Source organism: Streptococcus sp. 27098_8_82, from assembly GCF_041431615.1.
Classification (GTDB): Bacteria; Bacillota; Bacilli; order Lactobacillales; family Streptococcaceae; genus Streptococcus; species Streptococcus sanguinis_K.
In genome coordinates, this window is sequence record NZ_JAPVYB010000002.1 from 402,027 (window position 1) to 517,369 (window position 115,343).

Annotated in this window: 108 protein-coding genes, 1 pseudogene and 1 riboswitch (2 of these 110 cut by a window edge); of the genes and pseudogenes, 35 read left to right on the forward strand and 74 right to left on the reverse strand. The window is 44.5% G+C overall.

Annotated features, from left to right (window positions below; all coding sequences use genetic code 11):
• From pabB to O3627_RS05315, 9 genes are all read left to right on the forward strand, one after another.
• A protein-coding gene (pabB, locus tag O3627_RS05275; RefSeq protein WP_161543509.1) for an aminodeoxychorismate synthase component I crosses the window boundary here: on the forward strand, window positions 1-897 show its 3' portion. 834 nt of this gene lie to the left of the window's left edge; the window shows 897 of its 1,731 coding nt (coding positions 835-1,731); its start codon lies beyond the left edge, outside the window; the stop codon is at window positions 895-897.
• A 1-nt stretch (window position 898) separates the two neighbouring features.
• Window positions 899-1,513: an alpha/beta fold hydrolase gene (locus O3627_RS05280; RefSeq protein ID WP_161543510.1), complete on the forward strand. Its 615-nt coding sequence runs from the start codon at window positions 899-901 to the stop codon at window positions 1,511-1,513.
• 133 nt (window positions 1,514-1,646) lie between these two features.
• Entirely contained in the window at window positions 1,647-2,555 is a 909-nt protein-coding gene (locus O3627_RS05285) for an ATP-binding cassette domain-containing protein (protein WP_125382044.1), read from the forward strand.
• Between the two features lie 16 nt (window positions 2,556-2,571).
• The gene (locus O3627_RS05290) at window positions 2,572-3,330 is read left to right on the forward strand and encodes an ABC transporter permease (RefSeq protein ID WP_125382046.1); all 759 of its coding nucleotides are present in this window, start codon (window positions 2,572-2,574) and stop codon (window positions 3,328-3,330) included.
• Between the two features lie 37 nt (window positions 3,331-3,367).
• Window positions 3,368-4,060 (forward strand): ABC transporter permease, encoded by a 693-nt coding sequence (locus tag O3627_RS05295; protein ID WP_002911213.1) that lies wholly within the window; start codon window positions 3,368-3,370, stop codon window positions 4,058-4,060.
• 144 nt (window positions 4,061-4,204) lie between these two features.
• Window positions 4,205-5,113 (forward strand): ABC transporter ATP-binding protein, encoded by a 909-nt coding sequence (locus O3627_RS05300; RefSeq protein ID WP_048772341.1) that lies wholly within the window; start codon window positions 4,205-4,207, stop codon window positions 5,111-5,113.
• Window positions 5,114-5,125: 12 nt separating this feature from the next.
• Window positions 5,126-5,821: a lantibiotic ABC transporter permease gene (locus O3627_RS05305; RefSeq protein WP_048772339.1), complete on the forward strand. Its 696-nt coding sequence runs from the start codon at window positions 5,126-5,128 to the stop codon at window positions 5,819-5,821.
• Window positions 5,822-5,966: 145 nt separating this feature from the next.
• Window positions 5,967-6,899 carry an ABC transporter ATP-binding protein gene (locus O3627_RS05310; protein WP_048772336.1) on the forward strand — a complete coding sequence of 311 codons (933 nt, stop codon included), beginning with the start codon at window positions 5,967-5,969 and terminating at the stop codon, window positions 6,897-6,899.
• Complete coding sequence (locus tag O3627_RS05315) at window positions 6,892-7,614, forward strand: lantibiotic ABC transporter permease (protein WP_004189941.1); 723 nt, start codon at window positions 6,892-6,894, stop codon at window positions 7,612-7,614. Before O3627_RS05310 ends, O3627_RS05315 begins: the two co-directional genes overlap by 8 nt.
• 114 nt (window positions 7,615-7,728) lie before the next feature.
• On the opposite strand, the gene O3627_RS05320 is transcribed toward O3627_RS05315, so the two are convergent.
• From O3627_RS05320 to O3627_RS05345, 6 genes are all read right to left on the reverse strand, one after another.
• A complete protein-coding gene (locus O3627_RS05320) occupies window positions 7,729-8,346 on the reverse strand; it encodes a helix-turn-helix domain-containing protein (protein ID WP_048772331.1) in 618 nt (205 codons plus the stop codon).
• Window positions 8,347-8,455: 109 nt separating this feature from the next.
• The gene (locus tag O3627_RS05325; RefSeq protein WP_061594983.1) at window positions 8,456-9,289 is read right to left on the reverse strand and encodes a CPBP family intramembrane glutamic endopeptidase; all 834 of its coding nucleotides are present in this window, start codon (window positions 9,287-9,289) and stop codon (window positions 8,456-8,458) included.
• Window positions 9,290-9,743: 454 nt separating this feature from the next.
• Complete coding sequence (locus tag O3627_RS05330) at window positions 9,744-10,619, reverse strand: sensor histidine kinase KdpD (RefSeq protein WP_048772326.1); 876 nt, start codon at window positions 10,617-10,619, stop codon at window positions 9,744-9,746.
• Window position 10,620: 1 nt separating this feature from the next.
• On the reverse strand, window positions 10,621-11,301 hold the full coding sequence (locus O3627_RS05335; RefSeq protein ID WP_048772323.1) for a response regulator transcription factor: 681 nt from the start codon (window positions 11,299-11,301) through the stop codon (window positions 10,621-10,623).
• Window positions 11,302-11,581: 280 nt separating this feature from the next.
• A complete protein-coding gene (locus O3627_RS05340) occupies window positions 11,582-13,021 on the reverse strand; it encodes a 6-phospho-beta-glucosidase (protein ID WP_002910631.1) in 1,440 nt (479 codons plus the stop codon).
• A 229-nt stretch (window positions 13,022-13,250) separates the two neighbouring features.
• On the reverse strand, window positions 13,251-14,486 hold the full coding sequence (locus O3627_RS05345; protein ID WP_002910632.1) for a DUF3592 domain-containing protein: 1,236 nt from the start codon (window positions 14,484-14,486) through the stop codon (window positions 13,251-13,253).
• Window positions 14,487-14,731: 245 nt separating this feature from the next.
• Here O3627_RS05345 and O3627_RS05350 point away from each other — a divergent pair, with 245 nt between their 5' ends.
• The 4 genes from O3627_RS05350 to O3627_RS05365 all read left to right on the forward strand — a co-directional run bounded on the left by O3627_RS05350 (window position 14,732) and on the right by O3627_RS05365 (window position 17,771).
• Window positions 14,732-15,412: an amino acid ABC transporter permease gene (locus O3627_RS05350; RefSeq protein WP_002910633.1), complete on the forward strand. Its 681-nt coding sequence runs from the start codon at window positions 14,732-14,734 to the stop codon at window positions 15,410-15,412.
• Window positions 15,372-16,049, forward strand: a complete 678-nt coding sequence (locus O3627_RS05355; RefSeq protein WP_048772315.1) for an amino acid ABC transporter permease — start codon at window positions 15,372-15,374, stop codon at window positions 16,047-16,049. The genes O3627_RS05350 and O3627_RS05355 overlap by 41 nt, the downstream gene beginning before the upstream one ends.
• 8 nt (window positions 16,050-16,057) lie before the next feature.
• Complete coding sequence (locus tag O3627_RS05360) at window positions 16,058-16,807, forward strand: amino acid ABC transporter ATP-binding protein (protein ID WP_048772312.1); 750 nt, start codon at window positions 16,058-16,060, stop codon at window positions 16,805-16,807.
• A gap of 88 nt (window positions 16,808-16,895) precedes the next feature.
• Window positions 16,896-17,771, forward strand: coding sequence for a cysteine ABC transporter substrate-binding protein (locus tag O3627_RS05365; RefSeq protein ID WP_002901451.1), 876 nt, complete (start codon window positions 16,896-16,898; stop codon window positions 17,769-17,771).
• A 136-nt stretch (window positions 17,772-17,907) separates the two neighbouring features.
• Here O3627_RS05365 and O3627_RS05370 read toward each other — a convergent pair whose 3' ends face one another.
• The 7 genes from O3627_RS05370 to O3627_RS05400 all read right to left on the reverse strand — a co-directional run bounded on the left by O3627_RS05370 (window position 17,908) and on the right by O3627_RS05400 (window position 25,288).
• On the reverse strand, window positions 17,908-18,255 hold the full coding sequence (locus O3627_RS05370) for a VOC family protein (protein ID WP_048772307.1): 348 nt from the start codon (window positions 18,253-18,255) through the stop codon (window positions 17,908-17,910).
• A gap of 153 nt (window positions 18,256-18,408) precedes the next feature.
• Window positions 18,409-20,184, reverse strand: coding sequence for a pyruvate oxidase (gene spxB / locus O3627_RS05375; RefSeq protein WP_048772305.1), 1,776 nt, complete (start codon window positions 20,182-20,184; stop codon window positions 18,409-18,411).
• Between the two features lie 450 nt (window positions 20,185-20,634).
• Window positions 20,635-22,857, reverse strand: a complete 2,223-nt coding sequence (locus O3627_RS05380) for a heavy metal translocating P-type ATPase (protein ID WP_032907162.1) — start codon at window positions 22,855-22,857, stop codon at window positions 20,635-20,637.
• A 10-nt stretch (window positions 22,858-22,867) separates the two neighbouring features.
• Complete coding sequence (locus O3627_RS05385) at window positions 22,868-23,239, reverse strand: cupredoxin domain-containing protein (RefSeq protein WP_002901455.1); 372 nt, start codon at window positions 23,237-23,239, stop codon at window positions 22,868-22,870.
• Between the two features lie 18 nt (window positions 23,240-23,257).
• Window positions 23,258-23,653: a CopY/TcrY family copper transport repressor gene (locus O3627_RS05390; protein WP_002903337.1), complete on the reverse strand. Its 396-nt coding sequence runs from the start codon at window positions 23,651-23,653 to the stop codon at window positions 23,258-23,260.
• Between the two features lie 145 nt (window positions 23,654-23,798).
• Window positions 23,799-24,431: an SGNH/GDSL hydrolase family protein gene (locus O3627_RS05395; protein WP_048772294.1), complete on the reverse strand. Its 633-nt coding sequence runs from the start codon at window positions 24,429-24,431 to the stop codon at window positions 23,799-23,801.
• The gene (locus O3627_RS05400) at window positions 24,431-25,288 is read right to left on the reverse strand and encodes a Cof-type HAD-IIB family hydrolase (protein WP_048772291.1); all 858 of its coding nucleotides are present in this window, start codon (window positions 25,286-25,288) and stop codon (window positions 24,431-24,433) included. Before O3627_RS05400 ends, O3627_RS05395 begins: the two co-directional genes overlap by 1 nt.
• A gap of 184 nt (window positions 25,289-25,472) precedes the next feature.
• Here O3627_RS05400 and O3627_RS05405 point away from each other — a divergent pair, with 184 nt between their 5' ends.
• From O3627_RS05405 to O3627_RS05415, 3 genes are all read left to right on the forward strand, one after another.
• Window positions 25,473-26,114, forward strand: a complete 642-nt coding sequence (locus O3627_RS05405) for a GntR family transcriptional regulator (protein WP_002896558.1) — start codon at window positions 25,473-25,475, stop codon at window positions 26,112-26,114.
• A 246-nt stretch (window positions 26,115-26,360) separates the two neighbouring features.
• Window positions 26,361-27,551 carry a glycine betaine/L-proline ABC transporter ATP-binding protein gene (locus tag O3627_RS05410; RefSeq protein ID WP_002898349.1) on the forward strand — a complete coding sequence of 397 codons (1,191 nt, stop codon included), beginning with the start codon at window positions 26,361-26,363 and terminating at the stop codon, window positions 27,549-27,551.
• 14 nt (window positions 27,552-27,565) lie between these two features.
• Window positions 27,566-29,290, forward strand: a complete 1,725-nt coding sequence (locus O3627_RS05415; protein WP_002903342.1) for an ABC transporter permease/substrate binding protein — start codon at window positions 27,566-27,568, stop codon at window positions 29,288-29,290.
• 106 nt (window positions 29,291-29,396) lie between these two features.
• On the opposite strand, the gene O3627_RS05420 is transcribed toward O3627_RS05415, so the two are convergent.
• Window positions 29,397-31,526, reverse strand: a complete 2,130-nt coding sequence (locus O3627_RS05420; RefSeq protein WP_343091978.1) for a transglutaminase domain-containing protein — start codon at window positions 31,524-31,526, stop codon at window positions 29,397-29,399.
• Between the two features lie 268 nt (window positions 31,527-31,794).
• On the reverse strand, window positions 31,795-33,240 hold the full coding sequence (locus tag O3627_RS05425) for a glycoside hydrolase family 1 protein (protein ID WP_312022693.1): 1,446 nt from the start codon (window positions 33,238-33,240) through the stop codon (window positions 31,795-31,797).
• Between the two features lie 105 nt (window positions 33,241-33,345).
• Here O3627_RS05425 and O3627_RS05430 point away from each other — a divergent pair, with 105 nt between their 5' ends.
• Window positions 33,346-34,218, forward strand: coding sequence for an AraC family transcriptional regulator (locus O3627_RS05430; RefSeq protein WP_125382054.1), 873 nt, complete (start codon window positions 33,346-33,348; stop codon window positions 34,216-34,218).
• A gap of 120 nt (window positions 34,219-34,338) precedes the next feature.
• On the opposite strand, the gene O3627_RS05435 is transcribed toward O3627_RS05430, so the two are convergent.
• From O3627_RS05435 to O3627_RS05480, 10 genes are all read right to left on the reverse strand, one after another.
• On the reverse strand, window positions 34,339-35,010 hold the full coding sequence (locus O3627_RS05435) for a hypothetical protein (RefSeq protein WP_125382055.1): 672 nt from the start codon (window positions 35,008-35,010) through the stop codon (window positions 34,339-34,341).
• 89 nt (window positions 35,011-35,099) lie between these two features.
• Window positions 35,100-35,300 (reverse strand): RhtB family transporter, encoded by a 201-nt coding sequence (locus O3627_RS05440; protein ID WP_125382056.1) that lies wholly within the window; start codon window positions 35,298-35,300, stop codon window positions 35,100-35,102.
• 174 nt (window positions 35,301-35,474) lie between these two features.
• On the reverse strand, window positions 35,475-36,857 hold the full coding sequence (locus tag O3627_RS05445; protein ID WP_061602600.1) for a CapA family protein: 1,383 nt from the start codon (window positions 36,855-36,857) through the stop codon (window positions 35,475-35,477).
• A gap of 162 nt (window positions 36,858-37,019) precedes the next feature.
• Window positions 37,020-38,951: a beta-glucoside-specific PTS transporter subunit IIABC gene (locus O3627_RS05450; RefSeq protein WP_343092044.1), complete on the reverse strand. Its 1,932-nt coding sequence runs from the start codon at window positions 38,949-38,951 to the stop codon at window positions 37,020-37,022.
• 274 nt (window positions 38,952-39,225) lie between these two features.
• Window positions 39,226-40,497 carry a TRZ/ATZ family protein gene (locus O3627_RS05455; RefSeq protein WP_125382058.1) on the reverse strand — a complete coding sequence of 424 codons (1,272 nt, stop codon included), beginning with the start codon at window positions 40,495-40,497 and terminating at the stop codon, window positions 39,226-39,228.
• A gap of 137 nt (window positions 40,498-40,634) precedes the next feature.
• Window positions 40,635-41,327, reverse strand: a complete 693-nt coding sequence (locus O3627_RS05460) for a methionine ABC transporter permease (protein ID WP_002898357.1) — start codon at window positions 41,325-41,327, stop codon at window positions 40,635-40,637.
• A complete protein-coding gene (locus tag O3627_RS05465) occupies window positions 41,327-42,394 on the reverse strand; it encodes a methionine ABC transporter ATP-binding protein (protein WP_343092045.1) in 1,068 nt (355 codons plus the stop codon). Before O3627_RS05465 ends, O3627_RS05460 begins: the two co-directional genes overlap by 1 nt.
• Before the next feature lie 249 nt (window positions 42,395-42,643).
• Window positions 42,644-43,516, reverse strand: coding sequence for a MetQ/NlpA family ABC transporter substrate-binding protein (locus O3627_RS05470; protein ID WP_002896572.1), 873 nt, complete (start codon window positions 43,514-43,516; stop codon window positions 42,644-42,646).
• A gap of 158 nt (window positions 43,517-43,674) precedes the next feature.
• On the reverse strand, window positions 43,675-44,610 hold the full coding sequence (msrB, locus tag O3627_RS05475) for a peptide-methionine (R)-S-oxide reductase MsrB (RefSeq protein WP_002901472.1): 936 nt from the start codon (window positions 44,608-44,610) through the stop codon (window positions 43,675-43,677).
• A 162-nt stretch (window positions 44,611-44,772) separates the two neighbouring features.
• The gene (locus O3627_RS05480; protein ID WP_011836470.1) at window positions 44,773-45,711 is read right to left on the reverse strand and encodes a dihydroorotate oxidase; all 939 of its coding nucleotides are present in this window, start codon (window positions 45,709-45,711) and stop codon (window positions 44,773-44,775) included.
• Between the two features lie 351 nt (window positions 45,712-46,062).
• Here O3627_RS05480 and gdhA point away from each other — a divergent pair, with 351 nt between their 5' ends.
• From gdhA to O3627_RS05495, 3 genes and pseudogenes are all read left to right on the forward strand, one after another.
• Window positions 46,063-47,409, forward strand: a complete 1,347-nt coding sequence (gene gdhA / locus O3627_RS05485) for an NADP-specific glutamate dehydrogenase (protein ID WP_002901476.1) — start codon at window positions 46,063-46,065, stop codon at window positions 47,407-47,409.
• A gap of 30 nt (window positions 47,410-47,439) precedes the next feature.
• Window positions 47,440-47,925: a GNAT family N-acetyltransferase gene (locus tag O3627_RS05490; protein ID WP_002901477.1), complete on the forward strand. Its 486-nt coding sequence runs from the start codon at window positions 47,440-47,442 to the stop codon at window positions 47,923-47,925.
• A gap of 15 nt (window positions 47,926-47,940) precedes the next feature.
• Window positions 47,941-48,087, forward strand: a pseudogene (locus O3627_RS05495) (NADP oxidoreductase); the annotation flags it as partial.
• Between the two features lie 89 nt (window positions 48,088-48,176).
• Here O3627_RS05495 and O3627_RS05500 read toward each other — a convergent pair.
• From O3627_RS05500 to O3627_RS05525, 6 genes are all read right to left on the reverse strand, one after another.
• Complete coding sequence (locus tag O3627_RS05500; protein WP_002901479.1) at window positions 48,177-48,821, reverse strand: TetR/AcrR family transcriptional regulator; 645 nt, start codon at window positions 48,819-48,821, stop codon at window positions 48,177-48,179.
• A gap of 16 nt (window positions 48,822-48,837) precedes the next feature.
• Window positions 48,838-49,842: an NADP-dependent oxidoreductase gene (locus O3627_RS05505; RefSeq protein ID WP_002901481.1), complete on the reverse strand. Its 1,005-nt coding sequence runs from the start codon at window positions 49,840-49,842 to the stop codon at window positions 48,838-48,840.
• A gap of 260 nt (window positions 49,843-50,102) precedes the next feature.
• Window positions 50,103-50,471 carry an EXLDI protein gene (locus O3627_RS05510; RefSeq protein ID WP_002901482.1) on the reverse strand — a complete coding sequence of 123 codons (369 nt, stop codon included), beginning with the start codon at window positions 50,469-50,471 and terminating at the stop codon, window positions 50,103-50,105.
• Between the two features lie 62 nt (window positions 50,472-50,533).
• Window positions 50,534-51,436, reverse strand: coding sequence for a DUF2268 domain-containing protein (locus O3627_RS05515; protein ID WP_002901483.1), 903 nt, complete (start codon window positions 51,434-51,436; stop codon window positions 50,534-50,536).
• Window positions 51,437-51,609: 173 nt separating this feature from the next.
• Complete coding sequence (locus O3627_RS05520) at window positions 51,610-52,239, reverse strand: DUF4352 domain-containing protein (RefSeq protein WP_343092046.1); 630 nt, start codon at window positions 52,237-52,239, stop codon at window positions 51,610-51,612.
• 21 nt (window positions 52,240-52,260) lie between these two features.
• Complete coding sequence (locus tag O3627_RS05525) at window positions 52,261-53,124, reverse strand: mechanosensitive ion channel family protein (protein ID WP_002901485.1); 864 nt, start codon at window positions 53,122-53,124, stop codon at window positions 52,261-52,263.
• A 143-nt stretch (window positions 53,125-53,267) separates the two neighbouring features.
• Here O3627_RS05525 and sstT point away from each other — a divergent pair, with 143 nt between their 5' ends.
• On the forward strand, window positions 53,268-54,485 hold the full coding sequence (gene sstT / locus O3627_RS05530; RefSeq protein ID WP_125382067.1) for a serine/threonine transporter SstT: 1,218 nt from the start codon (window positions 53,268-53,270) through the stop codon (window positions 54,483-54,485).
• 64 nt (window positions 54,486-54,549) lie between these two features.
• Here the strand turns inward: sstT and O3627_RS05535 are convergent, their stop codons facing one another.
• From O3627_RS05535 to O3627_RS05565, 7 genes are all read right to left on the reverse strand, one after another.
• On the reverse strand, window positions 54,550-55,887 hold the full coding sequence (locus tag O3627_RS05535) for a sodium:alanine symporter family protein (RefSeq protein ID WP_125382068.1): 1,338 nt from the start codon (window positions 55,885-55,887) through the stop codon (window positions 54,550-54,552).
• Window positions 55,888-55,972: 85 nt separating this feature from the next.
• A riboswitch (glycine riboswitch) is annotated at window positions 55,973-56,065 on the reverse strand.
• Between the two features lie 166 nt (window positions 56,066-56,231).
• Entirely contained in the window at window positions 56,232-56,546 is a 315-nt protein-coding gene (gene trxA, locus O3627_RS05540; RefSeq protein WP_125382070.1) for a thioredoxin, read from the reverse strand.
• Between the two features lie 84 nt (window positions 56,547-56,630).
• Entirely contained in the window at window positions 56,631-58,049 is a 1,419-nt protein-coding gene (locus O3627_RS05545; protein ID WP_125402246.1) for a C69 family dipeptidase, read from the reverse strand.
• Window positions 58,050-58,149: 100 nt separating this feature from the next.
• A complete protein-coding gene (locus tag O3627_RS05550; RefSeq protein WP_002910682.1) occupies window positions 58,150-58,794 on the reverse strand; it encodes a GNAT family N-acetyltransferase in 645 nt (214 codons plus the stop codon).
• Window positions 58,795-58,804: 10 nt separating this feature from the next.
• Complete coding sequence (locus O3627_RS05555; protein ID WP_371621308.1) at window positions 58,805-61,138, reverse strand: endonuclease MutS2; 2,334 nt, start codon at window positions 61,136-61,138, stop codon at window positions 58,805-58,807.
• Window positions 61,139-61,192: 54 nt separating this feature from the next.
• A complete protein-coding gene (locus O3627_RS05560) occupies window positions 61,193-61,744 on the reverse strand; it encodes a CvpA family protein (protein WP_009659682.1) in 552 nt (183 codons plus the stop codon).
• Between the two features lie 10 nt (window positions 61,745-61,754).
• Window positions 61,755-62,045 (reverse strand): hypothetical protein, encoded by a 291-nt coding sequence (locus O3627_RS05565; protein WP_002919703.1) that lies wholly within the window; start codon window positions 62,043-62,045, stop codon window positions 61,755-61,757.
• 188 nt (window positions 62,046-62,233) lie between these two features.
• Between O3627_RS05565 and rnhC the strand changes: the two genes are divergently transcribed.
• From rnhC to O3627_RS05580, 3 genes are read left to right on the forward strand one after another with little or no spacing between them, the layout of a single operon-like run.
• Complete coding sequence (gene rnhC / locus O3627_RS05570) at window positions 62,234-63,124, forward strand: ribonuclease HIII (protein WP_125382072.1); 891 nt, start codon at window positions 62,234-62,236, stop codon at window positions 63,122-63,124.
• A gap of 3 nt (window positions 63,125-63,127) precedes the next feature.
• Window positions 63,128-63,757, forward strand: a complete 630-nt coding sequence (gene lepB / locus O3627_RS05575; RefSeq protein ID WP_125382074.1) for a signal peptidase I — start codon at window positions 63,128-63,130, stop codon at window positions 63,755-63,757.
• Between the two features lie 59 nt (window positions 63,758-63,816).
• Window positions 63,817-66,183 (forward strand): ATP-dependent RecD-like DNA helicase, encoded by a 2,367-nt coding sequence (locus tag O3627_RS05580; RefSeq protein WP_371621309.1) that lies wholly within the window; start codon window positions 63,817-63,819, stop codon window positions 66,181-66,183.
• A gap of 51 nt (window positions 66,184-66,234) precedes the next feature.
• Here O3627_RS05580 and O3627_RS05585 read toward each other — a convergent pair whose 3' ends face one another.
• The 5 genes from O3627_RS05585 to dinB all read right to left on the reverse strand — a co-directional run bounded on the left by O3627_RS05585 (window position 66,235) and on the right by dinB (window position 70,457).
• The gene (locus O3627_RS05585) at window positions 66,235-66,873 is read right to left on the reverse strand and encodes a TetR/AcrR family transcriptional regulator (RefSeq protein ID WP_002910688.1); all 639 of its coding nucleotides are present in this window, start codon (window positions 66,871-66,873) and stop codon (window positions 66,235-66,237) included.
• Between the two features lie 75 nt (window positions 66,874-66,948).
• Window positions 66,949-67,695, reverse strand: a complete 747-nt coding sequence (locus tag O3627_RS05590; protein WP_002910689.1) for a CPBP family intramembrane glutamic endopeptidase — start codon at window positions 67,693-67,695, stop codon at window positions 66,949-66,951.
• A gap of 45 nt (window positions 67,696-67,740) precedes the next feature.
• A complete protein-coding gene (locus tag O3627_RS05595) occupies window positions 67,741-68,535 on the reverse strand; it encodes a CPBP family intramembrane glutamic endopeptidase (RefSeq protein WP_125382077.1) in 795 nt (264 codons plus the stop codon).
• Window positions 68,536-68,853: 318 nt separating this feature from the next.
• On the reverse strand, window positions 68,854-69,180 hold the full coding sequence (locus O3627_RS05600) for a hypothetical protein (protein ID WP_002896600.1): 327 nt from the start codon (window positions 69,178-69,180) through the stop codon (window positions 68,854-68,856).
• Window positions 69,181-69,392: 212 nt separating this feature from the next.
• Complete coding sequence (gene dinB, locus O3627_RS05605; RefSeq protein WP_125382078.1) at window positions 69,393-70,457, reverse strand: DNA polymerase IV; 1,065 nt, start codon at window positions 70,455-70,457, stop codon at window positions 69,393-69,395.
• A gap of 369 nt (window positions 70,458-70,826) precedes the next feature.
• Between dinB and pflB the strand changes: the two genes are divergently transcribed.
• The 5 genes from pflB to O3627_RS05630 all read left to right on the forward strand — a co-directional run bounded on the left by pflB (window position 70,827) and on the right by O3627_RS05630 (window position 77,144).
• Window positions 70,827-73,142 carry a formate C-acetyltransferase gene (pflB, locus tag O3627_RS05610; RefSeq protein ID WP_002896602.1) on the forward strand — a complete coding sequence of 772 codons (2,316 nt, stop codon included), beginning with the start codon at window positions 70,827-70,829 and terminating at the stop codon, window positions 73,140-73,142.
• A 159-nt stretch (window positions 73,143-73,301) separates the two neighbouring features.
• Window positions 73,302-74,078 (forward strand): threonine/serine exporter family protein, encoded by a 777-nt coding sequence (locus tag O3627_RS05615; RefSeq protein ID WP_002903742.1) that lies wholly within the window; start codon window positions 73,302-73,304, stop codon window positions 74,076-74,078.
• A 4-nt stretch (window positions 74,079-74,082) separates the two neighbouring features.
• Complete coding sequence (locus tag O3627_RS05620; protein WP_002903393.1) at window positions 74,083-74,550, forward strand: threonine/serine exporter family protein; 468 nt, start codon at window positions 74,083-74,085, stop codon at window positions 74,548-74,550.
• 144 nt (window positions 74,551-74,694) lie between these two features.
• A complete protein-coding gene (locus O3627_RS05625) occupies window positions 74,695-75,873 on the forward strand; it encodes a hydroxymethylglutaryl-CoA synthase (RefSeq protein WP_125382079.1) in 1,179 nt (392 codons plus the stop codon).
• On the forward strand, window positions 75,870-77,144 hold the full coding sequence (locus tag O3627_RS05630; RefSeq protein WP_125382081.1) for a hydroxymethylglutaryl-CoA reductase, degradative: 1,275 nt from the start codon (window positions 75,870-75,872) through the stop codon (window positions 77,142-77,144). Before O3627_RS05625 ends, O3627_RS05630 begins: the two co-directional genes overlap by 4 nt.
• Window positions 77,145-77,184: 40 nt before the next feature.
• Here the strand turns inward: O3627_RS05630 and fni are convergent, their stop codons facing one another.
• The 8 genes from fni to gla all read right to left on the reverse strand — a co-directional run bounded on the left by fni (window position 77,185) and on the right by gla (window position 85,155).
• Window positions 77,185-78,192 carry a type 2 isopentenyl-diphosphate Delta-isomerase gene (fni, locus tag O3627_RS05635; protein ID WP_125382082.1) on the reverse strand — a complete coding sequence of 336 codons (1,008 nt, stop codon included), beginning with the start codon at window positions 78,190-78,192 and terminating at the stop codon, window positions 77,185-77,187.
• A complete protein-coding gene (locus O3627_RS05640; RefSeq protein ID WP_125382084.1) occupies window positions 78,173-79,192 on the reverse strand; it encodes a phosphomevalonate kinase in 1,020 nt (339 codons plus the stop codon). Before O3627_RS05640 ends, fni begins: the two co-directional genes overlap by 20 nt.
• The gene (mvaD, locus tag O3627_RS05645; RefSeq protein WP_125382086.1) at window positions 79,182-80,129 is read right to left on the reverse strand and encodes a diphosphomevalonate decarboxylase; all 948 of its coding nucleotides are present in this window, start codon (window positions 80,127-80,129) and stop codon (window positions 79,182-79,184) included. Before mvaD ends, O3627_RS05640 begins: the two co-directional genes overlap by 11 nt.
• Window positions 80,111-80,989 carry a mevalonate kinase gene (mvk, locus tag O3627_RS05650; protein WP_125382087.1) on the reverse strand — a complete coding sequence of 293 codons (879 nt, stop codon included), beginning with the start codon at window positions 80,987-80,989 and terminating at the stop codon, window positions 80,111-80,113. The genes mvaD and mvk overlap by 19 nt, the downstream gene beginning before the upstream one ends.
• A gap of 150 nt (window positions 80,990-81,139) precedes the next feature.
• Complete coding sequence (locus tag O3627_RS05655) at window positions 81,140-82,075, reverse strand: serine hydrolase domain-containing protein (protein ID WP_125382089.1); 936 nt, start codon at window positions 82,073-82,075, stop codon at window positions 81,140-81,142.
• Window positions 82,072-82,806: a CppA N-terminal domain-containing protein gene (locus O3627_RS05660; protein ID WP_125382090.1), complete on the reverse strand. Its 735-nt coding sequence runs from the start codon at window positions 82,804-82,806 to the stop codon at window positions 82,072-82,074. Before O3627_RS05660 ends, O3627_RS05655 begins: the two co-directional genes overlap by 4 nt.
• A gap of 95 nt (window positions 82,807-82,901) precedes the next feature.
• A complete protein-coding gene (locus tag O3627_RS05665) occupies window positions 82,902-84,185 on the reverse strand; it encodes a DUF308 domain-containing protein (protein WP_371621310.1) in 1,284 nt (427 codons plus the stop codon).
• A 64-nt stretch (window positions 84,186-84,249) separates the two neighbouring features.
• Entirely contained in the window at window positions 84,250-85,155 is a 906-nt protein-coding gene (gene gla, locus O3627_RS05670) for an aquaglyceroporin Gla (RefSeq protein WP_371621311.1), read from the reverse strand.
• A 104-nt stretch (window positions 85,156-85,259) separates the two neighbouring features.
• Between gla and O3627_RS05675 the strand changes: the two genes are divergently transcribed.
• Both O3627_RS05675 and O3627_RS05680 read left to right on the forward strand, forming a co-directional pair.
• Window positions 85,260-87,578, forward strand: coding sequence for a Xaa-Pro dipeptidyl-peptidase (locus O3627_RS05675; protein WP_268701056.1), 2,319 nt, complete (start codon window positions 85,260-85,262; stop codon window positions 87,576-87,578).
• A gap of 198 nt (window positions 87,579-87,776) precedes the next feature.
• The gene (locus O3627_RS05680; protein WP_061592271.1) at window positions 87,777-88,076 is read left to right on the forward strand and encodes a YbaB/EbfC family nucleoid-associated protein; all 300 of its coding nucleotides are present in this window, start codon (window positions 87,777-87,779) and stop codon (window positions 88,074-88,076) included.
• A gap of 115 nt (window positions 88,077-88,191) precedes the next feature.
• Here O3627_RS05680 and O3627_RS05685 read toward each other — a convergent pair whose 3' ends face one another.
• Both O3627_RS05685 and O3627_RS05690 read right to left on the reverse strand, forming a co-directional pair.
• Window positions 88,192-89,946 (reverse strand): glycerophosphodiester phosphodiesterase, encoded by a 1,755-nt coding sequence (locus O3627_RS05685; protein ID WP_343092051.1) that lies wholly within the window; start codon window positions 89,944-89,946, stop codon window positions 88,192-88,194.
• A 90-nt stretch (window positions 89,947-90,036) separates the two neighbouring features.
• Window positions 90,037-90,531 carry a DUF536 domain-containing protein gene (locus tag O3627_RS05690; protein WP_002896624.1) on the reverse strand — a complete coding sequence of 165 codons (495 nt, stop codon included), beginning with the start codon at window positions 90,529-90,531 and terminating at the stop codon, window positions 90,037-90,039.
• Between the two features lie 300 nt (window positions 90,532-90,831).
• On the opposite strand from O3627_RS05690, the gene O3627_RS05695 reads away from it, so the two are divergent.
• Window positions 90,832-92,007 (forward strand): NAD(P)/FAD-dependent oxidoreductase, encoded by a 1,176-nt coding sequence (locus O3627_RS05695; protein WP_343092052.1) that lies wholly within the window; start codon window positions 90,832-90,834, stop codon window positions 92,005-92,007.
• 117 nt (window positions 92,008-92,124) lie between these two features.
• On the opposite strand, the gene O3627_RS05700 is transcribed toward O3627_RS05695, so the two are convergent.
• From O3627_RS05700 to O3627_RS05735, 8 genes are all read right to left on the reverse strand, one after another.
• Window positions 92,125-92,865, reverse strand: coding sequence for a MerR family transcriptional regulator (locus O3627_RS05700; RefSeq protein WP_268701053.1), 741 nt, complete (start codon window positions 92,863-92,865; stop codon window positions 92,125-92,127).
• 105 nt (window positions 92,866-92,970) lie between these two features.
• Window positions 92,971-93,717, reverse strand: coding sequence for a class I SAM-dependent methyltransferase (locus tag O3627_RS05705; protein ID WP_343092053.1), 747 nt, complete (start codon window positions 93,715-93,717; stop codon window positions 92,971-92,973).
• Window positions 93,718-93,839: 122 nt separating this feature from the next.
• Complete coding sequence (locus tag O3627_RS05710) at window positions 93,840-94,178, reverse strand: AzlD domain-containing protein (protein ID WP_125382096.1); 339 nt, start codon at window positions 94,176-94,178, stop codon at window positions 93,840-93,842.
• Window positions 94,168-94,863, reverse strand: a complete 696-nt coding sequence (locus O3627_RS05715; protein ID WP_002910718.1) for an AzlC family ABC transporter permease — start codon at window positions 94,861-94,863, stop codon at window positions 94,168-94,170. Before O3627_RS05715 ends, O3627_RS05710 begins: the two co-directional genes overlap by 11 nt.
• Before the next feature lie 9 nt (window positions 94,864-94,872).
• Window positions 94,873-95,883: a tRNA (adenosine(37)-N6)-threonylcarbamoyltransferase complex transferase subunit TsaD gene (gene tsaD, locus O3627_RS05720; RefSeq protein ID WP_101771810.1), complete on the reverse strand. Its 1,011-nt coding sequence runs from the start codon at window positions 95,881-95,883 to the stop codon at window positions 94,873-94,875.
• Window positions 95,873-96,325: a ribosomal protein S18-alanine N-acetyltransferase gene (gene rimI, locus O3627_RS05725; protein ID WP_343092054.1), complete on the reverse strand. Its 453-nt coding sequence runs from the start codon at window positions 96,323-96,325 to the stop codon at window positions 95,873-95,875. Before rimI ends, tsaD begins: the two co-directional genes overlap by 11 nt.
• Window positions 96,322-97,008, reverse strand: coding sequence for a tRNA (adenosine(37)-N6)-threonylcarbamoyltransferase complex dimerization subunit type 1 TsaB (gene tsaB, locus O3627_RS05730; protein WP_343092055.1), 687 nt, complete (start codon window positions 97,006-97,008; stop codon window positions 96,322-96,324). Before tsaB ends, rimI begins: the two co-directional genes overlap by 4 nt.
• Window positions 97,009-97,017: 9 nt before the next feature.
• A complete protein-coding gene (locus O3627_RS05735) occupies window positions 97,018-97,482 on the reverse strand; it encodes a winged helix DNA-binding protein (protein WP_209551048.1) in 465 nt (154 codons plus the stop codon).
• A gap of 132 nt (window positions 97,483-97,614) precedes the next feature.
• Between O3627_RS05735 and O3627_RS05740 the strand changes: the two genes are divergently transcribed.
• From O3627_RS05740 to rnjA, 3 genes are all read left to right on the forward strand, one after another.
• Window positions 97,615-98,667, forward strand: a complete 1,053-nt coding sequence (locus O3627_RS05740) for an SDR family oxidoreductase (RefSeq protein WP_002903702.1) — start codon at window positions 97,615-97,617, stop codon at window positions 98,665-98,667.
• Between the two features lie 347 nt (window positions 98,668-99,014).
• On the forward strand, window positions 99,015-99,245 hold the full coding sequence (locus O3627_RS05745) for a DNA-dependent RNA polymerase subunit epsilon (protein WP_227969987.1): 231 nt from the start codon (window positions 99,015-99,017) through the stop codon (window positions 99,243-99,245).
• Window positions 99,246-99,248: 3 nt separating this feature from the next.
• Window positions 99,249-100,931 (forward strand): ribonuclease J1, encoded by a 1,683-nt coding sequence (gene rnjA, locus O3627_RS05750; protein ID WP_002898451.1) that lies wholly within the window; start codon window positions 99,249-99,251, stop codon window positions 100,929-100,931.
• Window positions 100,932-100,950: 19 nt separating this feature from the next.
• Here the strand turns inward: rnjA and O3627_RS05755 are convergent, their stop codons facing one another.
• From O3627_RS05755 to O3627_RS05815, 13 genes are all read right to left on the reverse strand, one after another.
• Window positions 100,951-101,706 carry a DNA alkylation repair protein gene (locus O3627_RS05755; RefSeq protein ID WP_343092056.1) on the reverse strand — a complete coding sequence of 252 codons (756 nt, stop codon included), beginning with the start codon at window positions 101,704-101,706 and terminating at the stop codon, window positions 100,951-100,953.
• A complete protein-coding gene (locus O3627_RS05760; protein ID WP_343092057.1) occupies window positions 101,690-102,277 on the reverse strand; it encodes a TetR/AcrR family transcriptional regulator in 588 nt (195 codons plus the stop codon). The genes O3627_RS05755 and O3627_RS05760 overlap by 17 nt, the downstream gene beginning before the upstream one ends.
• Window positions 102,270-102,689, reverse strand: coding sequence for a VOC family protein (locus tag O3627_RS05765; RefSeq protein ID WP_314580823.1), 420 nt, complete (start codon window positions 102,687-102,689; stop codon window positions 102,270-102,272). The genes O3627_RS05760 and O3627_RS05765 overlap by 8 nt, the downstream gene beginning before the upstream one ends.
• A gap of 104 nt (window positions 102,690-102,793) precedes the next feature.
• Window positions 102,794-103,198, reverse strand: coding sequence for a GNAT family N-acetyltransferase (locus O3627_RS05770; protein ID WP_002918186.1), 405 nt, complete (start codon window positions 103,196-103,198; stop codon window positions 102,794-102,796).
• Between the two features lie 54 nt (window positions 103,199-103,252).
• Window positions 103,253-104,599, reverse strand: coding sequence for a type I glutamate--ammonia ligase (glnA, locus tag O3627_RS05775; protein ID WP_002896640.1), 1,347 nt, complete (start codon window positions 104,597-104,599; stop codon window positions 103,253-103,255).
• 31 nt (window positions 104,600-104,630) lie between these two features.
• Complete coding sequence (locus O3627_RS05780) at window positions 104,631-104,996, reverse strand: MerR family transcriptional regulator (RefSeq protein ID WP_002898467.1); 366 nt, start codon at window positions 104,994-104,996, stop codon at window positions 104,631-104,633.
• A gap of 80 nt (window positions 104,997-105,076) precedes the next feature.
• Window positions 105,077-105,601, reverse strand: a complete 525-nt coding sequence (locus O3627_RS05785; protein ID WP_002896642.1) for an aromatic acid exporter family protein — start codon at window positions 105,599-105,601, stop codon at window positions 105,077-105,079.
• Between the two features lie 176 nt (window positions 105,602-105,777).
• Window positions 105,778-106,443, reverse strand: a complete 666-nt coding sequence (locus tag O3627_RS05790; RefSeq protein ID WP_002918187.1) for a CHAP domain-containing protein — start codon at window positions 106,441-106,443, stop codon at window positions 105,778-105,780.
• 176 nt (window positions 106,444-106,619) lie between these two features.
• Window positions 106,620-111,179 carry an antigen I/II family LPXTG-anchored adhesin gene (locus tag O3627_RS05795; protein ID WP_371621312.1) on the reverse strand — a complete coding sequence of 1,520 codons (4,560 nt, stop codon included), beginning with the start codon at window positions 111,177-111,179 and terminating at the stop codon, window positions 106,620-106,622.
• A 319-nt stretch (window positions 111,180-111,498) separates the two neighbouring features.
• Complete coding sequence (gene pgk / locus O3627_RS05800; RefSeq protein ID WP_002926909.1) at window positions 111,499-112,695, reverse strand: phosphoglycerate kinase; 1,197 nt, start codon at window positions 112,693-112,695, stop codon at window positions 111,499-111,501.
• 243 nt (window positions 112,696-112,938) lie between these two features.
• Window positions 112,939-113,628: a VIT family protein gene (locus O3627_RS05805; RefSeq protein WP_125382101.1), complete on the reverse strand. Its 690-nt coding sequence runs from the start codon at window positions 113,626-113,628 to the stop codon at window positions 112,939-112,941.
• Between the two features lie 169 nt (window positions 113,629-113,797).
• Window positions 113,798-114,421, reverse strand: coding sequence for a TetR/AcrR family transcriptional regulator (locus O3627_RS05810; RefSeq protein WP_125382102.1), 624 nt, complete (start codon window positions 114,419-114,421; stop codon window positions 113,798-113,800).
• A gap of 39 nt (window positions 114,422-114,460) precedes the next feature.
• Window positions 114,461-115,343, reverse strand: the 3' portion of a protein-coding gene (locus O3627_RS05815) for an ABC transporter permease (protein ID WP_125382104.1). It continues 200 nt past the right edge of the window; the window shows 883 of its 1,083 coding nt (coding positions 201-1,083); the start codon falls outside the window, past its right edge; it ends in the stop codon at window positions 114,461-114,463.

A 115,343-nucleotide genomic window follows, 5' to 3' on the forward strand; every position in this document is an offset into this window, starting at 1 on the left:
CTTTTCAGAGCGCTCTTTCCTTGCGGATCCATCACAGGCGCACCTAAGATTTCGACCATGGCAATCATCAAGGCGACAGAAAAAGCTGCCCGCGGAGTCTACTGCGGCACAGTCGGCATCTGCCTACCAGACCAGAGACGGATTTTTAACGTCGCCATCCGCACCATTCAACTGGAGGGAAAAAAAGCCATCTACGGCGTTGGCGGCGGCATAACTTGGGACAGCACCTGGAAATCCGAATACATCGAAACCCAGCAAAAATCTGCTGTCCTCTATCGGAAAAATCCGCGATTCAACCTAATTTCGACTGGAAAAGTAACGGATGGAAAGCTGACCTTGCAAGACCAACACCTGCAAAGACTGACGGAAGCAGCTAGCTACTTCGCCTATCCTTTTGACCAAGACAAACTAGAGCAAGAGTTAGAAGAAACCTGCGCTCAGCTGAATAAAGAACAGGATTACAGGCTGCGTATAGCTCTAAAAAAAGACGGCAGTATTGAACTAGAAACGACTCCTCTACTTCCACTAACGGATACTTTCAGAAAGGCAAAACTGGTCGAGCAGACAGCCAATCTAGCCCAGCCCTTTACCTTTTTCAAAACCAGCCATCGGCCACATCTGACCTTGGAGCAGCAAGAACAGATTTATTACAATGCCCAAGGCAAGCTGCTGGAAACCTCTATCGGCAATCTGCTTCTGGAGCTAGACGGCAAGCTCTACACGCCTCCAGCTGAACTGGGCCTGCTCAAGGGCATCTACCGTCAGCAGTTATTAGATAAGGGCCAAGCTACTGAGAAAGTTTTAACGCTGGCTGACCTGGCTCAAGCAGAGAAAATCTACGCCTGCAACGCAGTCAGAGGACTGTACGAGCTGGAGATTGATAAAGGAGAGCTCTGACATGAAAGTTATCTTTCTGCACGGACTAGGGCAAGATGAACATTCTTGGAAGAAAGTTCAAGAAGCTCTAGCTGATGTCCCAACGGAGTCGCTGGCTCTTTTTCCAAGGGGCAATGAGAGCTACCAAGACATTCGACAAGCAACCCTCCAGCACCTTCAGGCCGAGAAACAGCCATTTATCTTAGTCGGTTTGTCACTCGGTGGCCTGCTGGCACTGGACCTGGCCGACCAAGCTCTTCCTCATCTAAAGGGGTTGATTTTATCTGGGACTCAATACAATTTAGCAGATAATTTTCTCTACAGACTGCAGATTTTCGTCTTTAAACTGATCCCCAAAAGCATCTTCACCAAGCAAGGAGCAGATAAAAGCCAAATGATACGGATTTTGACCGAGCTACGTAAGGTAAATCTCACTGATAAAATTAAGAAAATCAAGCTACCAATCCTGCTGGTTTGCGGCAGCAAAGACAAGCCCAATCTAAAAGCTGCCTATAAACTTAACAAGCTGCTGAAAGGTTCTCGGCTTCGCATTATAGAAAAGGGCGGCCATACTCTGAATAGCCAAGCGCCAGAAACATTTGCTCAAATAATAGAGAAATTCCTACATAAGTTCTGACCCTTTTACAAGACAAACCAAAAACTTTAGAAATATTTGAGAAATTCTTTATAAATATTTGAAGGTTTGGCGCTATACTAATTAATAAGAAGAGGAGTTTTCTCTCCTAACATCATGAAAAGGAGACTCAATCATGGAAAATGTTTTGGTTTTACAGCAAGTCAGCAAAAAATTCGGCCGGCAGTACGCTCTGACCGATGTGAGTCTGACGATAAAAAAAGGAGATATTTACGGTTTAATTGGCAAGAACGGGGCCGGAAAGACCACTCTGATCAAGGTCATCACCCAGCTCTTGGAAGCAAGCAATGGCAATGTCTCCCTCTTTGGCTCTCAGAACTATCAAGAATGGACGCAAAGTCTCAAGCGGGTCGGTTCTGTCATCGAAACTCCAGTCGCTCACAACCACCTGACAGCCTATGAAAATCTCAGCTACTACTGCAAGCTCCGCCATATTCCCCATGCAGATAAGGTCATCCGTGAAACCTTGGAATACGTGGACTTGACGGATACCGGCAAAAAGAAATTCCGCGATTTCTCACTCGGGATGAAACAGCGGCTGGGTCTGGCTATTGCGCTTCTTACTAGACCTGACCTGATGATACTGGACGAGCCTATCAATGGCCTGGATCCAGTCGGCATCAAGGAATTCCGCCAGCTGGTACAGCGGCTAAACGAAGAGTTGGGCATGACCTTTATCATCTCCAGCCATATCCTGTCTGAACTCTACTTAGTGGGGACCCGGTTCGGCATTATCGAGGAAGGACGGCTGATTCGCGAGATTTCCAAGGCGGAGTTTGAAGAACAGAGCGAAGACTATATCGTGCTTAAAACGTCGCAGTTGGAAGAAGCCAGCCGGCTGATTCACGACCAGCTCATGCATCGTATCAAGGTGGTCAATGCTTCTGACGAGATTCATATCTTCACCCATTCGCATGAGATTAGCAAGATAGTCAAGGAACTTGCGGTTGCAGATATACCAGTGCAGGAGATTTACTATGCACGACAAAACCTAGAAAACTTCTTTACAGACTTGGTCGAATGAAAAAGGGAGGCTTATCATGATGGATTTCATTAGAGCCGATTTTTACCGGCTCATGCGTTCAAAAGGCTTTTGGATTACTGAGTTTTTACTATTCTGTGTGATTTTCTCAGCAACCTTCTTCCAAGCAAATATTCATTTAGGAGTAAATATCTCCAGAAATGAGGCTGCTACTCAAGCTCTAGGAAAACTAACCGGAATTCAAGCTCTGGACTATTTTGCAGGCAATACAGACGGTCTGCTCTTTTTCACCATCATTGGTATCGGTATGGTCCTTGGAGTGGACCTGTCTCGGAAACTTTATAAAAACTGTCTGAGCTATGGCATCTCTAAGCTCAGCTATTATTGTTCTAAATTCTTTGTCTGCGTTAGCATCGCAGCCTTTCACTTCCTGATGATTTTATCTATCTCCTTTGTGACCGCTAGTCTGTCCAACGGAATTGGAAGTGCCCCCAGCTCTTTTTTGCCTCAGCTGGGAACTGCTCTCTTCATTCAATTTCTCAGCACGGTTGCATGGATTGCCATCATTTCTTTTGTACTCTATGCCAGCCACTCCATCGTATCTATCTTTCTGACCTATTTCCTTGGTGGTACCTTACTGACTATTCCCCTCATCTTTTACCCGGACAATGAATGGCTGATCTATCTGACTCTGCGTTTTAACACAAATATGGCAGCAGATGGCGGGGCTGTTATCAAGGCTATCCTGACAGTGGTAACGGTCACCCTGCTCTTTCTAGGTGGCGGGCTGATGGTTTTCAAAAAGAAAGATTTATAAAAAGCAGGAACAATCTTAATCATTCAGAGGAGATTTCATGTTACATACTATTCAGGCGGAGCTCTACCAGCTTGTCCGCTCCAAGCTTTTTTGGCTAATAGAAGGGCTGCTATTTTTCCTCATTTTCATCAGCTCTCTTGGTGAAAGAAACTTTAATTTTTATATCTCTACATCTTCTGATCCAGAAGAAATAGTCATCCAAGGTTGGACAGGATTTGAAGCTCTCGGGCAGCTTGCTAAAGACTTCCTGCCCTTTGTCATGATTACTGTCCTTGTGCTCATCATCTTTCTGCTAGGTCGTGACCTGACTAGAAAACTATACAAGAATATATTGGCTAGCGGGGTTTCTCGGAAAGAATTTTACTTATCCAAAATAGCTGTTCTTGTCATAATTATCATCTTTCAACTAGTGGCAGCCTTTGCTATAGCCTTTATCTTTGGGAGCCTCTTCCACGGACTTGGGACTATGCCAAAGAACTTTTTCTGGAGCTTTTCCTTGTCTTTCTTTCGCTCCTTTCTCTTTATTATGACCTGCAGTTCCGTAGTTACCTGTCTTCTCTACCTGACCCGCTCCACCCTAGCCAGCTATCTCGTCTTTTTCGCCCTGATTATGCTTCAGTCTAGCCTCGTTATCGTTTTCCCCCAGATAAATTCTGAACTATTCTTATTCCTTATCCTAGCTGGTTCTCTCTTAGGTGGTTACCAAGCCTTTCAGCACAGAGACTTATAAATTTAAGCAGTCAGCCCTTTGGCTGCTTTTTTATTGCTTTTGGATTGGTTCTGCATTTCTTTAGAAATATTTTAGAATTTCTTGAGAAATATTTGAAGTCTAGCTTGTATACTAAAATCAAACCTAAGAAAGCGAGAATATACCATGCAAACTGTTTTAGAAGTAAAGCAAGTTACCAAACAATATGGCCAGCAATACGCCCTCGATCATGTGAGTCTTTCAATCCAGAAAGGCGATATTTATGGACTGATTGGCAAGAACGGGGCTGGCAAAACCACTCTTCTCAAGACCATTAGCCGGCTCATTCATGCCAACAGCGGAACCGTTTCTGTCTTTGGTTCGCAGAACTCTAAGGAATGGAATGAAGCCCTGCGCAAGATAGGTACTGTCATCGAAACACCAGTTGCTTACAATCAGATGACTGCTTATCAAAATCTCAACTACTACTGCAAGGTCCACCAGATTGCCCAGCCCGACCAGCTCATCAAGGAAACCCTGGCCTATGTCGGATTGAGCAATACTGGTAAAAAGAAATTCCGCAACTTTTCGCTAGGAATGAAGCAGCGTCTAGGAATCGCTATTGCACTTATCAGTAAGCCTGAACTCATGATTTTAGACGAGCCCATCAACGGCCTAGATCCTCTTGGCATCAAGGAATTTCGACTGATGATTCAGCGACTCAATCAAGAATTGGGAATCACTTTTATCATTTCCAGCCACATCTTGTCCGAGCTTTATCTGGTAGCCACCAAGTTTGGAGTGATTGACCAAGGACGGCTTGTCGCAGAATTCACCAAGGATGACTTTGACCGAGCCAGCGAAGATTATATCGTCCTCAAGACTAGCGATAAAGAACAGGCTGCCAATCTCATCCAAGGCAAGCTCCACTATCAGCTCAAGGACGCTGATAAATCTGACGAACTGCACATTGTCGCCCAAGAGCAGGAACTAAATGACATCAACAGGGAGTTGGTCCTATCCAACATTCATGTCAATGGTATCTATGCAGCTCACAAAGATTTAGAAAAATACTTTACAGATTTAGTCCAGTAAGGAGAAAAAACCATGTTACATACTTTTCAAGCAGATTTTTACCGCTTCTTTCGTTCCAAGGCTGTTTGGATTACCGAATTCATCTTTCTACTGACGACCTTGAGCGCAGTCTTTGGCAAATTAAATGCCGTCCAGCTTATACAAGCGGTGTCTAACGCTATCGGTAATAATACTTTTATCATCATTATCCTGTCTATGGTCGTCATCGGGACAGATCTGAACAAGCAGCTTTACAAGAATACATTAACCAGCGGTGTTTCCCGTACCAGTTTCTTCGTCTCTAAAGCCCTAATCATGGTCTGCGTAACGTTCCTGCAGTTGACTCTCTATTATAGCATCAACTTTATCCTAGCAGCCATTCTAAACGGTATCGGTGATTTATCCGCCACCTTCCTGCTTCAGTTTATTCTTCTATTCTTTGTGCAGTGCCTGACTGTCATTGCTTGGACAGCCATTATTTCCTTTATTCTTTATCTGAGTAAATCTATGATTGCTGCTCTGGGAGGTTACCTTTTCTGCGCATCCTTAACCGGAGCTCTTGCTCAATTTTATCCCAAATCTTTATGGCTGCAGCATTTAACCATGAGCTTTGATTTTGAGACACTTCAAAGCAACGGTGTAACCTTAAGAATTGTTCTAATCGCCTTGTTTTTGGGGACCGTCTTCACAGCAGCAAGCCTCTATACTTTCCATAAAAAGGATTTATAGTAGAAAATGAGCTAGTTCTTGACTGGCTCATTTTAATCTCTTCAATTACATATTTCTTTAGAAATATTTTAGAATTTCTTGAGAAATATTTGATAATTAGTTTGTATAATAAAAGTATAAACAAAGTAATTAAAGGAGAAACATCATGCAAAATGTTTTAGAAGTGAAAGGACTCACTAAAAAATACGGTGATCAATATGCTCTGAAAGACGTCAGTCTTTCCATCAAGAAAGGAGAGATCTACGGTCTCATCGGAAAAAACGGTGCTGGTAAGACCACACTGATCAAAATCATCACTCAAGTCATCTATCCTAGCGGAGGGTCCGTGTCTGTCCTGGGCTCTCAGAACCAACAAGAATGGACCAAGGCCCTCAGCCATACTGGATCTGTTATCGAGACCCCTGTAGCTCATGCCCACATGTCGGCCTATGAAAATCTGCGCTACTACTGTACCGACCGGGGCATTCCAAATGCTGACAAAGTCATCAAAGAAACCCTGCAATATGTCGGCCTGACCGATACTGGAAAGAAAAAATTCCGCAATTTCTCTCTAGGGATGAAACAGCGGTTGGGCATTGCCATTGCCATTTTGGGGCGTCCCGACTTGCTCATTCTGGACGAGCCCATCAATGGTTTAGATCCAGTTGGGATTCAGGAATTTAGAGAAATGGTCAAGCGCCTCAATCAAGAATTAGGCATCACCATCATCATTTCCAGCCATATCCTGTCCGAGCTTTATCTAGTAGCAACTCGCTTTGGCTTTATCAATCAAGGGCATTTCATCAAGGAGCTGTCTAAGGAAGAATTTAACCGAGAAAGCGGCGACTATATCATCCTCAAAACGGATAATCTCAAGCAAGCTGCTCATTTAGTGCAAGACAAGCTAGGCTACCAGCTCAGACCGACCAACAAGGAAGATGAGCTGCATATTTCCGGTAAGGTACAAGAAATTCGCAAGATTGCCAAGGAATTAGTCCTAGCCGACATCCCAATCGGGGAAATCTACTACGCCCACAAAGACTTAGAAAAATACTTTACAGACTTAATCAACCAACAAGGAGGAAACACTCATGTTTAATAGTATCAAGGCGGATTACTACCGTCTCTTCCGCTCCGTAGGATTCTGGGGAGTGCAGGCTTTCTGCATCTTTGGAATTCTCCTCGCCATTTTCACTTCCAAAGTTGTCAGTTCCGACAACGGTATCTTTTTTGCCATAGATGTCGTCTCCTACAACAGCGGCATGCTCTTTATTGCCTGCAATGTCATGACTAGCTTGCTTCTCGGTGTTGATCTCAATGACAAACTTTATCACAATAACCTGACTACAGGCAAGACTCGGACCCAGTATTACTTCTCTAAAGCACTGGTTATCGGTAGCTTACTGCCTATGCAGTTCATACTGCTCTACATTTTAGGTATTGTCATCGAATTTGTCCGAACCGGCGGTAATATGGGAACCCTGCCAGCTAATTTCTGGGGACAATTCGCAATACTCTTTGTCATGCAGGTCATCTGTACCTATGCTTGGTACTGCATTACCAGCTTTGTCCTCTACTTGACTCGAAACTATAGTGTCGTCTTTATCACCTATATCATGACCTACATCTTACTCGGCCTCCCTAGTCAAATGGTTGATGCCAATAATGAATGGTTCAAGGCTATCAAGATGGAGTTCGTCTACGGAGACGCTTCAATACCAGGTGTCATCACCAAAACAGCTATCTTTGCTCTCAGTCTGATCACAGTCTTTAGCTTAGCAGGACTGGCTACACTGAAAAAGAGAGATTTGTAAAATAAAAACTCAGCTAATTTAGTGATTAGCTGAGTTTTTATTTTTGAGCGGATTTTGATTGGATTATGAGCGGATTTCACTCCTTCTGGTCTAGCCCTCTTTATCGGCTTTCTTTCACTGCTTCCAATCTTGCTTTTTCAAGAACAAACTGATGCAGACTCCTAGGATAAGGTAGAAAGTGACAAAGGTAAGACTGGCTGCCAGACTGGTCGGATATGGAAAGATCTTGCCCAGAGGAAAAAGAATATTAGATAGAAATCCGAGGGGAACAAAGAGCAAGAATAAAATCAAGGCTAGCTTAACCTGAAAAGAAGGTCTTACCTCGGATAGATTGCGGCCCGTTCCCCACACCAGCAGCCCTACTCCCTGAACGATCAGCACCGGCGTTAGCAAGATACTGATCTTGAGAAAATCAGCTAGGATAATGGAGAGGATGATGCCCAGACCGATAAAGCCAAGAGAGAGCTGATAGCAAATATTGCTGGCTATTCTCCTGTGCTTGATTGACTGCTCTTCCTCTTTCTGTACTACAGGCTCAACTCCCTTGAGCAGATAGTCTGTGGTCACCTCAAAATAGTCACTCATGGAAATGATCTTATCCAAATCAGGCATACTCTGCTCGCTCTCCCACTTGGAAACGGCCTGTCTAGACACACCGAGTTGGTCGGCTAGCCCCTCCTGAGAAATGCCCCGCACTTTTCGCAGGTACTGGATTCTGTCTGATAGATTCATGGATTGTTTTACCTATTCTTTCTTATTTTTTATACTTTCTTTTATTAAAACTTATTATAGCACAAGGCGGCGAGACTGCAAAGTCTGATTGTCACCTCTTCATAAAATGCTAGACTTCTTCTTTAGATGGAAGTGCTTTTTCCTCCCTATCCGTCCGATACCAGAGATAGATACTATAAAGTGTCAGGATAATCACACCTCCAAAGTAAAGGAAGGGATTGACTTGAGAGAAATCCAATTGATTGTTAGCTTGAGCTATCCCAACAAAAGTCGGGATGAGGGTGTTGGAGAGCGCATGAAAGATGTTACAAGCAAGGCCAGACTGGGTCTTCTTATACAGAGCTGCAAGCCAAAAAGATAGAAGGATACTGAAAATGATAAAAACTGGGAAAAGATCCTGACTTCGATCATAAAAGCGATCGTAAAACCAAAGGGGAATATGCCAGATGGCCCAAATGATACCGGTCATCAAAGTAGAGACAAAGAAAGAAAACTTTTTCTCTAAGGCCGGCTGTAGGAAGCCGCGCCAGCCGAATTCTTCAATCCCGCCCGATAGGACAATACAATAGATAAAAAACCAAGGAAAGCTTACTAAAGCGCCGTCTACCAGCTTGCCGCCAGAAGCTAAGGCATAGAGGGCAGTCAGACCGCCACCATAGATTAGCAAGTAGAGCCAGGTCTCTTTCTTGCCTGAAAAGAGATAGGAGCAAATAGCCTTAAAACCTTTCTTTTTCAGTACAATCAGGCTGGCCAGCATAGGCCCAAACATAGCAATGCCATTTAGAATAGCTTCAAGAGCTAGATAGGCTGTAGGTGGACTGTCTGGCCAAAGGTTTTTGAGGATAATGTCCAATAGCCAGAATCCCCATGTCCAGCCGAAGTTCCAAGCCAGGAACGGCAAAATTAGTTTTGGTTGTGGTTTGATAGATGTTTCTGTATTCATGAGAATACCTCCTTATAATATAATTAAACTCAAGTTTTTGATCCAAATCTTCAAAGACAGCGACTCGTTCATTCCGAAATCAAAAACTTGGTTTCTGCTTTCAGATTAACAAAAAAGCCAGTTGCCTTTCTAGCGACTGGACTTGGAATAAAGAAAAAATCTAGTTGCTTTTTGAGTGATTGAACTTGGAATCATTGTCAACTGTCAGTTGCAAATCAGTTATATCAAGGGTTTAGAGCAGTTAGCTGATTTTTCACTTTGACTGGTAAAATGACCTCGCTAATATGACTTGCTTTTCAAATCACAAAACAAAAAGGCATCTTTATCATGCCTTTCTTCGACTTAATCTAAAAATAAACCTCCGCCAATTCGAAAATTAGCTGAGGTTTATGAGCGGATTTTGAGGCTAGCTGATAGAGCTGAGCCTTCCTTATTTTGCTTTTTCAAGTCTTTTTTACAAAGTCACAACTAGTTCAAACCAGTCGGCCTCGGCTTTCATTGTCAAGTCCCCGCCTAGGATTTCGACCAACTGCTGGGTGATGTAGAGCCCCAACCCTGAAGACTCCTCGCTGCTGGATAGGTTTTCTGAGTAAAAGCGATTGGTCAGCTTATCCAGATATTGGATAGGCTGCTGGACGATATTTTTGACGGTAAAGATACAATGCTCGCCCTCTTTTTTCAAAGAAATACTTGCAGCCTTACGACCGTGCTTGAGGACATTGCTTATCATATTCTGAACAATGCGCTCTAGAATTTCTGGGTCTGTCTCTAGCTCTAGACCTTCAGCCAGCTCTACCTGCAGGTCAATCTGGGCTTTCTGAAAGGCATCATAATAAGTAAAAAGCTGCTGAGTTACTAGCTGGGATATATCTGTCGGCTGGACATTGGCCCGAATGGCACCCTCCATCAGCCGGCGATACTCCATCAAAGCTTCCAGCCGTTTGGACACCATTCCCAGACTATCTACTATTTTGACTAGCTGCTGACTTTCCTGACTATCATCCTTCAGCAGCTGCTGGGTGTAGCCACTGGCAATGGTCAGAGGGGTACGGATATCATGGGCGATATTACTGATAGCCATATCCAGCGTCTTCTTTTCCTGCTGGACGACAAAGGTCGTCTTATCTAGCTCCCTAAAGAGCAGCTCTGCTTCCTCTGTCAGCTCCAAAATACTAGGTGCATGAGCAGCAGGAGTCAGACGATTCTGGCTCCCTGTCTGCCGCTTCCGACGAATCTGCTGTGCCACATCCTTGACCGCCAGATGATAGCGTATGAAACCAATAGCCAGAAACAGACTGATAAGGGCAAATAAAATGACTAACACCAACATATCAGTCCTCCTTGAGCCGGACACCCAGTCCCCAAACAGTCTCTATGTATTCCTCTGTTGGGTCCAACTGAGCCAGTTTCTTACGTAGATTGCTGAGGTGAGTATTCAGGGTATTATCCCCAGGCAGATAGCTCTCTTCCCAGACCTGCTCAAAGAGCTCTTCCTTGGTGTAGATCTTCTTGGGATGACGGAGCAAGAGCTGGAGGATATGATATTCTTTCTTGCTCAGACGGACGCTTTTCTCTCCACAGACCGCCTCAAAGGTAGCCTTGAGCAGACGGATATTTTTAAAGGACTGGCCTTCTTCCTCGCCATTCAAAGCCTGCTGGCTGCGCAGCTGCACGGTGATACGGGCAAAAACTTCATCCAGATTGAAGGGTTTGACGATATAATCATTAGCACCATTCAGCAGGTACTGACTAACCAGCGCTTTCTCCCCAAGGGCCGTCAGCATAACCACTGGCACCGTAGCATTGCTGCTGCGAATTTCCCTCAACACTTCATCGCCATTCTTTCCCGGCAGCATGATATCCAAAAGGACCAAATCAATCTCCTCCCGCTCAAACAGCGAAATGCCCTCCGTCCCCGAATAGGCGGAATAAACCGTGTGTTCCTTCTGAAAAAGATCTTTTAGAATTTCATGAATATCACTGTTGTCTTCGATGAGTAAAATATGAGCCATAAACACTCGCCTCCAGAAATTTCCTATCACTAGTGTAGCAAGGATAAGAGGCTAAGTCAATAAAAGATGGACTATTCGAAAAACTTTAGAAATATTTTAGAATTACTTGAAGGATATTTGAGAATCGAACTTTAAAATAGAAAGAAATAAGAAATGCATGTGCTATAAAAAGGAGGCTCAATATGTTTAAAATTTTTTGCAAAATCGTTTTTAAAAGTATTACTTTCGCCCTTGAGGGCTAAGGAAAAAAAGCTGAGACATTCATATCTCAGCCTTTTTTCTATTTCACAGATTCTCCGTTAGTCGCGATGACTTCCTTGTACCAGTCAAAGGATTTTTTCTTGGAACGTTTGAGTGTTCCCTTTCCTTCATTGTCCCGGTCCACGTAGATAAAGCCATAGCGCTTCTTCATCTCGCCAGTGCCGGCTGATACTAGGTCGATACAGCCCCAGGTCGTGTAGCCCCAAAGCACCACGCCGTCCTCATTGATGGCTTCACGCATGGCCTTGACATGGGCCGCCAAGTAGTCAATCCGGTAGTCATCAGCCACATAGCCATTTTCATCCGGAGTATCCACTGCACCCAGACCATTTTCCACAATAAACATGGGCTTTTGATAGCGATCCCAGATGGTATTTAGCGTAATGCGCAAGCCCAGCGGATCAATCTGCCAGCCCCACTCAGAAGCTTCCAAATAAGGGTTTTTGAGAGAAGCAAAGATATTGCCCTCGGTCAGCTCATTAACCTTAGGATCTCCCGAAGCTACCCGGCTAGAGTAGTATGAGAAGGAAATGAAGTCCACCGTATGCTCCTTGAGCAGCTGCAGGTCTTCTTCTGTCATCTCGACAGTGATACCCTCGCGCTCCCAAGCTTTCTTGGCATAGTTAGGATATTCTCCACGCGCCTGCACGTCGATGAAGAAATAGTTTTTCCTGTCTTCCTCCATACCAGCCCATATATCGCGTGGATGACAGGTATTAGGATAATTTTGACCCGCCGCTAACATACAGCCGACCTTATTTTCCGGATCAATCTCATGAGCCAGCTTGGTAGCAATAGCTGAGGCAACCAGCTCATGATGGGCCGCTTGGTACTTGACCTGCTCTTCATTTTCACCTTCTTCAAAGCAGAGCCCCGCCCCCATAAATGGTGCATGGAGGATCATGTTAATTTCATTGAAGGTCAGCCAGTACTTGACCAAGCCCTTGTAGCGGGTAAAGAGAGTACGGCAGAGACGCTCATAAAATTCCAGCATCTTACGGCTCCGCCAACCACCATACTCCTCAATCAAGTGCATGGGACAGTCAAAGTGAGTAATGGTCACCAAGGGCTCAATGCCGTACTTATGGCATTCCTTAAAGAGGTCTTCGTAAAATTTCAAGCCAGCTTCATTGGGCTCCATCTCATCCCCCTTAGGAAAAATCCGGCTCCAAGCAATGGACAGCCGATAGGTCTTAAAACCCATCTCACCAAAGAGGGCAATGTCCTCCTTGAAGCGATGGTACATATCAATGGCTTCCTTGGCTGGGTAGAAATAGCCATCCTCAAAGTCAAACATCTTTTTCTTACCTGTTATGATAGCCAGACGCTCCTCACCAATCGGCACCACATCTACATTGGCCAGCCCGCGACCATCCGCATCATAAGCACCCTCGCACTGGTTGGCAGCTGTCGCTCCGCCCCACAAGAAACCATCCGGAAAAGTCAGTTTTTCGGTCATCTTTTTGCCTCCTTATCAATTAAACGTTTTTCTTATATTATAATAAACAATCAGCAAATAAACTTCTAGCATCCTATGGAAAATTGATACTATTCCAAGTTCTATGGTGTCTGTGAGGTTCGGCATTTCCGATACTCTTCAGCTCATGTGGAGGCACCTCAAAGGAGGTCAAGACGGCAGGACGTCCAGTTGCTGGCCAATGAGGAGAGAGGTGGCATTAGGAGGGGGATCAACTAATCTGTATTTTATTTGTAATAGCATAGATATCATTGTCATCTATCAGGAACTGGCTATCATCATGAGGATCCACATAGACTGGGATAGGTCTAGGATTCTGGCTGTAAGAGATAAAATGATGTTCTCTTAAGGGAAGGCAAATGCTGGTTTGATAGGGCACTTGGTTAATATCAAATTCAAGCCAAATCTCATGCAACGGATTATACTCTCTAAACTGTTCAGCGGGGATAACATCGATAATATAGCCGTCATAGACAGGCCCTAGTCTTCTGGCTTGAGCGAGGCTAGCCTTCTTTATCCAAGCAGCAATCATTAGAGAGAGAATCTTGCCGACTAGCAATAGACTAAAGCCAGGCAAGAAGACTATATAAAAGAAATGACGGTTTTCACTAGAAGCACTCTGATAGGGATACTCAGGATTATAGGCAATAGGGATTTGACTTTGAATTTTGGGTTTTGTAAATCTACCGAGAACAGAATAGCCTTCATAAGCCACGCCGTCTACTTGATATTGGTAGATGCTATTATAAAGACTTAGTCCTCTTCCTCCTCTACTTCCTCCGGTTTCATACACATCATAGTCAATGACTTGAGCGGATGTAGTTTTCCAACCATAAAATACGGCTTTGAATTGCCCTGATGCAGTGATACAGATATAAGTGAGGGCTATCATAATCAGGCTTAGGTAGACTAAAGATACAATGGGATTCTCTTTACGAACTGTTCCCTCAACAATACTGATCCTTTTTGCAGCCTTAGGTTGCGACTTTGGCTCCTGTAGAGGATTAAAGGCCTGATAGAGGGAGCCGGCAGCAAATGCCATAAATAATAAGAATCCCAGCAATGGCATGAGTACAAGGACAGGGATGGGGATGTCATTCTTATATTGGCTCTGCTCAGGCGACTTGGGATTATAGAGAATGCTAATGGTTTGCCCAGACTTAGGCACTTCATATTGATAGATGTCTGAAATCCCCTGGTAGGTTTGGCCATCAACAATGTAGTGATAAATAGGGTAGTAAGCGGGCGTAGAGCGATTTTCCGGACTGGTCGTAAAATCGCTCACCTCAGCCGTTATGGTCTTCCACCCCTGAAATCGACTCTTATACCAATTAGTGGACGAGACATCTTTCAGCATCATGAACAGAAACGACAGCCCCACGAAACAGCTGAATAAAGCAAAGAGTAGTTTGTATAATTTGTTTGAAATAGTATTGTCTTTTGTCATATTATCCTATTATACCATAGGTCAGGGATTTTTAGCCTTTTTATACTCATCCAAAATCAAAGCGCAATTTTTTATAACCACCTTGGTTTAATCGAGCTCACAACTGAAATAACAAATTCCCAATCTGGCATTTCTCTTCAGACCAGTGATAGATTTTCCTTATCAGTGCGATAAAAAATACATATTACTAAAGGTCTGTTATCTATGCTAAACTAGGAACATCAAGTGTTTAAGGAGTGAGAGCCGTGAACTGGGACGTCGTCAGTGATTACTATCCCCTCTATCAAGAGGCCTTTCTTTTAACCATGTTCATAGCCTTTTGGGGAATTTTGGGATCAATTGCTGTCGGATTCTTAGTCAGTCTGATTCGCTTTTACAAGATTCCAGTTTTGAAGCCGCTAGCAACCGCCTATATCGAGTTTTCCCGCAATACGCCACTGTTGCTGCAGCTTTTCTTTCTCTACTTTGGCTTGCCTCGTGTTGGACTCGTTCTATCCTCTGAGGCTTGTGCGACGATTGGGCTAATCTTTCTGGGTGGTTCCTATATGGCTGAGTCTTTCCGAAGCGGCCTAGAAGCAGTCAGCCAAACGCAGAGGGAAGTCGGACTCTCTATCGGCCTACGACCAGTACAAGTCTTCTACTATGTCATCCTGCCTCAGGCTGCAGCTATTGCCCTGCCTTCCTTTAGTGCCAATGTCATCTTTTTAATCAAGGAAACCTCAGTATTTTCAGCTGTTGCCTTGGCAGACCTAATGTTTGTAGCTAAGGACTTGATTGGCCTTTACTACGAGACAGATACAGCTCTGCTCATGTTGGTCATTGCTTATCTGATTATTTTGCTGCCAATTTCACTTGGCTTTAGCTGGATAGAAAGGAGGCTGCGGCGTGCAGGATTCGGGCATTCAAGTTCTCTTTCAGGGGAATAATTTCTTACGTATCTTACAGGGGCTGGGCGTTACCATTGGTATTTCTATCCTCTCGGTCATCATCTCCCTTATCTTGGGAACTATTTTTGGCATCATCATGACCTCACACTCAAAAGTCGTGCGCTTTCTGTCCAGAGCCTATCTAGAGTTTATCCGCGTCATGCCTCAACTGGTTCTGCTCTTGCTGGTTTACTTTGGCCTAGCCAGAAACTTCAACATCAATATCTCTGGTGAGCTTTCAGCCATCATCGTCTTCTCTCTTTGGGGAACAGCAGAAATGGGAGACTTGGTACGAGGTGCCATTACTTCCCTGCCCAAGCATCAGTTTGAGAGCGGTCAGGCATTGGGACTGTCGCAGCGCCAGCTATATGTCTATATTATCATCCCGCAGGTACTGCGACGGCTTTTGCCGCAGGCGATTAATCTAATCACGCGGATGATTAAGACAACCTCACTCATCGTCCTTATCGGAGTCATTGAGGTTGTCAAGGTCGGCCAGCAGATCATTGACAGCAATCGTCTGTCTATCCCTTCTGCTGCTTTTTGGATTTATGGCTGCATTCTGCTGCTTTACTTCGCAGTCTGCTTTCCTATTTCTAAGCTGTCCTCTTATTTGGAAACAATCTGGAAGGAGTAACGGACACCATGTCGGAAATCATTTTAGAATTACAGGACATTCGCAAGTCTTTCGGTAGCAATGCCATCCTTAAAGGCCTGTCCCTCTCTGTCCAAAAAGGAGAGGTCGTGGTCATCCTAGGATCATCTGGCTGCGGCAAGTCGACCCTGCTTCGCTGTATCAACGGCCTTGAAAGCATCCAGTCTGGCGATATTTTGCTAGACGGCCAATCCATCCTCAGTCAGAAAAAGGACTTCCATCTCGTTCGTCAGAAGATCGGCATGGTCTTTCAAAGCTATGAGCTCTTCCCCCATCTGGATGTCCTGCAAAATCTGATTCTTGGTCCCATAAAGGCTCAAGGGCGCAAGAAGGATGAGGTCATCAAGGAAGCTGAAAGCCTGCTGGAACGAGTCGGCCTGGCGGATAAAAAGCACAGTTTTGCTCGCCAACTGTCTGGCGGCCAAAAGCAGCGGGTGGCAATCGTCCGTTCGCTCCTCATGCACCCAGAAATCATCCTTTTTGATGAGGTGACTGCTTCGCTGGATCCCGAGATGGTCCGCGAAGTGCTAGAACTCATTAATGACCTGGCTGAGGAAGGCCGGACCATGCTGATTGTGACCCACGAAATGCAGTTCGCCCGCGCCATTGCCGATCGGATCATCTTCATGGACCAAGGTGGTATCCTCGAGGAAAATACCGCCCAGCAGTTCTTCAGCCAACCCAAAACCCAGCGAGCCCAGGAATTTCTCAATGTCTTTGACTTCAGCCATCTAGGCTGACAGTTATGCCTACCCCACCACTGATGTGGCTGCTCTTTGGTATCTCTGTGTTTTCTTCACATTCTCATATCTTATAAAGGAGTCTCTTATGAAATTATCTAAAACAATCTTTGCTTTAACAACCCTTACTCTGGCTTTCTTCCTTGTCGCTTGCGGCAGTTCCAGCAAGAAAGATGCTGGTAACAAAGACGCAGCTTCCAGCAAAACGGTCAAGGCCCGCAGCCTTGAGGAAATTAAAAAGAGCGGTAAGCTTCGTATCGCGGTTTTCAGTGACAAGAAACCGTTCGGCTATGTAGATAACAACGGCAAATATCAAGGCTATGACATTTATCTGGGCGACCAACTAGCCAAAGATTTAGGGGTTAAGCCAGAGTATGTGCCTGTAGATGCTGCCAATAGGGCTGAATACTTAATCTCCAACAAGGTCGATATTACCCTAGCCAACTTCACTGTCACAGACGAGCGGAAAAAACAAGTTGACTTCGCCCTGCCCTATATGAAAGTATCTCTCGGAGTCGTATCACCAAAAGGCTCAGTTATCACCAAGCCTGAGCAGTTGGAAGGTAAGACCCTAATCATCACCAAGGGAACCACGGCTGAAACCTACTTTGAAAAGAACTACCCGAATATCAAGCTGCAAAAGTATGATCAATACAGCGATGCTTACCAAGCCCTGCTGGACGGCCGCGGCGATGCCTTTTCTACAGACAATACTGAAGTCCTTGCCTGGGCGCTGGAAAACAAAGGCTTTGAAGTCGGCATCACTTCGCTAGGTGATCCAGACACCATTGCCCCAGCTGTGCAGAAAGGCAATACCGAGCTGCTCAACTACATCAACGACGAAATCAAGAAACTTGGCAAAGAAAACTTCTTCCACAAGGCCTATGAAGAAACTCTCCACCCAACATACGGCGAAGCTGCTAAGGCTGACGACCTAGTTGTTGAAGGCGGGGAAGTTAAATAAACCTGCTGATATAGAGCAAGAAGTTAGAAAAAACTCAATTTCTAGCCGAAATATAATAATAGTTCACATAAAAACGCATAAAATCAACACTTTTGTAATCAGTTGATTTTATGCGTTTTTTCTATGTTAAACAGACCTATTTCATTCGATAAAAATCAATCACTAGACCAGCAGGGCCTTTAACTAGCAGGGACTCCGTTCCCCAATCAGTTACAGCTGGGCCGTGTAAAATCTCGGCACCAAGCTCTTTCAATCGTTGGTAATTCTGGTCTACATCCTCAACCTCGATGTGAAGAATGATTCCTGACTGAAAATTTTCCAAAGGAATCAGATGATTTTGTGACAACATGAGGCAGTGACTGCCAATCGTGAACTGAGCAAAACTGTCGTCAACATAGTCTGCCTTTTTATCCAAAATACGCTCCAAGTCAGCACAGACTTGGGAAACATCTAAAACGATAATATCTAATTGATTTAAATTCATTGACTATTCTCCAGAAAAAGACCAGATTGCTCCGATCTTTTCAAGTTCGACTCTAAGAAAATCAAAGAATAAACAAGACATCGAACCGCAGCCAGTACTGGAGTACGGCAAGGTGAAGATGACACAGTTTACATTTGATTTTCGATGAGAGGATTATTTAATTGCGCGTGATTGCAACCCTTCTTCTTCCAAGAAGAAGCGGAATGGTACGAGTTCTTCTGCTTCGTATTTTTCCTTGAAGGCTTTGATTGCTTCTTCTGAGTGAAGTTTTGGATCGAGTTCAAGTACTTCTACTGGAAGCGGACGGTGTTGCGTGATGCGGGCATCGATGACAACTGTCTTGCCTTCTTTGTTCAATTTAACAGCTTCTGCAACGACTGCGTCGATGTCTTCGATACGGTCAACTGTAAATCCAACGGCACCTTGTGCTTCGGCAATTTTCGCGTAATCAGCGTTTGTGAAGTCTACACCAAACAAGTGTTTGTTGGTATCTTCGTATTTGTTCTTGATGAAGCCGTACTCAGCATTTGAGAAGACAAGGTTGATAACTGGAAGGTCGTATTGAACGTTTGTGATCACGTCTGGGTAGCACATGTTGAATGCACCGTCACCCATGATGTTCCATACTTGGCGATCTGGATTGTCTTTCTTAGCAGCGATACCACCAGGAAGGGCAATACCCATTGTCGCAAAGAGCGGAGATGTACGCCACATGTTCTTAGGTGTCATGTGAAGGTGACGAGTAGATGTTTGAGTAGTGTTACCTACGTCAATTGAGTAGATAGCGTCTTGATCAGCGTATTTGTTAACTGCGTTGTATACTTGGTACAATTGCAACTCACCCTCAGTTTTACCTTCGAGTTTGTTCATGTAATCGCGCCAGTTTTGGTTATTCTTAACGTTTGCACGCCACCATGGAGTAGACTCAACTGGGTTCACTTTGTCAAGGATTGCTTTCGCTGCTTGACCTGCATCACCAAGGATTGAAGCGTCAAGGGCATGACGTTTACCAAGTTTGTAAGGGTCGATATCAACTTGGATGAATTTTTCAGTGTTCTTGAATGCTTCGTAAACTTCAGCAAATGGGAAGTTTGAGCCAAGGAAAAGAACGGTGTCTGCTTCGAAGACCACTTCGTTGGCTGGTTTCCAACCAACACGGTAAGCAGAACCTGTCAAACCTTCATAGTTCCATTCAAATGCTTCAAAGTTTTTACCAGTTGTGATGATTGGTGCTTTGATTTTACGTGACAATTCAGTAATCACTTCACCAGCTTTGACACCACCGTAACCAGCATAGATAACTGGACGTTCAGCATTGTTCAAGATTTCAACTGCTTTGTCGATTTCAACTTCGTTCAAGGCAGGAGCGATGAATGAACGTTCGTATGAACCTGAACCGTAGTATGAGTTTTCGTCGATTTCTTGGAAACCGAAGTTTACAGGGATTTCAACAACAGCTGGCCCTTTTTTAGAAACAGCAGCACGGCAAGCTTCGTCGATTACTTTTGGCAATTGCTCAGCGTAAGCTACACGTTTGTTGTATACAGCGATACCGTTGTACATTGGGTTTTGGTTGAGCTCTTGGAAGGCATCCATGTTGAGTTCGTTGACTGGACGTGATCCAAGGATAGCAAGGAATGGAGTATTATCCATAGCTGCATCGTAAACACCGTTAATCAAGTGAGTCGCACCTGGACCACCTGAACCAACTGCAACCCCGATTGAGCCGCCGAATTTAGCTTGCATGACCGCTGCAAGAGCACCTGTTTCTTCGTGGCGAACTTGCAAGAAGCGGATATCTTTGTCTTCAGCCAAAGCATCCATCAATGAGCTGAGTGTTCCTGATGGGATACCGTAGATAGTGTCTACGCCCCATGTTTTCAATACGTTGAGCATTGCTGCAGATGCAGTAATTTTTCCTTGAGTCATAATAATAACTCCCCTTCAATAAAATAAATTTTCAGTTGTTGAAAACATTTCCATTTATGAATGAAAACGCTTCAAGAAACTTTACTCTACCAATTTATCATGTTTTTTCGCTCTTGTATAAGAATATGCTCAGAGATGCTCAATCCCTATTACATGACAGATGCTCTTTTTGAGAAAATTTCACAAACTATAGTAGAATAGGATATTTTATTATAATTTGCATGCACCTCTAAGACTTGTAGCTGTAGGAAATCGAACAAAAAGAGACTGGGACAAAAGTCCTAGCCTCTTAATTGTTTTTGGATTGTCGAGCAAGACGCAGTGGTTGAGTGGGCTCTACTACATTGATTTCATTAGCTTTTACAGCCCTACTCAACTGTGCGGAGGTGAGACGACGAAATCGAATTCTAACGAATTACCGATTTCTGCCCCACTCTCTTTTTATTTCATTTAATCAATTTTCGCAACATTGAGAAGCAGCGAGCTAGTCAAAACAGACACAGAACTTAAGGCCATGGCAAGACCTGCTAGTTCTGGATTGAGGGTCAATCCCAGTCCTGCAAAGACTCCAGCAGCAATTGGAATCCCAAGGATATTGTAGATAGAGGCCCAGAAGAGATTGAGTAAGATCCTGCGGAAGGTCTTTTGACTCATGTCAAAGGCGCGCACAACGCCAAGTAAATCATTTTGCGTGAGCACGATGCCACCGGACTCGATCGCAATATCCGTTCCAGATCCCATAGCGATCCCCACATCCGCGATCGAGAGAGCTGGAGCATCATTGATCCCATCTCCAACAAAGGCGACCTTGCTAGCTTCTTGCAGTTTTTGGATGGCGCTAGCTTTTTCTTGAGGAAGGACATCAGCAATGACGGTGTCAATTCCCACTTGCTTAGCAATAGCTTGTGCCACCCGTTCATTATCCCCCGTTAACATGACCGTTTTCAAGCCCCGTTCTTTGAGCTTTTTGATCGCTTCTTTTGAGCTGGCCTTCGGAGCATCTTGAATGGCAATCAAGCCAATCACTTGCCCATCCACAGACAAACTGATCACTGTTTTGGCCTGCTCTTGCAACTCTACCATCCGTTTTTCAAGCTCCGGATCCATCGCTGTCCCGTCATGAAGTTTGCCATTTCCCAAGGTCACCAACTGCTGGTCGATCTGACCTTGGACCCCTTTTCCTTCAATCGCTTGGAAGTTTTCCACAGGGGATAACACCAAACCTTTTTCTTCTGCTTGGGATAACACCGCTTGGGCTAGTGGATGTTCTGAAAAAGTTTCAAGACTAGCAGCCAGTGTCAAGACACGCGCTTCATCTCCTACAACATCGGTTACAAGTGGTTGGCCAATGGTAATAGTCCCTGTCTTATCAAACACAACGGTTTGAATCTTTTGCACTTCTTGAAGAACTGTTCCATTTTTAATCAGAACGCCCATCTTGGCACTACGGCCGGTTCCGACCATCAGGGCTGTTGGGGTTGCTAAACCAAGGGCACAAGGACAGGCAATAATGAGGACAGAGACTGCATAGAGCATGGCCTCTTGAAGCGACGCGCCCAAAAGCACGGACCAAACCCAGAAAGTCGCAATGGCCAAAATCGTCACCACTGGAACAAAGATACCTGAAATCTTATCCGTCAAATCTTGAATAGGAGCACGACTGGATTGGGCCATTTTGACAAAGTCCACAATTTGAGATAAGAGGGTCTCACTACCGACTTTTTCAGCCTTAAAGAGAATGGTCCCATTGCTGTTGATAGTGGAGCCGATAACTGCATCACCAACTGATTTTTCCACAGGCAAGCTTTCACCTGTCACCATCGACTCATCAATGGTCGTACTTCCTTCTACAATCGTCCCATCAACCGCGATCTTTTCCCCAGGACGGACCCGAATCAAGTCATCAATTTGGATATCTTCTGCCGCCACCTCGACATAGTTCCCATCACGGAGAACTTGAGCCGTTTTTGCCTGCAAATCCAACAACTTTTCCACAGCCTCGGAGGCATTGTTACGCATCCGTTCTTCAAAGATTTGCCCTAAGAGGACAAAGAAGATGATAAAACCCGCAGCCTCAAAGTATACTGGCTGACCAGTAAAAAGGGCAAATACACTATAGACATAGGCTACCAGGGTTCCAAGAGCTACCAAGGTATCCATATTGGAATGGTGCTTCTTAAATGAGGCCCAGGCACTCTTGATAAAAGGAACTCCTGCTACCAACATGATCGGCGTTGTCGCTAGAAAAGTCCCCCAGCGACTGACTGGATGGGATACAAATCCTGCCATCATCCCGATCATCAAGATCAATAAGGGAAGAGTAAAGATACTAGTAATCCAAAAGCGACCCCGTAAACTTAAGACACGACGGCGTTTTTCCACAACCGTGTAGGAACCCTTTTGCATCTTCATTCCACATGAAAACTCGAAGTCCCCTGTTTCTGTCGGAGTAAAGGATATCACCTTATCCACACCGACTTCCAAAGGCTCTAAAATCCCCTGATCTTCAAACAAAATTTCCTTGTAACAGCCGGAAGGATTGACCCGATGAAAGGTGATTTCAGCAGGGATCCCTTTTTGAAGTTGAAATTCCTTTGGACTATAGCCTTTTTCTGCTGTAATACGGATCTTTTGCACTCCGTTTTCCACAACTGCTTTTTGTTTTTCTACCATACCTACTCCTTTATTCCACAATCATGTGACCATGCATCATGTTCATTCCACATGAATACCCATATTCGCCCGCTTTTTCTGGCGTAATTTCAATGACATGTTTTTCACCTAAAGGCAAATCTTCATGAACGCCAAAATCTGGAAAGATCACTTGAGCCAGACATGAAGATGGATCCTTGCGATTAAAGATGATCCGGGCTGGAACATTCTTTTTCAGGACAATGGTTTCAGGCGAATAGCCCCCCATGACTTCGACTTCAATTTCTTGATAACCTGATTTCTGACGAGCGTGGCCGCTTACCTTTTCATGCTCTGCAAAGAACCACCAAGCAATAAAAGCAACCACAAGTAAACAAACAATACTAATCAACAATCCAAACATGGAATTTCCTTCTTTCTATTACATACAATTGCAAGGGACTGTTTCGACAGCCTCTGCTTTCTTTTCTTCCAGGACCTGCTGCAGCTGATTAAGATCTGCAAGCGTAAAGTCACTCTCCTGAATCAAGTTTTCAAGCACCTGGACAATCCTTTTGGAGCAAACCTTGTCTTTCACATCCTCAACGACCAAGTCTAAACTCTGGTCCTGCTTCAACAAAGCCGAGTAAACAAAGGCTTTGCCTGATTTTTCTCTAGTCAAACATCCTTTCTCCACCAAGCGGGTCAAGAGAGTCTTGACCGTCGACTTCGACCAGTCAAAGCGCTCGGACAAGACGGCGATCAAATCCGTGCTGGTCTGCTTGCCTTCCATCCAGATAATCTTCATGATGCGCCATTCCGCATTGGAAATTTGCATAGCTTCTCCTTTCAAAATCTACATTTGTAAATCTTATGATACTATTTTATCTCTAAGATTTACATTTGTCAACCAAAAGTTTTTAAAAAAAATCTTCCTTTGAAGATTTGTCTGGTTGGGCTTTTTTCGCTCCCTATTTTTATCTCTATAACGTCTCCTGCAAAGCCTTGGACAGGGCTGCATAGCCAGCAATGGTCAGATGGAGGCCGTCAGTTGTGTAGTCTGGGCGCAGCTGGCCTTCCTCGTCCAGAAAAGCATCGTAGAGATCGATAAACTGGACATTCATGTAGGCGCTGGCCAGCTGGCGATAGGCCTGATTAAGGGCCAGAATCTTTTCATTGCTGCGGACATAGACCGTGCTCTTGTAGGCTGGAGCTTCATTGACCGGCAGGACCGACAGTAATTGGATCTGAGCCAGAGGATAGTCACGAGAAATCTCCTGAATAACGGCTTCTAAATTAGCTAGCGTTTCTGTCTGAGGCATCTCCTTGCCAATGTCATTGGTACCTATCAAGATAAAGACCTTATCCAGAGCCTGCCCAAAAAGATGGGCATCTAGATTGTCTAAAAGCAAATCAGTCTTATAGCCCCGAATGCCACGGTTGACCAGTCTTTTATCCGTCTGCAGGAGCTCATAGAGAGGATAGTATTCCACAATGGAGTCTCCGATAAAGATGATGTCTGGCTCCTTGACGGAGAGTTGATTGAGTTCTCTGTAGTTTTGCTGCAATTTTGCCTGCTCCTTGAGAAGCCATTCTTCTAATAATTGTACTGCCATTATTCTTTTTCCTCTTCTAAGTATTGCTCAATCACCTGTAGAACACCGGCTTCTGTATTGGCCGGTGCTAGGTAATCTGCTACCTTTTTGACCCGCTCATCCCCATTCTCCATAGCGTAAGAAATACCAGCTAATTCAAGCATTTCTATATCATTTTCACTATCGCCAAAAGCCATGATTTCCGAGCTTTGAATCTGCCACTTAGCCATCAGTTGCTGCAAGCCCCATGCCTTGTGCATCCCATCTTGGAGGATGTCAATGGCTCCATAACCACTAGCAACCGCGCTCAATCGGCCTGCAAAATGCTGATTAATCAGACGAGCATGCTCTGCTGCTGCAGCCTCTTCTACCATCATACTCATTTTCAAGACCTTGTCAAAGGGATAATCCTGTAGGCTAGGCACAAAGTTCATCCGCTTGTGGAAAAACTGGGCCATTTCCTTGGTCATGACTTTTTCAATCAAGGGAAACTCTGTCCCCTCTTGGACAAAGCCACCTCTTTCAGAAGTCACAACCAGCTGAAGCTCCTTTTCACGCCCAGCAAAGTAAGCCAGCGCATCCCTAATCAATCCAGGTTCCCAGAAGCTACTCATGCTTAGCTGGTTCTTTTCAAAAATCCGAGCTCCGTTGGCGACTACCAAGGCCATTCGTTCTACCAAATCTCCCAATAGCAGACGCATTCGTGGAATTTCATTACCAGTAGCCACCACAAAGCGAATGTCTCTCTTCTCCAGCTCATCTAAAATAGTAGCCAGACGCGGCAAATCCAGCTGTCCCTGTCCGTCCAGTAAGGTTCCATCCATGTCTGTCGCTACCATCTTTACAGTCATCTTTTTATCCATTTCTATCTTTATCATCTGGTTTTTACTGTTCCTTTTCCAGAAGACCTCTAACTTTTAGACATATTATACTACTTAAAAAAGTAAAAAGAAAGGCAAGAAGAGGCGGATAAGACGGTCGATTTTACAAAGGCCACTTTTCAATCTTCCAGTTTTATATTATAATCATAGCTATATTCCTGTCGTAAAATTGGAGGTCCTCATGAGCAAAAAAGAAGTCGCATTCCCACGCTACCAGCAGATTGCCGTCGCCATTGCCGAGCGAATCGTTGACGGCAAATATCCTATCGGCAGCAAGATCTATGCTCGCTCTACCTTAGCCAGCAACTTCAATGTCTCCCCTGAGACAGCCCGCAAGGCTATCAATGTGCTGGTAGATCTGGAAATCATGGAAGTCCGTCATGGTAGTGGAGCTTTCATCTCCTCCAAGGAAAAAGCTCAGCAGTTTCTTGAGACCTATAAAGATGTCAACTCTCTGCAGGATCTCAAAAGCAAGCTCCACCAGAGCATCCAGCGCCAAGAGGAAGAATTTGCCAACTTTTCCCAGTTGCTTAATCAGCTTCTCAGCCGAACTAAAGATGTCCAGCAGCGCTTTCCTTTCAATCCCTACGAGCTCCAGCTCTCAGCAGACGCCATTAACCTAGGAAAATCTATCAATGAGCTCAATATCTGGCACTCGACTGGCGCTACCATTGTCGCAGTCCAGCAGGGAGACCAACTCCTAATCTCGCCTGGTCCTTACACCAAGCTGGAAGCCGGCAATACCATCTACTTTGTTGGCAACGAATTATCGGTCGGTTTGATGCATAATTTATTTTTTAATGAAATTGAAACAAACAAGTGAAACAGCACTTGTTTTTTCTTTGTCAAAAAACAGAATAGACAGGCAAATCCGCTGTCTGACAAGGTTTTTACGACTTTCAAAAATATTTCAAAAAATCACTCCCCTTTTTTATAATAGCCGAAAAAGGCCGGTCTGACGGTCTTTTGGGTTTGACAAAGTGACCACACGATGTTATACTGTGATGGTCTTTTAAGTGACAACTTATCAAAACAAACATGTAGTCACTTGTGCAAAAGGAGAAATACGTTGAATAAACTAGAAGTAAAACATTTGACTAAAATTTTCGGAAAAAGGCAAAAGCAGGCACTAGAAATGGTGCAGCAAGCCAAAAGCAAGACGGAAATTTTAGAAAAAACCGGTGCTACTGTCGGAGTTTACGATGTAAACTTTGAGGTTCAGACCGGAGAAATTTTTGTCATCATGGGACTGTCCGGTAGTGGGAAGTCTACCCTTATCCGCCTGCTCAACCGATTGATTGACCCAACATCAGGCGACATTTACATCGACGGCCAAGATGTAGCCAAGATGAACGAAGAGGAGCTGCGTGACGTTCGCCGCCACAAGCTCAATATGGTCTTCCAGAACTTTGGACTCTTCCCGCATCGGACCATTCTGGAAAATACTGAGTTCGGTCTGGAAGTTCGAGGTGTTGATAAGGAAGAGCGCACGCGCCTAGCTGAACAAGCTCTGGATAATGCCGGTCTCCTGTCCTTCAAGGACCAATACCCCGATCAGCTCTCTGGTGGGATGCAGCAGCGGGTTGGTCTGGCTCGAGCTTTGGCCAATAATCCTGATATTCTGCTTATGGACGAGGCCTTCTCAGCTTTAGACCCCCTTATCCGCCGTGAAATGCAGGATGAGCTGCTGGATCTGCAGGCAGAGCATGAGCGTACCATTATCTTTATCACGCACGATCTCAATGAGGCCCTGCGTATCGGTGACCGTATTGCCATTATGGCTGACGGTCAGATTATGCAGATTGGCACCGGTGAGGAAATCCTGACCAATCCAGCCAACGACTTCGTTCGAGAGTTCGTTGAAGATGTGGACCGCTCCAAGGTCTTGACTGCCCAGAATATCATGACAACGCCACTGACTACTAACATTGACATTGACGGACCAACCGTGGCTCTTAATCGGATGAAAAAAGAAGAGGTCAGTATGCTGCTGGCTGTGGATAGGAAGCGGCATCTCAAGGGCAGTCTGACTGCCGAAGCTGCCCGCGACGCCCGTAAACAGCATCAAGCACTGGCTGAAGTGATTGATAAGAACGTACGCAAGGTTACTCAGGAAACTCTGATTACTGATATTTTCCCGCTGATTTACGATTCACCAGCGCCTCTGGCCGTTGTAGATGATAAGGACAAGTTAGTCGGCGTTATTATCAAAGGCCGAGTCATCGAAGCCTTGGCCAATACTACTGAATCTGAAGAATAAGGGAGGTTCGCATTTTGAATATTTTACAACAGCCAATCCCCGTTTCTCAATGGGTTGAGTCCTTTACTAACTGGGTAACAGATACCTTCTCCGGGCTTTTCTCGGTCCTTCAGGCTATCGGAAATGCCATCATGAATGGGATGACAGACACCCTGCTCTTCATTCCGCCCCTGCTCTTTATCGCAGTCATCACTATTTTTACCTATTTGATTTCCAAGCGTAAGCTGGGGCTGCCCCTGCTCACCTTCCTAGGCTTGCTCTTTGTTTACAACCAAGGCCTATGGGAAAATCTTATGAACACTGTGACCTTGGTTATCGTCTCCAGTGCCATTTCCATTATCATCGGTATTCCACTGGGGATTTGGATGGCTAAGAGCAACCGCGTCGAAGCAGTTATCAAGCCCTTGCTGGACTTTATGCAGACTATGCCGGCCTTTGTCTACCTGATACCGGCCGTGGCCTTCTTCGGTATCGGTATGGTGCCTGGGGTCTTTGCCTCTGTCATCTTTGCCCTGCCACCGACTGTCCGCTTTACCAATCTAGCCATTCGTCAGATTCCGACTGAGCTGATTGAAGCGTCAGACTCCTTCGGGGGCACTGGCAAGCAGAAGCTCTTCAAAGTTGAGCTGCCTCTGGCTAAAAATACCATCCTAGCTGGGGTTAATCAGACCATCATGTTAGCTCTGTCTATGGTCGTTACTGCCTCTATGATTGGGGCGCCAGGACTGGGCCGCGGCGTTCTCTCTGCCCTGCAGCATGCCGACATCGGTTCCGGATTTGTCAATGGGGTATCTCTGGTTATCCTGGCCATTATCATTGACCGCCTGACTCAGAAGCTCAACCAACCTCTGGCTAAAAAATCACCAGTCACTACTAAGGAAAAACGTAACAAGGTTATGCTCTGGTCTGCTCTAGCTGCTGTCTTCCTGACAGCCTTTGTCGGAAATCAAGTAACCAAGCTTCAGCAAAGCAAAAAAGAAAAGGTCAACCTTGCCTATGTTGAATGGGACTCCGAAGTTGCCTCAACCAATGTCGTAGCGGAAGCCCTCAAGGAAATGGGCTACGATGTCACCATTACACCGCTAGACAATGCCGTTATGTGGAAGTCCGTTGCTAATAGCGAAGCAGATGCCATGGTTTCTGCCTGGTTGCCGACCACCCACGCTGCTCTCTATGAAGAGTACAAGGACAAACTAGTAGACTTGGGGCCAAACCTTGAGGGCGTTAAGACAGGGCTAGTCGTACCAAGCTATATGGACGCTGATTCTATCGAAGACCTGTCAGACCAAGCCAAGAAAACTATCACAGGTATTGAGCCCGGCGCTGGTATCATGACCGCCACTGAGAAGACTATGCAAGAATACAGCAATCTCAGTGGCTGGAATCTTTCTTCTTCCTCAACAGGAGCCATGACCACTGCTCTGGATCAAGCTATTAAGAATAAAGAAGATATCATCGTAACTGGTTGGTCACCACACTGGATGTTCTCCAAATACGACCTCAAATACCTCAAGGATCCTAAGGGAACCATGGGCGGCAAGGAAGCTATCCACACTATGACTCGAAAAAATCTAGACAAGGACTTACCAGAAGTCAACAAGGTCCTGGATAACTTCAACTGGACTCAAAAGGACATGGAAGAAGTCATGCTTAAGATTAACGAAGGCAGCTCACCAGAAGCAGCAGCCAAAGAGTGGATCAAAAACCACCAGAAAGAAGTCGAAAGCTGGAAGAAATAAAAGTATAGAAAAACCCTGAGATACTGTTATCTCAGGGTTTTTGATTGGCTTCTTCCTTGCCTTACAAGGCTTAGGCATCTTTTAAAGATTGCTTCTATTTGGAGCATCATTCTTTAATAGCATCTTCGTATCTGTCAAAGGCATAGTGGCTCTGTGCGTAGAGTGGATTATCCATGGCCAATAGCAAGTATTCATTTTCTTTTTTAGTGCTGTCTCCATCAGAGTCATTCCAGGTAACATCTAAAGCCAGCCACTGACCATCTACTTTTGCGAAGTTCCAAGCATGCGGGTCAAAATCATCTGTATTTCCACTCACATACATGGTTTCGAGACCAGCTTCCTGAGCAAGAGCCTGGAAAGTTACAGCGTAAGCTTGACAGACTCCCTTACCCTCAAATAGCGGACCAGTAATATCAAAACTAGATTCATACTTGCGAATACCGTCTTGCATATCTTTAAACGCTTTTGAAATAGCTTCTTCTGATTCTTTATTCTCAATAGATGTTTTGTAATTCAAAAAGCCTTGGTAAGCAGCCTTATCATAGCTAATATGCTCAATCATATACTGATTAATTGCCTCAACCTTTTCTCGGTCGCTCATCTGGTCTTTGATGATGTCTTTGACAATCTCTTTGACTTTTTTGCGGGCCTTCTTATATTTGGCAGTTTCATCAGCATCGTATTTAAAACTTACCACATGTTGCTTAGCATCAATGGTAGGAACTACTCCCTGCTGAATGACTGGATTTTGCTCTAAAACATCGTGAAGCAATTCACTGACATCTCCTTCACTCAGCTCTGGAAACTCACTGTAATCAACATATTCAGCATCTGACAGAAGGGCCTTAGCAAAATATTCCTGCGCTGCACTTCTGGCTGCCACTCTTTCCTCAATGTCACTAACATCATGAACGACTGTTTTACCCTTGAGATCCAAGTCTGCCTGCTCTACGCTGATATATTTCTCTGAAACACCCGACTTGCTTTCCTCTTTATTGACCTTTTCATTATGCCTATCTACAACAGGCTGCACTTCTTCGACACTGGCCTGTTCAATGAAAAAGTCCGTTTTGACAGTAGGCATGCCCTTGATAGAGACCAGACATCTGACATCCCGGCCTTCTTTTTCAATTTTTTCATAGACGATTGGAAAGTTCTGAATCTGGCCATCCATCATCTGCAGCGGTGCTTCTTCAGGAATGTTTCCTTTCTGCCTCAGGGCGGAAACCTGGTCAGAAAAAGTCCGAAAATCGATTTGATTCGGCATCAGTTTCGCAAAGCTATCAGATGAGATAGGATTGCTGATAGTTCCTAAAGCTTCTTTGTCTTTAAGGGGAACAACAAGGAGTTCATAAGGCTTTTTCTCAACCGTTTTCTTACTGTAATCCTGGTCGTAAGCCTGCAGCAACCGTTGTCTGGCAAGTATCGGGTCATCACCAGAACGGCCTCCGTTGCGGCTATCATAGTGGGTAGGCAAATCTGTCCGATACACTGTCGAAGTGACCCTGTCGACCTCTTTATAGTTGTAAAGACCTGTCTTAGTATCACTGCCAGGCATGGTCACATACTCTCTTTTTATAATGGAATAAGAGTCCGCTCCCGGTACTTCCGTCCATTCTAGCTGCAAGCGACCATCTCCGAGCAGGCTGCTCTTAGTTTTCAGAGCTAGCTTGTCACGCCCTTTCTTATCTATCTTAACAATCCAAAGTTTTGGCTTTTTAAGCTTTTTACCTGTGCGCTCATCATCCCGTTGCAGCAAATAGAGCGTATCAAAAACACCCCAGCTCTCACCTTGCTTGGCTAGACCATATTCCGTATGCTCTCCATTTGCCTCCACTCTAGTCGCAGAGAAATGATAAGCTGGCTCAATCACTATCTGCCGCTTATCATTCATCTTAAAGTCACCCCCTAAAATAGCTCGTAAGTTGCTGTCTCCATAAATTTCAAAGGAAGAAATCAACTCAGTCTGTCCTTCATGTGGCAGTGTCTCAAAATCGTTAGGCTTTTGTACCTCTGTCGGAAATGTAATAGGCTCATTTTCCTTGATCTGAATGACCTTTTCTTGGACATCATAAGGAGTATTTTTGCTGTATTTTTCTCTCAGCTTACGAACACTTTCCGAAAATTGGCTGCCTTGCTCTCCCGGACCTCCACCGTTCTTTTGAAAAAGACTGCAGCCCATCAGAAAACAAATCAACAGAGTAAGCAGAGAAATGAAACGGATTTTCCTACTCATGATTTCCCCTCCTGAAGTAAATATTCTTAATATATTATACCATATTTTATTTGAGGTGTCTTTGTTTTTTTGTAAACGGATTCAAATATCTGCAATTTTGCGAATAAATTCTTATTTTTTTATAGAGACAGATTCCCTCGAAACACTGCCTTTTCTCATCTTGCTTTTAAAATCAAGAGGATTCAGCCAATTCCCATCTTAAAATATTAAAAAACCAAGCCAGATAGGACTTGGTTTATTTTATAAGGAGCTATTTTGTTTAAGTCATTCAATCCTGATAGAGACTGTCTCCATTCGTCGCAATGACTTCTTTGTACCAATCAAAAGATTTTTTCTTGTAGCGGGCTAGAGTTCCGCTACCGTCATCGTTGCGGTCAACGTAGATAAAGCCATAACGTTTGCTAAGTTCTGCCGTGCTGGCTGAGACTAGATCAATACAGCCCCAAGTCGTGTAACCTAGCAGTTCTACGCCATCTTCCAGAGCTTCTCCTACCTGCTGCAAATGCTGTTTGAGATAATCAATGCGGTAGTCATCTTCAACCGTTGGACCATTTGGACCATCCACCAAGACATCCTTGGCACCGAGACCATTTTCCACGATGAAGAGAGGCAGTTGATAGCGGTCATAAAAGCTATTTAGCACTAAGCGCAGGCCGACTGGGTCAATCTGCCAACCCCATTCTGAGCTAGCCAGATGAGGATTTAGGATACCACCTAAAAGATTGCCTCGGCCGGAAGAATAATTTTCCGGATCATGGGCCGCAACTACACTCATATAGTAGGAGAAGGAAATAAAGTCTACAGTATTTTCAGCCAAAAGCTCTTTGTCTCCCGGCGCAAACTGAATCTCAATCCCATTCTCCTTGAAGAAACGATTGATATAGGCTGGATATTTTCCACGCACATGGATATCAGAGAAGAGATAGTTTTGATTTTCAAATTCCCGTGCTGCCAACACATCTTCAGGTTTAGGTGTCATGGGATAGGCCGGCATGGCGAGAACCATACAGCCAATCTTAAAATCAGGATTGATCTCATGACCAATCTTCGTTGCTAAGGCAGACGCCACCAGCTCATGATGGACCGCTTGATAGAGGTCCTGCTTGGATAACTCTTCAGCTGGCGTGGCAATGCCGCCACTCATAAAGGGCGCATGGAGAACAGAGTTGATTTCATTAAAGGTCAGCCAATACTTGACCTTGTCCCTGTAGCGGGTAAAAACCGTGCGAACATAGCGCTCGTAGAAGCCAATCAAATCACGGTTGGCCCAGCCATTGTATTGACACGCCAAATGCAGGGGCGTTTCATAGTGAGACAGGGTAATCAGCGGCTCAATGCCATATTTAGCCAGTTCATCAAAAAGATTGTCATAGAATTGCAGACCAGCTTCATTGGGCTCCTGCTCGTCTCCATTTGGGAAAATCCGAGACCAGGCTATGGAAGTCCGATAAACCTTGAAACCCATCTCCGCAAAGAGGGCAATGTCCTCCTTATAACGATGGTAGAAATCAATCCCTTCTAGCTTGAGATTATCTGGTGTCGGCTCCTCGGTAATCAAAGGATTGCAATCACCTGGCTTGGCTGGCACTCCGCCTTTTGGAGTCACATCCTGAACAGACAGGCCTTTTCCATCCATATTATAGGCACCTTCATACTGGTTGGCTGCAGTTGCACCGCACCAGAGGAAATTCTGCGGAAATTTACCCATTTGCATTTTCTCGCTTTCGTTTTTTTTATATTTATATTATAATAGTTGTCAAACATATTTTCTAACACAATTATCTTAATAAATTGTACTATTCTATGAAAGAGTGTCCCCATGATTGATTTAGGCCAACTACATAAAAATACCGTTTTTAAAAACCAAGGAACCCCTTATTCTCTGACCCGCACCATCACTGAAAATGGTCATCCAGATATTCTTTTCCACTGGCATACCGATGTTGAAATGATTTATGTCCACGAAGGAAAAGCACAATTTCATATTGATGACGACTACTTTAACAGCGAAAAAGGTGATATTATCCTGATTCGCCCCAATGCCCTGCACTCCATCCACCCCATCAACGACGAGCGTCATTATATGGACGCCATTAATTTCCATCTGGATCTGATGGGCTACTCTGCCATGGATCAGGCCAGCATCAACTACTTGCAGCCCCTCTACAATGGCCAGTTGGACTTGACTCATGTTATCAAGCCTACGGATACAGCCTATGCCGAGATTCGCCAGTACCTCTTAGCAGCTATGGAAACAGGCTATTTCCGCAAATCTCACTACGAGTTTCAGCTCAAAGCCCAGCTTAACCAGCTCTTCTACCTGCTCTTTGAGAATGGCTATGTCATTTCCAAAGACCTATCACCAGAAGGCTACCGCAAGGAAGAAAAGATTCGCTCCATCATCGACTACATCAATGCCCATTACCAAGAAGACCTAAATATTGACCAATTAGCTGGCATCTGCGGCTACAGCTCCACCCATTTCATGAACTTCTTCAAGAAGCATCTGGGCGTTTCCTGCATTGAGTACCTGATTCAATTCCGCCTGCGCAAGGCAGCCGAACTCCTGCAGCACTCCAATCTCTCTGTACTGGAAATCTCCAGTCAAGCAGGCTTTAATAACCTGTCCAACTTCAACCGCCAGTTCAAAAAATACTACCAAATGACACCAAGCCAGTATCGGAAGAAATGAAGCTCTAAAATAGAAAATAAAAAACGAATACCTGCTAAGCTAAGTGAACTTGGAGGTATTCGTTTTTTGTAATGCTAATATTATAAGAAGGATAGAAACAGCACCATGTTTTGTAAGATATTATTCTATATCTCGGTCCCTACCTTCTGAGCCATAGACTCTGTGATAGGCTTTGACATAAAAAGATATGGGTTTATCTGATTCGTTTTGGACAGTGATATCTTGATCACTGTCGCTTACACTAAAAACAAACGCTCTATTTTGGGTAAAGTTGACATCAATGCTATAGTTTTCGTTAAACTCAACACCTAAATCGGATAAAGCCTGTTCGTTTGGGATTGTTATCCCCCCATCCTTTTCATTATAGTAGTGAACAGACTTTTTTTCTGCATCATAGATATACTCATTTTCACCTATCTGCTCTCTCAAATAAGAATCGTATATTCTAATTTTCCCATCTGTTTTATCTTTAAATTTTAAAACACTGACTCCTGAACCCTTTATTAGGTCAAGATAAGGCTTTTTAATCTTTACATAAACAGCTTCGCCTGGCTTTAATTTGACTAATTGATAGGAGCCGCCATGATCTTCTCCGCCAAAATAAACCAGATTCCAAATCAAAGTTCCCAAAAAGAGTAGACTAATCACTTTCCCATAAATGCTTTTGTAGAAAGGTTTCTTTATACAGATATAAACTATCCATGAAACGATAAAAACAACAAAGATAAATAAGAGTGGTAAAAAGTGAATTAAAAAGTCTATTAAAAGAAAAAGTTGTTCAAAAAAATTCATATTTCGCCTTTCTTTAATTCTCAATCAATATTTAGTTTCAGCAAACAAGGATAAAGTTAGTCTCTATCATTTCATTTGGATTGTTCTCCTTACGAACTCATCATTTCTATACTAGCAAGTTCAGCAGGAGATTGAAGAGCCCCAGCCAAAGGATAGCTAGCAGCAAATTGCGGCCCTGCTTTTCCTTGAAGAGATTTCTTCTCAGAAACAGGCAGAAAATCAACAAGACCAGGGAGCACACTAGCAACAAAAACAAGATAAACATAGGTATAAGATACAAAAGCAACCACAAACCAAAATACATTTCATTTTATTTCCAATAACATAATAGACGAGCTCGAAAGCGGTCAGTTTCATTCATTAACAGTTCTATAATCCTTTTTAATTATAACAAAATCTTAAATTTCAAAATAGCAAAAACCAGATTGGTAAATCCAATCTGGCTAAAATCATATTCAAGCAATTTATTGCCCCGGCCAATTCAGTCCAACATGAGAATTCATTTCCTGATAGGCGGTATCAATCCGTGCTCTGGTTTCTTGATCCAGTTTGTCTCGATACTTGCCACCTTCGACAAAATCGTCCAAAATCCAGGTCTGGTAAGTGTATAAAGGTAGACCGTCTGCCGAAGTAGTGCCCTTTTCAACTCGGCTGACCCAGCTCGGATGAGCCTGGGCACTTTTTATCTGTGTGCCCTTTGGTGTCTTTTCAATGGTAACATCCATCAGCACTCCGCGCTCGGTCCAATGAGCATTTTCAATTCCCTCCATAGTTTCGATGCGCTGATTGGAAATGAAATTCCCCATAGAATACATGATCAGCTTCTTCTGGCCGTCATTCTCTAAAATCTCTGCCGGCTGAACCACATGCGGATGCCCTCCAAAGACGATATCTGCTCCCCAGTCAACCATTTTATGGTAGAGGGTCATCTGCTCCTCTGTCGGCTCCAGCTGGTACTCTATCCCCATCTGAGGCATGACGACTGTAATATCTGCTTCCTTTTCTGCCCGCTCAATCTCGGCTCGCATCTTTTCTTCATCCAGATCGGACAGTCGATTGTCATAGTCTTCCTGACTGAGAAGCCCCTCCATGCCATTGTAGCCATAAGAGTAGGCTAGCAGTGCAATCCTAATGCCTTTTACTTCCTTTATCAAGAGCGGTGCCTGACTGCGGCTTTCATGCGGATAAACACCGACGGGAGTGATTCCCTCTTTTTCAAAAGCCTGAGCTGTAGTGAAAACTCCCTCCAAGCCAGAGTCTAAAATGTGATTATGAGCCAGATCCATCACCTGATAGCCAGCATCCTTGATTGCTGGAACTACGGCTTCTGGAGCATTAAAGAGCGGATAGCCATTCAAGGGATAGTCCGGCCGAATCGTGCCTTCAAAGTCCCCTAAGACCAAATCTCCCTGCCGAAGCCATTCCTTGGCATAGTGGAAATTCTCAGAAAAATCATAAGTGCCATCTTCTTTCTGAGCGCTCAGATAAAGGCCATCGTGATAAAGCAAATCCCCAGTTGCCATGATGCGAACCGTCTGATTCTGAGAGGAATCTGACTGCTGCTCTTTCTTACTAGGAGACAGAAAGGTAAAATCCTGCAAATGTTCTGACAAGAGGATTAAGCTGGCTGACAGCCCTACTACGGTCAAAAGCACTCCGACAAACTGGCGATTGCTAAGCTGTTTTTGAAAGATTTTGGGACGAGGAAATGGAAGTTCCTTAAACCAGTCCCGCCAAGCATGGTAAGCATCTACTAAAAGATTATGCTTTGCAACAAAACCCGATATCTTTTTCCAAAGTTCCTGAAAAAAAGTCTGAATCTTCTCCCAAAGAAATTTTTTATCCATCACATTTCTCCGCTTTTTCTTACTTGATAATAGTGCATCAACATTTACTATATTGTACTATTTTTACCGTCAAAAGGAAAGCAAAGCAAAAAGCAGGAGCGGGGAGAAGCATGCTACAATCTCCAAATTGCGGCACTTTCTCCCATTCTCCTGCTTCATTATCTATTTTTTCAATTCTAAGAGCTGATCACCAAGCTGAACTTCTCCTTTTGCAAGGACTTCAATCTGCTTATAATTGGCTGTGTTAGTAACAATGATTGGAGTTGTCACTGGATAACCAGCCTCCTTGATAGTATCGATATCAAAACTAAGCAAAAGCTGACCTTTCTTGACTTTAGAGCCTTGGACAACATGGGCTGTGAACCCTTTTCCGTCAAGGGCTACTGTATCCATACCAACGTGAATCAACAGTTCTGCTCCATCATCCGTAGCTAAACCAATAGCATGGTTGGTAGGGAAGAGCAGGCGAATGACCCCATCAGCAGGCGCTACTACTTCACCGACACTAGGCTCAATGGCAACTCCTTTGCCCATAGCTCCGCTGGCAAAAACTGCGTCCGGAGTGTCCTCAAGAGCGATTATCTCGCCAGCTAATGGACTGGTCACGACTTGCTCTGTAATTCCCGCTGAGACTGCTTCTTTTTCAGAATCTAAAGACTCAGCAGCATCTTTTTCTGACGGACTACCGAAAAGATTTGGAATCTTGACCAGCTGAGTCAGGCCAAAACCTAGCACAAAATTTGCCACAATAGCAATGAGGAAGTGAATCAAAGTCATGCTATTGCCAGCTTCGATAAAGGATGGAATAGCAAAGAGTCCCAAACCACCCATAACCTGCATTTTAACATCAAAGAAAGCCAGATAAGCACCAGTCAGAGCTCCAGAAATACAGGTCATGATGAATGGCAAGCGCATAGGGAGTGTGATCCCGTAAATAGCTGGCTCCGTTACACCAAAGAGAGCTGAGATGAAAGCTGGAATTGAAAGCTGACGAACCTTCTCTTCCTTGGTTCGCATCATGATGTTAATTAGAGCACCTGCTTGTGCAAAACAGATAGCAATAGAGGCAACCAGAATGACACCTGGACCCTTTTGAAGTTCCAAGATTGCTAGTGGCACCAAGCCCCAGTGAAGACCAAACATAACCAGAACCTGCCAAGCAGCACCAAGAACAATACCGTATAGCACCGGACTAAAATCATAGATACCTGTAAAGAGAGCACCAACCAAATCAGACGCCCAACTCATGACCGGACCGATGACCAGAAAGGCCAGTGGCACTGTAATTAAAAGGGTAAAGAATGGTACGATAAAGACTTTGACAACATCTGGAATGATTTTTTTAAAGCCTTTTTCAATCTTGGCCCCAACCCAAACAGCTGTAATTACTGGAAGGACCGTTGACAGGTAGCTAGATGCAGGGAAGATAATAGGAAGACCGAAGAAAGTCGAGAAAATCGGAGACTCGATAGGTGTACCTGCAAAAAGTGTATAAAGCGGTTTTTCTGCTGTAAAACTAGCAGCGATATTTGGATAAACCAAGGCAAAACCGATAGCCAAAGCCGTGAACTGATTCATCTTGAAACGTTTAGCAGATGTAATAGCTAAAATTAAAGGAAGAAACTGGAAGATACCATCACCAGCTGCATTGAGAACAACATAAGCACCATCTGTTTTGGCAACGCCTAAGGCTGCCATAATGGCTACCACACCTTTTATCATACCTGCTGCTGACAAGGTACCAAGCATAGGCTGGAAGAGACCAGATACGAGCGCAATGAAGCGGTCAAACAGATTTCCTTCCACAGCATCATCGTCTGCATCAACACTGCCCTCACCAGAAATACCAGCAACCTTGAGCACAGTTTCGTAGACATCAGGCACATGATTGCCAATAACAACTTGATATTGACCACCAGCCTTGACAACCGTTACAACTCCGTCGCGCTTCATCAGATAGTCTGTATCTGCCTTAGATTCATCCTTTAGAGAAAAACGCAAGCGTGTCACACAGTGTACCAGTTTTGTGATATTATCCTTGCCACCTACATGGGCAACAATATCCTGAGCTAATTCTGTATAGTCTTTAGCCATAATGGATCCTCCTTGTATTTTTTAGGTTAGCAGTCTGTTCCTATTCCCAGAAAATAGGGCACGAAAAAAACCTAAACACACACCAAATAGAAAGCAAGAAACTGCTTCGTATCTCGTATTTGCTTAGGTTTTGCCTGCTTGACCAGTAACAATCCATAAGTCCATTATATCAGAAGCCAGAGAAATTGCAAGCGTTTTCTGAATAATTTGTAGAATTTTATAAAAACAAATGGAAGCAAGGCTTGTTCCTCACTTCCATTTTAAGCTTTTACACTTACACAAAATTTCCTACATCAACGGTCAGCACTTGGCCATTTCGGACAACCTGCTGCCCTGCAATGTAGACATCCTGAACATCGCTGCCCTTGACCGCGTATACTAGATGCGACAGCATATTTTCCAAAGGATAGAGATGAAGCCGTCCCTTAGGCTGAATGACAATGAAATCGGCTTGCTTGCCCGCTTCCAGACTACCGATTTTGTTATCCAATCCCAACGCCTTGGCTCCTTCAATAGTCAAAGCTTTCAAGGCCTGCTCAATCGTAAACTGGGTTGCATCGCCTGCCCGCATCTTCTGAAGGAGAGCAGCTGTCCGGCCTTCTTCAAACATGTCCAGATTATTATTGGAAGCGACAGAGTCTGTCGCTAAGCCAACGGTCACCCCAGCGGCTAGTAAGTCGGTCACCGGAGCTACACCGGAAGCCAGCTTGAGGTTGCTGATAGGATTGTGGGCGATGCTGACTGGTGAAGCCGCCAAATCCGCAATCTCTGACGGATTCAGTTCAACTCCGTGAGCAAAAATTGCTGGCTGCTCCAAGTAGCCTAGGCCTTTCAAGAAAGCCAGCGGCCGTTTACCATAACGCTCCAGTATGATTTTATTTTCATCCTGTGTCTCCGCCACATGGATATGAAGCTTCAAATCCAGTTCACGCGCTAGCTCAAGACTGCCCTTGAGCAAAGCTTCATCACTGGCATAAGGCGAATGAGGCGCCACCATGACCTGAAAACCTTCATCGTCATAGGAGAGAATTTTCTCAATAATGGCACGAGTACGAGCCAGAGTCTCTTCTGCAGTTTCCGCCTCTGAGCTAAAGAGGGTTGGTGAGAAATAGCAGCGCATACCGGACTGCCGCACAGCCTGATAAATCCGGTCAATATCCACTCCCTGAGGATTATACATGTCGTTAAAAGTCGTTGTTCCTGACAGCAGCATTTCAGCCAGAGCCAGCTGGACAGCCTGGGTCGTTAAATCCGCTGTGAATTGACTTTCTGCTGGCCAAATATAATCCTCCAGCCATTCATGCAGATTGCTGTCATCACGAATCCCGCGCAGCAAGGTCATGGCCGAGTGAGTATGACAGTTGACCAGCCCTGGCATAATCCAAGCACCTTCATAATCTACTCTTTCACTGCACTTCCCTAGCCAGTTTTCTTCATAGGGACCACAGTAGGCAATGCGGTCGTCCTCAACCACTAGCAGCCCGTCCCGGTAAACATGAAATGCGCTGTCACAGGTCACCAGATTGACATTTGTATAAGCTTTCATCCGCCATATCCTCACTTTCCCAACACTTGGTTTCAAAAGATTTTAGCTATTATAACAAGCCTAATCTAATTGTGCAAGTCTTTTTATAAAATTATGGCATAAAAAAGAGCCCCAGCTAAGGCTCTAGTTGTCAATCATTATCTATGACTAATCTTCCGTGTCAGGAAATCCCCAACAAACTGAATAAAGAAGATGAGCAGCAAAATAAGAATAGTCGCAAGAATGGTCACATCATGATTGAAACGCTGATAACCATAAGTCAGGGCAACATTTCCTAGTCCACCAGCTCCAATCGCTCCGGCCATAGCGGTCTCACCAACCAGAGAGATGAGCGTAACAGTCGTCACCCGAATCAAGTCCGGCAGACCTTCCCGCAGGTAAACACCGACAATGTCCCAGAAAGTTGCTCCACTAGCCTGCGCCGCCTCAATGACTCCTCGGTCTAGTTCGGATAAGACCACCTGAACCTGACGGGCAAAGAAAGGAAAAACAGCCAGTGAAAGAGGCACCAAGGCAGCAGTCGGTCCAATCCCAGTTCCCACAATAATCCGAGTAAAAGGATTGATGAGGGCTAGGAGAATGATGAACGGAATAGCCCGGAAGATAGAGGTAACCTTGTCCAATACGAAAAAGACAAGTCTATTTTCCAAAATACCTCTCGGCCCTGTCAAGACAAGCAAGAGACCTGCGATAAAGCCTAGAATCCCTCCGATAAAGAAAGGAATGATAGTCATATACAGAGTCAGGTAAATAGCTGTTCCCCAGCCAGCCTGCCCAGACCAGCCCATTCTATAAACATTGGGCATAAATTGTTGAATCAGCTGTAGCATTAGTTACTCCCTTCTTTCAAAACATGCAGCTCTACTCCTGCTTCGCGCAGACTTTCCTGCACCGCCGCCAGTTGCTTGGTCTCTCCAGATAAGATAACGACCATTTCTCCGACTGGTACATGGTCTAAAATCTCAATATTGGCGTGAAGAATATTGGCAGATATGTGATACTGCTTGTAAATATCGTTTATAATGGCTGTGTCCGTCACCACACCTGAGTATTTCAGGTGGGCCAGAATGGAATTTTCCGGCAGGTTTTGCACAATCTTTTGCTGATTGATTTTGATCATGGCCTCATTGATACCCGTTGCAGTCGTAATGAAGTCTTGGGTCAGCTCATTCTTGGGATTAGAGAAAATATCCAGAACTGAACCTTCCTCAATCAGCTGACCATTCTGCATAACGGCTACCCGGTTGGCAATGTCCTTGACAATCTGCATTTCGTGGGTAATGAGGACAATAGTCAGACCCAATTTTTGATTCAAATCCTGCAATAGAGCCAGAATCTGCTTGGTGGTCTTAGGATCCAGAGCAGATGTGGACTCGTCCGAGATTAGGATTTTGGGATCATTGGCTAAGGCCCGTGCAATGGCCACCCGCTGCTTCTGACCGCCAGACAGCTGGGCAGGATAATTGTCCGCCCGATCTGCTAAGCCTACCAAGTCCAAAAGAGTGTGAACTTTCTTCTCTTTTTCAGCAGCTGATAAAGGTGAATGCTTAAGCGCAAAAGCAACATTTTCCTTGGCTGTCATCTGAGCCATGAGGTTAAAATGCTGGAAAATCATCCCGATATCCTTACGCTTTTGACGTAGCTGAGCCGCAGTAAGCTGAACCTGATGATGATCATAGAAAACCGTATCATCCACCGTAATCTTACCGGCAGACGGCACCTGCAGCAAGTTAATGACACGAACCAGAGTAGATTTTCCGGCACCAGAATAACCTACAATTCCATAAATATCTCCCTGATTAATATGAATGGTCACATCTTCTACGGCCTTAATGTTTTGCTTTTTTTGATTAAAAACGACATCAATGTGATCCAATTTGATAATTTCTTTGCCCATAATTTCCGATTCACTCCTTGATTTGTCCAATATGTGATGTATCCTCTGTAGCCTTTTAGTTTGATTTCCGTCTGTCGCTCGACTAGGGAAATGTAAAATCATAAGTTGCAATCTGTACCAACCTAGCTCAAAGCTAGATACTGTTCAAACTAAATGACCCTAATAGCAGACAAAGGGCTGGAGAAGCTAATCTCCGCCCTTCTTAATCATTTCATTTATTCAATACAATGACCTTCTGCCGGTAAAAAATTACCAAACTGGTTGATCCATGCCATCTGATGATTCTTCGATAACTTTTTTCACTTCATCAGTGTGGTAAGCCTTGATAATTTTTTCAATTGCGTCAGCCTTGTCTGATTTCTTCCAATCTGGTTTCGCTGCAATCAGGTTATACCATTGTTTTGAGTTTTCATTGGCTTCTTCTTTGAAGAGGGCCTTCTTGTAGTCAATACCTGCTTCGCGGACGAAAGTATTATTGACAACTGCAGCATCTGCTGAAGTCAGAGAAGCTGGTGTTTGAGAAGCATCCAACTCAGAAATTGTCAGATTCTTCTTGTTTTCTTTGATGTTGGCAACAGTCGCAAGTTCCTTACCTTTAACATCAAGCTTGATCAAACCAGCTGATTCGAGAAGATAAAGAGCACGACTCTCATTTGTCGCATCATTTGGAACGGCAATCGTACCATTTTCTGGGATGTCTTTCACATCTGTGTATTTATTTTTGCCGTCCTTTGTACCAGAGTAGAGACGAATAGGTGCGATATAAGTATCCGCAACAGACACAAGGTCTGCTCCCTTCTCTTTATTCCAGTTTTCAAGGAAGTTGTAATGTTGGAAAGCGTTGATATCCACATCACCGTCAAGTAGAGCTTGGTTAGGCTGAGAGTAGTCGGTAAACTGTGTATACTCTAATTTAACGCCTGCATTTTCTTTGTCAAGAATCTCTTGAACCTTGTTCCAGCGCGCTTCTTCTGTATCACTCAGGCTCATTACCCCAACCTTGACGGTTACAGGTCCGTCTGCTGATTTGCTCTCCTTACTAGAAGAACCTCCACAAGCTGCCAAACCCAAGGCTGCAAGGCCAACTAAGCCTACTGAAAAGATTTTTTTCAAATTCATCATTTATTCTCCTTTAATGGATAAAATTCTAAATCTTCTATTTTATAAGATTACTTCTCATTTTACCATGTTCAAGGAGACTTGGCTTATATAAATAATTTATCACCGTGATAAAAAATTTATATGACTGATTGAAGCATTTGAGTTGATTTTATGCCCTTTTACTGCATGAAGGTCAGCAGATAGCCATATCCTTCTGCTTCCATTTTCTCTTTTGGAATAAATCGCAGAGCTGCTGAGTTGATACAGTAGCGCAAGCCGCCTGCTGCTTCTGGTCCGTCTGTGAAGACATGCCCCAGATGGGCATTGCCAGAACGGCTGCGCACTTCAATCCGCTCCATGCCAAGACTCTTGTCTTCATAGTATTTTAGAACATCTCTGGCAATCGGCCGGCTAAAACTAGGCCAGCCGCAGCCAGATTCAAACTTGTCTCCAGCAAAAAAGAGGGGCTCACCAGTCGTCACATCTACATAAATTCCTTCTTCAAAAGTGGCATTGTAGGCATTATGGAAAGGGCGCTCTGTCGCACTATGCTGGGTCACCTGATACTGCTCTTCCGTCAGCTGCTCTTTTAGTTCCACATCTGTAGGCTTCTCGTATTGGCCTGGATCGACCAAGGGCTGATAGGCATCATTGACATTGATATGGCAGTAGCCACCAGGATTTTTCTTGAGATAATCCTGATGGTAGTCCTCAGCTAGGACATAGTGGCGCAAAGGCTCTAGCTCAACAGCAATCTTTTGTCCCAGCTGCTTTTCCTGCTCAGCAAAGACCTGCTCAATGACCGCCTTATCGGCTTGATCCGTATAGTAAACGCCCGTCCGATACTGACGCCCCACATCATTTCCCTGCTTATTGACCGACAGAGGATCAATAACTCGGAAATAATAGAGCAGGATTTCCCGCAGGCTGACTCGCTTTTCATCATAGATTAGATGAACTGTTTCTGCATGGTCCGTCTGGTGAATCAGCTGGTAGCTGGTTGTTTCTACTTGTCCATTGGCGTAGCCCACTGTCGTTTCCTCCACACCCTCAATGCGAGAAAAGTACTCTTCCAAGCCCCAGAAGCATCCGCCTGCTAAATAAATTTCAGCCATAAAAACACCTCATTTCTTTGCACCTATTTTCTCATAAAAGAAGTTGAAATTATAGCAATTTGATTAGAACTTTCTTCAAATTGATATGAAAAGCTGGGTCTTAATGACAATCAACCCAGCCATGTTCTTCATTTCAAATCACTACAACTCTTGTATAGAAGATTACTCCTCAATATACTTCAATTTCCCTCGGAAATCTTCCAGGTTTTCATAGCCTTTTTCTTCCATAATAGCCTTGAGTTCTGTGGTGATACGCTCGAAGGCTGCCACTCCTTCTTTATGAAGGGTTGTTCCTACCTGCACCATACTGGCTCCACAGAGGATATGCTCAAAGGCATCTCGCCCCGTCAGGACACCACCAGTACCAATGATTTGGATTTCCGGTTTCAGACGTTGGTAAAAGGCATGGACATTGGCCAGAGCGGTCGGCTTGATGTACTGACCTCCGATACCTCCAAAGCCATTTTTCGGACGAATGACCACTGACTCATCTTCTATATAAAGACCATTTCCGATAGAGTTTACACAATTGACAAACTTGAGCGGATATTTGTTAAAAATCGCAGCGGCTTGGTCAAAATGCACGATGTCAAAATAAGGAGGCAGCTTGATACCCAGCGGTTTGGTAAAATAAGCAAAAACCTCTGACAAAATCTTTTCCGTCGTTTCAAAGTCATAGGCAATCTGCGGCTTGCCAGGGACATTGGGGCAGGAGAGATTGAGCTCAGTAATGCCTTTAAAGTCACTTGCCTGCACTTTCTTAAGAATGGTGTGAGTTTCTTCTGGCGACATACCGACCAAAGAGAGGAAGAAAGCGCGATTTGGTTCGCTTTCCTGGAGTTCCAGCAGGTAGTCAAGATAGTAGTCCAAACCATTGTTGGGCAGGCCCATGGAGTTGATAGACCCCAGCGGAACATCCTGATAGCGCGGTTCTGGGTTTCCCTGACGAAATTCCAGTGTCGCTGTCTTGGTCACAAACGTTCCCGCAGCAGAATCTTTGACTTCTGCCAGTTCCTCTTTTGTCATGCAGGCAACCCCAGCTGCATTCATCAGGCAGTTGTCAAATGCAAAACCAGCAATCTGTGTAGATGTCGAAACCATAGTAAAACGCTCCTTTTTTTCTGAAGGCGAGTGCCTTTAGCTCATTTCCTCTATTATATCACCAAACTCCACTTTTTCGTTTTTTAAACCGGCAATTCCTGACTAACGTTCGGAAAACATCCCGTTCGCTTGACTATTTTCTGGAATGTTTCAGAAAATAAATTGTGGAAATTTTTAGAAAATTCAACTTTTTTCTTTACAAGAGAAAAAAAGTCTGCTATAATGTTCCATGTAATAAAATATGACATCTAAAAGATGCCTGTTTTAAAAATTTAAACACATCCTCGTCACACAAGCTGCAAGCAGCTTCCGACAGGATGGTTTACTATTTTATTTAAAGGAGAATGACAGATGACAACTGCTAAAGAATATATCCAAAGCACTTTCGAGACCGTAAAAGCCCGCAACGGACACGAGGCAGAATTCCTCCAAGCTGTTGAAGAGTTTCTCAATACTCTGGAGCCCGTTTTCGAAAAACACCCAGAATACATTGAAGAAAACATCCTAGCACGTATTACTGAGCCTGAGCGCGTTATCAGCTTCCGTGTTCCTTGGGTAGACCGCGAAGGCAACGTACAAGTCAACCGTGGTTACCGCATACAATTTAACTCAGCAGTTGGCCCTTATAAAGGCGGACTTCGTTTCCACCCAACTGTAAACCAAGGTATCTTGAAATTCCTCGGATTTGAGCAAATCTTTAAAAATGTATTGACTGGACTGCCAATCGGCGGTGGTAAAGGTGGATCTGACTTTGATCCCAAAGGTAAGACTGATGCTGAAGTGATGCGCTTCTGCCAAAGCTTTATGACAGAATTGCAAAAACACATCGGTCCATCTCTTGACGTTCCAGCTGGTGATATCGGTGTCGGCGGACGTGAAATCGGCTACCTCTATGGCCAATACAAACGCCTTAACCAATTCGATGCTGGGGTCTTGACTGGTAAACCCCTTGGATTTGGCGGCAGCTTGATCCGTCCAGAAGCAACAGGATACGGCTTGGTTTACTACACAGAAGAAATGCTTAAAGCTAACGGCCAAAGCTTTGCTGGCAAGAAGGTGGTTATTTCTGGTTCTGGTAACGTAGCCCAATACGCTCTTCAAAAAGCAACAGAGCTTGGTGCAACTGTTATCTCTGTATCTGACTCAAACGGTTATGTTATCGATGAAAACGGTATTGACTTTGATCTCTTGGTTGATGTTAAAGAAAAACGCCGCGCTCGCTTGACAGAATATGCTGCTGAAAAAGCAACTGCTACTTACCATGAAGGTTCTGTCTGGACTTACGCTGAGAAATATGACATCGCTCTGCCATGTGCGACACAAAATGAAATCAATGGTGACGCAGCTAAACGTTTGGTTGCTCAAGGCGTTATCTGTGTATCTGAAGGTGCCAACATGCCGAGCGACCTGGATGCTATCGCAGTTTACAAAGAGAATGGTATTTTCTACGGACCTGCCAAAGCTGCCAATGCTGGTGGTGTAGCAGTATCCGCTCTGGAAATGAGCCAAAACAGTCTTCGTCTGTCATGGACTCGCGAAGAAGTTGACGGCCGTCTCAAAGACATCATGACAAATATCTTCAACACAGCTAAAACAACTGCTGAAACTTACGGACTTGGCAAAGATTACCTAGCTGGTGCTAACATTGCTGCCTTCGAAAACGTAGCAAATGCTATGATTGCGCAAGGTATTGTTTAACTAGTCGATACATCCTATCGGAGGACTATCATGAACTTACGGCCAATGGAAGTGAGAGACAATCCGGCTGTAGCGCAGCTCATTCGAGCCAGCCTAGAAGAATTCGGACTTAACAAACCAGGAACTGTCTACTTTGATTCTCATCTAGATCATTTGGCCGACTATTATCAACAGCAAGAGAGGGCAGCTTACTTTGTTCTGGAAGATGAAGGTCAACTCGTTGGCTGTGGTGGCTTTGCACCTGTGTCTGATAAGATTGCTGAATTACAAAAACTGTATGTCACTAAAAATAGTCGTGGCAAAGGTTATTCCAGCCGGTTGATAATGCGGATATTCCAGGAAGCCCGTCTAGCAGGTTATGAACAGCTTTATCTAGAAACTACTACTGAACTGGCTACGGCCGTGGCCATCTATCAGCACTATGGTTTTACATCACTGCAACAACCACTTTCTAACGCTGCCGGCCACCCAGCTATGAATATCTGGATGATAAAATCCCTCTCATCAGATGAATAGATGTCAGTATACTCTGGCCATCTCAAGGACATCATGACAAACATCTTCAACACAGCTAAAACTACTGCTGAAACATACGAAATTGTCAAAGACTACCTGGCTAGTGTTAACATCTCTACCTTCGAAAACGTAGCCAATGCTATGGTATTGTTTAAGATTCTTTGCTCAATCCTCAATCACAACGATTGGGGATTTTTATATTGGTTTCAAAAAAGCTCACTATTTTTAATAGTAAGCTTAAAAATCAAGATTTATTTTACTTCTACTAAGGCAGAAGATAGGCAGTCAACAATTTCGTTTACTGCTTCATCTATGTTCACATCTTCCTTATCATTCAACATCATTGGAATAACATAAGAAAGACTCAAGGCTAGAATATAACGAACGATTCTTTCATTTGACCAATCTCGGATAACACCATTTTCTTTAAACTGATTCAGAACTGGACTAATTGGCTTAATGATAGAGTGAACAATAACATTCCCTAACTGATCAGAAATATTTTTATCAATAAAAGAACGACTCAAGAGAATTTTAACTTTCATTTGATTCTCCTGAATGAAAACTAGTCTATCTCGAACAATGCTTCTCAAAAACACTGGAAAACTCTCTTGGTTTGCTGTAAATTTCTTCTCAGAAAAATCAGCAATCACATCTGGAATAACTTGTTCGAGAAAAGTTGACAGAATAGCTTCTAATATTCCTTCCTTGGTTTTAAAGTAACTAAAAACTGTCCCCTCTGAAACTCCAGCCTCCTTGGCAATAAGGCTTGCTGTTGTATTCTCAAAACCAATTTCTGAAAATAGCTTTAGACTTGATAATAATACTTGACGTTGTTTTAAACTCAAGTTGCTATTTTCTAATGTCTGAGCATACTTTTGTTCTAAACTTTCCATTGCTGGCACCTCTCTGCTACTCTCTTACTTTTACAACTTTCTTACCTCGAGTGTGTCCCGACTTCAGACCACGATATGCCTCTCTAACAGACTTTAGAGAAAAATCATAAACCTGATCAATATTCAGCCGAACCTTCCCATCTGAGACCATTTCCGCCAGAGTGTTCAAATCATCATATGTGGAATGTCTCGGACCCGTGAACTGAGCTCCTCTTATCATAACATATGGTGAAGGTACTAGCGTTCCAATATCCGTGCCCTTCAATCCCAAACTGAAAGCTAATTTAACATAATCACTTCCATAGCAATCCAAGAATTTTGTAATCGGCTTTGGACTTGCTGATAGAAGAGCATTCTGGATGTTCTCTTCGTAAGCTACTGGTATAGCACCTAAAGACTTCAGATATTCTGAATTCTTCTTACTTGCAATTCCGATAACTGTTGCACCCTTAGCAACTGCATACTGTACTGCAATACTTCCAATACCACCTGCCGCTGCTGAAATAACCACAATATCTTTAGAACTTAACTCAATTTTTCTAAAAGCACCTCCCACTGTTAGAGAAGCTACCCCCATAGTAGCAGCATGATTCATATCAATCATATCTGGTTTCGATACGATTTCCGATTCATTGACACAAATTTCTGTTGCCAAAGCTCCCCTCTTGGTTCCCAATCCAGGGTCACTGATCATTGTACCAAAAACCTTGTCCCCTACTGCAAACCAACTTACTCCTTCACCGATTTCTGTGATAACTCCAGCAAAATCCCGACCAACACCTCTTGGAAAAAGAGATGATTTTGACTCAAACCAACGACTTGGCTTCCTTAGTTTCGTCATAAAAGATAGAAAACGAAGTGGCTTTGCACCCTCAAAAGTCTTATAATCAATAGGATTTAAACCAACTGCATAAACTTCTACCCTAACTTGATTCACTTCCAAAACATCAGATTTAATGTTCACCAAATCTAGTACTTCTTCATCACCGAAATGACTATATTGTATTGCTTGAACAACCATTTTATGAACTCCTTTACTTATTCATAAATTGAGTGAGTACTCAATCATTTTCTTGATTGTACGCTTATTCTTCAAAGATGTCAACTATAGTATTCCCACAACTTCTAACTAAGTTAGCTGTTCATGATAAAAATGGATCCAATTTCAGTATCTTGGTAAGTAAAAAAAAACTGCCGGTTCAATAGCTCTATATTTCCTCATGAAAGATTATTAAACTATAACTTAAAGAAATCCGACTGCTTTTATAAGCAGTCGGATTTTTATATATCTAATTTTTCAAAAAATTTGCCTACTACCTGCTTTTCTTTTAGCTTCTCTAACAACTCATTCTCCAGAAAAGGACTTAGTTCGTCAAAATCTTGGCAAACCTTAAAGACAGTTTCTCTGTCCAACTGGCCATAAGCTAGTTCGTAATAATCCTTCTTATGGTGCCAGTTCTGGTCATAGTTGACATCTGTCTGTTGATAGTAAACAATGTTTTGCTTCGGTGTCAGGTAAATCTTCTGCGTCAGAATGCTTTTCTGATCTTTGGACAGCTTGCTGCGGCTGAAAATCTTAACACCCTGAAAAATCTTGCGCTCATGGATACCTTGATTTGTGACTTTCAATTCTATTCTTTTATAATGCATACTGATACCTCCAGAAATCACCTACATTATATCAAGTTTTGACAGATTTTCAAGTAAAAGTGTCATTTCCAAAAGTCTTTAGTCGCCTCTAAAATCTCTGCCGTCGGTGTTACTGTGGCCTCAATAATGCTCTTGCCAGTCTTTTTCAGATAAGCTTGTATCAGATGATAGCCATAAGCATAGCCTGCAGCATAAGGCATTCCAACTGCTATTTGACCTTGTATTTCTGCAATTTCATCACCGTAGAGATAGGGAGCCATTTCCGCCATCCCCGTTAGCTGAAGCTGACTGGAGATGATGGGTTTAATCTCTTCTAATTGTTCTGGACTGGTTGAAGTGACCCAAGGTCCGATGAGCTCCTTGCCATAGAGCTCAGCAGCAAAGGACTCTGCCAATCCTTCACTAACTACCCAGTCTGCTAGTGTCGTCTGCTGGTTCCATTTGATAAATTGGAAGCGGACATTATGGTTGCACTCGTGGGCCAGAGCTGCCTGAATACGTGGCAAAGTATAGTCATTCGGTAGCATACTAAGCATGAGGTAGCCTGGAATTCCACCATCTCCGCTGTAACCCTTATTGAGCTGTAGCATGAGCTTTTCTGGATTGCCTAACAAAATAGTAAAATAGTAATCCTCAACCTCTAAATCATAGCCAGCTTGCTCAAAAAGACCGATACTCCTCTTGATGGTATCTTGACAATTTTGCCAGAGTTGATCAGAGCTCAGAGCATCAATAGCCGGTCTATCCTTTTCTGACAGAGTAGCAGGGAGATGATTCATAAAGCCAAGTAGGAAAAGAGCATCAAACCCTCCGGGATACTTCGCTTTCAGAGGAATGTGTTGTGTTCGATATTTTGTTGCAAAAGGTGCTAATATTTTAGCGCGAAAACAGCCTTCTCTCTTTTCTAAAGGCAGCTCGAGCATCTCTTGATAAACCTTATCTGAACGAATGATATTGATTTGCATGGTAATCTCCTTTTCTAATTTTCACCAGTATACACCCTCCTCTAAGGTCAGAGTCAAGAAAAAGATTTGAAACTTTCGCCTCAAATCTTCTTTTATCTATACAGTTTGCTGCTTCCACTTTCAAATCTAGTGCGGAAAGTAGCAAAGACATTAAAGTAATAGGATGATTTTCCCTATTGCTCCTTCTTTTTCTCTTGCTTTGTCTTGTTTTTCTCCTTTTGCCACTTAGCATTGTCGTAGGTCACGGTATAGGTATCCTCATCGCCGCCTTCCCCATCAAAGATTAGGTCAAAACGGACAGACTTGCCTGGCGCCAGATTGGTGCCGATTTGTGTATTGTCAAAGGTTGAGCCATCCAAAATATAGACATTTTCCTTCTTGTCATAGAGTCCAAAATCATAAGGACTAACCAGAATGGGCTTTTTAGAAGTATTTTCAACCGTGATAGTCGCAACGACAGCTACTCCTGTTGACTCATCGCTCATGACTTTCTTGTTGTCTTCCACTGCCGAATGAACAGTCACCTTGAGTCCACTGGAAAATTCAACTGTTTTCTCAAAAGCATGGCTGTTATAGGACTCTAAAGGCGAGTTATGGTAGCCTGTGAGAGACTTGAGATGGTCATTTTCCTCCATAAGGCCAATCGTAGTGATGACGAGGAGAATGCTGAGCAAGGCCAGAAGAAAGATGATAATACCAGACACCAGAGCTGCCCAAAAGAGCCCCTGCTTGTGGAGAGGACGTTTTAAACGGTAAACACGATTGTCCTCACTGACAATTTCCTGCTGAATTCGCTGATTCATATGGACCTTTCTAATCAATAATTACTTGCCTTTTGTAAGAGGCCCAAGCGTCGGAAGTTCAACCCCCTCTCGCAAAAGCGCTTCATGGTAAAGGCGGTAGAAGATATGGTAAATAGAAACCTGCATGCCACCTTGTACGATCATGCTGATACGGAAGTTGAACTGGCCATTTGAAGCCATCTGCGGCCCCAAGACATCCGGTTCCTTGAGAATCTCTGGATGTTCTGGCACTGCTTCTTCATTGACCTTGGAAATGATGCGGTAAATCTCGTCTAAATCCGTCTGGGCATAAATGGGAATGTCAATCAGAACACGCATGTCTCCACGAGACAGATTGCTGACAACCATGATATTGCGGTTGGGTACAAAATGAAGCGTTCCGTCCGCGTCCCGCACTTGTGTCGTCCGAATCCCTATACTGATTACTGTTCCAGCGATGTTGATAGGACCGTTAGTCAGGCGGACATTGTCACCGACATCTAACTGTCGCTCGAGAAGAATAAAGAAGCCATTGACTAGATCTGACAGGAAGCCCTGAGCTCCCATCCCAATGGCCACCCCGGCAATTCCCGCACCAGCCAAAAGACTGGAAACCGGCAGACCCAAGATGGATAAAACCCAGTAAATCAAGAGGAAATACAAGACATAATTAAGCAGATTCTCAATCAGCCGAGTAATGGTTTTCTGTCTGGCTACATCCTGCTTGGATAGCTTGAGAGAGGGAGCAATGATCTTGGTCACTGACAAATGCAGGATTTTCTTAACGATGTAAAATAAGATAAAAAGCAGAAGTAAAGAGACCAGCTTGGAAAAAAGGTCATCTGCAATCTTGCTCCAGTCAAACTGCTGGATATAACGGGAAAAGACATTTCCGGTCTTAGACATAGGCTACCTCCAAAAAGATTACTACCATTATACCACAAAGACCAATCTGCATGGACATAGAATGGTTAGCGTGACCTAGCATTGCTTTCACCCCCTTCCTATCGTATAATAAAATAAGTATCTAAGACAAGAAAGGAACTTACATGGTCCATCGCTTCATCACTATTTGGAATAAAACCAATCTAATCAAGCGGATTTCCATTGGTATTGGCATTGGTGTCCTGCTGGCTGTCATCTTCCCCCAAGCACAGGCCATTGGACTTCTGGGCCAAATCTTCGTTGGCGGCCTCAAGGCCATTGCTCCGCTCCTAGTCTTCGCTCTGGTGGCAAACGCCCTGTCTCAACAGCAGAAAGGGCAAAAGAGCAATATGAAGACAGTCATCTTGCTCTATCTTCTGGGAACCTTTGCGGCTGCCCTGGTCGCGGTTCTGGTCAACTTCTTCTTTCCCATTAGTATAGAGTTGGCTTCTTCCTCCCAAAAGGTTTCTCCGCCAGACGGAATCGGACAAGTCCTCAGCAATCTTCTGCTTCAGCTGGTGGACAATCCCGTCAACGCACTCATCACCGCTAACTATATCGGTATCCTTTCCTGGGCTGTCATCTTTGGGATTGCCATGCGAGAAGCTAGCCACCACAGCAAGGAACTGCTGCAGACCTTGGCAGATATCACTTCTAAGATTGTCGAGTGGATTATCAATCTAGCCCCTCTCGGTATTCTAGGCCTGGTCTACACGACCATTTCCGGGAAAGGCTTCCAGGCTCTAAAAAGCTATGGTGTCCTGCTGCTAGCCTTGATAGCCAGCATGCTGATTGTCGCTCTGATTATCAATCCTTTGATTAGCTTCATCATGCTGCGGAAAAATCCCTATCCCTTGGTCTGGCGCTGCTTGCGAGTCAGTGGTGTGACTGCTTTTTTCACGCGCAGCTCAGCGGCTAACATCCCCGTCAACATGAAACTCTGTCGGGATCTGGGGCTCAATCCAGAGACCTACTCAGTCTCTATTCCTCTGGGGGCTACTATCAATATGGCAGGGGCTGCTATTACTATCAATACCCTGACCTTGGCTGCTGTCAATACGCTGGGTATCCGGGTTGACTTTGGCACAGCTCTCGTTCTCAGTGTCGTAGCAGCAATTTCTGCCTGTGGGGCTTCCGGTGTAGCTGGCGGGTCTCTTCTGCTCATTCCAGTCGCTTGCAGCCTCTTTGGGATTTCCAATGATTTAGCCATGCAGGTAGTCAGCGTCGGCTTTGTCATCGGTGTCATTCAGGACTCCTGCGAGACAGCCCTCAACTCTTCTACTGACGTTCTCTTTACAGCTGTGGCCGAGATGAGCAACTGGCCAAAAGAAAAACGCTATTAATTTCAACAAAAACCTCTAGACTTCCACCATTACGGAAAGCTAGAGGCTTTTTTATGTGCGAAAATCAGTTCTTTCGATGCTTGGCAAAGTATTTCTTTGTTTCACTGATAACAATAGGAGAAAGCACCAGAAGAGCGATTAAGTTTGGCAAGGCCATGAGGGCATTGACAATATCTGCAAGAATCCAAACCGCCTCTAGACCCACAAAGCCACCGAGAACAATCATAAGGACAAAGAGCAAGCGATAAACGCGGATATAGCGCACCCCAAAGAGAAATTCAAAACAGCGCTCACCATAGTAGTTCCAGCCCAAGATAGTCGTAAAGGCAAATAGAACTAGGAAGACTGAAAGCAGAACCGGACCAAAATTAGCAAAAACACTCGCAAAGGCTGCCTGAGTCAGGGACACACCGTTGAGATTGCCATCCCAGACCCCTGTGATTAAAATCGTCAAGCCTGTCAGACTACAAATAATCAGGGTGTCGATGAAGGTTCCGGTCATGGAAATCAAGCCCTGTTCTACCGGTTCCTTGGTCCGAGCTGCCGCCGCTGCAATGGGAGCTGACCCCAAACCAGATTCATTGGAGAAAACTCCACGCGCGACCCCGTTTTGAATTGCCATCTGGATGGTCGCACCGGCAAAACCACCGACAGCAGCCGTCTGACTAAATGCTGAGCTAAAGACCAGTTGGAGAGTGGGCAGCAGACGATCTAGATTGACCGCTAAGACAGTCACAGTCCCCAAGATATAAATCGCTGCCATAAAGGGCACAACCTTGGTCGATACTCGAGCAATAGACTGGATGCCACTGAAAATAACCAGAGCCACCAAAATAGCCAAGATAGAAGCTGTCACAGCTGGAGGCAGCTGAATGGTATTCTGCATAGCCTCTGTGATGGAATTGACCTGCGTAAAGGTCCCAATCCCCAAGAGAGCCACCAAGATACCAGCTATCGCAAAAAAGATAGCCAGCGGGCGCCATTTCTCGCCCATCCCTAGTAAGATATAGTGCATGGGACCGCCCGCCATAGCACCATGAGCATCCTTGCGGCGGTACTTGATAGCCAAGAGGCCTTCGGCATACTTCGTCGCCATCCCAAAGAAAGCAGCTACCCACATCCAGAAGAGGGCACCCGGTCCACCGGTTTTAATGGCCGTTGCCACTCCGATGATATTTCCCGTTCCCACAGTCGCAGCCAGAGCCGTACAGAGAGCCGCAAAGCTAGAGACATCGCCCTGATGCTCCTCGTCTGATACAAAGATTAATCGAAAGGCACGCGGAAGACGAAAAATCTGCAGCAAGCCCAGACGCAGACTGAGATAAATACCGGTACCAACCAGCAAAATGAGCAGGGGCGGACCCCAAACAAAAGAATCTAATTGATTCAATATTTCCAACATGATATAAGCTCCTTTTCACACCGAGAAAAAGAAAGAGCACATGCAAAACATGTACTCTGGATGTGCTGGAGTAGGGAAATCCCTGCCTCTTCGCTCTGTCCTTTTACCTGAGAGTTTGAGCGGTTCTAAACCGCCTTGCCCCTTCGGTGCCATTCATGGTCTCTCCAGAGTTCCGTCCATTTCACAGTCAGAAGCGCCCGCCTCTTTCTGAAAAACTTCGTTCGGTGTTGATTATTAATTTTCTATTATTCTAAAAGAACATTCGCCTTTTGTCAATATTTTATAAAAAAATTTAAGCATGTAAACGTTTTTTGACACAAAAAAGAAGCCCCAAGGCTTCTTGCTTAGCTTAATTCGGCGATAATAGCCTTGAGCTGGTCTTTGGTGTGAACACCTGCGACTTGCTTAACGACTTGACCGTCTTTCTTGAACAGAAGGGTCGGAATGGACATAATGCCGAATTCACGGGCAGTATTTGGATTTTCATCCACATCCATTTTAAGGATTTTTAATTCGTCCTCATGAACTTCCCCTGCCAACTGCTCCAAGATAGGCGCCTGCATACGGCATGGACCGCACCAAGTTGCCCAAAAGTCAATCAGAACCAATCCGTCTTTTGTATCTTCTGCGAATGTTGCATCTGTAACTGCTGCTACCATAAATCTTCTCCTTTGAATAGCTTACTTTTGATAACATTTTACACCAAAAGCAAGAGAAAGAAAAATATTTGCTACGGGTAACCCTTAGTCGCTCAGTGAGAAATGATTGGTCATGAGATTGCTGGCATCCAAGAGAACTTTCTCCAAGAGCTGGTCTGTCGCTTCTTGCACCTTGTCGCTCATGGCTTGATTTTCAGCTTCAAAGTCCACATCCTCGCCCTTAGCCAGAGCTCGGTCTACCCGACCAATCATTTCGTGGCCCCAGGCCATGGTCTTCTCCTGATAATCATCCAAGTCTCCGACATGACTGCTAAAATGAGCATCAGCCAGCCCAGCAATCAGGCGATTGGCCCAGTAGAAAGAATCTGTCGAAACCTTGTCCGTCGTATTGGCAAAGTAGTCTGGCGTTGTCGAGACTTGAGTAAAGAAAGGAACAGCTGTATTGTAAGGCATGGAGCCGTAGGATAGCCACTGAATCCCAGTCGTTTCCTGCGGTTGATTAGGGCGCAGCTGCAAGATGGCTGTCTGACTGGTCCGATTGATCCCAATAGTCCGAAAAGCCCGTCTGCTGTGGTGGTCCCCCTCTGCTCCGTAAGGATCATAAGGCGAATCCTGATAGTGACTGCTCAGGACATACTTGACATCTTCGATCGTGATCTTGCGGTAAGGCTTGCGGCACCATGGAATGAAGAAGCTCCTTGGATCTTGCTCCACTTCTGGATTGAGAAAACGCTGGATATCCCAAGCTCGCGGCGTATTGTAATGACGGTCCTTATCCTTCTGACTGCCAAAAGCATAGCGTGGATTGAAGCCCTCGTCTAAGTAATTCAGATTGAGATGGTTTTCCTCGATAAACTTTTGGAGATTTGGATGACAGAGAAAATGCTCAGGATTATCAAATTCAAAATAATCGCTGCCCAGCTGATTGGGATTGGTCACATAGGCATCATCTGGCACGCGCCGCGCCATCCAATGGTGGCCGCCAATGGTTTCCAGCCACCAGATCTCATTGACATCTGAAATGGCAATCCCATTGGACTCATACGTGCCGTACTCCTCCAGGATTTTTCCTAAGCGTAGAACCCCTTCGCGAGCCGTTTTGATATAGGGAAGAACCAGCGTGAGGATATCTTCCTCACTAATACCTGATTCTACTAAAGGGTCAGCCCCCAGCACGCGGCTGTTGGTCGTAATCGTTTCCGTTGCGCTGACAGCAACATTATAGCTGTTAATTCCAGCTGCTCCCCAAATCCCATCTTTGGGAACTGCATCTGGCACTGCCGTATAGCGGACTGGATTATCTGGCAACTCCATCTCAAAAGATGTCAAAACAGACTGATAATGACGGGGCTGGTCTTGCGGCTCCACTACAACAAATTTCTTGGGCGTAAAGACCCCATTTTGTGAATCCTCTGTACGAGCCACAATGGTTGAACCGTCGTAACTGGCCTTCTTGCCTACCAAAATAGTCGTGCAAGAATCTGATGCATGTTTTATTCTCATTACTTTCCCTCCGAAACACTTTATGCTGCTTATATTATAGCAAAAAGCAGGCCCTCATAAAAGAACCTGCTGTTATCTCTTCGCTGAAACTTCCAATGCCCTATTCAATTTTCAAGACATAGGTATGCTCTTTGTAAAGCTCATCAATATCAAAATGCTCTAAATCTTCTTTCCTTGAGACAATATAATGCCCTTCTCTTTGATAATAGCCTAAGGAATTTCCTGACTTATCTGTCAGACAGATTGTCTGCTGCTTAGTATCAACGCTGAAAGAAAACGGTATTTGACCTTTGGGTCGCCCGACAACTAAATAATCTTGACAAATCAGCTTGCCGCCCCACTTCTGATAGAGATGATTTGCTTGTTCTCCGTCTCTGGTGAAGATGATCAAGGCCTCAACTTTCTTTTCATGCAGCTGCTCTCGAGCAGTTTGAAAGAGTTGACTGGCTATCCCTTGATTCTGAAAATCAGGATGGACAGCCAGATTAGCGAAGTAAGCTATCTTTTCTCCCGGATAATATGCATAAGAACGACTTGATTCTTCGGTGTAAATCCCAATATCTAGAAGCCCCACAACCTGATCATCTTCCACTGCTATAAGCTCAACCGAATCTTGGTAAGGTTCTTCGGTAAACTCATCCTTGCGACGGCTCATATCATCAAAGAAAGGCGAAAAGAGATAACTCAAAGCCTTTGTATAAACCCAACTTTTCTCATAAGTCGAATCATAGGTTTGTATTTTCATTTCTGGCCTCTTACTTAAAGATCACAATCGTTGCACCGCTGCCGCCAGCATTTTGCGGAGCATAGCCAAAGGACTTGACGTGCTTGTTGCGGCGGAGGTATTTTGTCACCCCTTCACGGATGACCCCGGTCCCGATACCGTGGATAATATCCACCTGAGTCATGTTATTGAGGAGGGCCTGATCGATAAAGGCATCAAGCTCTTCCATGGCCTCTTCATAGCGCTTGCCACGCAGATCCAGTCTGGCTTTCGGTCCAGCAGTATTGGCCCGCTTAACCACATTAACCTGCTTGCGCTTAGGTTGCTGCTCCTTTTCAGCCTTGAGTAAGTTAAACTCCTGCTCTTCTAGAGTCATCTTGATAAGACCGACCTGAGCTTCCCAACGGCCGTCCTTGAGCTGCTTGACCAAGGTTCCCCGCTGACTATAGCTGGTGACTAGGATATCATCTCCCACCTTGGGCGCCCGATTTTTCTTGGCCTGCTTGAGCACCTTATTCTTTGATAAATCAACGGTTTCTGGTGCCAGCTTCTCAAGCTGAGCCTTGGCTTCAATAATCTCATGCGGTTTGAGACTGGACTTATCATGGAGATTTTTGAGAATGCTCTCACTCTCTGACAAAGCCAAATCAACGATTTCCTGAGCTTCCAAGCGTGCCTTATTGAGCTCGGTTTCCTTTTCTCGGTTAAACTCATTGTAAAGTTTTTTGAGGGCTCGGTTAAATTTGAGATTTTCCTGCTCAACCTCGCGGATATTATCCAAGCGCTTGCGGCTTTCCAGCGTCTGTTCCTCTAGGCGCTCAATGATTCGATTAACATCGCTGTCTGTGTTGGTCTGCTCTTGGGCATGACCAACGATAACTTCCGACAAGCCCAAACGCCGAGCGATTTCAAAGGCATTGGAGCGGCCAGGCACTCCCTGCATAAAGCGATAGGTCGGCCTTAAACTATCTGTATCAAACTCCATGCTGGCATTTTCCACCCAATCCGTCTCAATCCCATAGGCTTTGAGCTCAGGATAATGGGTCGTCGCCATGGTTTTAATCTGTCTTAGCCGCAAGTCTTCCAAGATAGCAATAGCCAGAGCTGCTCCCTCCTGCGGGTCAGTTCCAGCTCCCAGCTCATCCAGCAGAACCAGACTCTCGCTATCAACCTGCTCTAAAATAGAGACGATATTAGTCATGTGACTGGAGAAAGTCGACAAACTCTGCTCAATGGACTGCTCATCACCAATGTCTGCAAAAATCTGACTGAAAATCCCGACGCGGCTCCCCTTGTCCGCCAGAATCGGCAGACCTGACTGAGCCATGATCTGAGCTAAGCCCAAGGTCTTCAACATAATGGTCTTACCACCCGTATTAGGCCCTGTAATGACAATCTCTGTCAAGTCTGGCCCGAAATGCAGGTCATTAGCCACTGCATTTTCAATCAGGGGATGGCGGACACTGAGCAGTTGGATATCCTGCTCTTCCGACAGGTCTGGTACCACCGCTCCCGTCTCCTGCATGAAGCAGACCTTGGCACGCACCAGGTCCAGATGTCCGATAATCCAAGCATTGTTGCCAATTTCAGCTGCATGGGGACGGAAGAGGTCTGATAATTCCTGCAAAATCCGCTGAATTTCATAACGTTCGTCCGCCCGACTGCTGGCAATTTCTTCGTTGAGATTGACAACTGCTCTAGGCTCGATATAGACGGTATTGCCGCTGGCTGAAATATCGTGAACCACACCAGAAATACGGTTGTGATAGGTATTTTTTACAGGCAGCACATTGCGGCCATTCCGGCTGGCCACTACCTGATCCGCCAGCATCTCTCCCTTGTTTTTAAGAATCTCTTGCAGAATTTCCCGCACCTGGTTTTCATTTTCTTGAATTTTTCGGCGAATGCGGCTCAAACTTTCGCTAGCAAAGCTTTCGATAAAGCCGCCATCATTCACAGCCTGCAGACTTCCTTGCAGCTTAGGGAAAACAACTAGATTCTCAAACAGACGATCCAGCTTTTCCAAGTGCACATTTTCCAAGTCATCATAAAAAGACTTGAGCTCCTGAGTCACTGCCAAAACGCGCTTGAGAGCCAAAAACTCCTCAATATTCAAGTCGCTTTCCAGCTCCAAGCGCTTGGTCAAGGCAGTAATATCCTGAGTCGCAGCCAGACTAAAGTGCGGATGCTGCACAAAAATCTGCTGCATATCCGTCATTTCCAGAAAAGCCGAGGCCACCGTCTCCTTCTTGCTGGTCGGCAAAAGCAGACCCAGCTCCAGCTGCCCCTGCTCAGTCAAAAGATAGGGAGCAAAAAGTTCTTTAATCTTGCTAAATTCTAAGGTTTCTAAAATTTTTGTGTTCATAATTTTCTTTTCTAGTAAAAAAGAACCCAGCTAGCAGGCCAACTGAGTCGTCTTTTATCCGATAACTTGATTCACCCAGAGATCTTTGAGGATATTGGATGTGATAGGGGTATACTTGACAATAAAGCGAATCATAAAGCTGCTGTTGAGCCGCTCCTGAACCATCTCCATCGGCACTGTCGCTAAAATAGTCAGGCACATTCCCAAAACAAAAATAGAGATGCAAACAGCGATGGCTCCGCTGGTCACATTGTACCATTTGGTATCCAGCTTATTGGGGTAGGGAATCAGATTCGCAAAAATCCCGAAAAAGCGCCCAAGGATGTAGACAGCTGTAAAAATAATAAGATAGGCCAAACCAGCATAAAAAACCTGATCCAAGTGAAAAAGTTGGGAGCTAGGGAAAAAGTAGGTCGAAGAGCCCTGAGTCGCGCTGGCATAAGGCACCCAAAGACTGATAAACTTGGCCAAGCTCTTATAAAAAGCTCCAGCTACCAGCATGGAAACCATGGTTGCAGCAGCATAATAGCCCTGCAGAACAATACCACGCGAGTAGCCAATATAAAAGCTCCAGGCCAATATTAGTAAAATAATAATAGAAAACATTATTTCTCCTCTATTTACCCGACTTTTCTCTCAGCTCACTGAGCATTTTGTGACGAAAATCTTCTAGTTCTTTTTCCTTGTCGTCAAACTCAATCTCGCGACTGAGCTGAGTAGATAGGCTATTAACCGCTAGCAAAATCGCTAGGACTTCATCATCTGCCGCAGGCATCTGCTCTTTGATAGCCTTGTATTTTTCCTTTGCTACCCGTTCTACTTCTTCCATAAAGAGATTATCGTGTTCTGTTGTTAGAGTTAAGGTCTTGTTTCCAAATGTAAATTTATATCGATTCAAATTTGCCATAAAATCACCTTATTGTATTATATCAAAAAAGAAGCCCTTTGTCAGTTATAAAAACACTTAGAACTAGACAGGGACTTTCTTTTTCATCTTTTTTGACATTGCAAGCAGCGGTGCTCTCCTACAAAATTTTTGTAGGATTTTCAATCTTATGACTTTCGACTTTTCCTTTTTATGGTACAATAGGGGGTATGGAAACTATCACCCTCAGTCCCAAACAGCAAGAAATTCAGGCTTTTGTTGAGAAATATCAGAGCCAGCTGGCTCCCAGCAAGAACCCTCATATTCAATATTTCTTCCGGCTGGATCAGGCGACGGTCAGTGTCTTTAGCTCCGGAAAAGTTCTCTTTCAAGGGGCAAAAGCTGTTCACTACGCTGGCTTTTTCGGCCATCAAGCAGGCAAATCCAGTTCTAGTCCTGCTTCTCAGAATTTTGCCCTCATTGGGACCGATGAGGTCGGCAACGGCTCCTACTTTGGAGGTCTAGCCGTCGTAGCTTCTTTCGTCACTCCAGACCAGCACGACTTTCTGAGAAAACTTGGTGTCGGTGATTCTAAAACCTTGAACGATAGCAAGATTCGCCAACTAGCTCCTGTCTTGAAAGAAAAGATTGCCCATCAAGCTCTGCTCCTATCGCCAGAGAAGTACAACGAAGTCATCGCTTCTGGCTACAACGCCGTCTCTGTCAAGGTAGCCTTACATAATCAAGCTATTTACCTACTGCTGCAAAAAGGTCTAAATCCCGAAAAAATCGTCATCGATGCCTTTACCAGCCAGCAAAACTACAATAAATACCTAAAGCAGGAAAAAAATCATTTTCCAAATCCGGTAAGTCTGATTGAAAAGGCTGAAGGGAAGTTCCTAGCTGTTGCGGTCAGCTCTATTATTGCTCGCGACCTCTTTCTGGAAAATCTAGAAAATCTTAGTCAAGAGTTAGGCTATACCCTGCCTAGCGGAGCCGGAAGCAAGAGCGATTACGTTGCCAGCCAGATTCTTCAAGCCTATGGAATGGCCGGTCTGCAGCATTCTGCTAAACTCCACTTTAAAAATACTGAAAAAGCACAAAAACTTCTAGAAAGGTAACCTATGAAAAAATCAAATCCTGTCCTCTCATTTCTCAAAGAATGGAGCCTCTTTCTCTTCTTCATTTCTGTCATTATCCTGTCACGGCTCTTTCTCTGGTCCCCTGTAAAGGTAGATGGCCACTCTATGGATCCTACCCTGGCCAATGGGGAATACCTACTTGTCCTCAAACATCAGTCTATTGACCGATTTGATATCGTTGTCGCCACTGAAACAGATAAAGATGGAACGACCAAGGAGATTGTCAAGCGGGTCATCGGTATGCCAGGTGACACTATTCAGTATGAAAATGATACTCTTTACATCAACGGCAAAAAAACAGACGAGCCTTACCTGACGGACTACATCAAAAAATTCAAAGAAGACAAGCTCCAATCCACTTATACTGGGGATGATTATGATGACAATGGTGTGTTTTTCAGAAAACTCGCTGCTCAGGCTCAAGCTTTCACTGTTGATAGTGAAGGCAGCCCTGTATTCACCATCAAGCTTCTGGATGATGAATACCTGCTTCTGGGTGACGACCGGATTGTTTCCAAGGATAGTCGCCAAGTCGGTACCTTCCAAAAAGAACAAATCCAGGGCGAAGCCAAGTTTCGCTTCTGGCCGCTGCTGCCTTTTAAGACCTATTAAGCATACCGAACTCAGTTGAACGTCAGCTGGGTTCGTTTTAAAAGAAGAACCTATAAACTATGGAATTTTACTTTTCAGGAACGATTGAACGCATTATTTTTGAAAATTCCAGCAATTTTTTCCGTATCCTGCTCTTAGATATTGAGGATACAGATGCCGAGGATTTTGAAGATTTTGAAATCATTGTCACCGGATCCATGGCAGATGTCATGGAAGGCGAAGATTACACCTTCTGGGGAAGTCTCGTCCAGCACCCCAAATATGGCCAGCAGCTGAAAATTTCCCGCTATGAGCGTGCCAAACCCAGCAGTAAAGGCCTAGTAAAATACTTCTCCAGCGACCATTTCAAGGGCATCGGGGTCAAGACTGCTCAAAAAATCGTCCAACTCTACGGAGAAGATACCGAGGACACCATCAACAAGATTTTAGCAGAGCCAGAAAAGCTAACCCAGATAAACGGCTTAGCAGCTAAGAACCGCGAGGCCTTTGTCGCCAAGCTAAGACTCAACTACGGAACTGAGATGGTACTAGCCAAGCTGGCAGCCTACGGCATTCCCAATAAGCTAGCTTTTCAAATCCAGGATACCTACAAGGAAGAAACGCTGGATATTGTCGAAAAATATCCCTATCAGCTGGTAGAGGATATTCAGGGGATCGGCTTTAAAATCGCTGACCATCTGGCAGAAGAGCTGGGTATCCAAAGTGATGCCCCTGAGCGTTTTCGGGCTGGTCTTGTCCACACCTTGCTGACCCAGTCTATGGAGCGGGGAGATACCTATGTTGAAGCTCGTGATTTACTAGAGCATACCATCGAGCTCTTAGAAAGCTCACGCCAAGTGGAGCTGGACCCTAGTCTAGTCGCTGATGAGCTGGCTCATCTGATTGAGGAAGATAAGGTCCAAAATGTAGAAACCAAGATTTTTGAAAACAGCCTATTTTTTTCTGAAGAAGGAATAAAAAGTAATCTGGTCCGTCTGTTGGAAAAAGGAGAGCAAGACTGCTTTGACACAGATAACATTACTGCGGCTATCCAGCAAGTGGAGGAAAGATCTGGTATCTCCTATGACAGTATCCAAAAAGAAGCCATCCGTCAGGCTATCAATCAGAAGGTCTTTATCCTAACCGGCGGACCGGGAACTGGAAAAACTACTGTTATCAACTGCATCATCGCAGTCTACGCCCAGCTTCGTGGCTTGGATCTTCGAAAGGTCAATGATTTGCCTATTCTGCTTGCAGCTCCTACCGGACGTGCTGCTCGTCGCATGAACGAATTGACCGGTCTTCCTAGTGCCACTATCCACCGCCACTTGGGGATGACTGGAGATGATGATACCAGTCATTTGGATGATTATCTAGATGCTGATTTTATCATTGTGGATGAATTTTCCATGGTGGATACTTGGCTGGCTAATCAGCTGCTCAGCAATATCTCCTCTCAGACCAAACTCTTGATTGTCGGAGATGCAGACCAGCTGCCCTCTGTCAGTCCCGGTCAGGTTCTGGCAGATTTGCTGCAGATACCGACTATTCCACAGACCAAGCTGGAAACCATCTATCGGCAGAGCGAGGAGTCTACAATTGTCACACTGGCCAGCCAGATTCAGAAGGGCATTTTACCAGCAGATTTTACAGAGAAAAAAGCGGACCGCTCATATTTTGAAGCTAGAAATGAGCATATCCCGCCTATGATTGAGAAAATCGCTAGCGCAGCCATTCGCAGCGGTATCCCAGCTCAAGATGTTCAAGTATTGGCACCTATGTATCGGGGGCCAGCCGGCATTGACCAGATTAATAATCTTATGCAAAATCTCATCAATCCTGTCGAGAAAGATGAACTGACCTTTGAAGCTCCCGACTGTCAGTATCGCCAAGGAGACAGGGTTATTCACTTGGTCAATGATGCTGAAAGCAATGTCTTTAACGGTGACTTAGGATATATCAGCGACCTGCTGCCTGCTAAGTACACCGACTCCAAGCAGGACGAGCTGACCATTGACTTTGATGGCAATGAACTTGTTTATCAGCGTAGCGAGTGGTACAAGATTCGCCTGGCCTACGCCATGAGTATCCACAAGTCTCAGGGCAGTGAATTTCCCGTGGTCATCTTGCCCATCACCAAGAGCAGTCATCGGATGCTGCAGCGCAACCTCATCTACACCGCTATCACCCGCGCCAAGAGCAAGTTGATCTTACTTGGGGAAAAAGCAGCCTTTGACTATGCTGCAAAAAACACTGGCACCGCCCGCAAAACCTATCTGAGAGAGCGTTTTGAAGACCTTAAGTCCCCTCCAGAACTTGCCCACACTCCTGTGGATAGGTTGGAAAAAGCTGTGGAAAACTATGTCCTGACTGAGGAAAATTTCCTGAAAATCGACCCCCTAATCGGCCTGACCGAGGAGGATATCCACAGTATATTTAAAACATGAATAAAAAGGCCTAGACAGAGCCAATTTTTAAGTTCTGTTCCAGCGCCTTTTTTAATGCTTATTTTTCTGGCTAAAGAGCTGCAGGAGCTCGTCAGTAAAGATATCCAGACCGACCGAGGTCATCATAAACTGCAGAAAATGGAAACGTTCTGGCAGTTTTTCGGGCTCACTTTCAAAAGCGGTCCCATGCATCCAGAAGTTCACCAGCAGCAGAAAAACTTCTGCAGCCTCTTCCGGATACTGGGTCTGAAGGGAGCCATCTGCCATCCCTTTTTTGATAATGTCACTGACCACAGGGGCGCCTATCCGCAGATTGTCCCGCATCATGGTCAAAATAAAGCCCGCGTCCTTCTCATACTCACCCACAATGCCGTCCGTAGCCCGGGCTGTCTGACTTTCCAGATTAGACTTGAGGATGGTCTGCAGCTGCTCCCTGCCAGTCAGATTTTCCGTAGCCTTGAGCCACTGCTTCATCTCTTCTTCCATCAACTCCTGCCGGCTCCTCATCACCGCCACGACAATCTCATCTTTTGACTTGAAATGATGGTAGATAGCCCCCTTGGAAATGCCTGCCGTCTGGGCGATATCCTGCATACTGGTCTTTTCGGACCCCTTTTGGATAAAGAGCTGGGTTGCTGTATTTAAAATTTTTTCTCTCATGGCCTGGGATTTGTCTTTTCGTTGCGCCATTCTGTTCCCCTTTGTTTCTAATATAGCTTTATTCTACCAAAAAAGCCGGGGAAATACAAAATCATAAAAATATCTTTAAGCCTTGTCTTGCTGATCCCTTTGATACCAAAGATAGATACTGTAAGCCGCCATCAAGATATAGCCTAGGAAAAAGAGCGGATTTTCCGTCCCCTTCCCCAGGAAAATGCCTTCACCAATGGTATTGATGGCCCCGTGGAAAAGAACACAGTAAAGGATGGACTGACTGACCTTGTAAAGAGCCGCCAGCCAGAAACGGGCGAGCAGGCAACCGGCTGTAAAGAGCAGAAGAGAGGTCCCCGCCTGACTGCTGCCGGGGGTAAAGAAGAGGGGCAGATGCCAGACAACCCAGATTAACCCAGTTGTTACAGTTGCCAAAGGGAAGGGCAGGATCTTCTCCAGACTTGGCTGCAGGAAGCCCTGCCAGCCAATCTCTTCATTGCCGCCTGTCAGAAAAGTCGTCATGAGAAAAAGCAGAGCAATCCTGAGGGGGCTAAAACCAGGCAGGAGCGGGCTCCAAAAGACTATGGAAAGGGTATAAAGAATTGTCAAAATCAAGAGATGGACCCAAGTCCTTTTTCGGGCCAATCCGATAGAAGCCAAGAGCTCCTTGAACGATTTTCCTAAGACCAGTTTGGCTCCAATGGCCGGGCCAAAAACACCAGCGATGGTTAGGAGCTGGGAAATAATAGGAATCCTCAGGAAAGCCGAAGCCAGCCAGGCAGACCAGCTGATACCAAAGGTCCAGGCCAGAAAGGGCAGGATATGCCTTGTCTCTGGCTCTACATGTGTTTGTGTTTTCATATGATTACTCCTTTTTCTTTGGAAGAAGAGCGATTGCCAAGATTTTTAGCCTGCATCTTTCTGAACTCCTTTCCGGTTGCCCTTCCAATACCACCAGCCGACCAGCAGAGCGGTCATGACCAGATTAGCAGCCTGGAAGCTGAGATACCTTCCGCCATTTGTAGCACTGCCGACAATCGTCGCCTGAGCAAAGTTAATGCAGCCGTGAAAGACCATGCAGGCAAAGACAGAGGCCGTCTGCTTGTAGAGAACCGCCTGACAGAAACAGAGCAAGATACCAAAGGAGAGATAGAAGGGCAAAGAAATCTGACTTTGACTCGTTCCCGGAATCAGCCAGAGGGGCAGATGCCAGGCCACCCAGACCAGAGCCGTGATGACAGTTGCCAGAGGGAAGGAGAATTGTTTCTCCAGAGCCGGCTGCAGGAGGCCCCGCCAGCCCAGCTCTTCATTCCCGCCCCCAGCAAAGGTGACAAAGGTCCAGCCCAGAGGAAACATCAGAATGGCATTGAGCGGTGGTAATACAGGATTGGCGATAAAAAGGGTCAAAACCCGAACCAAACAGAAGACCAGCATGTAAATCCACCAGCCCTTAGCATGAGAAAAGATAAAGTCCAGCATCTTCTTAGGATGAGAAATTTTGAGGCTGATAAAAGTTCCCAAGGTCGGTCCGAAGCCCCCGATGAAATTGAGAGCAAAGCCCAAAGGATCAGCCCCGCTGGTCAGCTTCAGGGCGGTTAAAATATACTGAAGCAGCCAGGATCCCCAGGTAATGCCAAAAGTCCAGGCCAGAAAGGGCAGGATATGCCTTGTCTCTGGCTCTACATGTGTTTGTGTGTTCATACGATAACTCCTTATCAAATGTAGAATAGTGAAAAGTCATCCGAAAACTGGACAAAAGCATCCTTTACTCTCAGTCTTTCAGATGATTGCCTGTTTTGAAACGCAGATTTTTAAAATCCGACCATTCGGTTTGTTTTATTATAAAAAATAAAGACCTGCGCCAAATAGAAAACGTAGTCTTTTAGTCCTTGCCTAAAATAAAAAGCAAAGATAGACTAAATAATGCTAAAAACTATGTCAGCACCGTTTAGCTACTGCCTGCTGCTTTTAGTTTCTAAGTTGTCCTGACTCTGATGCTTAAGACAGGCCATTTCTCTGCTACTTGCTCCTTTCTTGATTTTGCAATCGCCGAATTTGCCAGAGATTGGAGGCAAGGCTCAGACCCCCTACTGCCATAATACCCAGTCCTCGCCAAGGGCTAAAGACAGAAGTCAGCAAGCCACCAGCAAGGACAGCATATCCAGCTTTGACTCCCCACTTAGAATAGCGTATGAGATTCTCACCCTGTGTTATCTTTTCTAGCCACACCTTACGTTTTTCTGCCTGCTGCTGCAAAAACTCTTTCTGACCTTCCCGCTGCCGATCCAGCTCCTGATTAAACTTGAGGATGTGCTCGCTTGTTTTTTCTACTACAGATTTCTTCATTTCTGCTCCTTTCTTTTTAAAAACCGACCAGACGGTTTTTTATTTTATAAACTCAGTATAACAGACACAGAAAACTTTGTCCAGTATTTTTTCAAAAAAGATTATTTTTAGTCAATGAAAATTATCAGACAACTTAGAAACTTGTCACAAGCAAATCTCTCATTCTAAAAACTATATCTAAAAAAGCCTGGTAATGAACCAAGCCTTTATCTTTATTCAAACCCCGTCACTGTCAGTCCTAGCAGCCGGATACCTCGTGGTTGTTCTTCCAAGCTATCGTATATCTCATGCGCAGTTCGCTCGATTTGCTCCTTGTCTTGAGTGGCTAGATTCAAACTTTTCCTTTTAGTCAAGGTGGAGAAATCGGCATAACGAATTTTCAGAACGATGGTTCGTCCTTTCTTATCATGCTTAGTCAGGCTATTTTCTACCTTCTGTGCCAGCAGGGTCAGCTCTTTCTTGATATCCTCCTCACTATAGAGTAGTTTGGCATAGGTCCGCTCCTTCCCGATTGACCTACGGATGCGATTGGACTTGACTGGACTATTACTGATGCCACGCGCTTTCCGGTAGAGATCAAAACCAAAGCGACCAAACTTATCAATCAAGGTCATTTCTGGTATCTTGAGCAGATCTGCACCAGTATAAACTCCCATTTCATGCAGTTTTTCAACGCTTTTCTTACCAACTCCATGAAACTTGGCAATGTCCATAGGCGCCAGAAAGGCCTCAGCCTCTTCGGGTAGAATAACAGTCAGACCATGAGGCTTCTCATAGTCACTGGCAATCTTGGCCAGAAACTTATTATAAGAAACGCCTGCCGAAGCTGTCAGATGAAGCTCATTCCAGATATCGTGCTGAATCAGCTTGGCTATTTTGACTGCGGATTTAATCTCTAGCTTGTTTTCCGTTACATCCAGATAAGCCTCGTCGATACTCATTGGCTCAATCAAGTCCGTATAGCGTTTGAAAATTTCTCGGATCTGCAAGCCGACTACCTGATATTTTTCGTAATTCCCCGATATAAAAATCCCCTGAGGGCAACGCTCATAGGCTTCCTTGGAGCTCATAGCCGAATGAACTCCGAACTTTCTGGCCTCATAATTGCAGGTGGAGACGACACCACGACCACCAGTCAAACGGGGATCGCTGCCGATAATGACCGGATGTCCCTTTAGCTTAGGATTATCCCGCTCTTCCACCGAAGCAAAAAAAGCGTCCATATCAATGTGGATAATCTTCCGAGATGTATCGTTAATCAGTGGAAAAATCAGCATGCCCTCCTCCTTTCTCCTGCCATCAATCTCAGCTTACAGGCTTTCACAAAGTCGGCCCTTTTTGCTCAAATAAATCTGAAACAGTTTTTCATTCTTGTAAAAAGTATTTTAAACGTAAGATTCTTCGCCAGTAATTTTTATATGACATTTTAATTACTTTTATTATAACTTTTTTACCCATTTTTCCAAAATATTTGAAAAGAGTTATGTTTTTCAAATCTATAGTACACATCCGAGACTTTTTACTTTCTGTATTATAAAAGAAAGTCTTTCTTTCTGCCGAAAATGGTTTGTGAAACCGATTACCGTATGATATACTTTACTTATAAATGTAACAGTTTATGTTGCTAGAATAAAGAGGAAAATCAAATGGTTGTAAAAACAGTTGTTGAAGCTCAAGATATTTTTGACAAAGCTTGGGAAGGCTTCAAAGGTGAAGACTGGAAAGAGAAAGCAAGTGTTTCTCGCTTCGTTCAAGCTAACTACACACCTTATGATGGAGATGAAAGCTTCTTGGCAGGTCCTACTGAGCGCTCACTCCACATCAAGAAAATCGTAGAAGAAACAAAAGCTCACTACGAAGAAACTCGTTTCCCAATGGACACTCGTCCAGCATCTATCGCTGATATTGACGCTGGTTACATTGACAAGGACAACGAACTGATTTACGGTATCCAAAACGACGAACTCTTCAAATTGAACTTCATGCCAAAAGGCGGTATCCGCATGGCTGAAACTACTTTGAAAGAAAATGGATACGAACCAGATCCTGCTGTTCATGAAATCTTTACTAAATATGTTACTACAGTAAATGACGGTATCTTCCGTGCTTACACTTCTAACATCCGTCGTGCTCGTCACGCCCACACTGTAACTGGTCTTCCAGATGCTTACTCACGCGGACGTATCATCGGGGTTTACGCACGTCTTGCTCTTTATGGAGCTGACTACCTCATGGCTGAAAAAGTTCGCGACTGGAATGGTTTGACTGATATTGACGAAGAAACAATCCGTCTGCGCGAAGAAATCAACCTGCAATACCAAGCACTTGGTGAAGTTGTAAAACTTGGTGACCTTTACGGAGTTGACGTTCGCCGCCCTGCCTTCGACGTTAAAGAAGCTATCCAATGGACTAACATCGCCTTCATGGCTGTCTGCCGTGTCATCAATGGTGCTGCTACTTCTCTCGGACGTGTGCCTATCGTTCTTGACATCTACGCAGAACGTGACTTGGCTCGCGGTACTTACACTGAATCAGAAATCCAAGAATTTGTTGATGATTTCGTTATGAAACTTCGTACAGTGAAGTTTGCTCGTACTAAAGCTTACGACCAACTTTACTCTGGTGACCCAACCTTCATCACTACTTCTATGGCTGGTATGGGTAACGATGGCCGTCACCGTGTTACAAAGATGGACTACCGTTTCCTTAACACACTTGACAACATTGGTAACTCTCCAGAGCCAAACTTGACTGTTCTCTGGACTGACAAACTTCCATACTCATTCCGTCGCTACTGTATGCACATGAGCCACAAGCACTCTTCTATCCAATACGAAGGTGTAACAACTATGGCTAAAGACGGTTACGGTGAAATGAGCTGTATCTCTTGCTGTGTGTCTCCACTTGATCCTGAAAATGAAGAACAACGCCACAACATCCAATACTTTGGTGCTCGTGTAAACGTACTGAAAGCCCTTCTGACAGGTCTCAACGGTGGTTACGACGATGTTCATAAAGACTACAAGGTATTTGACATCGAGCCTATTCGTGACGAAGTTCTTGAATTCGAATCAGTTAAAGCAAACTTTGAAAAATCTCTGGACTGGTTGACTGACACTTACGTAGATGCCTTGAACATCATCCACTACATGACTGACAAGTACAACTACGAAGCTGTTCAAATGGCCTTCTTGCCAACTTACCAACGCGCTAACATGGGATTCGGTATCTGTGGATTTGCCAACACTGTTGATACCTTGTCTGCTATCAAGTATGCAACTGTTAAGCCAATTCGCGACGAAAACGGCTATATCTACGACTATGAAACAATCGGAGAATACCCACGTTGGGGTGAAGATGATCCTCGCTCTAACGAATTGGCTGAATGGTTGGTTGAAGCTTACACAACTCGTCTGCGCAGCCACAAACTTTACAAGAACGCTGAAGCTACAGTATCACTCTTGACAATCACATCTAACGTTGCTTACTCTAAACAAACTGGTAACTCACCAGTCCACAAAGGAGTGTACCTCAACGAAGATGGTAGCGTGAACTTGTCTAAACTGGAATTCTTCTCACCAGGTGCCAACCCATCTAACAAGGCAAAAGGTGGCTGGTTGCAAAACTTGAACTCACTTGCTAGCTTGGACTTCAGTTACGCAGCTGACGGTATCTCATTGACAACTCAAGTTTCACCTCGTGCGCTTGGTAAGACACACGACGAACAAGTAGACAACTTGGTTACTATCCTGGATGGCTACTTTGAAAACGGTGGTCAGCACGTTAACTTGAACGTTATGGACTTGAAGGACGTTTACGACAAGATTATGTCTGGTGAAGACGTTATCGTTCGTATCTCAGGTTACTGTGTAAATACTAAGTACTTGACTCCAGAGCAAAAGACTGAATTGACTCAACGTGTCTTCCATGAAGTACTCTCTATGGACGATGCTTTGAGCTAATAAACGACTAAGGACTTACAAACCATTTGAAAGAAGATTGGAAATCCCCAATCTTCTTTTTTGTATTTCAGACTTCGAGTGACTGCCAACTTGATGATATTTTTCAGAGGCTTTATGGTATAATGGTTCTATTGCTATACTAGGAAAAGGACTGGGGAAATGACAGAGAAAGGTATCAGGGAAGAAGCCAAAGATTTCAATCTGGCGGTAGATGTCATCATGCTGGCTGGGACACTGCTGCTGCAGAGCGGATCCGAGACTTATCGGGTGGAAGACACCATGATTCGTATCGCTCATTCGCAAGGGATTATCGACTGCAATGCCTTAGCAATGCCAGTAGCTATTTTCTTTTCGATTGAAAATACAAATGTCTCACGGATGAAGCGCAATCTCAAGACCAACTACAATATCGAGAAGGTCTGTGACGTCAATCAGGTCTCCCGTCAGTTGGTAACAGGAGAAATCAGCCTTCAAGAGGCTTTTGATGAGCTGAATTGCCTCAAAGTTAAGGAGCTGCCCTATAACAACAAGCAACTGATTGCTGCCGCAACGCTCAGTGCTCCCTTCTTCTCCATCATGTTTGGCGGAAATTTCTACGATGCTTTGGGTGCGGCTATTGCTACCTTCTTTGGCTTTGCTTTCTCTTTGTATGTGGACAAGTATATCCGCATTCCTTTTGTGACAGCTTTTGCCGGAGCCTTCGTCTTTGGACTGCTGGCTCATATCTGGACACGCTATTCTGGTTTTAACTCCACAGATGATTTGATTATTGCGGGTTCTGTCATGCCTTTTGTGCCCGGCATTGCTCTGACCAACTCTGTGCGTGACATCATGACCAACCATATCAACTCTGGGATGAGCAAGCTCTTTGAATCGCTCCTCATCACTCTTGCTCTCGGTGCAGGCACTTCTGTTGCCCTCCTTATTATGAAATAAGCTTATGACAATCTTGACATTCTTACTGCAAGCAGTTGCCAGCCTACTGGCTATCATTACTTTTTTAATCGTTCTAAATGTCCAGCGCAGTATGCTGATTCCCGGCGGAGTGCTGGGCATGGCTATTTGGCTACTCTATCTCCTGCTCAAAGGACCGACCAACGTCATCATAGCAACCTTTGTGGCTGCTATCATTGGTTCCTGCGTCAGCCAAATCCTCAGCATCATCTACAAAACGCCCGCTGTTGTTTTTATTTTGGCCATTCTAGCACCTTTAGTCCCAGGCTACATTTCCTATCGGACGACTGCCTTCTTTGTAACTGGTGATTACAGCCAGGCCATGATTCACGCCACTCTGGTGGTCATTCTGGCCTTGGTTATCTCGATTGGCATGGCCAGTGGCACTGTCGTACTCAAGCTCTATCACTATTTAAAAAAGCGCCAAACCAAACTCACAGCAAACAAACAGTAGAGCCATCTGCTGTTTTTATTTTGGAAAATACATCTTAAGCCTGATTTAGCTGAGATTAGATGTTTTTGTAAGAGTTTTATTCCTAAGTATGGTAAAATAGTTTTCGGAATATACTAGAATAAAAGGATTTAAAGAGGTCTTATAATGACAATCGGAATCGACAAAATCGGTTTTGCGACCAGTAATTATGTTTTAAAATTAAATGATTTAGCGGCAGCCCGTGGAACTGACCCAGACAAGCTTAGCAAGGGGCTCTTACTCAAGGAACTAAGCATTGCTCCTCTGACTGAGGATATTGTTACCTTGGGAGCCGCGGCAGCAGAGCCCATCCTGACAACAGAGGACAAAGAAAAGATTGATATGGTCATTGTGGCTACTGAGTCAGGGATTGACCAGAGCAAGGCGGCGGCCGTTTTTGTCCACGGCCTTTTGGGTATCCAGCCTTTTGCCCGCAGCTTTGAAATTAAGGAAGCCTGCTATGGAGCTACTGCTGCACTGGACTATGCCAAGCTCCATATCGAAAAACATCCAGACAGCAAAGTTTTGGTGTTAGCTAGCGACATTGCCAAATATGGCATTAACACACCTGGCGAACCAACTCAGGGAGCGGGAGCTATTTCTATGCTGATTTGCAGCAATCCTCGTATCCTGGCTTTCAATGATGATAATGTAGCTCAGACACGCGATGTCATGGATTTTTGGCGCCCAAATTACTCGACAACGCCTTATGTCAACGGGCTCTATTCAACCCAGCAGTATCTGGATAGCTTAAAGACAACTTGGACGGAATACCAGAAACGCCACAAGCTAGCTCTCAAAGATTTTGCGGCCTACTGCTTCCACCTGCCTTATCCAAAACTGGCCCTTAAAGGCCTCAATAAAATCATGGATAAAAGCCTGCCCCAAGAGCAGCAAGACCAGCTCAGAAAGAACTTTGAAGCCTCTATTCTCTACAGCCAAAAAGTTGGAAATATCTATACCGGCTCCCTCTTCCTAGGTCTTCTGTCTCTTTTAGAAAACTCTGACAACCTCAAGGCTGGCGATCGGATTGCTCTCTTTGGCTATGGCAGCGGAGCTGTCTCTGAAATCTTTAGTGCCAATTTGGTAGAGGGCTATGAAAAGCATCTATCTCAAACACGCCTAGAGGAATTAGACCAGCGTCAGGCTCTTTCCATCCCGAATTACGAGCGCATCTTTTTTGAAGAAGCTGAGCTGGATGCGGAAGGCAATGCCAGCTTCTCTGGCTATGAGGAACAAAGCTTTGCTCTGGCAGAAATTGCAGAGCATCAACGTAAGTACATCAAAGTTGAGAAATCATCATGAAAGTAAACTGGACTGGATTTTCTAAAAAAACTCCTGCTGAACGGCTGCAGATGTTGAAAGAAAAGGGACTTTTACAAGATGAACATTGGCAGCTGCTAGACAGTCAGCAGACTTTGCCTCTGGAAACAGCCAACCAGATGAGTGAAAATGTACTGGCCACTCTGGCCCTGCCCTACTCTCTGGTGCCAGACTTTCTGGTGGATGGCAAAAGCTATCAAGTTCCATTTGTGACAGAAGAGCCATCTGTGGTAGCAGCGGCTAGCTTTGCGGCTAAAATTATCAAACGTTCAGGCGGATTTGAAACCGAGGTTCACAAACGCCAGATGATTGGGCAAATTGCCCTCTATCAGGTTGATATGGCAGACCAAGCCATCAAAGATGTTCTCAGGAAAAAGAAAGAGTTGCTGGAACAGGCCAACCAAGCCTATCCATCGATTGTTGCTCGTGGTGGAGGTGCTAGAGATCTCTGGCTGGAGCCAAAGGATGACTTCCTCATTTTTTATCTTTCTGTGGATACACAGGAAGCCATGGGTGCCAATATGCTCAACACCATGCTGGAGGCCCTCACCCTTTCTCTGGAAGAGCTGACTGGCGGTAAAAGTCTGATGGCTATCCTATCAAACTATGCAACAGATAGCCTAGTAACAGCCCGCTGTGTCATCGACTATCGTTTTCTCAGTCGGGATAAGGCCGAGGCGGAACTTCTTGCGGATAAAATGCAACTAGCCAGTAAATTAGCAAAGGTCGACCCTTACCGGGCAGCTACCCACAATAAAGGTATCTTTAATGGTATTGATGCTTTGGTGCTGGCTACTGGAAATGACTGGAGGGCTATAGAAGCTGGCGCTCATGCCTATGCCAGCCGAGAAGGAAGCTACAGCGGACTCTCTACTTGGAATGCGGATTCAGACAACCGACAGCTTCATGGTCAGATGACACTGCCCATGCCCATTGCAACTAAGGGAGGCTCCATCGGCCTCAATCCCGCAGTGGCAGCCAGCTTTGACTTGCTAGGGCAGCCTCAGGCCAAGGACTTGGCTTCCCTCATCGTATCGGTCGGATTGGCACAAAACTTCGCTGCCCTCAAAGCCCTGGTCAGTACTGGCATCCAAGCCGGACACATGAAATTGCAAGCCAAATCTTTAGCATTACAAGCTGGAGCCCAAGGCGAAGAAATTGCTGCTGTAGCCAATCGCTTAACAGCCAAGAAGACTTTCAACCTCGCTACTGCTCAAGAAATCCTAGCTGACTTACGAAAACAGGACAAGTAAAAAGGCCATTGATGGCCTTTTTTGTATGACTTTATGCTATTTATTGAATCTGTTCATGAGCTTCTTTTAGCCGACCGTAGAGTAGATAGGGTACACTCTTTAATTCTTGCAAATTTCGGCACGACAGGGCGCACATGATGAGACGCAGATCCGATTTCCAGCCTTCTACAATATCAATAACCTCTTCTACTGAGTGATTTTCCACCAAGTCCAGCATAGTGCGAGAGAGACCGACCGCCTTGGCTCCTAAGACCAGAGCTTTGACCATATCCAAAGGATGGCGGACACCTCCACTAGCCAAGAGTTCGACCTCATCGCGAAGTGGCTGAAGCGCTAACAGACTCTGCAGAGTAGATTGCCCCCAATCATTGAGGTAGTCACGATTGCCACCCCGCTGATTTTCAATATAGGCAAAGCTAGTGCCACCCCGGCCGGAAATATCAAAAGTCTGAATCCCCAAGGAGCGCGCTTCTTCGACAGTAGAGCGATCCATGCCAAAGCCAACTTCTTTAAGAATTAGGGGAAGATCCAGCCGCTGACTATAATCTGTCAAGTGCTGGCGCCAAGAGCGAAACTCCCGCTCGCCCTCTGGCATCAGCAATTCCTGCATAAGATTGACATGGACCTGCAAAAAGAGGGGCTGCAAATCAGCTATCGCCTGCTGGGCAGCTTGATAAGGCTTGTCCAAGCCGATATTGGTAGCCAGTAATAAATCAGGCCGACCAGCCGCCACCCGATAGGAAAGATCAGAAGGATTTTTCAAGGCTGCACTATAAGAGCCAGTCACAAAAAGAAGGCCACAACTTTCAGCTACTTGAGCCAGTTTTTCATTGATCTGACCGCCTTTTTGGCTGCCGCCAGTCATGGCATTGATGTAAAAAGGAAACTCCCAATCACGACCAGCAAAGTGAGTAGATAGGTCAATCTCTGCCAAATCATACTTGGGCAGAGAACGGTGAACCAGTTCCATTTCATCAAAACTGTTGTAACCCAGACGCTGCTCTAAGGCGTATTTGATATGGTCATCCTTACGATTCTGGCTCATCATGGCCCATCCTTTCTCTGTATAATAGATCAATGCCAGCTTCTTGCCAGGCTTGAATCAGTTGGTTGCTAGATGCATCATCAAAGCTGAGAGCAATCCCGCAGTCGCCACCGCCAGCACCACTGCTCTTAGCCACACAGTTCAGTCCCTCTGCCGCTTCTTTTAAGACTTTCAGCCTGTCTATATAAATAGCTGGACTGAGCCTTTCTAATAGCTGACTAGCCTTTTCCATACTAGACTGAATAGCGAACTTCTCTCCTGCTAATAAAGCTCTCTCCAAAGCATCAACCTGCGTCCTACTGCCTGTCAAAAAGGACTCCGAAATAGCTGACTTGACCTGATTGACCAAGTCCTTAGAAATCGCCGGCTGCTTGGTCCAGCCAACCAGAAAATCCATGGCTAAGCAAGGCTTAATACTACGAATTTCAAGACCCCAATCCTCTGCTAGTAATTGCTGTAAATCAACTTTGTCCATGAGCTTGCGGACCAGCTCTCTATCAAAAGACCGGTAGTAAATCAGATCTTCATAAGCAATGCAGGCTAGATCTCCCATAGAGCCATTGTCTCCGCGCTTGAGGAGAACGTAAGAAGCCAGCTTAAAGAGTAGCTCTGGCTCTAAGTCCAGCTCATAAAGGGCTGCCATGGCCTTGATGGTCAGAATAACAACACTACCACTGGAGCCAATCCCGAACTTCTTGCCTTCTCTTTCCATCTTGCCACTAATCTTCAGAGAAAAAGGCTGAAGTTGGTAGCCTAAGGCTAGCAGATAAGTGTTCATAACCCCTACCGCCTCCTGAATCAAGGCATAATCAGGGTCTGGCTCTAGGTTAGCACTATGATTAAACATATCTGATGTCAAGCGATAGGCAGAGGCTGCCTGGATTTCCGCCGTCATATAGATGGGAATGGCCTTGATAATGGCCGGCTGACCGGCCGTCAGCACTGCATATTCACCCGCCAGATAGAGCTTGCCACAGGTTTGGACTCTTGCACTAGCTTTCATCTGACAAGTCCTTTGTTTTGGAGACGATAAGTCGGTAGTCCTTCTCAAAAATGGCCACCAGATGGTCTAGGTCTTCCTCCAAGCAGAGCACCTTGACATTGGGCCCTGCGTCCATGGTAAAGTAGCAACGCTCGCCCTGCTCCCGCAGCTTTCTGACAGCATCCATAGCTTGGTAAGACTCCTCTGTCAGATAAGAAAACGGCGGATAAGCTTTTTCTGTTGTAGCATGCATCCGAAGAGCATTTTCTTCCGTCAGCTGACCAACCTTGGAAAAATCATTGTCCCGCAAATAACCTAGCATGGCCTGATAATCCAAGGCAGACTGGGTAATCCAATCTGGGAAAATGGTGGAAGTTTTGGCGCAGAGCTCCATACCGTCGCGGCTGGAAATGGGCTTTTTCTCATCGTGCAGAACCAACATAATCATGGCTAGTTTCAAATCCGTCTTGACTGGATAAATGGCCCCACTGTCCTTATCCCAGGCTGCTAGCGGACCAAAGAAAGACCGAGCAGACGATCCTGAAGCAAACTTAGCCAGCTGGGCCAGCTCTTGCGTCTGATAGCCCGTCTGAAAATAAGCATTGCAGGCCTTGACTAGGGCAGACAGACCGCTGGAGCTGGAAGACAGACCCGCTGCTGTTGGCATATTATTGCTGGTATCAACGCGGACAAAACCATCTTCTGGAGAGCGGAAACGGTCAATAATCTTACTGATTTTGGCATGTTCTGCCGGGCTTTGCAGCTGACCGTCAATATAAAACTCATCTCCAGTCGCTGAATCCGGCAAAGGACTCAGCTGCGTCTCGGTATACATATTTTCCAGTGTCAGCGAGATACTGCTGGTAGACGGAATCATCTTTTCTGCATCTTTCTTCCCCCAATATTTGACAATTGCAATATTGGCATAGGATTTGACACTTACAGGCTTTCGATCCATGTGTTAATGGCCCCTTTCTCTCTCAATAATGCGGCTAAGGCCTCCGCCTGATTTCTTTCTCCTACAAGAGCAATGACACAGCCACCCAGACCACCGCCGCTCATTTTAGCTCCCAAAGCTCCGTTTTCAAGAGCTGCCGCTACTAGCTCATCTGCTTTCTGGCAAGACACTCCTAGCTTGGCTAACTTCTCATGAGCCTTGGTCATAGCTTGTCCCATTGTCATCAGGTCCTTGATAGAAATGGCTTTCTCAAGGATTTTCGTTAAATTCCCCAATTCCTGCAGCAAAGGCAGAGCCTTTTGGCCCTGACTTTCTACAGCACGGATAGCTTCGCGGGTATGACCGTGAATGCCCGTATCTGCAATCACTAAAAAGGCATCCAGATCCAGCTCAATTTCGCTGAAACCGAAATTGCGGATAAACTTAATAGCTACATCGCTAAGGCAGGTCTTGGCATCAAGGCCACTGGGATTCATATGGGCAATCATCTCTGCCCGATTGGCTAGAATCTCCAGTGTCTGGTCATCCAGCTCTTCCTCAAAGTAGTCAAAGACCGCACGAATAGCCGCAATACTGACTGCGGCTGAAGACCCCATACCCCTCTTCTCAGGGACCATGGACTCCACCTGACAGCGAATCTTAGCCCCTTGCCGACCTAGATGTTCTAGACAGGCAAAAACAGCCATAGACAGCGTATCCTCGGCGTAGAGGGTCCAGGCCCGCTCAGACGGAAAGACCTGACAGGTCACTTCAATACGATTAAGAGGCAGGGAAATGGCCGGATAGCCGTAGACCACCGAATGCTCTCCCATTAAAATAATTTTACTGTGTGCCTTGCCGACACCGATTTCTTTTGTCATATTCTTCTCTTGTCTGTAGATTCTCTCTATCTTATTTTAATATACTTTGGCAAAAAAAGCGATTTTTATTAAGAGAAAATCACTGGGGCTAGAGACCGATATTTATATAGGCAGACACGATAAAACTCCGGGGCTTGCAGCCGGAGTCTTTTAAAGTTCTCTTCTTATCAGGTCCATCAGCTGGTTACGATCCAAGATCCATTGAGCCCGCTCGTCTTTTTCATAGGTCCGGTTGGACAGGAAAATAGCCGCTTTTTGCTCCTTGCGATTATACATGATAAAGGTTCCCGTGTAGCCAGTGTGTTCCAGCCAGCAGCCCTCTAGATTCCAGGCTAGACTACGTCTTTTGCCTGGCTTCTTGGAAAAATTCTGGGTCAGATTGGCCGCAAAATCATCCTGCAGATAATGTTCCAGAAATATTTCCAAATCCTTGATAGTTGAAAATAAGCCAGCACTGCCAGCATGGACACCCAGCACACGCGCCTTGGGATCATGAACCTGACCATCCTGGACACCGCGAACGGTCGGCACAGCTCCTAGAACTGGTCCAAAACTAGTCTCAGCCAAACTCCAAGGCTGGAAAATCTGACTTTGAAAAATCTGATCCAAGGCCTGACCGTAGATTTCTTCCAACATAAAGCCCAAGAGCAGAAAATTCACATCCGTATAGCGAAAGGTCTTATCTTCAAGCACTGTCAAATAATTGAGTGCTTCTTTCAACTCGGGAGCTGTCAGCTGATCACGATTAGGAATAAAGGGATCTAGTCCTGATGTGTGGGTCAAGAGCTGACGCAAGGTCACATCTTCTTGATGAAAGGCCGGATAATAATGCTGTAAGGGCAAATCCAGTTCCAGCTTGCCCTGCTCATACAAAAAGGCTGCCAGAGTACCAACTCCGACCACCTTGCTGACGCTAGCCAAGTCATAGACCAAACCCACTTGAGTGGCCTTTCCTTCTTGCGGATCAGCTAGACCAAAGTAGAATTCCTGCCACCGTCCAGCTTGGTACAAGGCCAGACTAGCACCGGGATAGATACCATCTTTTAGCTGTTCTTTGATTTTACTGATGATGTTTTCTAGAGTCATGCTTCAAACCACAATTCAATCTTGCTCGAATCCTGACTCAGCAGGAACTTATCTGACTTGGGTACAAAGACCTCACGTCCTTCAAAGATAGGACGCAGGGCAGCAGTTTCTAAACGATTGACCTGAGCTTTGAGCATGGTCAAGTCCCAAGTTAGGGCATTGTCTGCCTGCAAGTCTTGTCCCTCTGCTTCTGTAAAGGTCAGGAAATCCAGCGCATTTTCAATCTTGCTGTAAAATTCTTGGGCTGCATTGGCATCAGGCACACGAATTTCTACTGTCTCTATCTCAAATTGACTAAGACCGATGAAGTCCTCTTGCTTTTCAAATTCAGGCGCCTCCGCCACTTCTTGAAGATTTGTTCTATTCTCTTCTGCATGCAGGAGAACTAGATCGCCCTCTGGTGACAGAGCTTCAAAAGCATAGCCTTTCTCTCCTTGATACAGCTTTGTCCAAGCAGGTTTTTGAGCCAATAGAGACTCGATTTCTTTAGCGTCTGCAACCTTGACAACGATTCTGGCTAATTTTTTAGGACCTTTGACTCGCCGCGACCGCATACTGGGTGATTCTTCCAGCTGCAGTTTCTCTGTCTTAGTCTGATCACCCAAGGACAGAAATGCAGCTTCCTCTAAAAGGGCCTTCATGCCCAGCTGATTTACGAAAAATTCTTGATTTAAATGACGATTATTGATCTTTAATACAGGGATAATTCTAATAATATGATTCGCGCTCATAATTCCTCCAAACCATTTTATTGTAATGGATTTTCATCTTTTTGACAAGAAATTATGCGCAAATAAACAATTTTTAAAACAAGAAGGCCTTGGATTTATTGGTAAATGGTCTGAGCAATAACCAAACCCCTAGCGGACTCAAACTCGTACTGCAGATAGGACTGGTAGGTACCGGGCGCGATAATACCACGAATATCCAGAATATCTGTCCCAGCCTGTCCAATAATCGAATCTGCTAGCAGGCAACAGTTGGTCGACAGGACAAAATACGTCTTGAAACGACTGGTTTTAAACTTATATAGCTGCGCTCCTAGTTCATGCTTCAACTTATAGGAGTATGTTGACTGGCCATTTTTCAGTTCTGCTGGCGGTTCCCATTCCACCAACAGCTGATCAATTTCAGCCAGGCGCTTCTCAACTGCTTCCTTCTCCTTATCCGTCAAAGCCAAAGAATAACCAAAGAGTGTTTTCTTGCTTTCTTTTTTGCAAAGCTCAATATAAGCGTCTTTAGGAACCTTGAAGAGCACACCATCTCCAATCATACCCTTGCATCGCTCAGAAAAAACATCATAGCTACCATAAGAAATCACTTGTCCCTGATAGCAAATATCTACATGGCCAATGGCCCCTAATAAACTTGTCTTTGAAGTATGAACCAAAACCTCCAAGTCCGCCTTTTTTTCTCTATTCTTAACAAGACTATAAACATTTTTACGATCAGAAGCTGCATCTCCCTGAATCAGTCGATTAAAGCGTTCCAGATTTTCTACCGGAATAAAAGCTGCAAAAATAATAGGTAGGTTAATACGAATTTGCCTACGCAGCCGATGTTTTTCCCAGTCGTTGTCGAAAAAGAGGCCATCCCGGATATTGGACATTCCCAGCATCATCAAATAGATTCCCAAAATCAAAAACTGTAAGTGTCCGTCGGTCGCAGGCGAAAGAATACTGGTCAGCCCAATCCCACCATAGAGAATGGTATCAAATAGATAGCGCAAACCTCCCTTGACATGATTTTGCCGATAAAGCAGATAGGTCATTCCGTAAATACCGGCAGTCAAGAGCTGGTAGCTACCCAAACTGATAATCACAATATTGACAGGCACATCACTGATTCGGTTGAGCCAGCTGATACCCATGGCGACTGCAATCTGAAGCAGACTATGCCAGACAGCCCCTTCTTTCTTGCGCGTAAAAACATGAAGAACAATATTTACCAAGCCAACAACTGTCAGATAAAGCGAAATAAAATCGAAGGCCAGCTTGGTAAATCTGAAGCCATTGACAATGATAATCAGGCCAAAAACAAGGGCTAAAAAACCAAAGAGTAAGGTCCTGCGGCCACTGACCTTATGAAATTTTGATACTTGCATCTCCATCTTTACCTTCTCTATCGTTCAAAAAAGAGCTGGGGGAAATCCCCCCAACTCTGATCTTATGTGCTTATCCGTAGATTGTTTTAAACAAGAGGACTGCTGTGATACTTGCAAGAATCGGTGCCACAACTGGAACCCAAGAATACCACCATTTTGAATCACCCTTGTGTTTGCCCAAAATGGATTCTGGCAGGATGAAGTGGAGGATACGAGGTCCGAGGTCACGAGCTGGGTTCAGTCCTGGTCCTGTAGGGCCTCCCAGAGAGGTTACCAAAGCCATTACCAAGAAACCAAGTGCCAAGTGAGCGACTGAAAGGCTACCAACTTGGAATGGTGCAACTTGGTCTTTAGCCTGAGATATTGCAGCAGCAATCTGTTCTTTAGGAACTGAAGTCCCTTGTGCTGCCATCTGAGCAGCTTGCGAATTGATAGTTGCTTCAGCTTTGCTCAACAATTCTGCTCCAAAGAAGTTCTTGGTCAAGCCCATAGCAGCAAAGAAAAGAACAAAAGAACCAACAAATTCATTGATAAAACCATTGAACAAGGCTGCTTTACGTGATTCAGGCGTGCCATGGTCTAGACTAGAGATGGTAGAGAAAGTACCCAAAATATTATTAGGATTTTCTGTTCCCAAATAGTAAGGGCGATGGGTCGCAACGACTAAAGCCTGTCCGAAGATAGCTCCCAAAATCTGCGCTGCAATATATGGTGCAACCTGTGCCCAAGGGAAATAACCGCTGACAGCAAGTCCCAAAGTAAAGGCAGGGTTGATATGGTTACCGGACACATTACCAAACATCAAAGCTGGAATCATAACCCCCATACCGTATCCGACAGCGATGACTAACCAACCGCTCTGGTGTCCCTTAGTTCCTTTTAATTCAACGTTGGCAACAGCTCCGTTCCCCAAGACAATGAGGATAGCTGTTCCTAAAAATTCTGTGGCGTATTTAACGACCCATTCGAAATCCATTTAGTGATTCTCCTTAAATATTTTTTAGACAAAGTCTATTTTATCAAGTATAATGGATAATGTAAAGGTCATTTTTAATAAAAATAAGAAAAAGAGGGAAGAATATGCGTTTTAATCAGTATAGTTATGCAAGAACGAAACGGGAAAATATGTTGATAGAATTAGCTGAATTAGGCTTTTTTTATGACAGCAATCGCTCTGACAAGGAAAATCTTGAAGATTTTCTCCGCACCAGCTTTTTCACTTATAAAAATACAGATTATCCCTTGAAATCCTGGGCTGCTGACAGCCAAACAGACCTGCTGAGCTTTTTCCAGTCTGACAGAGAACTGACAGCACCTATCTTTTACACTGTGGCTTTTCAACTGCTTGAGTTCTCGCCCTTTATTGATTTTACAGATGTTGAGGCCTTTCGCAAGGAAACAGGCTTTCCCATTACATTTGGAGACTTGTTGGAAAATCTCTACCAGCTGCTCAACACTCGGACAAAAAATGGCAACCTCTTAGTTGATAAGCTAGTCAGCGAGGGTTTGATTCCTGAGGACAATACCCACCACTACTTCAACGGCAAGAGCCTGGCAACCTTTTCCAGCCACGATGCCATCCGAGAGGTGGTTTATGTAGAAAGCCGAGTTGATACCGATGGAAACGGTCGGCCAGACCTCATCAAGGTCAGCATTATCCGGCCCCGCTATCAAGGACAAGTTCCTGCTGTCATGACCGCTTCTCCTTATCATCAAGGAACCAATGACCCCGCCAGCGACAAGGCTCTCCATGATATGAATGTGGACTTAGTAAAAAAAGAGCCTCATCAAATCACAGTACAAGATCCTGAGCTCAAATTGCTCCAACTGGATTTGCCAGCTCCTGCCCAAGAAGTCTCTGAAGCCGAGGAAAAATTAGGTCATATCGGCACCTACACGCTCAATGATTACTTGCTGCCTCGCGGATTTGCCAATCTCTATGTGTCTGGCATAGGAACTAAAGACTCTGAAGGACTGATGACCAGCGGCGACTATCAGCAGATCGAGGCTTATAAGAATGTTATTGATTGGCTCAACGGCCGCTGCCGAGCCTTCACCGACCACACTCGCCAACGGGAAATCAAGGCCACTTGGTCCAACGGAAAAGTGGCTACGACCGGTATCTCCTATCTGGGCACCATGTCCAACGGGCTGGCAACGACTGGCGTAGATGGTTTGGAGGTCATTATCGCTGAAGCTGGAATTTCTTCTTGGTACAATTACTACCGCGAAAACGGACTTGTCACTAGTCCTGGCGGCTATCCAGGAGAGGACTTTGAATCCCTGACCGAACTGACCTACTCCCGCAACCTGAGGGCTGGTGACTACCTGCGTAACAACGACGCTTATCAGCAAAGCCTAGAGCAGCAGCGCAAAGACCTAGACCGGCAAACTGGGGATTACAATCAATTTTGGCATGACCGCAACTACCTTCTCCACGCAGATAAGGTCAAGGCCGAAGTCGTCTTCACCCATGGCACTCAAGACTGGAATGTCAAGCCCCTTCACGTCTATCAAATGTTTAGAGCCCTACCCTCCCACATCAAGAAACACCTCTTCTTTCACAATGGCGCCCATGTCTACATAAACAACTGGCAATCCATCGACTTCCGCGAGTCTATCAATGCTCTGCTGAGCAAGAAATTACTAGCTTGTGAATCAGACTTCGAACTGCCTACAGTCATCTGGCAGGACAACAGCCAAGCTCAAAGCTGGCTGACCTTGGAAGACTTCGGAGGGCAAGAGCAGAATCTTCATCTCCAACTAGGCCAAGACTGCCAATCTATCCAAAATCAATATCCAGAAGAAGACTATAATCGTTTTGCTAAAAATTACCAAAGCTTCAAGACTGAGCTTTTTGAAGGTAAGGTCAACCAGATTACTCTAGACTGGACCTTAGAAAAGGACCTCTTTCTCAACGGAGCGAGCCAGCTCAATCTTCGCCTCAAATCCAGCACCGATAAGGGGCTGATTTCTGCTCAATTGCTGGACTTCGGACCAGCTAAACGCCTCACACCACTTCCTACGCCTATTGAGCCTAGAGTCATGGACAACGGCCGCTACTATATGCTGGACAATCTGGTCGAACTCCCCCATACTGAAACGCCTCATCGCGTCATCACCAAAGGTTTTCTCAATCTGCAAAATCGAACCAATCTACTGACAGTCGAAGAAGTCACTCCTGACCAATGGCTGGAATTTTCCTTTGAACTGCAACCAACCATCTATAAGATGAAAAAAGGCGACCAACTGCGCCTTGTCCTCTACACTACAGACTTTGAGCATACCGTCCGTGATAAGACTGACTATGAGCTGACTATAGATTTGGAGCAATCTAGTCTGGATTTGCCGACCATGAACTTTAATATGAACGAAGATTTAGACGAAACAAGCGATTAAAAGAGCACGGCTCGCGTCAACTATGTTTCATTAAAAATTCTCAATACGATACACATTCCTCTTATAAGAGCATAGCCTGCTTTTCATTATGGAAAAACTCTGGCTCTGCTTCTTGCCACTTTTTCAAAAAATGATATAATTTGAAGAGTGAAGATTACCGAGGGCTAAGCCCTTGCGAGAGAAAGGAAAGAAAATCTTATGATGAACATGCAAAGCATGATGAAGCAGGCACAAAAGCTTCAAAAACAAATGGAAAAAGGACAGGCTGAACTGGCTGCAACAGAATTCACCGGCAAATCAGCCCAAGATTTAGTCGTTGCTAAACTGACAGGCGATAAAAAGGTAGTCAGCATTGACTTCAATCCGGCCGTTGTGGATCCTGAAGATTTGGAAACTTTGTCAGAGATGACCGCGCAGGCCCTGAATCAGGCGCTGGCTCAGATTGATGATGCCACTCAGAAGAAAATGGGCGCTTTCGCAGGCAAATTGCCTTTTTAAGCAAGATAAATAACCTTACCTCTTGACTAAACATAAATCAAGAGATACTCGAACCAGCAAAAAAGACTGAAGAATCTCAGTCTTTTTGATTTATAGTCGTTTCCTCACTAGCCTACTACACAAAATTAAGCAAATCCGCTGCCTTACTCATCAAAAGTAGGGAATAGTCAGGATTATTCTGCAGTTCCTTGATAGAGCTCTGCACCAGCTCTAAATCATCGGTAATCATCCCGTCAACGCCCAGACGGAAGGATTTGCCAATGCTGTCTGCATCATTGATGGTCCAGTCGTAGAGCTGCTTATCTGTCGTCCATAGCTTATCGACAAAGTTTTCATCGAGGGTCGAGTACTCCATCGTATAGCCGGAAGCCTGTGTTCTTGGGAAAATAGTATTGTAGGGCAGGATAAAGAAGGTCGGTATACTCTCATCATACTGGACTGTCTTGTCAATAACCTGATAGTCCAAAGACTGAATCTGATGGCCATAAACTTTGATATTGGCTCCGTATTGGCTCAGGAAACGATCCATCATATCGTCTGAGTCCAAGCTGCTGGTCTTGATTTCTATCAAGAGTCTCTGGCCCATTTGATTGGCTCGTTTGAGATAAGCATCAAAGCTTGAAATTTTGGCAGTGTGTCCATTTTCTGAAATATCTAAAGCCGTCAGCTCTTGCAGAGTCAGCTCTTGCGGTCTAGCATCGATGCCGGCCAAAGCTTCTAGATTGGCATCGTGCATCATGACAAACTGGCCATCCTTGGTCTCCTGAACATCCATTTCGATATAGTCTGGCTTGAGCAGAGCTGTCTTCTCAAGCGACTCAACTGTATTCTGGACACCATTTCCCTGCGAAACTCCACGATGCGAGATGGTCAGAGGGACGTTTTCCAAGGGCAGATTGAGATAGGCAAAGCCTTCAAGGGCAAAGACAGAGCTAGTGACCAAAAGGATAAACCAGCGCATTAGAGGCAGGCCTTTTCTGTAGCGGTATTCAGACAGCTTACTGTCTGTCAGAAAAGCCACAAACTTAATCAGAAAGTAGGCTACCATAAAGTAATAAGCCAGCTTGATGAGGCAGTAATTGACAACCGCTGCTGTCAAGGCTATCTGATTGGACTGGCCATCCGCATACTGCTGCAACACTAAAATCGGAATGCTGCTTAAAAGAAAGAAGAGAAAGCTCTTGGCCAATATCCAAAAGAGCTGCCAAGTATAGCGAATCAAGTGCCCCTTGGTCTTATCCAAACTATACCTAATCGCATCTCGTAGGCGGAAATGCTCAAAAAAGAGCTTGGGCAGGGCAAACATTAGGCGGACAGCTATCAAAAAAAGCAGAAAACCTAAAGCATAGATTGATAATTTCATCCATAAGGCCGTCTTGAGATAGGTCACGATAAATTCTGGAATCAGAATTTTATTCAAGTAGTAGATTTTAAGAATTTGCCGCAGAAAGGGAAAGATAAAGCCCATATACAGTGCAATAAAGAGGACCTTGCTGGGTCGGGCGTAGCGAATCAGCGAGCCACTGTCTTTGAAACTTTTCTTGATAAACTGAAAAGCGCTTCGCTCTTCCTCATCTAAAAGATTGCGGAGCCCCATAAATATCAGTCCAATCTGAAAATAAGCGACAAAGAGATTGGCCGCAAAAAGCGCTAGAAAGGCTAAGCCAACCCAGACATTTGAAGTCAGAACTTTCAGGGCATTCGTATAAGATAAGAAGAGGTAGCCTGTCTGCTTGAGCAGAGTCTCTGCTGCAAAGGAGTTGAAAGGCACCCAAGCCAGCTCCATGAGCATAAAGACTGTGAAAAAGAGCAACAAAATTTTATCAAGATTACGATAGAGACGTAAAAGACCTAGTCTTTGTGATTTCATTTTCTTCCTTTATGTTGTAAACAATACAAAACTTGCTAAAAAGCGATTCTTATTTAAAACAAGGTTGAGACAGATGTCCCAACCTTATTTTTATTTTCCAAATAAACGTGCCCAGAAGCCCTTGCTTTCTTGCTCCTGCACCTTTTCCTTGGCTTCATCTAATTCCAACAGCAAGGTTTCACGCTCATTCATAGCCTTAGCTGTCAGCTGCTGCTGCTGGTCCAGTTGCTTGTCCTTTTCAGCAATCTGAACATCCTTGATGCGCAACTGCTCATCTTTCTTAGCCAGCTGGCTATCCTTGGCTTTAAGCTGTTCATAGAGACGCACAATCTCAGCATTTTTTTCGTCCACCAAGATTTCCATCAGCTCGCGTTGCTTCACATCTTCGCTAACAGGTTCATCTTCAAAAATAGTTTTCTTATAAATCTCTTCCAGCTTAATCAAGCCGCTGCGGGTCACCACCGTGACTCCTTTTTCATTCTTTTCCGTATCTTCTGGCGGCAGTGCCTTGACACGATTGTTAATCGCCTGGCGGCTAACTCCAAGAATCTCGGCTAACTCGCTGACTGTCTTTTCAATTGCCATAATTTCCTCAAAAACTTTTTCTAGTTTGTAGATACCTAAATCTTATCATATCAAGCCTTAACTGTCAAATTTCACAAGATTTTTTGAGCCTGACTCCTATCTTTTTAGCCCTTTTTTATGATACAATGAGACAGATTAGTTTAGTAAGAAAAATAAAAAAGATTGAATGTAGAAACCTCGAGATTTCTAGTTTCATTCTTCCAAGAGGAGCGGTAAGGCTGCAAAAAGGATACTCAGCTAGGAAGTGCAAGATCTCCGACTGATAACGAACACCCCCTCTCCACGAAAGGAAAAAGATACATGAACCATTTCGACACAATCATCATCGGAGGAGGACCGGCTGGCATGATGGCTGCCATTTCCAGTTCTTTCTACGGACAGAAGACCCTGCTCCTTGAGAAAAATAAACGACTGGGCAAGAAACTAGCCGGAACGGGTGGTGGCCGCTGCAATGTGACCAACAACGGAAACCTAGATGACCTCATGGCCGGCATTCCAGGCAACGGACGCTTTCTTTACAGCGTCTTTTCTCAGTTTGACAACCATGATATCATCAACTTCTTTACAGAGAACGGCGTCAAACTCAAGGTCGAAGACCACGGCCGAGTTTTCCCAGCGACAGACAAGTCCCGCACCATTATCGAAGCTTTGGAAAAGAAAATTGCAGAGCTGGGTGGTACTGTTATCACCAATACCGAAATTGTCTCCGTCAAAAAATCCGATAGCCTTTTTACTGTCAGAGCCAGCGACCAGACTTGGACCTGCCAGAAATTAATTGTGACGACTGGTGGCAAATCCTATCCTTCAACTGGCTCAACAGGATTTGGCCACGATATTGCCCGACACTTCAAGCATACAGTAACCGACCTAGAGGCTGCTGAAAGTCCTCTTATGACTGATTTTCCTCACAAAGCGCTTCAGGGGATTTCTCTGGACGATGTGACCCTGAGCTACGGAAAGCATATCATCACCCACGACCTGCTCTTTACCCACTTTGGCCTATCAGGTCCGGCAGCCCTGCGCTTGTCTAGCTTTGTCAAAGGCGGCGAAAATATCTATCTGGACCTTTTGCCACAGATGAGTCAGCAGGCTCTGGCGGATTTTTTAGAAGAACATCGGGAAAAATCCCTGAAGAACTGCCTGAAAATCCTCCTGCCCGAGCGAATGGCAGACTTTTTGGCCCAGCCCTTCCCCGAGAAAGTCAAACAACTCAATCTCAGTGAAAAAGAGGCTCTCATCAAACAAATCAAAGAACTGCCCATCCCTGTCACTGGCAAAATGTCCCTGGCCAAGTCCTTTGTAACCAAGGGTGGCGTCAGCCTCAAGGAAATCAATCCCAAAACTCTGGAAAGCAAACTGGTTCCCGGTCTCCACTTTGCTGGAGAGGTCCTAGACATCAATGCCCACACGGGCGGCTTCAACATCACATCTGCCCTCTGCACCGGCTGGGTGGCAGGGAGCTTGCATTATGAGTGATTGGGAAAATATTTTAAAGTAATTGAAAAAACTGGTTGAAGAACATTGTACTGACCTCAAAAAGTTAGACAGAAAAATCTAACTTTTGGGATCAGTGCAGAACTTTCTCACCAGTTTTTATTTCGCATTTGTCCGTACATAAGAAGCAATCACATCTGCTGTGTACTGGGCAGTTCCTAGTCCGAATTGATCGATATTCTTCTTGAATTCTGGATTGTGGACATAGCCCTGACCGATGTAAGCAAAGACTTGCAGTGAGCAGTCAAAGCCGTAAGTGCGAATGGCTTGTAAGAGACGCGCTGCCTGTTCTTGATTTTCTGCTGCGTCAACTGACAAGCCTTGCTGCATATTCTCTGCCAGACTTTGAAAAACTTGATTGAAGGCTGCGACAGATTCTTCTTCCCGTCCATTTTGACGAGCCAGAGCTTCCGCCATAACTTCTTGACCGTATTCTTCGACAGCTTCTTGATGATATTTGTGATTGTCTTCGTAGGTAAAGCCTGCGAATTTTTCTTTCATTGTCATTTTTCTTTCTCCTTTTTCTTCTTGGATGGTTTTTTGTAAGGTGGAAATCAAGATATCCAAGCGGTCTCTTTCCTGCTGCAAATACTCTAACTGCCTAACCAGATGCGGCAATAAGGCCTGTTCGTCCTGACTCAGCAGCTCTGCTATTTTCTCCAAAGAAAAACCCAGATACTTATAGTAAAGGATGACTTGCAACCTCTCTAAATCATCTTGGCTGTATGTCCGATAGCCATTTTCTGATTTGGCGGGTACTAAAAGTCCGATTTTGTCGTAATGATGCAGGGTTTTGACAGAGACTCCCGAAAGTTGCGCAGCTTCTTTGATATGGTACATGATAGACCTCCTTACCACTATAGTATAAGCCCTGACCAAAGGTCAGAGTCAAGCTTTTTTAGAAATTTTTTAAAACCGCTTTAGAGTTTCCAAAGCGGCTAGCAGTTATTTACGAGAAACCATAGCAATAAAGCCCAGTTTTTCCTGATTTTTTTGAAACATCTTAAACATCTTCATAAATTGACTGTAGTTTTCTTTCTTAAGGGCATTGAAGCAGATTTTCAGTGTGCCGCCCAGTCCTTCGTCATATATCATCCCTCGAAGGCTCATCAAGGTCATTTCGCCGATAAAGGTGTCTACACGGTCAAAAGCATGAGAGCGCGCTAGCTGAATCCAAGAACCTTCTGTCAGAGGCCCCACATTGACATTAATCGCACGAGATAGCTCTTCCCGGACATTCTCATCTCTTTGTTTGAGCATGACGTCGTGGGTGAGGAGCACTCCGCCTGGCTTCAGCACCCGGTAGTACTCATCCATACATTTGGCTTTTCCCTTCTCCGTCTGCATGGTCAGCATGGCTTCATTGATAACAATATCAAAAGAATTGTCATCATAAGGCAGCTTCATAGCATTAGCCTGCTCAAATGTGACGAGTTCACTCACACCAGCCTTGTCTCCATTAAGCTTAGCCTGAGCCAGCGCAGCCTTATCCAAATCAACTGCAGTAATTTGGCAGCCATATTTTTTAGCTAGCTCGATTGTTGTGGTCCCCATATTGCAGGCAACCTCTAGAACTTTCTTATCGCTGGAAAAATGCCCCTGCTCAATCAGCCAGTCCGTTGCCAGCTTGCCACCGGGACGAAGGCGTTTCTTTCCTAATTTTGCTAAAAATTTATGACCTGCTTCTGCCATTTCCGAACCTCCATGATTTTTATTGCTTCCATTATAGCATAAAATATTATATTTTCAGATAATTCTTAGAATTCAGCAAAAAAACAGACCGAATCGACCGATTCAATCTGTCTTGTATCTCTTTACAGCCCAAGAAATCCAGCCAGATAGCGCAGCAAGGCCACCAAGACTACGCCAAATACAACAGTTGCAATTAAGTTCTTATACTTAAAAGCTACATAGCTAGTCGGAAAAACGGCTATCAAATCCAGCCATTTAAAACTCGGCAGCTGACCTGTTTTAGCATTGGTGACACTAGACAGGATAAGGGCAAAGATAATGGAAACTGGCAGATATTTGAGAAAACGCTCTACCATGAGCGGAAGCCCCTTGTACTTGACTAGGATAAAGGGCAAAATCCGCGGAATCCAAGTGACCAGGGCTGACAAAAGAATGGCCAGCAAAATATACTTACTTATCATCCAAGATCACCCCCACCGTACAGCCTAGCAAGGTTGCAAAAAGCACCGCCAGCGAATTTTGAAGTAGCATAGTTAGGACTAAGTAGGCAATGCCAACCACCCCCAGAACTAAAAAGAGCTTCTTTATCTTGACCCGTCGCAGCATGATTGTAAATTGAGAGGAGAAGATACCAATAAACATGGCGACTAGGGCAAAGTCTAGGCCAAAGCTCTCAGGATTGGGCAGAAGGGCGCCGAGGGCAGTTCCTAAAATAGTACCCAAAATCCAAGAAGTATAACCCATAAAATTATTGCCCATCATCCAACGAGCAGCGATTTCCTCTGTATGTGCCCGCTCTCCCATCAAGACTCCATAAGATTCATCCGTCAAAAAAGAGCCAATGACAATATTCTGAGTCAAGCTAGACTTACGAAAAAGAGTTGATGCATGTAAGCCGAGCAGAAGATTCCGGATATTAATAAGAAAAACGGTCAGTGCGATGGCTAAAACCGGCGCCTGCTGGGCAAATAAACCAATCATGGCAAACTGGGCACTGCCAGCATAAACCAGAACACTCATCAGCCCCATCTCCAAGGGATTCATATAAGGCGCCGCCATGATGCCGCAGGCTAGGCCAATCCCAATATAGCCCAGAGCCGTTGGCACTGCAGCTTGTGCCCCTTGTTTAAATGTCTGTCCGCGCATTCTTCTCCTTTACTCCATGGTTTCAAATGCTAGGCTAGGTTTTGCATTCAGGTCCAAACTGGCAAAATTCTCCTTGTTCCACTCACTGACACTGGCATAGGCAATCATACCAGCATTGTCACCGCAGAGGCGAAGCGGTGGAATAATCACCTTAACATCCTGAATCTCAGCTGCCAAGAGTTCTCTCAGTCCTTGATTGGCCGCAACACCGCCCGCCACGACCAGAGTCTTGACTGGATATTTTTCCAGCGCTTTCTTAGTCTTGGCCATGAGAATATCCATGACCGCCGCCTGAAAGCTTGCTGACAAGTCTTGATTAGATAAGACCTCTCCTTTTTGCTGGGCATTGTGGTGCAGGTTGATAAAGGCCGACTTGAGACCGGAAAAAGAAAATTCCAGATTGTCTTCCTTAATCATGGCCCGCGGAAAATCATAAATATCCTGTCCCTCATGAGCCAGCTGATCAATCTCCCGGCCTGCTGGATAGGTCAGGCCCATGACTCGACCGACCTTATCATAGGCTTCACCGACCGCATCATCGCGAGTTTCCCCCACAATCTTATAGTCACCAGCCTGACTGACATAGACCAGCTCAGTATGACCGCCACTGACCAAGAGAGCCAGCAAGGGAAACTCCAAAGGCTCCACGCTCTGGGCTGCCATCAGGTGCCCAGCCATATGATTGACTGGAATCAAGGGAATATCGTGAGCCCAGGCAAAAGACTTGGCCGCTGCCAAGCCGACCAAAAGTGCCCCAACCAGACCAGGACCGTAGGTGACAGCCACCGCTGTGACTTGCTCCTCACTAATCCCTGCTTCTGCCAAAGCCTCCTCAATGCAAACCGTAATGACCTCTACATGGTGACGGCTGGCCACTTCTGGTACCACTCCGCCAAAACGCTTGTGGCTCTCAATCTGGCTGGCAATGACATTGCTCAAAAGCTCAGTCTCATTCTTCAGAACTGCCACACTGGTCTCGTCACAAGACGTCTCAAAAGCTAAAATATATCTATCTTTCATGGATCTCTCTTTTCATGACAATCGCATCTTCCACTGGCGCATAGTAATAGGCCTTCCGCCGCGCGATTTCTTCAAATTTTTCTTTTTTGTAAAATAGCAGAGCTGGCCTGTTCGACTCTCTCACTTCGAGGAATATTTCCTTGTCGGCAGGCAAAAAGTCAAACAAGGCTGTCGCGATTTTCTGCCCCTGATAGTTAGGCAATACAGCAATCTGCAGAACTTCTGCTTCAAAGTCTGTATCCTGCCAGACTAAAAAGCCGACAAGCTGACTCCCATCTTCTGCTAGCGCACATCTATTCACATTCGAGAGCAGGACCTCTTCCAATTGACCCACAGTCCAAGGGCTGACCGCATAGACTGCAAGTAAGAGCTGTTCCAGCTCTTCTGCTAGAACTGCCACGTCCACATCCGAGCTGTCGCTCCATTTTCTCAACTTAATCATAGGCGCTGAATGTAAGAATTACTGGATTCCTGGTGGGTCTTGAGCCAATTTTCCTCGGCTTCTACCCGCTTGAGATAGTTAGGAACAAAGTCATGAATGGACTGAGCTGGCAGGTCTAAACCGAAACGACCAATAGCTGCCGCATCTGGTAAGGTCGGCTGAATGGCAGCCTGAGGAAGAGCCGCTTCAATCTGCTCCGTAAAAGCTGTCGTTTCTCCGACAAAGGTGACTGATTGGTTAGCAGCGCCAGCCATTTCCAAAACCTCTGCCAATGGCAGATGAGCCTCCGGCCGTACAGACTGACCAGACTGATAAAAGCCAGCATAGACATTATTGCGGCGGGCATCCATGACAGGAATGACCAAACCTTCCACCTGCTCTGGGACTAAAGCCAGCAAACTAGACACACCGACCAGCTCAATCTTGAGGGTATGAGCCAGAGTCTTGGCTGTCGCCACCGCCATTCGCAGACCTGTGTAGCTGCCCGGACCCTGAGCAACTACGATACGATCCAAATCCGTCGGCTTCATGTCCAGACTATTCATCAGAAAATCAATAGCCGGCATCAGGGTAATGCTGTGGTTTTTCTTTATATTTAAAGTCATCTGCGCCAGCAAGGTCTCGTCCTCTAAAATCGCGAGCGTCAGCGCCTTACTTGACGTATCAAAAGCTGCAATCTTCATGCTTATCCTCTATTTTTCCTCTTGCCGCCAAAGTGAGCGGCGTTTTAATTTGTCTTCGTAGAAACTATCTACCAAAAATTCCTCTAAAATCTGGCTAAAAGCCTCCAAATTAGGCACTTGCTGCGCCAAGTATTTTCCAAAAATCGCTTCTTGCTCAGCAATCTTGGGCAGCAAATCCGCTCCAGCAGCAGTCAAGCTCAAGCGAGAACTGCGCTTGTCCTTGCTAGAAATTTCCTTCTTGACCAAGCCTTTTTTAATCAAAGCCTGCACCAAGCGACTAGGGCTTTTTTCCTCACAAATCAGGGATTCCCCCAAGCCCTTGAGAGACAGCGGAGCATGTTCGCCCAAAACGAGCAAGACCTCGCTTTGATTGGGCGTAATTCCCAAAGGCTCTAGCAACTTCCCATATTCTCTCGTCGCTAAGCTCTCTGCACTTCTAAACAAATAGCCAAATCGAATTCCTTCTGCTACCACGCTGCTCTCCTTTCAAAAATCACTTCTATACTATTTTACACTAGATTAGGTAAATTGTTGACAATTTTAGTTAAAAAATATAAAATCTTAAATAGATGATATATCATCTATTTGCAAAAGGAGGAAAAACGGATGACCCCAAACCCTACAAATCAAAAACCAGCTAGAACAATGACCCACGCTTTTGTGACTGGTGCGACCGGTCTTTTAGGAAATAATCTCGTGCGTGCTCTGCTAAAAGAAAACATTCAAGTGACCGCTCTCGTTCGCTCCGAGGAAAAAGCGCGCAAACAATTTGCCGACCTGCCTATCCAGATTGTCAAGGGGGATATTTTAGAGCCCGAAAGCTATCGTGACTATCTAGCAGGCTGCGACAGCCTCTTTCATACCGCTGCTTTTTTCCGCGATAATTATAAAGGCGGCAAGCACTGGCAGGAGCTCTACGACACTAATATTATAGGCACAAATAACCTCCTAGAAGCTGCTTACGAGGCTGGTATCCGCCAATTTGTCCATACTTCCTCCTGTGTCGTACTGGAAGGTGAGGCCAATCAGCTAATCGATGAAAGCATGTCTCGCTCAAAAGATACTCCTTTTGATTACTATCGCAGCAAGATTTTGAGTGAAGAGGCCGTTCGTGATTTCTTGGACAAGCATTCAGATGTTTTCGGTTGCTTTATCTTGCCGAGTGTAATGTTGGGTCCTAGAGACCTTGGTCCGACCTCCAGTGGGCAGCTGATTATCAATTTTGTAGAGCAAAAACTTCCAGGTATCTTAAAGGCTAGCTATAATATGGTGGATGCTAGAGATGTAGCAGATATTCATCTCCGCGCCATGAAATACGGACGCTCAAAGGAGCGCTATCTGGCAGTTGGACGGCAAGTGACCATGACAGAATTGTACCAAATACTGGAAAAAATCACTGGCGTTCCCGCCCCCAAGCGCAAGATCTCCCCTCTTTTCGTCAAAATCTATGCCCAAGCAAGTGAGCTCTACCACCGGCTCACCAAAAAACCAATTTTGGTTACCAATGAGCTCGCTCATCTCATGGCCGAAGAATATCTCAAAAGTAATTTTAGCTTTGCCAAAACCGAGAGCGAGCTAGGCGGACAGCATCGCCCTCTCGAAGAAAGCTTAGCTGACGTGGTAGATTGGTACCGCAAGCACGGCTATTTCGCCAAATAAGCAGCCCTCAAAATCAAGTGACCAAATGTTCATCGCTTGATTTTTCTTTTTGTCAAGCCGCTTTGGCTGAAAAACCGTCTCTGAAATTCACCGTCCCGACTTGCTTCCTAAGCTCATTATATGGTATAATTACAATAATAATTAAACATCAGGTCAATTTCATTACTCTTACTTTTCCATAAGATACAAGGCTAAAACAGCATTTTAGCCTCTTCATTTGAGTAAGCCCTATCAGAAGTCACAGCAATCGCTCACTTTCCATTTATCATTTTTAATTTATCATGTGAAGAAATGCGCTAACGCCTGCCTTCTTTTATTTTTTAGACCTTATCACAGAAAGGAATCTTATGATTTACAAAGTTTTTTATCAGGAAACAAAAGAGCGCAGCCCGCGCCGTGAAAAGACACTTGCCCTTTATTTAGAGATTGAAGCGGCTAATGAATTGGAAGGCCGCATTCAAGCTCGTAAGCTCATCGAAGAAAATACCCCTTACAATATTGAATTTATCGAGCTCTTGTCTGACAAACACCTCGAATACGAAAAAGAGTCAGGCACTTTTGAATTGACGGAGTTCTAACCCATGGCATATACCTTAAAACCCAAAGAAGTTGGCGTTTTTGCGATTGGTGGGTTAGGCGAAATCGGTAAAAACACCTACGGGATTGAATACCAAAATGAAATCATCATCGTGGATGCCGGTATCAAATTCCCAGAAGACGACCTGCTAGGAATTGACTATGTCATTCCCGACTACTCTTATATCGTGGAAAATATTGACCGCGTAAAAGCTGTCCTCATCACCCACGGGCACGAGGACCATATCGGCGGTATTCCTTTCCTGCTCAAGCAAGCCAATGTTCCTATCTATGCCGGTCCTTTGGCCTTGGCCCTCATTCGCGGCAAGCTAGAAGAACATGGACTTTTGCGCGATGCCAAGCTCTATGAAATCAATCAAAACACAGAACTGCAGTTCAAGCATCTGAAAGCTACTTTCTTCCGGACAACCCACTCTATTCCAGAGCCTTTGGGAATTGTCATCCATACGCCGCAGGGTAAGATTGTCTGTACTGGTGACTTCAAGTTTGACTTTACACCAGTCGGTGAGCCGGCAGACTTGCACCGTATGGCTGCTCTGGGTGAGGAAGGCGTTCTCTGTCTCCTATCTGACTCGACCAATGCTGAAGTGCCGACCTTTACCAATTCCGAAAAAGTGGTTGGACAGTCTATTATGAAGATTATTGAAGGCATCCACGGACGGATTATTTTCGCCTCTTTTGCTTCAAATATCTTCCGGCTCCAGCAGGCAGCCGATGCTGCCGTTAAGACCGGTCGTAAGATTGCGGTCTTTGGCCGATCCATGGAAAAGGCTATTGTCAACGGGATTGAGCTGGGCTATATCAAGGTTCCTAAAGATACCTTCATCGAGCCAAATGAACTCAAGGACTATCCAGCTGGCGAAGTGCTGATTATGTGTACTGGAAGTCAGGGTGAGCCGATGGCAGCCCTATCTCGGATTGCCAATGGTACTCACCGTCAGGTTCAGCTGCAGCCTGGAGATACAGTCATCTTCTCATCTAGTCCTATCCCTGGCAATACGACCAGCGTTAACAAGCTGATTAACATCATTTCCGAGGCTGGTGTAGAAGTGATTCACGGTAAGATTAACAACATCCACACCTCTGGACACGGTGGCCAGCAAGAGCAGAAACTCATGCTTCGCTTGATCAAGCCTAAATATTTCATGCCAGTCCATGGTGAATACCGTATGCAGAAAGTCCATGCAGGTCTAGCCGTTGATACTGGAGTACCAAAAGACAATATCTTCATCATGAGCAATGGTGATGTGCTGGCTCTGACAGCTGACTCAGCTCGTATTGCCGGCAGCTTCAACGCTCAGGATATTTATGTTGATGGGAACCGCATTGGTGAAATCGGAGCTGCAGTCCTGCGCGACCGTAAAGACCTGTCAGAGGACGGTGTGGTTCTGGCTGTCGCAACAGTTGACTTTGAGTCCAAGATGATCTTAGCCGGTCCAGATATTCTCAGCCGCGGCTTTATCTACATGCGCGAATCAGGTGACCTCATTCGCCAAAGCCAGCGTATCCTCTTCAATGCCATTCGCATTGCACTCAAGAATAAAGACGCCAGCGTCCAATCTGTCAGCGGCGCTATCGTCAACGCCTTGCGTCCTTTCCTCTACGAAAGCACTGAGCGCGAACCTATTATCATTCCGATGGTGCTTACACCAGACGAAGACAACTAAAAAATAAGCTTTGCTAGATTTAGCAAGGCTTATTTTCTGCTTTATTTTTTGTTCGCGAAGCATGCTTGATAATCCAAGCGCAACTCGGACTCAGCTTTTCCTCTTGCCAAGTCCCAATCACCCTCTCAAACTTTTCAGGATCTTCTTTATATAAATCATTCAGATTATTAGCGACACTTTTTTGGATTGATTTATCCGCATCATCCTTTAGATTCCTTAAAATAGCGGTAAATTCATCAAAATAATCTAAGACCACAGTCTGCTTCTTAGCCCAGGGCAGTCGGATACGCATACACTCGCTGGCTAATCTGCGGACGCGCATATTCTCATCTCGGCTCCACTCTAGCAGTAACTCCATCGTAGCTTTAGGATAATTAGCCAGCAAGGGTCGCATGGAAAATTCTCCAGTAAATCGCTTGGTTAATTCCTTACTGAAGGCTGCACTCAGCTCGAATTCCTGACTTCCGTAAAGTTCTACGTATTTGCCAATCGGCCACAACCAGTACCCTTCTGAGAACATCCCCAAGCCGCCCTCTAACTCCGGACCAAGTATCTGCTCAAAAACCTTCAGAGAATCAGCATAGGAAAGCGGCAAGCATTCTTTGATACTCTTTGCCAGCAACTCTTGACGCTGAGTAAATTCCAAAGCCTCTAATTCGCTTTCAACTAGATACATAAAATGCTGAGCATCAAATTTATCTGTGACTTCTTGCAAGCGACGGCTCAAGTCCTCCGCATAAACCAAATCATAATAATCTTTAACCTTTTTCGCCATGATTTTTAAATCCCCTTAACAGACTTCTCACTGCTTCTCTGACTTCTGCTTCTCCCTCTTTCTCAGCTAGAAAAAGAGACAACTCATTCAAGGCGCCTGAAATCATATGAGCTGCCATATCCAAATCAATAGAGATAAGTCTTCCTTCTTTAGATAAAATGTCTAATTGCTCTCTCAAATGAAAGAAAGAATTAGCCTCGTCCTGACGACGCCACTCTTTCCACTCAATGACATTGGGACCATCAAGCAGGAGAATACGTTTATTTTTAGTCAAGGTCGCAAAACGAACAAAAGCAACACAGCCTTCCACCAACTGCTCCCAAGAATCGTGTGCTTCCAGGGCGTTTTTTTCTACATAAGATCCCAGTTCGGACTGAATTTGTGCCAGTACGGCGGTAAATAAAGTCTTCTTATTCCCGAAATGGTGATAAAGTGCACCTCTTGTCATTCCCAACTCATCTACAATTTCTTCCAAGGAAGTTTCTGAAAAACCCTTTAAAGAAAAATGTTTCCGGGCGATAGCTAATATTTTCTTGCTTGTCTCTAAGGAAGCCTGCTGTTTTTTATTCATCTTCACTCTCCAAATAATTTGCTGCAAACTCAGCGTTAGGTGGAATGACTTGAATTACATCAACCAAAACAGAACCCGGCGCTTCCACAATGAAATGGCGCTGACCAAAATCTTCACTCTTAATGGGAAGAAGGAACTCCATTTCTTCTTGCTGACGCAATTCTTCATAAAAACAATCCACATTGTCAACTTCGATATTGATGATTAGGCCACTCGCCTTAGACTGGTAGGCTTGTGGCACTGTCCCATGCTTGCTATCAATAAAAGCAAGCTCAAAACCACTCTCGATATTCTTTAAACTAATATACCAATCTGAACGGAAAGATTCCTGAAATTGGAAATGGTCAATGAAAAATTGTGCCACTTGATGGACATCTTCGCTCATTAAAACGGGGTATAAACTGGTAATCATTTGTTCTCCTTTTCTTAAACTTTATTTTAACATACATACTGAATGTATGCAAATGAATATTAAAAAACAGAAGCCAAATTGACTTCCATCTACTTGAGAATAGCTCAGCTCAATCGCTTGATAAAATGATATTTGGTAATGCCCTTTTGTGGGACATCTGATAGACTGGCGTAGATTTCATAGCCTTGCTTGATGTAAAAATCCTTGGCCTGATAAGATTTAGTGGACAAGGTTATGCTAGTTACTCCAGTTTCTGCAGCCTTTTCTTCTAATTCTGCCAGCAGACTGGCTCCCAAACCTTTTTTCTGATGTTCTTTACCCACCACCAAAGCCTTGATATGAATGTTTTCCAGCACCTGTTGGGCATGGAGCAAGGCAATCAACCGGCCACCCTCCTCCCGCCTTAAATAATAATCTTGAGGTTCAAGTTTTTCAAGCATACCTGAACCAAAATTAGTTTCATATTGCTCATCAAAAACACGCTTTATAAAATCATGAAATTTTTCCATCTTTTTCCTCCTCCACGAAAAAGCAGGGGATATGCCAATCCTCCTGCTCTAAGTTTAGTATAAATCTAAATAATTATCCACTTCCCATTGAGAGACAAAGGTTGCATAGCTAGCCCACTCGATACGCTTAGCTTCTAAGAAGCTAGTATAGATATGCTCGCCAAGTGCTGCTTTCACAACTTCGTCTTCTGTCAAGGCCTTCAAGGCATTGTGAAGAGTTGATGGCAAGTCTGTAATTCCTGCTTCCTTACGCTCCTCTGGAGTCATGATATAGATATTCTCTTCGATTGGTGCTGGAGCTTCGATTTTATTTTCGACACCGTGCAGTCCAACTTCCAAGAGAACAGCCATAGCAATATATGGATTGGCCATCGGGTCAACGGAGCGCAACTCCAAGCGAGTACCCATACCACGAGAAGCCGGCACGCGCACCAACGGTGAACGATTGCGTCCTGCCCAAGCGATATATACTGGCGCTTCATAGCCAGGAACCAGACGTTTGTATGAGTTAACCGTTGGGTTCATGATAGCTGTGTAGTTATAGGCATGGTTAATCAAACCACCCAAGAAATGGTAGGCTGTTTCTGACAGCTGCATACCTTTTGGATCTTCTGGATCGAAGAAGGCATTATTGCCATCTTGATCAAAGAGGGACATGTTACAGTGCATACCAGATCCCGCAATACCAAACTTAGGCTTAGCCATAAAGGTTGCATACAGACCATGCTTACGAGCAATGGTCTTGACAACCAGCTTGAAAATCTGAATCTTATCACAAGCACGAAGCACTTCGTCATACTTAAAGTCAATCTCGTGCTGGCCGACTGCTACCTCATGGTGGCTAGCTTCTACTTCAAAACCCATCTTCGTCAGGACATTGACGATTTCGCGACGAGTATTGTCTGCCAAGTCAGTCGGCGCCAAGTCAAAATAGCCACCCTTATCATTTACTTCCAGCGTCGGATCGCCATTTTCATCCAGCTTAAAGAGGAAAAATTCTGGCTCTGGTCCTAGGTTAAAGGACTTGAATCCCAGCTCTTCCATATGCTTGAGGGCACGCTTGAGGTTGCTGCGAGGATCCCCTAGAAACGGTACATGATCCGTCGTATAAACATCACAAATCAGGCCCGCTACACTGCCGTTTTCATCTCCCCAGGGAAAGACTGTCCAAGTATCCAGATCAGGATAAAGATACATATCTGATTCATTGATACGGACAAAACCTTCAATGGAAGAACCATCAAACATGGCTTTATTGGATAAGACTTTGTCAAGCTGTTCATCCGTGGCAGGAATTTCCACATTCTTCATAGTTCCTAAAATATCAGAGAACATAAGACGAATAAAGGTAACATTTTTCTCTTTTACTTCGCGACGGATATCAGCTGCTGTAATAGACATTAAATTTCTCCTTGTAATTCAAACAAAATAACTATGGTCGACGCATCTGACCAAAGGTTGGCAGAGAAGAAGCAAAACGGCCTTGCTGCAAGATGTCATGATGCAAAGCACGGCGGACATCTTTTTCACTAATGGTCTTGTGGGACTTGGCTTCACGCTCAGCATATTTCCTCTTAATTGCAGCGATATTATAACCTTCCGAAATATAATCTTTAATTTCTAAAAGACGATCCATATCATTCAAAGAATACATCCGACGATTGCCCTCATTCCGAGCAGGAGTAATCAGATTCTGATCTTCATAATAACGGATCTGACGGGCAGATAGGTCCGTCAGTTTCATAACACTGCCGATGGGAAAGACTGCCATGTTTCGGCGAAACTCTTTTTCCTTCATTCAAATTCCTCTCTACGCACTATTATAGGACGAAATAAATCTTATGTCAAGAAATAATGTCAGATTTTCTTACACGGATTTTATTTTTTCTTTTCAAAGATGGTTCGCAGCCGATCTATATCAGAATTTACCAGAATTGCAACAAAGACTCCCATAAAGGTTTCAAAGATTCTGGCAAAGACATACAAGATGGTATCTTCCGGCCGAATAGACAGGGTAATAATCAGCATGGCAGATACTCCGCCAATGACTCCGGCCTTGTTGTTCATGGCAACATTGGTCATGATTGTCAGCATGGTACAGACCGGCACCAAAAGGAGGGTGACCCAATACTGCTCCTTAAAGACACTATTAGCAATGAAAAAGAGCAGAGCGTAAAAACCACCAATGCTGTTTCCCAAGATTCGTGATGTCCCGAAGTGGACACTCTTATCAAAATCCTCACGAAGACTAAAGACTGCCGTCAAAGCACCGATTTGCAGCCCTTTCCAACCAAAAAGGCCAAAGAGCAGTAGAATGATGAAGACAGCCAGACCGGTTTTAAAGGTACGCATGCCCAGACGAAATTTCGATTTATCAAACTTGTACTTATTGAAATAACTCATTAGTCTCCTTCCAGGAAATCCTCCCTCTCTTCATTTTAACATATTTCGTCTCAAAAAAACTCTTTCTGCTCAGGACTTTTCCCACACAAAGAAAAAGCCCTATCAGCTACCGCATCAAGAGCTATCGACTATTTAAAAGCTGAGACATTATCTGTCCCAGCCGCATTTTATTTTCTTTAGTTTGGATAAATGTAGGTAACTCCACCCATAAATTCATTCGGGTTAAAGTAGCCACGATAGTTGTTGATCTGCTTTTGGCGATTGTAGTTCGCTTCTAGAACTTGAATTGAGCTGTCGCTTTGCACATCTGTCACATAAGCAACATGTCCGTATTCGCCACCATCCCAAACTGCAATAGCGCCGGCTACTGGGACATTTCCTGTTGCATAACCCTGAGCACCAGCATTGATTGCCCAAGTATTAGCATTGCCCCACCAGTTGCTTGCCCAAGGAGCCATTTCTTTCACACCCCAGGTACATTGGCCGATTGGGTAAGAATTGCCATAATCAGTTGGTGTATTTAAGACAACATCTTCTGTATCAGATACCAAAGCAGCATCACTTGTCGCTTCATAAGCTGGAGCGCTGTAAGGATTGTATGTCTGAGCCAAAGCAGTGCCATTTACTTGCAACACATCCCCTGGATTAATTGTATCAAAAATTGATTTTCCATTATTAGCAGCAAGTTCGTAAGGATTCATCCCATTAGCGCTAGCAATGGCAAAAAAAGAGTCCCCTTGCTGGACAACGTAAGAATCTGCATTGACAACTTGTGCGCCGATTGTCGCCAAAAAAGCTGTAGAAGTTAAACCAAGAGTCGCTTTAGCAAATGCTTTTTTCATAACTGTGTTTCTCCGTAAAATTTGATGATAAAAAAATCATACAATATTTACATGTCAGTTTTTTTAGAGTTATATTTTTGTCATGTTACAAATGATTTAGACTTTTGCTACATGAGGTTTAACAGTTTTTTTAAAGATAAAAAGGCTAGAGATTGATTCCCTAGCCTCATCTATTATCAGTCTTCTCTACGTCTCAATTTTCCTAGACCTAAAGCACCAATAATGGCTGCTAAACCTAGATATGGCAGATAGACTGTATCTTTTGCTCCCGTTTCTGGCAGAAGAGAAACAGGAATCTTTTTAGCCACTGGAGTTGGATTGGCTCTTCTTGGATCGTTTACATCTGAAACAAGCAGATGCTGTGCCTTAGGAGTGACTGTTGTAACTGTATTTGAAGCATAGACTACATGATTGACAGTATTAATGTAGGTATTTTCAAAACTACCCGCAGCAATCCGCTTCATCTGTAGATAGGTTTCAGCCTGAAAAGCTGAATCCAGAGAAATAGTCTCTAAGAATTCTTCCTTGAAACGAATAGAAATCAAGCCTTTCTCAAGATCAACATTCGCAGCTGTATACTCAGTCAAATCTGTACCAGCCTTTATCACCTTACCATCTTTGAGCGTGATGTCCACTTTGGCAAAGGTTTTGTAAGCACCCGTGTACTCATCTCCTCGTTGGTCATAATCATCCACAAAGCTATAGTCTGTCAAACCTTCAGAGTGGTTAGCAGGGATCAAGCCGCCGATGAGACGGTAGTTAAAGTGCCGTCCCAAAGTCAGTTCCTTGCCATCCAAGTTTTCTGCACTTGCTGGATCAAGACTCAATGTAATATCTTTTTCAGGACTGATTTTAGGAACATTGTTCACGACTACGTCTGTCGCATAACCATTTCCAAAGTCAATTTGATAAGCCCGGTTCTCGAATTTACCGCCTGTGCGGCCCATTCCTTCTTTGACTGCCATAGGGCTTGTTATGGTCAAAGACTTACCTGTTACGACATATTGGTCATAAAAGGCTTGGGCATCGTCTGCTGCAAAGAGTTGGAAAGAACCTTTAACAGTGATATTCGCCTTTTGAAGGAGCTCTCGAACTGCTGCAGGGGCTTTTTCAAGGCTCTCGTAGTGGGTCACTGTCACACCTGCCACAGCCTTGCCATCTGCATCTACTAGCTTGACTAATTCCGGACGAAGTTCAAGTGCTTCTTCCGGATAGTCATCTACATAGTAGAAACCTTTTTGAATCGTGCTCTTAGATGACTTGTCACCCTTATACTGATCCAAATCCCAAGTCAGCTCGTAGTAATTGGTCGAACCAGCCAAGACTTCCTTACCATCAATCACCAAGCCTGCCTTGTTTTTATTGACCTTGGTTGGCTTGATGTAATTATTGCTAGGATTGTCTGAATCATCAGGCTTGCCTGGCGTGGTCACGCGTACTACGTTTGAGCGGACACCATAGGCATCATTGACTGTCAGGGTGAAATTATTAGTATAAGTTGCGCCATCATTGAGTACTCGGCCGACTACCGTTGGAAAGAGCGTAGCAACTTCTTTGGTCCTATCAGCGTTATAAGTAGCTAGCATTGCTGCAGTTGCTTTAAATGTCACTGTGTGACCAGCCTTATCATAGCTGACGTCAAAACCTGCACTAGCAGCTTTTGTTGCTTCTAAGTCAACTTCATAACCACTTGGCAACGGATCAGCAATGACAAAGGAAGTCGTTTCACTGCGTCCGGCTGGAAGAGCTTCTGTCTTTAAGGCAAACTGAACGACGGACTGCTTAGCCACCAGAGTCTTATCAATATTAGTGCCTTGGTCATTTTGAATCTCTTTATTAATCTGCGGTTGAGATTGCAAGAGATGATAATGATAGTGCACAGTCGGAGCTACAGGCGCTGCTGGCTCTTTTTGATAAACAGGCTCTGCTGGGGAGGTTGGCAGCGGGCTATAAGTTGGTTCCACCGGCTTGTTAGGCTCTGGGGTATCCGGTGTAGGAGTTGGCGCTTCCGGCTCCTTCTCATAAGTCGGTACTGCCGGAGGTGTTGGCTCCTTTTCATAGGTCGGTTCTACCACTTCTGGCCGGACAGCTTTTTCTACTTCATAGCTTGGCTCAGAAGGCTTACTAGGCTCTGGGGTATCCGGTGTACGCGTCGGTGGCGTCGGTTCTTTTTCATAAGTCGGTGCTGCCGGAGGTGTTGGAAGAGCCTTCGGTGTTGGTGCAGTTGGAGCTGGATCCAAAGGCTTAAGCGCTTCTTCACTTGGCACTGCAGGAGCTGTAGGAGCTACGGGCGCTTCCGGTTCTTCTACTGTGATGATTGGCAGATCAGTCGCTCGGATATCACCATTAATCGCAAACCAAATATTTGGTTTCTTAGGAGCTAGTTTGTCAGCCCTACGTGGATCAGTTGCTGCTGGCTGGCCTAACACTTCAGAAGACGAAATTGTTCCAATCGTCATGCTGTTGGTCGTACCAGAAATTTCTACCGCTCCTGCTCCATACCATGAATTCGGAGCATCTGTAGTATCCCAGCCAGGCACACCGCGGCGTGTATACATTGTAAAACGAGAACCGCCCTCTCCTTCTCGGAAGTTTTCAGACTCGGTCGCATAGATTTGACCGTTCTTTTCACCAATAGATGAACCCGAAATCTTGTTGAAAGTTCCGGTATAATCTTTGGCCATTTCGATAGAATTAGCTTCACGGTTGAGGGAAGCCACGGACATCAAAGCCTGATCAAAATTAATAGGTTGGCCTTTATCATCATAAAAGACAAATTCCGTCTTCACAAAGAGAGAGGTTGCATCTTCAAAATTTCCTGTATAAGCTGAAGCAAAAACTCCCATGGTCGGGTCTTTAAAAATACCTAACCAGGCCTTATCATTGCGGAATTGAGAGCTTGGATCAAGGGTATAAGTATAGACAATTTTAGAAACTTTTTTCCCTCGATAATAAGTCCCCTGGAGATTTGTATAGGTTGCTGTAGCAGACTCACCACGACGCAACAAGACAGAAGACCATTCAGTTGGCCCTTTACCACTTGTTACGTTAGAACTATAGTCTGCATACTTACCAACCGTACCAAAGCTTTCCTGCTGATTGGTCTGATAGTTAGCATTTTGAATATCTGTTACTTTGAAGTTGTCCAACTGGAAGAGTTTCTTAGAAAACTCTGCAGTATTCTTCACAGCGGCTTCCATGCCAGCATAGCTGACAAACTCACCAGTTGTAGTCAGTGACAGTTCAGCATTAGGTTCTGATTTGAAAACCAGGCTTTGCGCAATTGGACGGCTCAAATGACCGTCTTCAGCCTTCTTTGTTTCTGCGAGAGCCAGACCATCCTTAATCTTGGCCTGTTCAGCATCATATTTAGCCTTATCTTGCTGATACTTGGCTAATTTTGTGTTATAGACAGCCAAATCAGCATTATACTGGGCCAACTGAGCTTGATAATTTGCTTGGGCTTGAGCATTACGCTTCTTGATTTCTTCATTTTCAGCTGCTATAGTGGCATTCTTAGCTTGATTCTCTGCTAGCTTTTGCTCATATTCTTTTTGAGCTGCGGCATTTTCAGCTTCAATTTGAGTCTTTTTAGCTTCATAAGCTGCTAAATCTGCTTCATATTGATCTTTTTTATCTTGATTTTCCTTTTTGATACGGGCCAATTCTGCCTGATAATTCGCCTGAGCAGCTTGATATGCCGCTTCATTATCAGCATTCGTCTTTCGGACAGTAGCTAAATCTGTTTGATATTGGGCAAGTGCTGCCTCGTAGGACGCTTTTGCAGCCGCATTCCGCTGTTTAATAGCTTCATTATCAGCAGCAATCTTAGAATTTGCAGCTTGAGTATCCGCTAAAGCTTTTTCATACCGTGCCTTAGCCGCCGCATTCGCCTTCTGAACACGATCAAGCTCACTTGCATAAGCCGCCAGAGCCGCATCATAATTAGCCTTTGTTTCTGCGTTCAGTTTTTGGACACGGGCCAACTCTGCATCATAGGCCGCTTTTGCCGCTTGGTAAGCCGCCGCGTTATCCGCATTCGTCTTTTGAACCGCTGCTAAATCCGTTTTGTATTTACTAAGGGCAGCTTCATAATCTGCTTTCAGCTGAGCATTTTCTGCTGTGATCCGAGCTACTTCTGCTTGATGGGCAGCCAAATCTTTAGCATATTGTTCCGCTGTCGCTTTGTTTTCTGCTGTAATCCGAACTACTTCAGCCTCGTAGGCTGATACCTTTTCTTTATACTCCTTGACCTTGGCATCAATCTCGGTTACTTGTGCTTGATAATCTGCTGCAATCTCCGCTTTTTTGTCTGCTGTGTCTTGATCAGTCTGAGCTACTCCTTTGTCAACAGCTGGATCTTTGACCACTGTCAGCCCAGCTTCTTGAGCTTTTTTGGCGCTTTCATCTAAACCAGCTGTTGGAACAGTCACTGTCACACCGCCATCTGCCTGACCTGCTCGCGCCTGACTCTCTTTAGATGCCTGACTGGCTGGTCCTTGAGCTTGAGGCAGATTGGTCGCTGCATTTCCAGTGCCCACTATTTCAGTATTGATAGGACCATTGGTATCAGATACTACTTCATCTGCTCTTGCTTGCATCGTTGACGTTAAAAAAGCCGCACCTAGAACAGCACCGCATAAAGTTTTAACAGCCTTGTTTTTCCTAAAACCATAAACTTCTTTTTTCATTTTTCTCCTCCCTCTGCTAACTTTTACAGTCAGCAGTTTTCCCATGCCCTCAGAACATCAAAAAGTAATGGAAACCTCCAATCGGAAGTTTCTTTCTCATTTTGATCCTCTTTAAGCATCAGAATAAATATGTATCTTAATCCTAACAAGTTTTGCCTCGTTTTGCAAGCATTTTTTGCTCCTTTTATTTACCTCGAAACAAATTTAGACATGCATCTACATATTGTCTATTTTTATTCTTCTTTGCTCTCTCTTCCTTCAAATAAACAATGAGAATACAAGAAAAAGACCAGCTTTTGCTAGTCTTTCCTTATTACAGTTTTGTACTTGTTCTCTACAAGATTAAAAATTCTAAACTTGCTGCTTATTTTTCAGTCAATGCTGCAAGTCCTGGCAATACTTTACCTTCAAGGAGTTCCATTGATGCACCACCACCAGTAGAAATCCATGAGAACTTGTCTGCACGGCCAAGGTTGATGGCTGCGGCAGCTGAGTCACCACCACCGATGATTGATTTCACGCCTGGTTGTTTCACGATAGCGTCCATAACACCGATTGTACCAGCTTGGAAGTCTGGGTTTTCAAAGACACCCATAGGGCCATTCCAGACAACAGTTTTCGCGCCAGTCAAAGCTTCATCAAATTTAGCGATAGATTTAGGACCGATATCCAAACCAAGGAAGCCTGGATCCACTGCTTCACCTTCAGTGTCTTTCACTTCAGTGTAGTCCGCAAAAGCATTTGCTTCTTTTGAGTCAACAGGGAGAACCAATTTGCCATTTGCTTTTTCAAGAAGAGCTTTCGCAACATCCAATTTGTCTTCTTCTACAAGTGAGTTACCGATTTCGATACCTTGTGCTTTGTAGAATGTGTAAGTCATACCACCACCGATAAGGACTTTATCAGCTTTTTCAAGCAAGTTTTCGATAACACCGATCTTGTCAGAAACTTTTGAACCACCAAGAATAGCTACGAATGGACGTTCTGGAGTTTCAACCGCTTCTTGGATATAGGCAATTTCGTTTTCAAGAAGGAAGCCAGCAACAGCTTTTTCAACGTTTGCTGAGATACCAACATTTGATGCGTGTGCACGGTGAGCTGTACCAAATGCATCATTTACGAAAATACCATCTCCAAGAGATGCCCAGTATTTACCAAGTTCTGGATCATTTTTAGATTCTTTCTTGCCGTCAACATCTTCGAAACGAGTGTTTTCAACCAAAAGAACTTGTCCATCTTCAAGAGCATTGATAGCTGCTTCCAATTCAGCACCACGAGTGACACCTGGGAAAACAACGTCCTGACCCAATTTAGCAGCCAAGTCTGCAGCTACTGGCGCAAGAGATTTACCTTCTTTGTCTGCTTCTTCTTTGACACGTCCAAGGTGAGAGAAGAGAATTGCGCGACCGCCTTGCTCGATGATGTATTTAATAGTTGGAAGAGCTGCAGTGATACGGTTGTCATTTGTAATCACTCCGTCTTTCAATGGTACGTTAAAGTCTACACGAACGAGGACTTTTTTACCTTTCAAATCAACGTCTTTAACAGTAAGTTTTGCCATGTTACAAAAACTCCTTTTCATATTTTATACGCAACTATTATATCATATTTTCCAAAAGTTTTCTTGATATAAAGAAAATTTTCACAAAAAAGAAGTGCCACGCACTTCTTTCTCTCGAACTTTAGAATTAGAGAATGAGAAAAGGGTTCTGAACTCATTCAGACAATAGTTAAAGCTGGATTTTTCTCTAAGTTTGACAACTCAAAAAGCCAGTAAAACTACTGACTTTAACTCTTCTCATTACTAAATTGCAAAAGCCTGCCCTACTACATAGGTGACCGCCATGGTTAAAAGGCCGATCACGAGGTTGCGAATCATGGCATTTTTGAGCGGTGCTTTGCCCAATCTAGCGCTGGTGTAACCTGTTCCCAAAAGGGCCAAGGCCACGATTAGAACGGTTGCCCAGATACGGACGCTGGCAGGAAGCAGGATAATCGTAATCATAGGAAAAAGTGCACCAACAGCAAAGGCTAAAAAGCTTGATACGGCAGCATGCCAAGGATTAGTGAACTCCTCAATCTCGATTCCATATTTTTCCTGTACCAAAGCCTCCAACGGATCTTGGAGAAAAGCCCGGTTAGTCATGAGCTGGGCAGAAGTCTCACACTCGCCATTTTGAACATAAGCAGCATAGAGAGACTGCCTAGCGATATCCGGATTTTTCTCTAAAAGCTCCCGCTCTCTGGCAACAGCAGCTTCTTCTGTATCCTTTTGAGTAGAAACTGATACATACTCTCCGCCAGCCATAGAAAAGGCGCCCGCAAAGACTGCCGCCAAACCAGACAGAAAGATAATCCAGACATCGACCGTCGCACTAGCTACCCCAATAACCACACCTGCTATGGAAATAATACCATCATTGGCTCCTAAAACCCCTGCCCGCAATATATTCAGCCGCCCACTAAAGTTCGTATCAATTTTATGTTCTTCCACTATTTTAATTTTCTCTTTCTTTTTATTTATAATGATTATAAATAAAATCCAGAAGTAATACAAGAGAAAATCGAAAAATGAGAAAAGTTCTACTATTTAAGAGAAAGAATAGATTAATAAAAATATTCCTCAAAGATAAATCTTAAACTTCATTAATACAATGCAAGCATCATCTCCACAAGCCACCTAAGATCTGTTTTTCTAACAAATCTAAGTCTTCTTCCCTTATTTCGCCATTGTCCCCAATGATATACAATTGAGCAAAGTAAGCTATTAAAGGACCTGTAAAGATCCGAATCATTTGATCAATTGAGATTTCTGGATTGACGCGTGCATCGGTCGCTAATTGAGCACGAAGCTCTATAATTTTATCCTGAAGAAGATTCCAAATTAGTGTCTGTTCTTGCTTCAATTTATTATTTGATAACATCTCCTGCAAAATTATTTTCAACAAGGCTTGATTTGTTTTGAGGTAAGCCATTCGATCATGGACTAAATAGTGAATTTTTTCCTCGGTTGTCTGTAAAATCAACAGCTGGTCTAAAAAACTTCCAAACAGACTAGGAAGGACAGGATGCAAAATAGCTGTTAAAAGGTCTTCCTTAGTTTTAAAATACTTGAACAGAGTCGCCTGACTGAGTCCGGCATACTCCGCAATTTGCAGAGTGGAAGTTCCATTGTAGCCCTTTGTTGATATGAGATCAACTGCTGCTTGCATGATTTTCTTTTTTCCCTTGGGATAGTCTGCTCCCTCTAAGTAATCCTCAAAAGATTCAAAAATAGTTTTATCCATTTAAACTGCTCACCTTTTTAGTATTTTTTATCTTCAGCTTTAAACTTTACGGTAACGACGCAAACCTACAATATTAAGGATTGTCAAAGCGACAAGGAAAATCAGTAAGATACCGAGATTAGGCAAAATGTCTCCAAGATTATGTCCGTAAAGAATAATCTGTCTCATAGCATCACCAGAATAGGTCAATGGTAAGAATTTTCCAATCGTTTGAGCCCAAGATCCCATTGATTCCAAAGGAATAATCCCTGAGAAAAAGAGTTGAGGCATAATGACGAGAGGAATAAATTGCATCATCTGGAATTCTGATTTTGCTAAGGTAGACAAAAGAATCCCAAACGCCAGTGCTACAAGAGCCAGTATGACATTAACTATTATAACATTTATTAAACTTCCAACAACTTCAATATCAAGTAGCCAAATAGCTGCTAAGACAACAACTGCCGTTTGAAGAATGGCGATCAGCCCATAAGATAGCATATAACCATAGACGATTTCAGAACGTTTCACTGGAGTTGCTAACAAGCGATCCAAGGTTCCACTTGTGCGCTCTTTCAAAAGAGCCATACCAGAAATCAAAAAGACAAAGAAGAAGACCACAAAGCCTATCAAAACAGGAATCATACTGGTAAAGAAGCTTGTATTTTCATCTCCATACTGGTAAGATTCCTTGATTTCTGGTGTTTTTGTGTCCGAGTCCAATTGTGGAAGAGCTTGTTTGACACGAGATAGTAACTGATCGGTGCCCTCACTGGCGATACTTGTTCGTAACACCTGTCGTATCATAGATGTTTTGGAGGCATCTGTGTTTGCGTAGTCTACCTGATACTCCCAGTCTTTATAAGAAATCACAGCATCGACTTTCTCATTAGCTAGTGCTTCTTTGGCTTGATCTAAGCCTTGATAAGTCTCAACGTCCACA

Coding starts and splice junctions, on each gene's coding strand:
- O3627_RS05365 (WP_002901451.1), top strand. CDS start 16,896: ATGAAATTATCTAAAACAATCTTTGCTTTAACAACCCTTACTCTGGCT.
- O3627_RS05685 (WP_343092051.1), bottom strand. CDS start 89,946: ATGAAATCACAAAGACTAGGTCTTTTACGTCTCTATCGTAATCTTGAT.
- O3627_RS05300 (WP_048772341.1), top strand. CDS start 4,205: ATGCAAACTGTTTTAGAAGTAAAGCAAGTTACCAAACAATATGGCCAG.
- O3627_RS05360 (WP_048772312.1), top strand. CDS start 16,058: ATGTCGGAAATCATTTTAGAATTACAGGACATTCGCAAGTCTTTCGGT.
- O3627_RS05770 (WP_002918186.1), bottom strand. CDS start 103,198: ATGGAAAAATTTCATGATTTTATAAAGCGTGTTTTTGATGAGCAATAT.
- O3627_RS05710 (WP_125382096.1), bottom strand. CDS start 94,178: ATGATAAGTAAGTATATTTTGCTGGCCATTCTTTTGTCAGCCCTGGTC.
- O3627_RS05470 (WP_002896572.1), bottom strand. CDS start 43,516: ATGATGAATTTGAAAAAAATCTTTTCAGTAGGCTTAGTTGGCCTTGCA.
- O3627_RS05620 (WP_002903393.1), top strand. CDS start 74,083: ATGACAATCTTGACATTCTTACTGCAAGCAGTTGCCAGCCTACTGGCT.
- O3627_RS05370 (WP_048772307.1), bottom strand. CDS start 18,255: ATGAATTTAAATCAATTAGATATTATCGTTTTAGATGTTTCCCAAGTC.
- O3627_RS05480 (WP_011836470.1), bottom strand. CDS start 45,711: ATGGTTTCGACATCTACACAGATTGCTGGTTTTGCATTTGACAACTGC.
- O3627_RS05560 (WP_009659682.1), bottom strand. CDS start 61,744: ATGTTTTCTATTATTATTTTACTAATATTGGCCTGGAGCTTTTATATT.
- O3627_RS05510 (WP_002901482.1), bottom strand. CDS start 50,471: ATGCATTATAAAAGAATAGAATTGAAAGTCACAAATCAAGGTATCCAT.
- O3627_RS05700 (WP_268701053.1), bottom strand. CDS start 92,865: ATGTACCATATCAAAGAAGCTGCGCAACTTTCGGGAGTCTCTGTCAAA.
- O3627_RS05295 (WP_002911213.1), top strand. CDS start 3,368: ATGTTACATACTATTCAGGCGGAGCTCTACCAGCTTGTCCGCTCCAAG.
- mvk (WP_125382087.1), bottom strand. CDS start 80,989: ATGACAAAAGAAATCGGTGTCGGCAAGGCACACAGTAAAATTATTTTA.
- O3627_RS05600 (WP_002896600.1), bottom strand. CDS start 69,180: ATGAAGAAATCTGTAGTAGAAAAAACAAGCGAGCACATCCTCAAGTTT.
- O3627_RS05450 (WP_343092044.1), bottom strand. CDS start 38,951: ATGGCTAAAGACTATACAGAATTAGCTCAGGATATTGTTGCCCATGTA.
- O3627_RS05405 (WP_002896558.1), top strand. CDS start 25,473: ATGAGCAAAAAAGAAGTCGCATTCCCACGCTACCAGCAGATTGCCGTC.
- O3627_RS05490 (WP_002901477.1), top strand. CDS start 47,440: ATGAACTTACGGCCAATGGAAGTGAGAGACAATCCGGCTGTAGCGCAG.
- O3627_RS05320 (WP_048772331.1), bottom strand. CDS start 8,346: ATGAATCTATCAGACAGAATCCAGTACCTGCGAAAAGTGCGGGGCATT.
- O3627_RS05695 (WP_343092052.1), top strand. CDS start 90,832: ATGAACCATTTCGACACAATCATCATCGGAGGAGGACCGGCTGGCATG.
- O3627_RS05395 (WP_048772294.1), bottom strand. CDS start 24,431: ATGGCAGTACAATTATTAGAAGAATGGCTTCTCAAGGAGCAGGCAAAA.
- lepB (WP_125382074.1), top strand. CDS start 63,128: ATGAAAAAATCAAATCCTGTCCTCTCATTTCTCAAAGAATGGAGCCTC.
- O3627_RS05780 (WP_002898467.1), bottom strand. CDS start 104,996: ATGAAGGAAAAAGAGTTTCGCCGAAACATGGCAGTCTTTCCCATCGGC.
- O3627_RS05285 (WP_125382044.1), top strand. CDS start 1,647: ATGGAAAATGTTTTGGTTTTACAGCAAGTCAGCAAAAAATTCGGCCGG.
- dinB (WP_125382078.1), bottom strand. CDS start 70,457: ATGCTGATTTTTCCACTGATTAACGATACATCTCGGAAGATTATCCAC.
- O3627_RS05705 (WP_343092053.1), bottom strand. CDS start 93,717: ATGGCAGAAGCAGGTCATAAATTTTTAGCAAAATTAGGAAAGAAACGC.
- O3627_RS05790 (WP_002918187.1), bottom strand. CDS start 106,443: ATGAAAAAAGCATTTGCTAAAGCGACTCTTGGTTTAACTTCTACAGCT.
- O3627_RS05380 (WP_032907162.1), bottom strand. CDS start 22,857: ATGGTAGAAAAACAAAAAGCAGTTGTGGAAAACGGAGTGCAAAAGATC.
- O3627_RS05425 (WP_312022693.1), bottom strand. CDS start 33,240: ATGCAAATGGGTAAATTTCCGCAGAATTTCCTCTGGTGCGGTGCAACT.
- O3627_RS05455 (WP_125382058.1), bottom strand. CDS start 40,497: ATGAAAGCTTATACAAATGTCAATCTGGTGACCTGTGACAGCGCATTT.
- O3627_RS05385 (WP_002901455.1), bottom strand. CDS start 23,239: ATGTTTGGATTGTTGATTAGTATTGTTTGTTTACTTGTGGTTGCTTTT.
- O3627_RS05430 (WP_125382054.1), top strand. CDS start 33,346: ATGATTGATTTAGGCCAACTACATAAAAATACCGTTTTTAAAAACCAA.
- O3627_RS05340 (WP_002910631.1), bottom strand. CDS start 13,021: ATGACCGAAAAACTGACTTTTCCGGATGGTTTCTTGTGGGGCGGAGCG.
- O3627_RS05625 (WP_125382079.1), top strand. CDS start 74,695: ATGACAATCGGAATCGACAAAATCGGTTTTGCGACCAGTAATTATGTT.
- O3627_RS05765 (WP_314580823.1), bottom strand. CDS start 102,689: ATGATTACCAGTTTATACCCCGTTTTAATGAGCGAAGATGTCCATCAA.
- O3627_RS05760 (WP_343092057.1), bottom strand. CDS start 102,277: ATGAATAAAAAACAGCAGGCTTCCTTAGAGACAAGCAAGAAAATATTA.
- O3627_RS05445 (WP_061602600.1), bottom strand. CDS start 36,857: ATGGATAAAAAATTTCTTTGGGAGAAGATTCAGACTTTTTTTCAGGAA.
- O3627_RS05345 (WP_002910632.1), bottom strand. CDS start 14,486: ATGACAAAAGACAATACTATTTCAAACAAATTATACAAACTACTCTTT.
- O3627_RS05595 (WP_125382077.1), bottom strand. CDS start 68,535: ATGAACACACAAACACATGTAGAGCCAGAGACAAGGCATATCCTGCCC.
- O3627_RS05330 (WP_048772326.1), bottom strand. CDS start 10,619: ATGTTGGTGTTAGTCATTTTATTTGCCCTTATCAGTCTGTTTCTGGCT.
- O3627_RS05435 (WP_125382055.1), bottom strand. CDS start 35,010: ATGAATTTTTTTGAACAACTTTTTCTTTTAATAGACTTTTTAATTCAC.
- O3627_RS05325 (WP_061594983.1), bottom strand. CDS start 9,289: ATGAATACAGAAACATCTATCAAACCACAACCAAAACTAATTTTGCCG.
- O3627_RS05390 (WP_002903337.1), bottom strand. CDS start 23,653: ATGCAAATTTCCAATGCGGAATGGCGCATCATGAAGATTATCTGGATG.
- O3627_RS05505 (WP_002901481.1), bottom strand. CDS start 49,842: ATGGTTGTTCAAGCAATACAATATAGTCATTTCGGTGATGAAGAAGTA.
- O3627_RS05660 (WP_125382090.1), bottom strand. CDS start 82,806: ATGAGCGCGAATCATATTATTAGAATTATCCCTGTATTAAAGATCAAT.
- pflB (WP_002896602.1), top strand. CDS start 70,827: ATGGTTGTAAAAACAGTTGTTGAAGCTCAAGATATTTTTGACAAAGCT.
- spxB (WP_048772305.1), bottom strand. CDS start 20,184: ATGACTCAAGGAAAAATTACTGCATCTGCAGCAATGCTCAACGTATTG.
- O3627_RS05680 (WP_061592271.1), top strand. CDS start 87,777: ATGATGAACATGCAAAGCATGATGAAGCAGGCACAAAAGCTTCAAAAA.
- O3627_RS05580 (WP_371621309.1), top strand. CDS start 63,817: ATGGAATTTTACTTTTCAGGAACGATTGAACGCATTATTTTTGAAAAT.
- rnjA (WP_002898451.1), top strand. CDS start 99,249: ATGGCATATACCTTAAAACCCAAAGAAGTTGGCGTTTTTGCGATTGGT.
- O3627_RS05305 (WP_048772339.1), top strand. CDS start 5,126: ATGTTACATACTTTTCAAGCAGATTTTTACCGCTTCTTTCGTTCCAAG.
- rimI (WP_343092054.1), bottom strand. CDS start 96,325: ATGATTAAGTTGAGAAAATGGAGCGACAGCTCGGATGTGGACGTGGCA.
- O3627_RS05550 (WP_002910682.1), bottom strand. CDS start 58,794: ATGAAAATACAAACCTATGATTCGACTTATGAGAAAAGTTGGGTTTAT.
- O3627_RS05520 (WP_343092046.1), bottom strand. CDS start 52,239: ATGAATCAGCGAATTCAGCAGGAAATTGTCAGTGAGGACAATCGTGTT.
- O3627_RS05640 (WP_125382084.1), bottom strand. CDS start 79,192: ATGAAAGCTAGTGCAAGAGTCCAAACCTGTGGCAAGCTCTATCTGGCG.
- O3627_RS05630 (WP_125382081.1), top strand. CDS start 75,870: ATGAAAGTAAACTGGACTGGATTTTCTAAAAAAACTCCTGCTGAACGG.
- O3627_RS05310 (WP_048772336.1), top strand. CDS start 5,967: ATGCAAAATGTTTTAGAAGTGAAAGGACTCACTAAAAAATACGGTGAT.
- O3627_RS05315 (WP_004189941.1), top strand. CDS start 6,892: ATGTTTAATAGTATCAAGGCGGATTACTACCGTCTCTTCCGCTCCGTA.
- O3627_RS05535 (WP_125382068.1), bottom strand. CDS start 55,887: ATGTTGGAAATATTGAATCAATTAGATTCTTTTGTTTGGGGTCCGCCC.
- O3627_RS05335 (WP_048772323.1), bottom strand. CDS start 11,301: ATGGCTCATATTTTACTCATCGAAGACAACAGTGATATTCATGAAATT.
- O3627_RS05740 (WP_002903702.1), top strand. CDS start 97,615: ATGACCCCAAACCCTACAAATCAAAAACCAGCTAGAACAATGACCCAC.
- O3627_RS05420 (WP_343091978.1), bottom strand. CDS start 31,526: ATGAGTAGGAAAATCCGTTTCATTTCTCTGCTTACTCTGTTGATTTGT.
- O3627_RS05515 (WP_002901483.1), bottom strand. CDS start 51,436: ATGCAAATCAATATCATTCGTTCAGATAAGGTTTATCAAGAGATGCTC.
- O3627_RS05745 (WP_227969987.1), top strand. CDS start 99,015: ATGATTTACAAAGTTTTTTATCAGGAAACAAAAGAGCGCAGCCCGCGC.
- O3627_RS05715 (WP_002910718.1), bottom strand. CDS start 94,863: ATGCGCGGACAGACATTTAAACAAGGGGCACAAGCTGCAGTGCCAACG.
- rnhC (WP_125382072.1), top strand. CDS start 62,234: ATGGAAACTATCACCCTCAGTCCCAAACAGCAAGAAATTCAGGCTTTT.
- O3627_RS05795 (WP_371621312.1), bottom strand. CDS start 111,179: ATGGGAAAACTGCTGACTGTAAAAGTTAGCAGAGGGAGGAGAAAAATG.
- tsaB (WP_343092055.1), bottom strand. CDS start 97,008: ATGAAGATTGCAGCTTTTGATACGTCAAGTAAGGCGCTGACGCTCGCG.
- tsaD (WP_101771810.1), bottom strand. CDS start 95,883: ATGAAAGATAGATATATTTTAGCTTTTGAGACGTCTTGTGACGAGACC.
- O3627_RS05465 (WP_343092045.1), bottom strand. CDS start 42,394: ATGGGCAAAGAAATTATCAAATTGGATCACATTGATGTCGTTTTTAAT.
- O3627_RS05565 (WP_002919703.1), bottom strand. CDS start 62,045: ATGGCAAATTTGAATCGATATAAATTTACATTTGGAAACAAGACCTTA.
- O3627_RS05615 (WP_002903742.1), top strand. CDS start 73,302: ATGACAGAGAAAGGTATCAGGGAAGAAGCCAAAGATTTCAATCTGGCG.
- O3627_RS05280 (WP_161543510.1), top strand. CDS start 899: ATGAAAGTTATCTTTCTGCACGGACTAGGGCAAGATGAACATTCTTGG.
- msrB (WP_002901472.1), bottom strand. CDS start 44,610: ATGGCTGAAATTTATTTAGCAGGCGGATGCTTCTGGGGCTTGGAAGAG.
- O3627_RS05665 (WP_371621310.1), bottom strand. CDS start 84,185: ATGGAGATGCAAGTATCAAAATTTCATAAGGTCAGTGGCCGCAGGACC.
- pgk (WP_002926909.1), bottom strand. CDS start 112,695: ATGGCAAAACTTACTGTTAAAGACGTTGATTTGAAAGGTAAAAAAGTC.
- O3627_RS05460 (WP_002898357.1), bottom strand. CDS start 41,327: ATGCTACAGCTGATTCAACAATTTATGCCCAATGTTTATAGAATGGGC.
- O3627_RS05655 (WP_125382089.1), bottom strand. CDS start 82,075: ATGACTCTAGAAAACATCATCAGTAAAATCAAAGAACAGCTAAAAGAT.
- O3627_RS05585 (WP_002910688.1), bottom strand. CDS start 66,873: ATGGCGCAACGAAAAGACAAATCCCAGGCCATGAGAGAAAAAATTTTA.
- O3627_RS05400 (WP_048772291.1), bottom strand. CDS start 25,288: ATGATAAAGATAGAAATGGATAAAAAGATGACTGTAAAGATGGTAGCG.
- O3627_RS05785 (WP_002896642.1), bottom strand. CDS start 105,601: ATGAGTTATTTCAATAAGTACAAGTTTGATAAATCGAAATTTCGTCTG.
- O3627_RS05500 (WP_002901479.1), bottom strand. CDS start 48,821: ATGGAAAGTTTAGAACAAAAGTATGCTCAGACATTAGAAAATAGCAAC.
- O3627_RS05675 (WP_268701056.1), top strand. CDS start 85,260: ATGCGTTTTAATCAGTATAGTTATGCAAGAACGAAACGGGAAAATATG.
- fni (WP_125382082.1), bottom strand. CDS start 78,192: ATGATGAGCCAGAATCGTAAGGATGACCATATCAAATACGCCTTAGAG.
- O3627_RS05690 (WP_002896624.1), bottom strand. CDS start 90,531: ATGGCAATTGAAAAGACAGTCAGCGAGTTAGCCGAGATTCTTGGAGTT.
- O3627_RS05525 (WP_002901485.1), bottom strand. CDS start 53,124: ATGTCTAAGACCGGAAATGTCTTTTCCCGTTATATCCAGCAGTTTGAC.
- O3627_RS05755 (WP_343092056.1), bottom strand. CDS start 101,706: ATGGCGAAAAAGGTTAAAGATTATTATGATTTGGTTTATGCGGAGGAC.
- sstT (WP_125382067.1), top strand. CDS start 53,268: ATGGTCCATCGCTTCATCACTATTTGGAATAAAACCAATCTAATCAAG.
- O3627_RS05290 (WP_125382046.1), top strand. CDS start 2,572: ATGATGGATTTCATTAGAGCCGATTTTTACCGGCTCATGCGTTCAAAA.
- O3627_RS05545 (WP_125402246.1), bottom strand. CDS start 58,049: ATGAGAATAAAACATGCATCAGATTCTTGCACGACTATTTTGGTAGGC.
- mvaD (WP_125382086.1), bottom strand. CDS start 80,129: ATGGATCGAAAGCCTGTAAGTGTCAAATCCTATGCCAATATTGCAATT.
- gdhA (WP_002901476.1), top strand. CDS start 46,063: ATGACAACTGCTAAAGAATATATCCAAAGCACTTTCGAGACCGTAAAA.
- gla (WP_371621311.1), bottom strand. CDS start 85,155: ATGGATTTCGAATGGGTCGTTAAATACGCCACAGAATTTTTAGGAACA.
- glnA (WP_002896640.1), bottom strand. CDS start 104,599: ATGTCTATTACAGCAGCTGATATCCGTCGCGAAGTAAAAGAGAAAAAT.
- O3627_RS05810 (WP_125382102.1), bottom strand. CDS start 114,421: ATGGATAAAACTATTTTTGAATCTTTTGAGGATTACTTAGAGGGAGCA.
- trxA (WP_125382070.1), bottom strand. CDS start 56,546: ATGGTAGCAGCAGTTACAGATGCAACATTCGCAGAAGATACAAAAGAC.
- O3627_RS05590 (WP_002910689.1), bottom strand. CDS start 67,695: ATGAAAACACAAACACATGTAGAGCCAGAGACAAGGCATATCCTGCCC.
- O3627_RS05555 (WP_371621308.1), bottom strand. CDS start 61,138: ATGAACACAAAAATTTTAGAAACCTTAGAATTTAGCAAGATTAAAGAA.